Source organism: Micromonospora sp. SCSIO 07396 (assembly GCF_053667945.1).
In genome coordinates this window covers 2,667,501-2,779,746 of record NZ_CM132210.1, presented here as the reverse complement: position 1 = coordinate 2,779,746, position 112,246 = coordinate 2,667,501, and the positions used below count along the sequence as shown (strand labels likewise).

Sequence of the window (112,246 nt, the reverse complement as noted above, 5' to 3'; positions counted from 1 at the left end):
GTTGTTGCCGGATGTGGATGAGTCGTGTGCGCGGGTGGCGGGGGCGATCACGCCGCGGGTGGGTGGGGTGGGTCCGACGACGGTGGCGATGTTGTTCCGTAACGCGTTGCGGGCGGCGCAGCGGGTGGCGGGTGTGGGGTCAGCCGAGGTCGACGATGAGGGGGCGGTGGTCGGAGATGGTGGAGCGGGGGGTGGCGGTGGCGGTGACCGGGGGTAGTCGGTGCCGGTCGTGGGGGTCGGCGAGGATGTGGTCGAGTTGGACGCGGGGTGCGGTGGCGGGGTAGGTGGGGTGGCGGGCGAGGGGTTGCCAGCCGGTGAGCAGGCGGGCGGGGCCGGCGGGGAGGTTGAGGTCGCCGAGGAGGATGCGGGGGGCGGGTAGGGCGCGTAGGGCGCGGACGACGCGTCGGAGTTGGTGGGCGTTCCAGCCGGGGACGAAGGACAGGTGGGTGGCGGCGGCGGTGAGGGGTCCGTGGGGGGTGTCGAGGACGGCGGCGAGGACGACGCGGGGTTCGTCGCGTAGGAGGATGAGGCCGCCGCCGGGGCCGGGGGCGTAGATGGGTGAGCGGACGGGTGCGGGGTTGAGGCGGGTGACGTGCCAGCTGCGGACGGGGTGGCGGCTGATCAGGCCGATGCCGTAGCAGGGTTCGCCGTGGCCGTCGTCGTCGTGGCGTAGGGGGCGGAAGTGTTCGCCGGGGGTGCCGACGACGGCGGCGGCGAAGCGGTGTTCGGGGGCGTCGAGGGCGTGGGCGGCGATGGTGGTGAGGTCGTGGTGGCCGCTGCGGGACTGGTCGCGGTCGACTTCCTGGAGGGCGAGGATGTCGGCGTCGAGGGCGTGGACGGCGGCGGTGAGCCGGTCGGGGTCGACGAGTCCGTCGGTCAGGGAGCGGCCGTGGAGCAGGTTGAAGGTGGCCAGGCGCACGTGTGCACCCTACGTGGCGTGGGACAGTTACTGGATGATCAAGTTGTTGTGTTGTTCGGTGCTGGTGTTCGTGGCGGTGGGTGTGGTGGGGGTGTGGTTGCGCAGGCGGCGTGGGCGGTGAGGTGGGCCACTCGGGTGGGTGGGTGGTCGGGTGGGGTGGGCAGAATGGCCGGCCGTGGATCCTGTGTCGTTGTCGACTCTGCTGACTGCTGCTGCCCTGGCGGGGTGGGTGGATGCGGTGGTGGGTGGGGGTGGGTTGTTGTTGTTGCCGGCGTTGTTGGTGGCGGCGCCGGGGGTGCCGGTGGCGACGGCGTTGGGGACGAACAAGGTGGCGGCGATCTTCGGTACGTCGACGGCGGCGGTGACGTATGCGCGGCGGACGCGGGTGGACTGGGCGGTGGCGGGTCCGGCGGCCGGGTTGGCGGTGTTGACGGCGGGGTTGGGTGCGGCGTTGGCGGGTGCGGTGCCGGGTGGCGTGTACCGGCCGGTGGTGCTGGTGGTGCTGGTGGCGGTGGCGGTGTTCGTGCTGGCGCGGCCGTCGCTGGGTGTGGTGGCGGCGCCGCAGCGGCGGACGCCGGTGCGGGTGGTGGTGGCGGTGGGGGTGGCGGGTTTGGGTATCGCGCTGTATGACGGGTTGATCGGGCCGGGTACGGGCACGTTTTTGGTGTTGGCGTTCACGGCGGTCCTGGGGTCGGATTTCGTGCATGCGTCGGCGATGGCGAAGGTGGTGAACGCGGGCACGAATCTGGGTGCGCTCGTGGTGTTCGGGTTGACCGGGCACGTGTGGTGGGCGTTGGGTGCGGCGATGGCGGTGTGCAATGTGGTGGGGGCGGTGGTGGGGGCGCGGATGGCGTTGCGTCGGGGTGCGGGGTTTGTGCGGGTGGTGTTGCTGGTGGTGGTGTTGGCGTTGGTGGCGCGGTTGGGTTACGACCAGTGGCTGGCCGGCTGAGCGGGGGTGCTCGGCGGGCCAGCCACTGGTGTGTTCGGCTGGTGGTTCAGGCGTGCCGGACGACGGTGTCGTAGTCGAGTCGGGGCAGCCGGGGGTGCCAGGCGTCGGGGCCGGGGTGGCCGATGTTGACCAGGAGCAGGGACTTCCAGCCGGTGTCGGTGAAGAATTCGTTGTCGACGCCGGTGGCGTCGAATCCGCCCATGGGTCCGGCGGCGAGGCCGGCGGCGCGGACGGCGAGCAGGAAGTAGCCGACCTGGAGGCCGGCGTTGAAGCGGGCCATGCCGTCGCGGGTGGCGGGGTCGGCGGCGAAGTGTTCGCGCATGCCGGGGCGGATGGGGAAGACGGTGTCGAGGTGTTCGTGGAAGTCGGTGTCGGCGGCGAGGACGGCGACGACGGGTGCGGTGGCGGTTTTGGCGCGGTTGCCCTCGGCGACGTGGGTGAGGAGGCGGTCGCGGCCGTCGCCGGGGCGGACGAACAGGACGCGTAGGGGTTGGACGTTCATGGCGGTGGGTGGGTACTTGGCGAGGTCGAAGATGGCGCGGAGTTGTTCGTCGCTGACGGGGGTGTCGGTGAAGGTGTTGGCGGTGCGGGCTTCGGTGAACAGTTGGGCCTGGGCCTGGGGGTCGAGGGTGATGAGGTGGTCGGGCAGTACGTCGGTCATGGTGTCCTCCGGTCGGTTCGACGTTTGCTGCGACCACAGTAGCAGCTAGTTTTTTCGAAGTGGCTAGGGTGAGTTGCGGACCACGTATGCTGGGACGATGACGACGTGCTCCCCGACCGACGGCGGGCCCCGCGCCTGCCCCGGGGGGCTGTCCCGGGCGTTCGCGTTCCTCGGCAAGCGGTGGAACGGCATGATCCTGGGCACCCTCGCCCAGGGGCCGGCCGGTTTCGCCGAACTGACCCGGGCGCTGCCCGGCATCAGCGAGTCGGTGCTGTCCGACCGGCTCGGTGAGCTGGCCCGGGTGGACCTGGTCAGCCGCACGGTGCGCGAGGGTCCCCCGCTGGGGGTCAGCTACCAGTTGACCGGGCGGGGCGCGGCGCTGCTGCCGGCGCTGGACGAGCTGGCCCGGTGGGCCGACGAGAACCTTCCCACGGGTCGTTGCTGAGCGGTGCCGGTACGCGCCGAACACGACCGTGCCGTGCTGGCCGCCCTGCTGCGCCGCGATCCGGTGCTGCACGCCTACCAGTTGGGTGACCTGGACGACTTTTTCTGGCCGTACACGTCGTGGTTCCGGCGCGGCGACCAGGTGGTGCTGCTCTACCACGGGGCGGCCGAGCCGGTGCTGCTGGCGTTCGCCGCGCAACGCGACGGCGCGGCCATGGCGGCGCTGCTCGACGAGGTGGCCCCGGTGTTGCCGGCCCGGCTGTACGCGCACCTGTCCCCCGGCCTGGAGCGGGTCCTCGCCGGCCGGTACGTGCTCACCCCGGCGGGGGCGCACCTGCGGATGGCGTTGACCGACCCGGGGCGGCTGGCCGGTGTCGCCGCCGCGGGTGAGGTGCTCGGCGCGGCGGACCTGCCGGCGCTGCGGGAGCTGTACGCGGTGGCGTACCCGGGGAACTGGTTCGACGCGCGGATGCTCGACACCGGCCACTACCTGGGGGTGCGCGACGGTGACGCCCTGGTGGCGGTGGCCGGGGTGCACGTGTGGTCGCCGACGTACCGGGTGGCCGCGGTGGGGAACGTGACCACCCGTCCGGCGGCGCGGGGGCGGGGGCTGGGCGCGGCGGTGGTGGCCGCGTTGTGTGCCCGGCTGGCCGGCAGCGTCGACCATGTGACGTTGAACGTGCGGGCCGACAACACGGTGGCGGTGCGCCTCTACGAACGGTTGGGGTTCACCCGGGTGACCGGGTTCGGTGAGTACGCGTTGGCCGTCGGGGCGGGCTCAGCGGTGTCGGCGGGGTGAGTCGAACCGGCCGGCGCGGATCTCCCGCAGGGCCTTGCGGCGGACGTCACCGCGCAGCGTGTCGACGTAGAGCCGACCGGCGAGGTGGTCGGTCTCGTGTTGCAGGGCGCGGGCGAGGAAGCCGCTGCCGGAGATGGTGAGCGGGTCGCCGTGCCGGTCGACGCCGTGCACGGTGGCGTGCAGGGCGCGGCGGGTCGGGAAGTACAGGCCGGGAATGGACAGGCAGCCCTCGTCGTCGTCCTCGGTGTCGTCGGACAGCTCGATGGTGGGGTTGATCAGGTGTCCGCGGTGGCCGTCGGCGTCGTAGACGAACACCTGGGCGTCGACGCCGATCTGCGGGGCGGCGACACCGGCCCGGCCGGGTTCGCCGGTGAGGGTGTCCATCAGGTCGTCGACGAGGTGTTGCAGGGCGGTGTCGAAGCGGGTCACCGGGGTGCAGGCGGTGCGCAGGACGGGGTCACCGATGATCCGGATCGGGCGTACGGTCATGCCGGGAAGGTTATCGGGGGGTCGCCGGCGGCGGTGATCCGGCGCACCGGTCGGCGATCAGGGCGGCGATGCCGTCCAGGACGCGGGCCAGGCCGAACTCGAAGGCGCGGGTCGGGTCGGTGGCGGCCTGGTACTCCTGCCCGGCGGCGGCCCCGACCCGGGCGGCGGTGGGGAACCGCGCCGGGTCCATGACCTTCTCCAGGTAGGGGGCGTGGGCGTGCCACCACTGTTCGTCGGTGAGGCCGGTGCGGCCGGTGGCCTGGGCGGCCTCCACCGCGCCGCGCACCGCGCCGTGGACGTAGGAGTCGACGAGGGTGACCACGGCGTCCATCTCCAGATCGGTGAGGCCGACGCCCTCGACGGCGCGTAGCTCGTAGTCGTAGCGGGCGGTGACCTGGGGGCCCAGCGGGGGGCGGGTGGTGGCGACCTGCAGCAGCCACGGGTGGCGCAGGTACAGCGCCCAGTTGTCGCGGGCGATGCGTTCCAGGCGGCCGCGCCAGCCGCCGGGAACGTCGGTGGGGCGGGGGGTTTCGCCGTGCACGGTGTCGAGCATGACGTCGAGCAGTTCCCCCTTGCCGGGCACGTGGGTGTAGAGGGACATGGTGCCGACGCCGAGGCGTTCGGCGACCCGGCGCATGGACAGCGCGGCGAGGCCCTCGGCGTCGGCGACGTCGATGGCGGCCCGGACGATCTGGTCGACGCCGAGGTCGCCGCTGCGGCTGGCCCGCTCGCGGGTGCGCCACAGCAGGGCGAGGCTGCGGGCGGGGTCGCCGGTGCCGCTGTACTCGACGTGCATGCCCGTCACCCTAACGGCCCGGGGGTGGTCAGCCGGCGGCGAGCAGGGCCCGTACCGGGGCGGCCTTGGCGGCGGCTTCGGCGACCTCGGCGGTGGGGTCGCTGTCCCAGGTGATGCCGCCGCCGGCCCACAGGTGCAGCCGGTCGTGGTCGGCGGCGGCGGTGCGGATGGTCAGGCCCAGGTCGAGGTGGCCGGGGCCGATCCAGCCGAACGCGCCCATGCCGGCACCCCGGCCGACGGGTTCGAGGGCGGCGATCAGCGCCAGCGCGGCGTGTTTGGGTGCGCCGGTGACCGAGCCGCCGGGGCAGGTGGCGCGCAGCAGGTCGGTCAGGCCGGTGCCGTCGGCGAGGGTCGCCGACACGGTCGACTCGGCCTGCCACAGGTCGCACCAGCGGCGGACGGTGAACAGGTCGTCGACGGTCACCGAGCCGGTGCGGGCGATGCGGGCGAGGTCGTTGCGTTCCAGATCGACGATCATGATGTGTTCGGCGCGTTCCTTGGCGGAGTTGAGCAGGTCGCGGCGGCCGGCCGGGGTGGCGGGGCGGGTGCCCTTGATGGGGCGGGTGACGACCCGGCCGGCGTGCACGGCGACGAGGGTTTCCGGTGAGGCGCAGCCGATGCTCCAGCCGTCGCCGTGCAGGGTGCCGCCGTAGCGGGCGCCGGGCAGGCCGGCGAGGCGGGCCAGGGCGGGACGCGGGTCGCCGGTGTAGGTGGCGGCGGCGTGGCCGACCACGTTGACCTGGTAGACGTCGCCGCGGCCGATGGCGGCGCGGACGGCGCGCACGGCGTCGGCGTGCCCGGTGGGGGTCCAACTGTCCCGCCACGGTCCGAGCCGCAGCCGGTCGGGTGCCGGTGCGGTGGGGGGCGGACGGCGGGGGCCGTGGTCGTAGACGACGACGGCGACGTCGGGCAGGGCAGGTGTGGGGCTGGCGGGGCCGGTGGGTGCGCCGGCCATCCGGGCGCCGGCGGCGGCGGAGACGAACAGGGCGGCGCCGCACGGGCCGTCGGTGCGGTGGGTCGCCGGGCGGGTCAGGTCGTCGACGGGGAGGCCGTGGGCGGTGAGGAAGGCGGCGATCTGGGCGGCCGGGTCGCCACCGTCGGTGACGTGCCACAGGTAGCGGTCCCGTTCCACGAGCACGCTGCGGCAGCGCTCCGGTACGGCGGGTACGTCGACGGGGGCCGTTGGGAGCGTTTCCACGCCGGGTGGCTGATTCTTCCTCATCCGTTCAGCGGATTTCCGGGCAACATGGCGGAAGCCTGCTCGATCCGGCGCGCGGTCCCTTGGTACTGTGCGTCACTGGTCATGTGAACCATGACACAGTGCCCCCACAGTCCGGAGAACCCGATGTGCCAGCACCAGATCCCCTGTCCCTCCGCCGAAGCGACCGACCGGGACGCCGCCCGCGTCATCGCCTGCTTCCCTGAGCAGGGCTGGAGCCTGCTCTGCAACGGTGTCATCGTCTTCGAGGACACCGGCGAACTCCTCCCTGACGGCAGCACCATCGCCCCGCACCGCGGTCCGGCCCGGCACGCCCTCGTCGCCTGACCCGGTCACGACGCGTCGGCCACGCCGACCCGTCGCACCAGGCTAGCCCCCACGTGGGGGCCGCCCTCCCCCGGTCGCCGCACCGGGGCGGCACGACCGCCGCCCCGGCACCGCGCCTCAGTCCTGGAACGCCTCCGGCGCCGGGCACGAACACATCAGGTTCCGGTCGCCGTACGCGCCGTCGACGCGCCGCACCGGCGGCCAGTACTTCCCCACCGGATCCATCCCGGCCGGGTACCCGCCCACCGACCGCGGGTACGGGTGCGGCCACTCGTCCCCGGACACCATCACCGCGGTGTGCGGGGCGTTGCTCAGCGGGTTGTCCCCCGCCGGCCACTCACCCGACGCCACCCTGTCGATCTCCGCCCGGATGGCGATCATCGCGTCGCAGAACCGGTCCAGCTCGGCCAGGTCCTCACTCTCGGTCGGTTCCACCATCAGCGTCCCCGCCACCGGGAACGACATCGTCGGCGCGTGGAACCCGTAGTCGATCAGCCGCTTCGCGACGTCGTCGACACTGACCCCGGTCGCCTTCGTCAACGGCCGCAGATCCAGGATGCACTCGTGCGCCACCAGGCCCTTGTTGCCCGCGTACAGCACCGGGAAGTGCTCCCGCAGCCGCACCGCCACATAGTTCGCGGCCAGCACCGCCACCCCCGTCGCCCGGGCCAGCCCCGCCGCACCCATCATCCGCAGGTACGCCCACGGGATCGGCAGGATGCCCGCCGACCCGTACCGGGCCGCCGAGATCGCCGCCGACCCGGCCGTCCGCTCACCGCCCGGGTCACCCGGCAGGTACGCCGCCAGGTGCTCGCGCACCGCCACCGGACCCACCCCCGGCCCGCCGCCGCCGTGCGGAATGCAGAACGTCTTGTGCAGGTTCAGGTGCGACACGTCCGCCCCGAACCGGCCCGGCTTGGCGAACCCGACCAACGCGTTGAGGTTCGCCCCGTCGACGTACACCTGACCGCCGGCGTCGTGGACCTTCGCGCACAGCGAGGCGATGCCCGTCTCGTACACCCCGTGCGTCGACGGGTACGTCACCATGATCGCCGCGAGAGCGTCCCGATGCTTGTCGATCTTCGCGTCGAGGTCGACCAGGTCGACGTTGCCGTCGGCGTCACACCCGACCACCACCACCCGCATCCCGGCCATCACCGCCGACGCGGCGTTCGTGCCGTGCGCCGACGACGGGATCAGACACACGTCCCGGTGCCCGTCACCCCGGTCCCGGTGGTACGCGCGGATCGCCAACAACCCGGCCAACTCCCCCTGCGACCCGGCGTTGGGCTGCACACTGACCGCGTCGTAGCCGGTCACCTCCGCCAGCCACCCCTCCAACTGCCCGATCAGCTCCCGGTAACCGGCGGTCTGCTCGTCCGGGGCGAACGGGTGCAGGTGCGCGAACTCCGGCCAGGTCACCGGCTCCATCTCGGTGGTCGCGTTCAGTTTCATCGTGCACGACCCCAACGGGATCATGCCCCGGTCCAGGGCGTAGTCGAAATCCGCCAGCCGGCGCAGGTACCGCAGCATCGCCGTCTCCGAATGGTGGCTGCGGAACACCGGATGGGTGAGGAAGTCGGTGTCCCGCGCCAACCCGGCCGGCACCGCCTGCGCCACGTCCCCGACGACCGGGTCCACCCCGAACGCCTCCCACACCACCGCCAGATGCCCCCCGGTGGTCGTCTCGTCACACGACACCCCCACCCGGTCGGCGTCGACCAGCCGCAGGTTCACCCCCCGCTCCCGCGCCGCCGCCACCACCTGCCCCGCGCGACCCGGCACCACCGCCGTCACCGTGTCGAAGAACACCCCGTCGACGACCTCGACGCCACCGGCACGCAACCCCGCCGCCAACCGCAGCGCCATCGACCGGGTACGGTCGGCGATCCGCCGCAACCCGTCCGGCCCGTGGTACACCGCGTACATGCCGGCCATCACCGCCAACAGCACCTGCGCCGTGCAGATGTTGCTGGTCGCCTTCTCCCGCCGGATGTGCTGCTCCCGCGTCTGCAACGCCAACCGGTACGCCGGCGCACCGGCCGCGTCCCGCGACACCCCGACCAGCCGCCCCGGCAGCATTCGCTCCAACCCGGCCCGCACCGCCAGGTAACCGGCGTGCGGCCCACCGAAGCCCATCGGCACCCCGAACCGTTGCGTGGTGCCCGCCGCGATGTCCACCCCGATCCGCCCCGGCGCCCGCAGCATCGTCAACGCCAACAGGTCCGCCGCCACCGCCACCACCGCGCCCACCGCGTGCGCGGCGTCGACCAGCGGCGCATGGTCCCGCACCAGCCCCGACGCCCCCGGATACTGCAGGTGCAGCCCGAAGAACTCCGCCGGCAACTCCTGCGTGTCCAGGTCCACCACCCGCACCTCGATACCCAACGGCTCGGCCCGGCCGCACAGCACCGCCACGGTCTGCGGCAACGCGTCCGCGTCGACCACGTACACCGCGCTGCGGCTCTTCGACGCCCGCCGCGCCAACGTCATCGCCTCCGCCGCCGCGGTCGCCTCGTCGAGCATCGACGCGTTCGCCGTCGCCAGGCCGGTCAGGTCCGTCACCATCGTCTGGAAGTTCAGCAGCGCCTCCAACCGGCCCTGACTGATCTCCGGCTGGTACGGCGTGTACGCCGTGTACCAGGCCGGGTTCTCCAGCACGTTACGGCGGATCACCGCCGGGGTGTGGGTGCCGTGGTAGCCCAAGCCGATCATCGACACCGCCACCGTGTTCCGCGACGCCAACGCCCGCAACTCCGCGAGCGCCTCCCGCTCGGTGGCCGGCGCCGGCAGATCCAACGCCCCGTGCCAGCGGATCACCTCGGGAATCGCCGCGTCCATCAGCTCGTCGATCGACCCGTAGCCAACGGCCTCCAACATGCGGCGCTCGTCGTGCGGACCGGGACCGATGTGCCGGTCGGCGAACTGCTCTACGGTCATGCGTGACGCTCCTGACTCAGGCGGCGAGGTCGACGGATCGGCCTCCCCCTGAGTCACGCCACAAGCGCTCCACAGTGCCTGCCCGTCGCGGTCCTTCTGCCTGAGAGGTTCCGGGGAGAATCTGCCCCTTCGGCGTCGCCCGGATACTGCTGGGCGATCTCTCCCGCGCGGGTGGTGTCGGCATGGTCAACGCTACCAGCGCCCCTGTTACCGGCGGATGTCGTACCCCCACCCGCGCGAGATCAACCCGCCGTCAGCAGACCCGACCCGGGTGGCACGACCGCCGCCACCCGGTCGGCGAGCACCGGCAGGAACCGCCCCAACGGGGCGTCCACCCGCAGCGCCGCATACCCGTCACCACGGGTCACACCCTGGTTGGCGATCACCACCGGAATGCCCGACTTCGCCGCCCGCAGCACGAACCGCCGCCCCGACAACACCGTCAACGACGACCCCAGCACCAGCACCGCCCGCGCCGCATCGACCATCGCGAAACACCGCGCCACCCGCGCCGCGGGCACCGTCTCCCCGAAGAACACCACGTCCGGTTTCAGCATCCCCGCGCCACAACATCCGCAGTCGACCATCCGGAACCCGGCCACCCGGTCGTCGTCGAGATCCACGTCACCATCGGGGTTCACCACCGCAAACGCCGCGTCGAAACCCGGATTCGCCGCCACCAGCCGCCGGTCCAGCTCCCCCCGCGGCGTACGGTCACCGCAACCCAGACACACCACCGTGTCCAGGCGGCCGTGCAACTCCACCACCCGCCCGCTGCCCGCCGCCGTGTGCAGACCGTCGACGTTCTGGGTGATCACCCCGTCGACCAGGCCGGCGTCCTGCAACCGGGCCACCGCCCGGTGCCCGGCGTTCGGCCGCGCCCCCACGATCGTGCGCCACCCCAGATGGCTACGCGCCCAGTACCGTCGCCGCGCCGCCGCATCCCCGACGAACGCCTGATACGTCATCGGCGTGTGCCGGCGGGCCACACCCGTCGGCCCCCGGTAGTCGGGGATACCCGACTCGGTGGACAGACCCGCCCCACTCACCACCACGACCCCACCGGCCGCCACCAGGGCAGCCACCGCGTCGATCGTCTCCGTCACCCGTCCCATGCTGCCTCAACGACCCCACCGGCGGCGACCCGCACGCACACACGTCCCGACCGGCGCGGATCAACCGCCCAGCACCGCCCGCAACTGCGCGCTGGCCCCACCGGCCGCCGCCGCGTCCGCCCGCAACTGCTCCGACTGCGCCGACAGATACGACTGCCACCGGTTGAGCTGCTGCTGCGCCGCAGCGACCGCCGCCAACGCCGCCGCATGCCGCTCCTCCAACGCCTGCAACTTCCCCGCCAACTCCGGCGACGGACCCGCAACCGACGACACCGACGCACCCACCTCACCGGCCCGCCGGTGCGCCTCGGCGAGAATCTCCTCCGCCTGCCGCCGCGCATCAGCGATGATCTCCGCGCCCTCCGCGCTGGCCTCACCGATCGTCCGGTTCGCCTCGTCCTGCGCCCGCATCGCCAACTCGACAGTCATCGGATCCGGCCCCTGCGGCGCGTTGCTCGGCAACGTCCCGTGCCGCAGCATCTCCACCTGACTCAGCAGCCCCTGGTTCTCCCGCCGCTGCCGCTCCAACTCCGCCGTCAACAACCCGATCCGGTCGTCAGCCGCCCGCACCACCGCCTCGACCTCGTCGGCGGACAACCAGTGGCTGCCCCGGAACCGCCGTTCCTCCAACACCGACAACTGGCGGGCGACCTCACCCTGTTCGGCCCCGACCCGGTCGGAGTGGTGGACGCTCATCGGGCACCTGTCCCACTGAAGTCGCGCAGGCCCACAGCACCGGCCTCGGCGAGCGGCGGATAGAGAGAATGATCATAGCTCTCCGTCAGGATCTGCTCCGGCGCCACACCCGAACGCACCAGAAGCGCCACCGTGTCCCGCGTCATCTCCGGACTCCCACACACCAGGACCTCCGTGTCCGCCCACGGCCCCAACCGCACCGCCGTGTCACCCGCCCGACCGATCGCCCCCTGCCAACCCCACCCCGTCTCCACCGTCGGCACATACCGCAACCAGCCCGTACCCGCATGCTGCCAACCCGCCGCCGGCGGCATCGCCGCCAACCGCGACAACGCCGCCTCGTCATACAGGTCATCCGGGGTACGACCACCCACCACCAACGTCGTACGCCGCCCCGCACCCTGCTGCACCGCCTCCACCACCGCCCGCAACGGCGCCAACCCCGTCCCCCCGGCGATCAACAACAACGGCAGGTGCGGCGACCTGTCGTACGACGACAACGCCGCCCCCGTCGGATGCCCCAACAACAACCGCTCACCCGCCCGCAACCGACGCACCAGATGCGTGGAGAACCGGCCCGCCGCCCGCACATGGAACTCGATCGTCCCGTCCGCCCGCGGCGCGTTCGCCGGCGACAGGTACCGCCACGTCCGCAACTGCGGCACCTGCACCGGCAACGACTGCCCCGGCCGGTAGTTGCACAGATAGTTCGGCCGCACCGTGAACACCATGATGTCGGCGCGACGACGCTCCGCCGTCACCACCTCCGCCTCCCAGTGCGGCGGCGACGACCGCTCCGCCTCCGCCGCCCCGTCGAGCATCATCTTCGCCACCAACTCGTACGCCGCCGCCCACTGCGCCCGCAACGCCGGCGTGAAGTACGGGCCGAGGAAACGCTCCAACGTGGCCAGCAACGCCTGACCCACCCAGATGTAGTGCCGCTCCCCCAACGCCACCGGATTGCCCCGCTGGTCGTGGCCGTGGAACCGCCGGTGATCCGCACCCAACCGCTGCGCGAACACCGCCAACGCCTGCGGATCATCCAAACTGGTGATGATGTGCCCCAACGCGGCCAGGAGCTTGTCCTCCTGGTACTGCATGTTCGTCGGGAACATCGACCGCGCCTCCGGCGCCACCACGAACAACGTGGCATAGAAATACTTCGCCGCCTCCGGCCCGGCAGCGGAGAACTGGCTCCAACTCTGGCGCAACGCCGCGCTGTCCATCGTCAGTCCTCCTGCGCGCGAGCCACGTCGTGACGCTCACGCAACGTCATCGCCACCACACCATCCGGATCGTAAACGCGGTCAGTCTGCCAGAGATTCGGATTCGGGACGCGGGTGTCGTAGTACCGGTGATGCACCGCATGCAACGCCGCCCACCCCACACTCCCGTTCAACCACGACCAGTCACCGTGCACCGGCCGACCCGCCCGCTCCTCCTGCGCACAGAACTTCATGAACAACTCCGACTCGGTGTGCGGATCGGACACCCGCACCCCCGCCACCCGGAACGAGTGCAGCACCGCCTGGTTCAACACCAACGCCGCATGCTCCCGCCACAGGGTGTCCTCCCGCGACGTGTCCAACCCCAGCCCCGCCGCCACCACCGGCAACTGGTCGTACCGCCCCCGGTCGCCCATGTTGCGGGTCCCGATCTCGTCACCCAGATAGTGACCGTTGAACGGCGCGCAACTGTAGTCGACCCCGCCGATACGCAGACGCATGTTACTGATCACCGGCAGCGCATGCCAACGCAACATCAGATCCGCGAACCACTCATGGTCCGGATGACTCAACGCCACCTCCCGCACCAACTCCCGCGGCACCTCCCACACCGACGGCGACTCGTGCGCCGTCTCGATCACCCACGGCAACAGATCGAACCGACCCGGCACCGGCGGCGGCCGCCACCCCAACCGGCGGGCCGCCCGCACCATCGCAACCTGCGCCGGATCACCCAACACCCCACCATCGGCACGCACATGACCGCAGTACCTGATCAACTGGTCGTTCCAGATCCGCGCCCGCGGCCCCACCCCCGGCCGATCCGGCGCGAACACCGTGATCACCGACTGGATCCGACCCCCGTTGTCCCCCGCCGCCAGATGCGCCGACAACTCCTGCGCGATCCCCGCCGCCGTCGTCACATGCCGACGGTCCCGCACCCGCAACCCCGCCCACCGCACCCGCCCCACACACCGCGCCGACTGCCGCCACGCCACCTTCGCCCCGTACACCAACTCCTCCCGGGTGTGCCGGTACGAGCCGGTCAACGCGACCTCCTCACGCACCTCCGCCAACCGCGCCGCCAACCCCGGCAACTGCCGCTCGGCGTGCAACGCCTCCAGGAACTGCGTCGCCTCGGCCAACACGTCCCCATCGGAGCCCACCGGCCCGGCAGACGACGCGGCGGTGACCGGGCAACGCAACCCGGCAGCATGATCGGCGACAGCACCGCCGGCCCGCGCGGAACCCAGGCCGTAGTGATCGATATGCACGTCGGTTCGTTTCCCGTCCTCGGCGGGACCACGGATGCGACCCCCGCACCATGCTCCACGCATCAGCTCGACGCCACCACCAACCGTCACTCACCGTGACCCAGCCGGTGTCTCTGGTGATCGCCCTGGACAGGATTCCTCGCCGGACCACACCTGTCAACAACAGCCCTCCACCCGGGAACGTCCACCAAGGACAGCCACCACCCCAGGTCACACCCCACATCGATACGACAACCAACCCCACCCGGACACGACGACGCCGCGACCAGAACCCGGCCGCGGCGTCCACACCACCTCAATCAACCCGCCCGACGCCGCGCCCGCCGCGCCGCCAACTCGTCACCCACCACCCCCGACGACACACCCTCCTGCACCGCCGGAGCCACCTCACCGCCACCCGGCACCGCCGGCTCCGCCGGCAGATGCGACAACGAACCCTGGATCTCCTTGAACGCCCCACCGATCGCGATCCCGAACACCCCCTGACCACCCTGCAACAGATCCACCACCTCCTCCGGAGACCGGCACTCGTACACCGTCGTCCCATCCGAGATCAGCGTGATCCCCGCCAGGTCCTCCACCCCACGCGACCGCAACGCCTCGATCGCCTTACGGATGTTCTGCAACGACACCCCGGCGTCCAGCAACCGCTTCACGACCTTCAACACCACCAGATCGCGGAACGAATACAACCGGGACGTCCCCGAACCCGACGCGTCCCGGACACTCGGCACCACCAACGTCGTCCGCGCCCAGTAATCCAACTGGCGGTAACTGATCCCCGCCGCATGACAGGCCGTCACACCCCGGTACCCGACCGCACCGTCACCGTCCACCGGCACCGACGACGACACCGCCCCCGACTCGCCCCGCTCCACACCTGGCTCAGGCTCCCGCGGCTCGTGCATCCCGACAACCTCCCCGTCAGTGCGGTAACACGCCGGTGCCACCGACGCACACCCCTCGACACGGCAACCCTAACGCCGCACCAAGGGGTTACCACGGAGAAACAGCCGCGACACGCCGCGCGACGACACACCACACCACCGGCACCGCCACCACGGCACCCACCACCACGCCAGCGATCAGCCCGCGAAATCCTCCGGACGCACCTGCTCCAGGAACTCCCGGAACTTCTCCACCTCATCCTCCTGCTCGTCGGGAATCACGATCCCCGCCTCACTGAGGACCTGCTCCGCACAACGAATAGGCGCACCCACCCGCAACGCCAACGCGATCGAATCACTCGGCCGGGCCGACACCCGCACCCCGTCACCCAGCAACAGATCAGCGTAGAAGACGTTCTCCTTCAACTCGGTGATCTCCACCGCCCGCAACGGCGCCTGCAACGCCGCCAGCACGTCCCGCAACAAATCATGCGTCAACGGCCGGGCCGGTTTGACCCCCTGCTGCTCATAAGCAATAGCCGTGGCCTCGACCGCACCGATCCAGATCGGCAGATAGCGGTCGCCCTCGACCTCCCTGAGCAGGACGATCGGCTGGTTGCTCGGCAGCTCCACCCGAACCCCGACCACGCTCAGCTCGCGCACCGCCGCCTCCGTGTCGTTGTCACCTACACCCGCACCGCGCCCCGTCCCTGCACGGTACACGGACCGCGACACGGCCGTCCCCACCGCACCAGCCCCGCGCACCACGCCGGAAAAGGATTACCCCGGCAAGCCTACGGCACGCTTCCCGGGGCAGAACCTTCCGCACACACCAACCCGACCCTCACCGACCCAACGTCGACCGCAACCCCACCCGCACCAACGCCGCATGCAACTGCTGCGACAACGCCACCAACTCCCGCGCCGTCTCCGCCGCCCGCGCCCGCGCCGCCGGATCAGACTGCCGCGCCAACGGCGCCACCAACTGCGCGAACAAACCCACCTCACGATCTGCCGACGACCGGTAACCCCGCAGATGACGAGGCTCCAACCCGTACGCCGCCAAACCCGCCACCGCCCGCGCGATGATCAACGCATCAGCGTCATACCACCCCGGCGGATCCGGCACCAACACCCCGAGCCGCTCCAACTCACCCAACGTCGACTCGGCGATCCCACTACGCGCCACCAGATCGGCCCGCCCGAGCCGCACCTGCGACTCAGGCTCCTCCACCGACCGGCCCGGCACCTCACCACCGGGACCCACCGCCACCAACGTCGGCCGCTGCCGACCCGGCGACTCCTCACCACCGTCCCACTGCGCCAACTGCTCACGAATCACCCGCAACGGCAGATACTGATCACGCTGCGCAGTCAACACGAACCGCAACCGGGCCACATCATCCCAGCTGTACTTCCGGTACCCCGCCGCCGTGCGCTGCGGCTCCACCAGACCCTCGGCCTCAAGGAACCGCAACTTCGAAATCGTGACGTCCGGAAACTCCACCCGCAGCTGACCCAACACCTCACCGATACTCATCAGCGGGTGCGACCGGGCCGACCCGGACGGCATGGAGGCCGCAGGCTCGTTCACCCCCGGCCGGCCTCCTCCTCCGGGCGAGGACCGGCAATGAACACCACCCGGAACTTACCGATCTGCACCTCGTCACCATTGCTCAACGTGGCAGCCTCCACCCGCTCCCGGTTCACGTAGGTGCCGTTCAGACTCCCCACGTCCCGCACCGTGAACGTCCCCGCATCCCGATGGAACTCAGCATGCCGCCGCGACACCGTCACATCGTCCAGGAAGATGTCACTGTCCGGATGCCGGCCACTCGTCGTCACATCATGGTCCAACAGGAACCGGGCACCCGCATTCGGGCCCCGACGAACCACCAGCAGCGCCATACCCGGCGGCAACGAGCCGGACATCCGACTCGGCACCACATCGGTGTCCGGACCCTCCAGCACTTCGTCCAACGAACCGAGATTGAGCGTCGAAGTGACGTCGAGCGGGGGGAACTCGTCGCCTGGGCGCGTCATGGGACCACCTCACGGATCAGTTTCGGTCAGCACAGGATAACGGCGGGTACGGCCCCCGGGAAGATCACCCGACGACTGGCTCCCCCTGCCCAACGAAGGCAATTACCCAACACTGCACCAATTTGGGGTTCTCGGTCGACTGGGCGAGCCTAGCCAGCGCCGAAATGCAGGGCAACCGGACGCGCGGCAGAAACACCCACGCCCGGCACGACACCACTCAGCTCTCAGTGAGCTCACGGTACGCGTCAGCGGTCAACAACCCGTCCACCGCCGCCGGATCCGCCGGCACGATCTCCACCAACCAACCCGCACCGTACGGATCAGAATTGATCACCTCAGGAGTGTCGGCCAACGCCTCGTTGCGCGCCGCCACCGTCCCGCTCACCGGCGCGTAGATCTCCGACACACTCTTGGTCGACTCGATCTCACCCAACGACTCACCGGCCTCCACCACCACACCGGAGTCCGGCAACTGGACGAACACGATGTCACCCAGCGCATCCTGCGCGAACTGGGTGATACCCACCCGGACGTTACCGCCCTCGGCACCCACCACCCACTCGTGCTCGGCGGTGTAACGCAGATCCTCAGGAATCACCAGCGCGTCCCTCATCCATCGGTGCACCGGACCACCCGGCGCGGCCGCGCCGGTCAGGAGACCGGACGGGCGTGTTCCAGCTTCAACGGCGCGTGCAGCGCCGAAACCTCGGCAACCTCACGATCCTCGACGCTCACGTTACCGCCGTCACCGCGAACCGATGCGGCCACCCCGCCCGGAATGTTCAACGCGGTACGCATCGTCTCCGGATCACCGATCACCGTGATCGTGTACGGACCCGTCAACGGCCGCCCGTCCACCACCAACACGTCCCCCGCCCCGTCCAGGAAGTACGTCGACGCGATGATCCGCGCCGACGCCCGATCCCCACCCGAGATCTGCATCGCCTCCGCACCCGCACCCCGCAACTCCTGCACCGCGTCCAACACCCGGTCCGCCCGGATCGGCTTGCCACCCGGCTCGAACCGCACCGCCAACCCCGGCCCCCGCGCCGGCAACGTACCCGCCAGGATGCCCAACTCGTCGGCCCGCTTCGTCGCCTCCTCCAACGCCGCCTGCCGACCCTGCTCACCCGAACGCAACTGCCGCTGGCTGTCCTCCAGGCCCTCGATGTCCTGCTGCAGACGCTTCTCCCGGGAATCCAGATCCGAGAAGATCCGCACCAGATCCTCCTGCCGGGTCGCCGCCAACGTCGGATCCGTCGAGGTCGTCTTCAACTGCACCACCAACGTGAACCCCAACAACGCCAGCAACGCCGCGATCATCACCCCCGCCGGAGACACCTTCCGCCCCACCGGACCCGCCGACGGCTGCCCCGAGGACCCGACCTCAGCCGACGCCACCTCCGCCAGGTTCACCGTCGCCCCGTCGTCGTCACCCGACTCCGACGGCTGCTCCCGCGACGGTTCCCCCGGCACCAACGGACTCAACTCGTCCGCATCCGGCGCGTCCGGCCGCGGATCCGGCTCACCCGCCGGCCCCACCGGACGCACCGGCTCCACCGGCTGCGGCCACCCGGTACCCGTCTCCCGATGCTCGTCGCTCACGACACCAACCTACGCCCGGAACAGGTGTCGACGGATCGCCGCCACATTCCCGAAGATCCGCACCCCCAACACGACCACCACACCAGTGGACAACTGCCCACCCACCCCCAACTGGTCACCCAGATACACGATCAGACCCGCCACCAGCACGTTCGAGATGAACGACACCACGAACTGCTTGTCGTCGAAGATCCGGTCCAACTTCGCCCGCACCCCACCGAACACGGCGTCCAACGCGGCCACCACCGCGATCGGCAGGTACGGCTGCAACGCCGCCGGCACCGTCGGGTCGAGATAGACCCCCAGCACCACACCGGCGAGCAACGCCAGCACCGCGATCATCGGACACCTCCGGAGGGGCGGGAAGACGAACCCGGACCGGACGACCCGGCACCGGACGAACCGACAGCACCCGAACCCGCCGGCGACGGACTCGGACTGACCGACGGCTGGGCGTAGCGTAGCCGTGGCTCCGGCGCGGCGGGCAACGTGAGGTCCCCGGCCCGACGCACCTCGAACGACAACCCGGTGTCCCGGGCCACCCGACGCATCAGATACGCCGACCGGCTGTCGTCGAACCGGTCCCGCAACGACCGCGGCCCGATCGCCGACACCTCGTACGGGCTGGTCACCGGACGGAAGTCCACCAGGATCGCCGCCCCCGCCGACCGGATCGTCGACGTCGCCGTCAACCGCTGCCCGTTGATCGCGATCGCCTCCGCACCCGAGGCCCACAGGTCGTTGGCGACCTTCTGCAGATCCGAGTAGATCACTCGCGACGGACCCGCCGCCGAGTCACCGTTGACCGCGCCGTCGTCCTGCGCCGCCGCGTCGGCCAACGTCACCACCACCCCGTCACCACGCACCCGGCCCAGCCCCGTGCCCGCCTCCAGGTTGCGCAACCGGGCCGCCTGCGAACCACTCAACGCCGCGTCCCGCTGCCGACCGACCTCCTCGCGCAGCCGCGCGGCCCGCGCGGTCATCGCGTCGGTCTCCGCCTCCCGCTGCTTGATCTGCGCGATCAACGCGGCCCGCGCCTGACTGCGGCTCGGCTCGTCGGCCATCGTCTCCCGGTACGCCACCGCGAACAGGAACCCCACCACGGCCACCACCACGACCGCCACCGCCCGCGCGGACGCGCCCCGCCACCCGGCGGTCGACGCCGGGTCCTGCCGCCGCCGGGCCGCCGCGTCGGCGTAACCCGGGTCCAGCGGGTTCTGGAACAACTCGGTGAGGAAGTCCGGGGTGAACAACCGCGCCGGCCGCTTCGACCCGTCCCCCGGCGCGCTCACGCGGCGGCCCCCCGCCGGGTCGCGCGGACCAGCCGGGCCGCCTGCACCACGTACATCGCGCCGGCCACCCAGTACAGCACCAGACCCCACCAGGCCAGCCCCCAGCCGATGGCCGCGGCGGTCGTCGCCGTCACCGACGTGGTCGCCGCCGCCAGCAGCAGCACCGGGAACGCGGCCAAAAGCAGGAAGGTGGCGGTCTTGCCGACGTAGTGCACGGGCGGCGGCCCGTAGCCGTGCCGGCGCAGCACCGCCAACGAACCGAGCAGCAGCGCCTCCCGGGCCAGCAGCGCCGCCGTGAACGGCCACGGCACCACCTCCCGGGCGGTGAAGGCGAGCAGCGTGGCGAGGATGTAGAGCCGGTCGGCCAGCGGGTCGAGCAGCTCGCCCAGACGGCTGACCTGCCCGAGCCGGCGGGCGATCCAGCCGTCCACCCAGTCGGAGGTGCCGCCGATGGCGAGCACCACGATCGCCGCCACGTCCGCCTCCACGACCAGGAACAGCCAGAGGAACAGGGGTACGCCGAGCAGCCGGACGAAGCTGATCAGATTCGGCAACGTCAACACCCGGTCGGCCGTGGCGTCACCGCCCGGTCCGCGCGGATGCTCTGCCCGAGCCGGCCGACGTGACACCGAACCTCCCCCCGCAGCACGATCCGGGCGCCCTCGTGGGCGCCACGGTCAGCCGTGCGCTTACCGGACCGGCGGATGCCGGTGTCTCGGTGATCCCGGGCCGGGACCTCCCCCTGGTGCGGTCCGGGGCACTCGACACCCCGGACCGGCAGCCACTATATCGGGCGCCCCTGGCCGGGCGGGTGGGGCGCGCTTTTGTCGGGGCGGTCCGGCGGTCTGTGTGGTGTGTCACCACCGCTAAGGCATCCTAGGACAATAGTGGAGGTCGTCGGAACGCCTCATGCGGTGCGGGCCGGGGTGTCGGGCTGCGCGGTGGGCGTGCCCGCGGCCTGGCCGAACGCCAGCAGTGCCAGCAGCAGCTCGTGCTGGGCCCGGGGCGGCATCCGGTCCAGCACCGCCTGCACCGCCCGATGCCGGCGTTCCCGCAGCTCGGTCAGCAGGGTCACCGCTGCGGCGGTGAGCACCAGCCGCACCTCCCGCCGGTCCCGGGGGTCCGGGGTGCGGCGCAGCAACCCGGTCGCCTCCAGCCGGTCACAGAGCCGGCTGGCCGAGGAGGGCACCACGTCGAGCAACTCGGCCAACCCGTTGACGTTCGTCTCCGGCCGGTCCCGGATCAACGCGAGCACCCGCAGCTGGGTCGGCGGGACCGCCACCTGGTGCCGGGAGGTGGCCGAATCGAGCACACCCACGAACGCCTCGGCCGCGGCATCGATCGCCGCAGCAAGATCCGGAGGTCGATCCACCCGCTGTCCCCTGCGATTGTCCGCTGTCGTAAGTCGCTGACGGCCGATCACCGTTCGCGCCGCCCGCCCGGCCCGCACCAGTCCAGGCACACGACGACGGCGTCGTCACGTAGATCAGTGTCGGCATGATAGGCGAACAGCTCGCGCATCACCGTACCAACCGCCTCCGTCGCCGGTTGCAGCCGAGTCGACCGCATCGACCGGGCCATCGCCCGCTCACCGTAGGCCTCCTGACCCCCCGGTCGCGCGTCGTACACGCCGTCGCTGACCACGAAGAGCCGGTCGCCGGGCAGTACGTCGAACTCCTGCACCGTGTAGCGGGTCTCGGCGAACATGCCCAACGGCAGCTGCTGCTCTAGGGCGATCCGCTCGACAGTGGTCCCCCGCAGCCGCAGCACCCGCGGCGAACCGGCGTCCACCGCCCGCGCCCGGCCGGTGGCGGTGTCCACCGACAACAACAGCGTCGCCACGTGCCGCTGTCCCCGGTGCTGGTAGAACAGCGTGTCCGAGGCCAGCTCCGCCTGCTCCACCAACCCGCCGCCCGAGCGGCGGGCGTTGCGGATGGCGTTGACGGTGAGCGCGGTCAGCATCGCCGCGGCCAGGCCGGTGCCGGCACCGTTGAGGACGGTGAGGGTGAGCCGCCCCGGGTCGACCGACCAGTCGAAGTGGTCACCGCCCACCGAGTACGCCGGTTCGAGCTGCCCGGCCAGCAGGAACGCCTCGTGCGTGACGCTGCGCCCCGGCAGCAGTTCCCACTGCATCTCCGCGGCCATGCTCAGCCGCTCCCGACGCCGCGTCCGCCGGTACCGGTCGGTCTCCCGGTCGGCCGCCCGCAACGTGGTGGCCAGGTCGACGGCCAGGTCGGCGATCAGCTCCACCGTCGGGTGGTCCGGGCTGCCCACCAGCTCGACCAGGAACACCCCCAGCCGCTCCCCCCGGGTGGTCAGCGGCGCCCAGACCCGGCAGCGCCCGCCGTCGGACGGGTCGCGCACCGGGTGCTGGCCGCTGAAACAGCGTTGCGCGGCGCTCTGACCGGTGAGCGAGCCGGCGGACACCTCCGGGTCGAGCACCGACCACAGCCCGCTGATCCGGTAGTCGGCCAGGAACGCGTCGACCCGTACCGCGGCCAGCTCCGACCGGAGGGCTCGATCGACGGCCTCCACCACCTGGTCGGGTGGGGCCTCACGTAGCGCACGCGACATCGCTGCGAGCGCGTCCGGCATGGTTGTCCTCCGAAATTCTTGCTACAGAGCAAGCATCATACGAAGCGGCCCGCCCGGGGCACCGCACCGGGCGGGTCACGGTGCCGGTATCGGCCCGCCCGGCCCCCGCCAGCCGCGATACTGAACCGGGCGGGAGGTGCGCACGGTGGACCCGACGGACGGCGCGGCGATCGTGGTGGGCGTGGACGGCTCGGAACCGGCGCTGCGCGCCGTCCGGCTGGCCGCGGCCGAGGCGGCCCGCCTGCGCCGGCCGCTGCGGGTGGTACACGGCTTCATCTGGCCACTGCTGCACACACCCGTCGACCCGGTCGCCGGCGACCCCCCCGGCGGCGGCCTGCGCCGCACCGCCCAGGACCTCGTCGAGACGGCGGTGACACAGGCCCGGACGGTCGACCCCGGCCTCCGGGTGACCGGGGAGATCATCGACGGCGAGGCGTCGGCGGTGCTGCTGGGCACCTCCCCCTCCGCGGCGCTGATCGTGCTCGGCGACCGGGGCCTCGGCGGGTTCGGCGCGCTGGTCGTCGGCTCGGTGGCGATCCAGGTCAGCACCCACGCCGACTGCCCGGTGCTGGTCGCCCGGGGCACCCCGGCCGACGATGGACCGGTGGTGGTCGGGGTCGACGGGTCGACGGCCTCCCGCGCCGCGGTGGACTTCGCCGCCACGCAGGCCGCCGCACGCGGGGTCCGGCTGCGGGCCGTGCACGCGTACACCCATCCGGCCTCCGCCGGCCCCGGGGACTTCCAACCCCTGGTGTACGACGAGGCCCGGCTGCGCGACGAGGAGGACGACGTGCTCACCGCAAGCCTCGCCGGGCTCGCCGAACGGCACCCCGGCCTGCCGATCGACCGGGAACCCGTGCACGCCCGCCCGGTCGCCGCCCTCACCGAGGCGTCCCACCGGGCCCAACTGGTGGTCGTCGGCGGTCGGGGCCACGGTGAACTGGCCGGGCTGCTGCTCGGCTCGGTCGGCCACGGGGTGCTGCACCGCAGCGCCTGCCCGGTGGCGGTGGTACGCACCCCCGACCGCACACCGTCGACCGGCCGGTGAGCCACCGCGCGGTCGACGGTGGTTGACCGCGCCGGGGACGGGTAGTCGGCGCGGGTACCGCAGGCGGACCACCGAGGAGGCGACATGCCAGGACCACGGCCGGGAAGCAACGCGTACGACAAGGAACGGGCGCGGCTGCGTGACCTGATCGAACAGTCGGGACGCGCGTCCGACCAGGAGGCCAACCAGGTGGCCAACCGGATCCTCCAGGAGGACCGGGGCCAGCGCGGCATGGTCCGGGGTGACCGGGCCTACGGGCCCAAGGGCGAACGTGGACCCGGCGACCCGAAGTGAGACGGCGCGGCCGGGCCGCCGCTTGCCAACCGGGGCGGCGGCCCGGCCGTCCGTGCGTCGCCGCCCGGTCGGGCGGCGACGCGGTCAGCGGCGGTCGCTGTCGTCGTCGGCGGTCGACCCGCCCGGACCGTACGGGGACGCCTGGCCACGGGGCATCGGGCGGCCCCGGTCCCCCGCCGAGCTGCCCCGGTTGGCCGGGTGACCGGACGCGCCCGGCACCTTGCTGTCCTGCACGGTCGGGTTCTTCCCGTCGCGGCGCATCTCGGGCTGCTGCACGTTCGTCACGGGTGTCTCCTTCCGGGTGGACGGGCGCGGATGCTCCGCGCCCACCGCCGGGTTACCCGCCAGCACGGTGCGCATGCCGACTGCCACGCCCGAGCAGGGCTGAGCGGCGTCAGGGCGGGTAGTACCGGGTGATGGGAGACGACCGACGGGTGGCCCGGACGCTGCTGGCCCGCCACGGCAGCACCTACGCCGAGGACGCCGGCATCACGCTGGCCGACCGGCCCGGCCCGCTCTACCAACTGCTGGTGCTCACCACGTTGCTGAGCACCCGGATCCGGGCCCAGGTGGCGGTGGCCGCCGCCCGCGAGTTGTTCGCCGCCGGCTGGCGGACCCCGCAGGCGATGGAGGCGTCGGGCTGGAAGGACCGGGTCGACGCGCTGGGCCGCGGCCACTACCGCCGCTACGACGAGCGGACCGCGACCATGCTGGGCACCGGCGCCCGGCTGTGCCTGGACCGCTGGCACGGCGACCTGCGGCGGATGCACCGGGAGACCGGAGGTGAACCGGCGGCGCTGCGGCGACGGCTGACCGAGTTCCCCGGGATCGGCCCCACCGGGGCGGACATCTTCCTACGGGAGGCGCAGACGGTCTGGCCGGACGTCCGCCCGTACGCCGACCGGCGCACCCTGGCCGGGGCCAGACGCCTCGGTCTGCCGGCCGATCCGCACGGGTTGGCCGGGCTGGTCGCCGCGCCGGACTTCGGCCGGCTCGCGTCGGCGCTGGTCCGGGTGGCCCTCGGCGAGGAGTCGGCGGGCGAGGTGACCCGCACCGCCGCCGCGGCCCGCTGAGGCGCGGCCGGTCAGTCGACCGGCTTGTTGCCCGCCGGCTTGGTCAGGTACCACACCAGCAGGGCGGCCAGCAGGGCCAACAGCACCACACCGCCGGAGACCCCGCCGCCGTCCTCGGTGGAGCGGTGCCCGGTCACCCCGAAGTAGATCACCGCGAGGCCGGCGAGCACCGCCAGAAATGTCCGTATTCCTCGGTCCTTCACGCCCGCACCGTAAGCGCGCCCCCGGCGCGCAGGCGGACAGTCCGAGCGGATTCCCCCGTCCGGGCGACACCCCCGGTCAGACCGTCTCCAGGTCGTCCAGGGAGATGGCGTGGCTCATCAACCAGCGGGCCAGCGCCGCCATGCCGAACAACCACAGCGGGGCCGACTCGGTGGTGCCGTTGGTGGCGAAGATGGCGAACCGCAGGTCCGGCGCCCGGTACGCCTCGATCCGCCAGCGATGGTTCCGGTCCCGCCAGACCGCCGAAGGGTCCATGGCGTCACGGTAGGCGACCCCGCGCCGGGCCGGAGGCGGTTCGCCGCCATCACGTCACGCAGACACCTGCCGGTCAACCGGAGCCGACGACCAGCCGGGCGTCGTCGGGCAGCCGACGGGTCACCCCGCGCCGGTCGAGCAGCTCCAGCAGGGGCACCGCCACCCGGCGGGTGGTGTCCAGGGCCTGCCGGGCGGCGCTGAGCGTGAACGGCTGCGGCAGCCGGGCGAGCACCCGCACCGCGGCGTCGGCGGCGTCGGGCAGCAGCACCACGTTGTCGGCCAGCCGCAGCAGCGCACCGGCCCGCACGGCGGCGCCCACCTCCCGGGGGCCCAGGCCCAGCGCGGTGAGCCGGTCGGCCTCCGGGGCGCGGAACGGGTGGGCGGCGAACTCGCCCCGGACCCGGTCGAGGGCGCGGGCCACCGGCTCGGGCAGCCCGGGCACGCCGACGCCGATCCGGCCGACCCGCAGCGTCAACGGCGGCCGGACCAGCGCCTCCACCAGAGCCCGGTCGGGCAGGCCGAGGCGTTGGCGTAACGCCTCGGTCGGGGCGTCCGGCTCCAGCGGGTGCGCCGCCGCCCAGGCGGTCACCTCCTCGACCAGCCGCACCCCCAGCCACCGCCAGTGCCCCGGGTCGGCCAACCAGTCCCCGACGATCGGGGTGGCGTCGCCGGTGACACCCATCCGGGTCAGCTCGGCGGCCCGCACGAGCCGGCGGCGGCGCAGCTCACCGGCCAGGTCGGGACGCCCGTCCAGGTCGGCCAGGACGGCGGCGCGGACGGCGGCGGCGCCCCGACGCGACAGCGGCGGCGGGGCCACGTCCAGCACCGTCACCCCACCGCAGACGTGGTGCCGGCCCGGGTCACGCAGCAACGCCCGGTCCCCGGTCAGCAGCGGCAGCGGACGGTCCAGCCGTAGCCGTACGGTGTCGCCGCCCAGCGGCCGGACCCGGGCGGGAACGGCCGCCGACCCGACGTGCAGGGTCAGCGTGGCCGGCAGGTCACCTGCCGGATCACCGGCCAGCCGCACGTCGACCAGGTCGGTGCGGTGGAACCGGTCGGGGGTGAGCAGCGCGTCGCCGCGCCCGAGCCGTTCCCGGGGCACCCCGCGCAGGTTGACCGCGACCCGGGCCACCGCGGCGACCCGCTGCGCGGGCGTCCCCAGCCGGTGCAGGCCCCGCACCCGGACCGGTTCACCGGTGGTGGCGAGCGTCAACCGGTCGCCGACGCGCAGCTCGCCGCCGCCGAGGGTGCCGGTGACCACGGTGCCGCTGCCCCGGATGGTGAACGCCCTGTCGATCCACAGCCGCACCGGCCGGGCGGTGTCCGGCGCGGGCAGCCGGGCGACCAGCCGGTCCAGGGCGGCGCGCAGCTGCGGCAGGCCCACGCCGGTGACGGCGCTGACCGCCACCGCCTCCACCGCGCCGAGCGAGGTCGCCGCGAGCCGGGCGCGGGCCTGCGCCGTCGCCGGCCCCGGATCGGCCAGGTCGGCCCGGGTCACCACCAGCAGCCCATGGGACACGCCGAGGGCGTGCAGGGCGGCCAGGTGTTCGGCCGACTGCGGCATCCACCCCTCGTCGGCGGCGACCACCACCAGCGCGGCCGGCACCGGCCCCACTCCGGCCAGCATGTTCGGCACGAACCGTTCGTGCCCCGGCACGTCGACGAAGGCGACCGGGTCGCCGCCGGGCAGGGTGGTCCAGGCGAAACCGAGGTCGATGGTCATGCCCCGGCGGCGTTCCTCCGCCCAGCGGTCCGGTTCCATCCCGGTCAACGCCCGGACCAGGGTGGACTTGCCGTGGTCGACGTGCCCGGCGGTGGCGAGGACGTGCATCTCTACTCGGCCGTCCGCAACACCACGTCGCGCAGCGTGTCGTCGGCGTCGGCGGGGACGCAGCGCAGATCCAGCAGCAGTCGTCCCCGGACCACCCGGCCGAGCACCGGTGGATCACCCAGCCGCAGCGCGGCGGCGTACCGTTCGGGCAGGCTCAACGCCCACGAGTCCAGCTCGACGCCGGGTGCGCCGCCCCCGCCGACCACGGCGACGCTGGGCACCACCTCGGCCTTGCGGCCCGCCGCGCCGAGGGCGTCGCGCAGCCGTTCGCAGCGGTCCCGCAGCACGGCCGGGTCGGCGTGCAGGGCGTCGCGGGTCGGGGTGGTCGGCCCGTGCAGGGTGGCCGCCAACGCGGCGAGGGTCAGCTTGTCGACCCGCAGCGCCCGCGCCAGCGGGTGCCGACGCACCAGGTCGACCAGGTCGGCGTCGCCGAGCAGCAGCCCGGCCTGCGGGCCGCCGAGGAGCTTGTCGCCGCTGGCGGTGACCAGGTGCGCCCCGGCCCGCAGGGTGCCCGCCGCGTCCGGCTCGGCGGGCAGCAGCGGATCGGCGGTGAGCAGACCCGAACCGATGTCGACGACCACCGGCACGCCGAGGGTGGCCAGCTCGTCGACCCCGACGGCCGAGGTGAAGCCGGTGACGACGAAGTTGGACGGGTGCACCTTCAGCACGAACCCGGTGTCCGGGCCGACCGCCCGGGCGTAGTCGTCGCGGGTGGTGCGGTTGGTGGTGCCGACCTCGTGCAGCCGGGCACCGGTGCTGGCCAGCAGGTCGGGCAGGCGGAACCCGTCGCCGATCTCCACCAGTTCGCCCCGGCTGACCACGATCTCCCGGCCGGCGGCCAGCGCGGTCGCGGCGAGCACCAGGGCCGCCGCCCCGTTGTTGACCACGTGCACGGCTGCGGCGTCGGGCACCGCGGCGGCCAGCGCGGCCAGCGCGTCGCGGCCCCGCCGGGCCCGGCGGCCGGTGACCAGGTCCAGTTCCACGTCGGTGCTGCCGGCGGCGGCGACCAGCGCGTCGACGGCGGCCGGGGAGAGCACGGCCCGGCCGAGGTTGGTGTGCAGCACCACCCCGGTGGCGTTGAGCACCGCCCGGGGGGTCGGGGCGGGCAGCGCGGCGAGGGCCGCGTCGCGGACCTCGCCGGGGGTGATCTCGCCGTGCCGGGCCCGCTGCTGGGCACGGCCGACGGCCGCTTTGACCCGGGCCCGGCCGAGGGTCGCCACCGCCGCGGCCAACGCCGGATCGGCCAGCAGCGTGTCGGTGCGGGGCACCCGCCGACGCGGATCGGCCGCCGCCTCACCCATGCGTGTCATCCCCCCGGTGGTTGGCGGAGACGGACGGGAATCGAACCCGCCTGGCCCGGATCCCGGACCACACCAGCTTTGAAGGCTGGGAGGGGCACCAGCCGCCTGAACGCCTCCGCCCCCGAGTCAACCACAGGCCCGCCCCGCTGGTGCGGCGGGTGTCAGACCAGCCCGGACTGCCGGCGGCGGAGGCGTTCGCGCTGCGGCAGCACCGTGTACTTCGGATCCCGCGCCGAGGCCACCCCACCGTGGAAGATGCCGAACCGGGTGGCCACCGACGCGGCCAGCAGCGCCGTGCCGGACAGCGCGGACAGCACCCGGCTGCGCCGCCCGGCCAGCGCCCCGACCACCCCGGCGGCGGTGAGCAGCCGACCGGCGCGCAGCAGCCGACCCGCCGTACCGAGTCGGTAGGGCTCACTGAGCAGGCCCAGCCGGGTCTCCACCGAGTGCGCGCCCCACAGCTCCAGGGCCGCCCCGGCCACCGCCATCCGACGGGCCGGCCCGGCCTGGGCGCAGGGCGCGGCGAGCAGCCCCACACCGGCGCCGCTGGCCAGGGCGCTGCCCGCGAAGATGGTCGGCAGCTCCGGGTACGCCTCGTGCCAGGACGGCACCGCCGTGCCGGCCAGCAGCACCCCGGTGTACGTGGCCAGCGCGGGCGCGACGACGGCGGCGGCCAGCCCGGCGGCCTGCCCGGCCGGCGGCAGCAGCCGACGCACCGGGGAGAACACCCCGCGTGCCGGTAGCAGCGGTGCACCCTCGGCGACGGCGGCCAACCCGGCGGCCGGACCGTAGGCGGTGAGGATCCAGGTGCCCACCGACATCGGCGAGGTCGGTTTCGCCACCCGCAGCATGTGGTGGAACCGGGCCGGCCGACCGAGGTCGTGGATCAGGAAGTAGGCGCTGGCGGTGACCGCGCCCAACGCGGTGACCCGACCGGCCCGGCGCAGCGCCGGCCGGCCGGTGAGCTGCCCCCCGGCGGCCAGCAGCGACGACCCGGCGGCCAACCCGCCGGTGAACAGGTACGCGGCGATGTCCCACCGCCACACCGGGGCCTTGAGGATCGGCCGGCCGTAGTAGGAGGTGAACTCCGCCTCCGGCACGCGCAGTTCCTCGCCGCCGCGCCCGCCCCGCCGCCGCGCCACCGGCGGCACGTCCCGGGGCGGTACGACGACCGGCGCGTCGGCGGCGTCGGCCGGGCCGAGGGCTCCGGCCGGCCCGGCACCGACCTTCGCGCCGTGGCCGAGCCGGGTGGAGGAGCGCACGCCGTCGGCCGCGAGCCGGGCACGGAAGCCCCGGAACCGCTCCCCCACCGGGATCCGGCCCGCGCTCACGACGATCCTCCGACGAACGCGGCGACGGCCGCCGCCGTCATGGCCAGCGCCGCCAGCCCGGCCCGCCGCCACATCCGGGGCAGGTCCCGGGTGGTGACCACCGGGTCCGGGGGCAGGCCGTACACCTCGGGCTCGTCGAGGAGGAGGAAGAACGCGCCGTCGCCGCCGACACCGTCGGTCGGGTCGTGGCCGTAGAGCCGGGCTTCCGGCACGCCCCGCTCGTGCAGCGTGGCGACCCGCTGCGCGGCCCGCCCGCGCAGCTCGTCGAGGGGACCGTACTGGATGGACTCGGTCGGGCACGCCTGGGCGCAGGCCGGGGTCATCCCCGCGCCGAGGCGGTCGTAGCACAACGTGCACTTCCACGCCCGGCCGTCGCCCTTGCGCTGATCGATCACCCCGTACGGGCAGGCGGAGATGCAGTAGCCGCAGCCGTTGCAGATGTCCTCCTGCACCACGACGGTGCCGAACTCGGTGCGGAACAGCGACCCGGTGGGGCAGACGTCCAGGCAGGCGGCGTGGGTGCAGTGCTTGCAGACGTCCGACATCATCAGCCAGCGGAAGTCGGTGCGGGACTCGGCACCGGTGCCCCGGCCGGGTGGCGCGGCCCCCGGCATCCCGAGGAACCGGGTGGCCGACCCGGCCGCCGTGGCGTCCGGGGTGGCGGTGGTCGGGCTGGCCATCCGGGCGGCGGCGTCGGGGTCACCCGGGGGTACGCCCGGGGTGGTACCGCCGGTGCTGCCGGTGCCGGCGGCGACCGCCGCCGACGTCGCGGCCGCCGAACCGCCTGTCGGGTTCCCGGCGAACGCCGCGCTGCGGTGCCCGGCCGGGACCGGCTGTTCGACGAAGGCCACGTGCCGCCAGGAGTTCGCGGTCAACGCGCCGGTGTTGTCGTACGACATGCCGAGCAGGTCGAAGCCGGACTCGGGGACGGCGTTCCACTCCTTGCAGGCCACCTCGCAGGCCTTGCAGCCGATACAGACGCTGGTGTCGGTGAAGAACCCCATCCGGGGGCCGGCGGACGTCCAGCCCGCGTCCGGGGCCGGATCGAGCGGGCCGTACAGGCTGTTGCCGTCAGGCATGGTCGGCGCCCTTCTCCCGTGGCCCGTCGTCGCTGCGACCCGCCGGCCGGCGGACCCGGGTCGTCACCGTCGGCGGACGCTCACCGGGCACGATGCCGGCACGTCGACGGTAGTCCTCCACCAGGTCCCGCAACGGCGGGCCGGTCGGTCGCCGGCCCGGCCGGACGTCACAGGTGCCGACCTTGCTCTCCTGGATGAGCACGTTCGGGTCCAGGGTGATGCCGAACAGGTCGTTGGCCGAGTCGCCGGTGACCAGCCCCTCGTACCCGAAGTGGTACGGCAGCCAGAGCTGGTGGATCACCCGACCGTCCACCCGCAACGGGGTGAGCCGGTCGGTGACCAGCACCTTCGCCTCGATCACGGCGCGGGCGCTGATCAGGTGCGCCCAGCCGAGATGGGCCAGCCCCGCCTCGGCGGCCAACTCCGGGGACACCTCCACGAACATCTCCGGTTGCAGCTCGGCCAGCGGGCGCACCGTCCGGCTCATCGCCCCGGCGGTGTGGTGCTCGGTGAGCCGGCTGACCGTGAACACGTACGGGAAGACCTGGCTGTGCTGCTGCGGCGGGCTCGGATTCACCGAGTTCACCGGATGGGCGTAGACCTTGCGGGTGGGGTTGGCCTGCTGGCCGTAGAGCGGGTTACGCATCGGCGACTCCGCCGGCTCGTAGTGCGTCGGCAGCGGACCGTCGAGCACCCCGCTCGGCGCGTACAGCCAGCCCTTGCCGTCGGCCTGCATGACGAACGGGTCGTCGCCGGCCAGCGCCGCCGGGCCCGACGCCCCCTGCGGCGGGCGGTACGTCGGCGGTTTCGTCTTCTCGAAGTCCGGCACGTCGTAGCCGGTCCACTCGCCCGCCTGCGGATCCCACCAGACGTACTTCTTGCGGTCGCTCCACGGGCGGCCCTGCGGGTCGGCCGACGCCCGGTTGTAGAGGATGCGCCGGTTCGCCGGCCACGCCCAACCCCACTGCGCGGCCACCCAGTCCTGCTCGTGCCGGGACTTCCGCCGGGCGGCCTGGTTGACGCCGTCGGCGTAGACGCCGGAGTAGATCCAGCAGCCCACAGCGGTGGAGCCGTCGTCCCTGGCCTCGGTGAACGAGGACAGCGGGCGACCGGTGGCCACGTCGTAGCCGTTGATCTCGCGCAGCACCGACTCGGCGCTCGGCTCGGCGTGCGGGCCGTGCAGGGGGTAGTCCCAGGCCAGGTCGAGCAGGGCGCGGTCGCGCCGGTGGGGGGAGCCGGCCAGTTTCTCCCGCAGCCGCCGCCCCAGGTGGTAGAAGAACCACAGCTCGGAGCGGGCGTCGCCAGGCGGCTCGACGGCCTTGTCCCGCCACTGCAACAGCCGCTGGGTCTGGGTGAAGGTGCCCTCCTTCTCCACGTGCGACGCGGCCGGCAGGAAGAACACCTCGGTGCGGCACTCGGTCGGGACGATCTCGCCGGTGGCCACCTCCGGGCCGTTCTTCCAGAACGTGGCGCTCTCGATCATGAACAGGTCGCGGACCACCAGCCAGTCCAGGTTGGCCATGCCGAGCCGCTGCGCCCGCCCGTGCGCCGAGCCGACCGCCGGGTTCTGGCCGAGCAGGAAGTACCCCTTGATCTTGCCGTCGATCATGTTCAGCACCTGCTGGTAGGTGCCGTGGTCGCCGGTCATCCGGGGCAGGTGGTCGTAGCAGAAGTCGTTCTCCGGCGTCGCCGCGTCCCCCCAGTACGCCGTGAGCAGGCTCGCCGCGTACGCCCGCGCGTTGCCCCAGAAACCCTTCTGCCCGGGGTGGCGGATGCTGTCCACCCAGTCGTCGAACGTCGGGTGGTCGGCGTGGTGCGGCATCGGCAGATAGCCGGGCAGCAGGTTGAACAGCGTCGGGATGTCGGTGGAGCCCTGGATGCTGGCGTGCCCGCGCAACGCCAGGATGCCACCACCCGGACGACCCATGTTGCCCAGCAGCAACTGGATGATCGCCCCGGTGCGGATGTACTGCACGCCGACGCTGTGCTGGGTCCAGCCCACCGAGTAGACCAGGGCGCCGGTGCGGTCCCGGCCGGAGTTCTCCGTCCAGGCCCGCGCCAGCTCCAGGAATTTCTCCCGGGGGATGCCGCAGACCCGCTCCACCATCTCCGGGGTGTAGCGGGCGAAGTGCCGGCGCAGGATCTGGTAGACGCAGCGCGGATGCTGGAGCGTCTCGTCCCGTTGGGCCTGCCCGTGCACCTGCGCGCCGTGCGACTCGTGCCGCAGGCCGGCCGCGCTGTCGCGTTCCTTGGCGGTGTGCCCGCTGCCGGAGTCCCCCTCGTGCCCGGCGTACTGCCAGCTGGTCTGCACGTAGCTGTCGGTGTTCGGGTCGTAGCCGGAGAACAGGCCGTCGCCGTCCTCGGTGTCGGCGAACTGCTCGCTGACGATCGTCGCCGCGTTGGTGTACGCCAGCACGTACTCCCGGAAGTCCAGCTCGTTGTCCAGGATGTAGCGCACCACCCCACCGAGCAGGGCGATGTCGGTGCCCGCCCGGATCGGCAGGTACGCGTCGGCCACCGCGCTGGTGCGGGTGAACCGGGGATCGACGTGGAAGACCTTCGCGCCGCGCCGCTTGGCCTCCATGACCCACTGGAAGCCCACCGGATGGGCCTCGGCCATGTTCGACCCCTGGATGACGATGACGTCAGCGTTGGCGAGGTCCTGTTGGAAGTCCGTCGCGCCACCGCGACCGAAGCTGGCCCCCAGACCGGGGACGGTGGCGGAGTGTCAAATGCGGGCCTGGTTCTCGATCTGGAGTGCCCCCATCGCGGTGAACAGCTTCTTGATGAGGTAGTTCTCCTCGTTGTCCAGCGTCGCCCCGCCGAGGCTGGAGATGCCCAGCGTGCGGTGCAGTGGCCGGCCGTCGCCGTCGACGTCCTCCCAGGTCTGCTCGCGGGCGGCGAGGACCCGATCGGCGATCATGTCCAGCGCGGTGTCGAGGTCCAGGTCTTCCCAGTCGGTGGAATACGGCCGGCGGTAGCGGACCGTGGTCTGCCGCAGCGGGCTGGTCACCAGGCTCCGGCTGGCCGAGCCCTTCGGGCAGAGCCGCCCCCGGGAGATCGGGCTGTCCGGGTCGCCCTCGATCTGGGTGACCTGCCCGTCGGAGACGTACACCCGCTGCCCGCAGCCGACCGCGCAGTACGGGCAGACCGAGCGGACCACCCGGTCGGCGGTCTCGGTGCGGGCGGTCAACCCGGCGGACCGGTCCGACTGCGCCGCCGCGCCCCGGCCGAGCGGGTCGGTGCCGGTGAGCTGCCGGTAGACCGGCCAGCCCGCGATGAAGGTACGCAGACCCACCGCGCCCCTCCCTCCCCGCCTGATCCGACCCTCTGAACATAGGCCAGCGGGGCGGAGGATGCGAGGATCTTTGCCCACCGACACGGCGCTGCCCCCGACCGGTCCGGTCGGGGGCAGCGATCACGGTGTCGGAGCGCCGGTGTGCATGTCGCCTCTCGGCGCGTGGCGCAACGCGGCTCCAGCCGAACGGAACTCCGCGACGGCAATTCAGGTGAGGCCCGGGGACACTGGACACACCGACGCTCCTGCCCACCAGGATACCCCGCGTCGGCCGTGCCCGCCGGGTCGCGACGGGCCCGGCCGACGACGTCCTGCGGAAAGCCGCGTGCCGGAGCAGGTCGCGGCGGCGTTACCCTGACAGCATGCAGGCCACCCTGGCGACCGCCACCCCGCTGGCCCGGCCGGGTCGGCCGGTGGTGGTGGCGCGCACCCTGGCGGAGCTGACCGGCCCCACGGGCGGGACGGTGGAGCTGCCGGTGCGGCTGATGTGGAGCAGCGAGCGCACGTTCGACCTGGCCGACCCGGACGACCTGCTCTGGCTGTACGAGAACGTGCTGCGCGAGACCACCCGCGCCGACGACCTGCGGGCGTTGATCGACGGACGCACCCTGCGCCGGGTGTGGCGACGGCTCAACCTGCCCCGGGGGGTCCGGTCGGCCTGGGAGAGCCGGCACCGGGGTCTGCGGACCGCGTGACCCACCTGCACGACTTCTACCGGGAGGTCGCCCGGGTCGCCCTCACCGCGGCCGGGCCGCACCGGTTCGTCCTCGGCGGCGGGGTGGCGTGGGCGGCGCACGGCCTGGTCACCCGCCCCACCGAGGACGTCGACCTGTTCGCCGACGTGGAGGGGGCCGCCGAGGCCGCGGCGGCGGAGGTGTGCGCCGCGCTGGAACGTGCCGGGTACACCGTCGCGGCGGCCGACCCGGACAGCGACCTCGGTGACCTGTTCGAGGGCTTCGACCGGGACATCCGGGACTTCGTGGTCGGCCGGGACGACCGGCAGATCCGGCTCAGCCTGGCCCGCCTCGACCGGTACCGCTCGCCGGTGGTGATGGACCTCGGCCCGGTGATGGACGTCCGCGACCTGATCGCCAACAAGACCGCCGCCCTGGTCAACCGGCGGGAGGCCCGCGACTACATCGACGTCGCCGCCGCGCTGGCGCAGTACCCGGTCGCCGAGCTGCTGAGGCTGGCCCGGCAGGTGGACCCGGCGCTGGCCGACGAGGACGTCCGGGCCGCCGGCCGCTACCTGGACCGGCTGCCGGACCGGCGGCTCGCCCGCTACGGCCTGGACCCGGCGCGGATCGCGCAGGTCCGCCGCCGGCTGGCCGACTGGCCCCGCTGACCGCCGGGCCGGGGCCGGCGTCCCGGCCCGGCGGTCAGGTGGATCACTTGGTGAACCGGCCGCCGGTCACGCCCAGGATCTCCCCGGTGACGTAGCTGGACTCCTGCGAGGCGAAGAAGACGTACGCGGGGGCCAGTTCGGCGGGCTGCCCGGCCCGGCCCAGCGGGGTGTCGGTGCCGAACTTCTCCACCTTCTCAGGCGGCATGGTCGCCGGGATCAGCGGCGTCCAGATCGGGCCGGGCGCGACCGCGTTGACCCGGATGCCCCGGTCGGCGAGCTGCGCGGCGAGCCCCTTGGTGAAGTTGGCGATGCCCGCCTTGGTGGTGGCGTAGTCCAGCAGCGGCGGCGACGGGTCGTACGCCTGGATGGAGGTGGTGTTGATGATCGTCGCGCCCTCCTTCAGGTGCGGCAGGGCGCTGCGGCACAGCCAGAACATCGCGTACAGGTTGGTCTTCATCACCCGGTCGAACTGGTCGGTGCTGATCGCCTCGATGCCGTCGTCCTGGGCCATCTGGTAGGCCGCGTTGTTCACCAGGATGTCCAGGCCACCGAGTTCGGTCACCGTCCGGTCGACCAGGTCACGGCAGTGCTGCTCGTCGGTCAGGTCGGTGCGCACCGCGACCCCACGCCGGCCGGCCTGCTCGACCAGCCGGACCGTCTCCCGGGCGTCGGCGTCCTCGTCCTCGTCGAGGTAGGACACCACCACGTCGGCGCCCTCCCGGGCGAACGCGATCGCCACCGCCCGGCCGATGCCCGAGTCACCGCCGGTGATCAGGGCCCGCTTGCCCGCCAACCGGTCACTGCCCCGGTACGACGACTCGCCGTGGTCGGGCTCCGGCCCCATCCGGTCGGTCCGGCCGGGCGTCGACTGCTGCTGCGCCGGTTGACCCTCCTGGTGGCCGTACTGGGCGTTCGGGTCCTGCGGGGTGTACTGGTCCTGGCTCACCGTGCGGCTCCCCTGTCTGGTTTGGTCCCTTCTGGGTCACCTGGTCACCTACCCCCGCGGACCGGCCGGAAACAACCCGCGCCGGGCGCCTGACGACGCCCGTGTGACAGGCGGGTGACCGTCGACGGCGCGGTGGCCGAACAGTGCGGGCCACTGTGGCAGGAGTGACCGCTGCTCGTTATGGTGCGCAACGGCGCTTACGAGGCGCGTCCATCCCCGTCGAAGGGCACCCCCATGACCTCCTCCTCCGGCGCTTCGCGCCGTCAGGTGCTGGCCGTCGCCGCCGCCGCGGCCACCGCCCCGCTGATCGCCGGCGCGCCGGCCCGGGCGGCCGGGCGGCAGGGCCCGAAGGGTCCGAAGACCTGGGACCTGACCGTCCTGGGCACCTCGGACACCCACGGCAACGTCTACAACTGGGACTACTACCGCGACGCCGAGTTCGACGACAGCAAGCACAACGACGTCGGGATCGCCAAGCTCGCCACCCTGGTCAACCAGATCCGCGCCGAGCGCCGGGGCCGGGCCACCCTGGTCCTCGACGCCGGCGACACCATCCAGGGCACCCCGCTGGCCACGTACTACGCCAAGCAGGAGCCGATCACCGTCACCGGCGCGACGCACCCGATGGCCCGCGCGATGAACATCCTGCGGTACGACGCCGTGACGCTGGGCAACCACGAGTTCAACTACGGGCTGCCGCTGCTGGCGACCTGGATCGACCAGTTGGGCTTCCCGGCGCTGGCCGCGAACGCGGTGAACGCGAGGACCGGTAGGCCGGCGTTCCAGCCGTACGTGCTCAAGCGGGTGCGGCCCGGCGGCCCCGGCTCGCCGACCCTGATCGTGGGCATCCTCGGCCTGACCAACCCCGGGGTGGCCATCTGGGACAAGGGCAACGTCGAGGGCAAGCTGGTCTTCCCCGACATGGTGGAGACCGCCGCGAAATGGGTGCCGGTCATGCGGGCCCGGGGCGCGGACCTGGTCATCATCTCCGCCCACGGTGGCGACAGCGGCACCTCCAGCTACGGCCCGGAGCTGCCCAACGAGAACCCGGTGGCGTTGATCGCCCAACAGGTCCCCGGCATCGACGCGATCCTGTTCGGCCACGCCCACAACGAGGTGGTCGAGAAGTTCGTCACCAACACCGCCACCGGCGCGCAGGTGCTCACCGCCGAACCGTCCAAGTGGGGGCAACGGCTGACCCGGATGGACTTCACCCTGACCCGGGAGCGGGGCCGCTGGAAGGTCGTCGCCAAGGGCGCCACCATGCTCAACACCAACACCGTGGTCGAGGACCCGACGGTGCTCGCCGCCGTGCGGGGCCAGCACGACAAGACCGTCGGGTACGTCAACACGGTGGTCGCCCGGTCCACGCAGGAACTGTCGGCCGCCGAGTCGCGTTACCGGGACACCCCGATCCTCGACTTCATCAACCACGTGCAGACCGAGGTGGTCACCGCCGCGCTCACCGGCGGCCCGTACGCGGCGCTGCCGGTGCTGTCGATCGCCGCGCCGTTCAGCCGCACCGCCGTCTTCCCGCAGGGCGACGTGCGCATCCGCGACGTCGCCGGGCTGTACGTCTACGACAACACCCTGGAGGCGGTGGTGCTCACCGGCGCCGAGGTGAAGGCGTACCTGGAGTACTCGGCGAAGTACTTCACCACGCTGCCCGTCGGCGCACCCGTCGACCCGGCGACGATCAGCGACCCGGCCGTGCCCGACTACAACTACGACGTGATCTCCGGGCTGGACTACGACGTCGACGTCTCCCGGCCGGTCGGGCAGCGGATCACCCGGCTGGTGCTGCCCGGCACCGACACCCCGGTCGCCGCCGACGCGCAGTTCGTGGTCGCGGTGAACAACTACCGGCGCAGCGGCGGCGGGAACTTCCCCGGCATCGTGAAGACCCAGGTCTACAACGCGCAGCAGGAGATCCGCCAGCTGCTCATCGACTGGGCACAGGCCAAGGGCACCATCGACCCGGCCGACTTCTTCGTGCCGAACTGGCGGCTGGTCCGCGCGGGCGTGCCGGTCTTCTGAGCCGCCCGGCCGTCGCTTCGACGCCGGCCGGCCGCCGGGCCCCGGGGTGGCACCCCGGGGCCCGGCGGCCGGTTCAGCCGCCCGAACGCAGGTCCTGCTCGTACCGGCCGGGGGTCGGGTCGGGCTGGTACCGGGGCGGGTCGGTCTCGGTCGACGCCGTCCGGTCCTCGGGGCGGACCGGCGGCGGCAACTCCCCGAAGCGGACGTGCCGCAGGAAAGCGTGCTGCTCGTCGGTCAACGATTCGCTCATGACTTGGATTGTGCGCCTGGCATCAAGGCCAGCGGGAGGGGTAAGCGCGCGGGACCGTCGGCGACGAGAGGACGAAACCATGCGCGCGGTACGGATGACCGCCCCCGGGGTGCTCGAACAGGTGGAGGTGCCCACCCCGACGCCCGGCCCCGGCGAGGTGCTGGTACGCGTCGGCGCGGTCGGTGCCTGCCACTCCGACCTGCACATCCTCGATTCCCCGCCGGGCCTCTACCCCACCCCGATCACCCTCGGCCACGAGATCGCCGGCACCGTGGACACCCTCGGCGACGGCGTCACCGGCTGGTCCGCCGGGGAGCGGGTCGCCGTCTACGGGATCATCGGCTGCGGCACCTGCCGGGGCTGCCTGCGGGGCCGGGAGAACGAGTGCCGCACCGTGCCCGTCGGCGGGATCGGGCTCAGCCGCGACGGCGGGCTGGCCGAGCACGTGGTGGTGCCCGCCTCCCGGCTGCTACCCGTCGGTGACCTGGAGGTGACCCAGGCGGCGCCGCTGACCGACGCCGGGCTGACCCCGTACCACGCGATCGAGCTGGCCCGGCCGGCCCTGCGGCCGGGGACGTCGGTCGTGGTGATCGGCATCGGCGGCCTGGGGCACATGGCGGTGCAGATCCTCGCCGCCACCACCGCCGTGCGGATCATCGCGGTGGACAGCAACGTCGCCGCCCTCGACCTGGCCACCCGGGTCGGCGCGCACCACGTGGTGCCGGCCGGCCCCGACACGGTCGACCGGATCCGGGAACTGGTCGGGCCGGCACCCGACGGCGCGGACGTGGTCATCGACTGCGTCGGGGTGGACGCCACCCTCACCACCGCCCGCGGCGTCGTCGCCACCGGCGGCCGGCTGCTGCTGGTCGGGTTGGGCGGCGGCACCCTGCCGGTGCGGCCGGTCGCCGACGAGCCGCCCACGGTCCCGTTCGGGACCAGCGTCACGGTCCCGTTCTGGGGCACCCGGGCCGAACTCCAGGAGGTGATCGCCCTGGGCCGGGCCGGGCTGCTCGCCGCCGACGTGCAGACCTTCCCGCTGGAGCGCGCGCCCGAGGCGTACGACCTGCTGCGGGCCGGTGAGATCCACGGCCGCGCGGTGATCGTGCCCTGACCCCGCCCGCCGGCCGGCGGGTCAGCGAACGGGCGACCCGGCCGGCTGCGGGCCCCGGGCGGGCAGCCGGTCTAGCAGCGCCGCCACGGCCCGCACCGGCATCCGGTCCATGGTCCGGTCGAAACTCAGCCGGCCCTGGCAGAACCGGACGAACATCGACCAGCCGGCCGGGGTCGCCACGAACGCGTGGCACAGCTCCGGGTGGCGGGCGAACAGGGTCAACATCCGCCGCCCGGCGCGCATCGACGGCACCAGGCGCTCCTGCACGTCGCGGGGGTAGCGGTCCAGGTCACCGGCGGCGACCGCCGCGCCGGCCAGCGTCCCGGAGCGCAGCGCGTAGCTGATCCCCTCCCGGGTCCACGGCTCCAGCAGGCCGGCCGCGTCCCCGGCCACCAGCACCCGGCCGTGGGCAAGCGGCGAGTCGTCGGCCCGGCACCGGGTCAGGTGCCCGGAGTCGTGCGCGGCGGGCACCTGCGCCAGGCCCAGCCGGTCGAGGAAGTCGTGCAGGTAGGCGCGGGTGCGCTCGCCCTCGCCCCGGGCCCCGATCACACCGACGGTGAGCAGGTCCCCCTTGGGGAACACCCAGCCGTACGCGCCGGGGAACGGGCCCCAGTCCAGCAGCAGCCGTCCCCGCCAGCGGGCAGCCAGCGCGGGCGACACCGGCAGCTCCCGTTCCAGGCCCAGATCCACCTGGCCGTACCGGACGCCCACGTGCCGGGCGGTCACCCCGGCGGAACCGTCGGCGCCGATCACCGTCCGGGCGGTCACCTCGGAGCCGTCGGCCAGGCGGACGCGTACCGTGTCGGGGTCCTGGTCGAGGGCGCGTACCGCGACGCCCTCGCGGACCTCGGCCCCGGCGGACACCGCCGCCGCGCGCAGCCGGTCGTCGAACTCGTCGCGGCGCACCATGGTCACCAGCGGGGTGCCGTGCCGGCGGGTGAAGCCCCACCGGCCGTCGTGGGTGAAGGTGACCCGGTCGACCCGGTCGTGCGCCGGCACCTCGATCCGGCCGGCCACCATCGACAGCGAGGTGCCGATCAGGCCACCCCCGCAGGTCTTGTAGCGGGGGTGCACGGCCCGGTCCAGCACCAACGTCCGCACGCCGGCCGCGGCGGCCTCCCGGGCGGCGCTGAGCCCGGCCGGCCCGGCACCGACCACGACGAGATCCCAGATGATCATGCCGTCCAGGGTAGGGCACCGGCCCGCCCGGGGGCGCGCACGACCGGCGGTCGGGCAGGCATTGTCGGGCGGCCAGCGGGTAAGCCGCGCCACCCGGACCGCCCGACCGGCCGGCCGGGGTCACGGCAAGGAGGGCACCATGCAGCAGGTACGTCTGTCGGAGGTCGAGGTACGCGTCTACGAGGCGGTCAGCGTGCTGGAGACGCGCGGCCAGGTGCCGTACCCCGACCTGATCGCCGCGGAGGCGGGGCTGGCCGAGCAGGACGTCCACGCGCCCCTGCACCAGCTCACCGAGAAGGGCCTGCTGCACCGGGAGGACTCGCCGCTGGCCGGACTGGACTTCGGCCCCCGCTGGTGCGCCCGCCAGCCGGCGTGAGCGCCGCAGCGCCGCGCCGACCCCCCGGTTTGCCGCACCGGCCCCCGGGTAGCGCTGCGGCATGCCCGATCACCGGTCCGCGCCCGACCGCCCCGACACCGACGGTCCCGTGACCGGCCACCCCGACGACCGCCGCCGCTGGCAGGCCCTCGGCGTCGGCCTCGTCGCGGCGTTCATGACCCTGCTGGACGTCAGCATCGTCAACGTCGCCGTCCCGTCGATGGACCGGGCGTTGCAGGCCAGCCCGAGCGACCTGCAGTGGGTGCTGTCCGGCTACGCGCTGACCTTCGGGCTGGTCCTGGTGCCGGCCGGACGGTTCGGCGACGCCCGGGGCCGCCGCAACGCCTTCGTCGTCGGGGTCGCCCTGTTCACCGTCACCAGCGCGCTGGCCGGGCTGGCCCAGTCCCCGACCTGGCTGGTCGCCGCCCGGCTGCTGCAGGGCGTCGCCGCCGGGGTGGTCAACCCGCAGGTCACCGGCCTGATCCAGCAACTGTTCCGGGGCGCGGAGCGGGGTCGCGCGTTCGGCCTGCTCGGCGCGACCATCGGCATCTCCACCGCCGTCGGCCCCCTGCTGGGCGGGTTGCTCATCCAGCTCGGCGGGGAGGACCACGGCTGGCGGTGGGTGTTCTTCGTCAACGTCCCCGTCGGGGTGCTGGCGGTGCTGCTCGGCTGGCGGCTGCTGCCCACCCGCGCCGCCGGCCGGCTCGACCGGCACCGACTCGACCCGGTCGGGGTGCTGCTGCTCGGCGTCGGCGTGACGCTGCTGCTGCTGCCGCTGGTGCAGCGGGAACAGTGGCCCAGCCCGTGGAAGTGGGGGCTGATCCCGGCCGGGCTGGTGGTCCTGGCCGCCTTCGGATGGTGGGAACACCGCTACGGGCGCACCCGCACCCCCCTGTTCGACCTGGGGCTGTTCCGGCTGCGGTCGTACACGATCGGGGCGGTGATCGCGCTCATCTACTTCGGCGGCTTCACCGCGATCTTCTTCATCTTCACCCTCTACCTGCAGAACGGGCTCGGCTACCGGGCGTTGACCGCCGGCCTGGCGATCACCCCGTTCGCCCTCGGGTCGGCGCTGGCCGCCGCCCTTGGCGGCCGGCTGGTCACCCGGTTCGGCCGTCCGCTGGTCGGGATCGGGCTGGTCATGGTGCTGGTCGGGCTCGGCGGGGTGGTGTTCGTGCTACGCGGCGACCCGCACGGCTCCATCCCGCTGCTCACCGCGCTGCCGCTGCTGCTCGCCGGGCTGGGCAGCGGCCTGGTGATCACCCCCAACCAGACGTTGACCCTGTCCGAGGTGCCGGTGCCGCAGGCGGGCAGCGCGGCCGGGATGTTGCAGACCGGCCAGCGGATCGGCTCCGCCGCCGGCATCGCCGCCGTCGGCGCACTGTTCTTCTCGTCGCTGGCCAGCACCGACGGCCAGTGGTCCGCCGCGTTCCGGCACTCCCTGCTGCTGGCCATGGGCATCGTCGCGTTGGCCCTGGTCGCCGCCGCCACCGACATCGTGCTCAACCACCGCGCCGCGCACCGTCGCTGAGCCGCCGTCCACGGGCGACACCAACCCCCGGGGAACCGTCGGCGAACACTGACCGCACGGGGCTGCGGACGCACCGCGACAGCCGGTAGACACATAGACCATGACGAACACCCTCGACCGTCGTACCCTACTGCGCCTTGCCGGCGCCTCCGCCGGCACCGCCGTCCTCGCCGGCGCCACCCTCGCCGCGAGCGGTCCCGCCCACGCGGCGGCCGGCGCGTTCCGGCACGGGGTCGCCTCCGGCGATCCACTGCCGGACGGCATTCTGCTGTGGACCCGGGTCACCCCCGTCCCCGAGGCGCTGCCCGGTTCCGGCCTCGGCCCGGACGTCGACGTGCGCTGGCAGGTCGCCGCCGACCCCGACTTCGCCACGGTCACCGCGCAGGGCGTGGCACCGACCGGCCCCGCCCGCGACCACACCGTCAAGGTGGCGGTGACCGGGCTGGCCCCGGCCACCACGTACTGGTACCGGTTCGGCCACGGCGACACCTGGTCGCCCACCGGCCGGACGATGACCGCCCCGGCGGCCGACGCGGCGATCGACCGGCTGCGGCTGGGCGTGGTGTCCTGCGCGAACTGGGAGGCCGGGCACTTCGCGGCCTACCGGCGGCTGGCCGACCGGGGCGACCTCAACCTGGTCGTGCACCTCGGCGACTACCTCTACGAGTACGGCACCGGCGAGTTCGACGCCGGCGGCACCGTGGTCCGCCCGGTGGTGCCCGAGCACGAGACGCTGACCCTGGCCGACTACCGGGTCCGGCACGGGCTCTACAAGACCGACCCGGCCCTGCAGGCGCTGCACGCCGCCGTGCCCTGGGTGATCACCTGGGACGACCACGAGGTCGCCAACGACGCGTGGTCGGGCGGGGCGGAGAACCACACCCCGGGCTCCGAGGGCGCGTGGTCCGACCGGGTCGCCGCCGCCCGGCAGGCGTACCAGGAGTGGATGCCGGTGCGCATCGGCGCGGACGGGGCGATCTACCGGCGGTTGCGTTTCGGCCGGCTCGCCGAGCTGTCCATGCTGGACCTGCGGTCGTACCGGTCGCAGCAGGCCGGCGGCACGGCGGTGGACGACCCGACCCGCACCATCGCCGGCACGGCCCAGCTACGGTGGCTCGAAGACGGGCTGTTCGGCTCGACGGCACAGTGGAAACTGGTCGGCAATCCGGTGATGATGGCCCGGGTCGACCTGGGTTCGCTGCCGGCGTGGCTGCTCGGCCCGCTGGCCAAGCTGCTCGGCATCCCGCAGAACGGCGCGGTGCTCAACCCCGACCAGTGGGACGGCTACAACGCCGACCGCAACCGGCTGGTCGACCACCTGCGGGCCACCGACACCCGGGACGTGGTGTTCCTCACCGGCGACATCCACACCTCGTGGGCCAGCGAGGTGACCACCCGCTCGACGGGGTTGACCAACCCGGCCGCCGCCGAGTTCGTGGTGCCGTCGGTGACCAGCGACAACCTCGACGACATCCTGGGGCTGCCGGCCGGCAACGGGCTGAGCCTGCTCGGCGCGACCCTGCTGCGTTCGACGAACCCGCACGTGAAGTGGACGGAGCTGGACGGGCACGGCTACGGCGTGCTGGAGGTGACCCCGCAGCGCTGCCGGATGGACTGGTACCACCTGGTCGACCGGACCAGCCCCGACAGCGCGAGCCGCTGGGCCGCCGGGTTCTCCGTCGGTGCCGGGTCGGCGAAGCTGCGCCGGGAGGACGCGCCCGCCTGACCCGGACAGACGCCGACCGGCCGGCCCCGTCGCGGGGACCGGCCGGTCGGGCCCGGGTCACCAGAGCTGCTGGACGATGTCCGCCGCCTGCTGCTCCCACTGGGCGTACGCGTACGGGTACGCCGAGACCTGCACGGTCTGCGCGGCGGCGGTCAGCGGCAGGTCCTCCCAGCCGGGCACGTTCTTCAACGCGCCGAAGAACGCCCGGGAGGCGTACCGCGGATCGGTGACCTGCTCGGGCGTGCCCCACCCCGACGATGGGCGCTGCTGGAACAGGCCCTGCGAGTCGTGGTCGTTGTACGCGCCGAGGTGCCCCAGGTTGTACAGCTTGGACTCCTGCAACGAGGTGGCCACGCCGATCACCGCACCGCGCTCGCCCACGCCGCTGCGCTTGGCCTCGGCGACGATCTCCCTGGCGTTGGCGAGTTGCGCGTCGTCGAGCGGGACGCGGGACTGGGCGCCCTCGACGCCGCGCGGGATGAGGTCGTCGGTGCTCGGCTTGCCGGCCGGCGCCTCGGTGGTGGGGGTGCCGGTGGTCAGGCCGGACTCAACGGTGACGCCCTGCCGGCCCTTGCCGGTGGCCAGGTCGATCGCGGCGCGGGCGCCCTCGTGGGGGCCGCTGGTGACGGGGGCGGCCACGGCGGCCGGCCCGAACGCCAGGCCGCCGAGGGCGGCGACGCCGGCGATGCTCAGTGCGGTCCTGCGGTCCTTCGCGATGGCCGGGAGCCATCGAGTGAAGTCAGGCTTCACGATGGTTGCCCTTTCGATCGTGGCGACGCGCTCCGGGGTGAGCGGGCCTCGGGGGATCTGCCCCGCCGGCCGGAGGTGTGCTGACCGGCGTACGGGGAACACAACCCACCGCCCCTGTCCGTCATTCCGGAAATGCGCACGCCACGTCGGGCTGTGGCCCGGGTCACCGGCAACCCACACCCCGGGGCCTCATACCGGACAAGCCGCCCATGCGGCGCGACAACGCCCAGCGGGCGTGGACCGGGTCAGGACGGCGGAACCGGGCGGCGGCAGGTCCCGGGCGGACGCCTCCGCGCCGACGTCAGCCGTCGATGCCGAAGCCGTCGGCGGTGGACCGCTCGTCGAGATCCTGCAACTCCTGGAACACGGTGAGCTGAAGGCCGGCGGGCACGTCGAGGCGGGAGTTCAGCGAGTGCCACGGGGTGACGGTGGGCGGGGCGACCTCGGTGGCCCCGGCGGCGACCAGCCGGCCGGTCACGGAGGCGGCGTCGTCCACCTCGACCGCCAGCCGTAGCCTCGGGGCCACCTGACGGCCCACCTCGACGTCGTCGATCATCCGCTTCTGCGCCGGATTGGCGATCTCCAGGGTCGCCCGGCCCGCCTCCAGGATCACCACCCGGGCCTCCCCCGCACCGGAGTACGCGGCCTGCTCAGGCAGGCCCAGGGCGTCCCGGAAGAATGCCACCGCCGCGTCGTAGTCCTCGGCCTCCACCACCAGGCGCAGCTGTCGTACGCCCGGCGGGCGGTCGTCGTCGGTCACCCGGCCGATCCTAGGCCGCGGCGGCCGGGCGGCGGGTGCCGCCCGGCCACCGCGGTTCAGTGGCCGCGGGCCAACCACTCCTGCAGGTGGGGGGCCTCCGCGCCGACGGTGGTGTCGTCGCCGTGCCCGGTGTGCACCACCGTGTCCGCCGGCAGGGTGAGCAGCCGGGTCCGAATCGACTCCACGATCGTGGCGAAGTCGCTGTACGACCTGCCGGTGGCCCCCGGACCACCGGCGAACAGGGTGTCCCCGGTGAACACCGCCCCCAGCGCCGGAGCGTGGAAACTGCACGCGCCGGGACTGTGCCCGGGGGTGTGCAGCACCCGCAGCACGGTGTCCCCGACCGTGATCTCCTGCCCGTCGGTCAGCTCCCCGTCCGGGGCCAGCCCGGGGTGCACCAGATCCCACAGCACCCGGTCGGCGGGATGCAGCAGGATCGGCGCGTCGGTGACCTTCGCCAGTTCCGGGGCGACCCGGACGTGGTCGTCGTGGGCGTGGGTGGCGAGGATCGCCACCACCCGCCGGTCGCCGACGACCCGACGGATCGCGGCCACGTCGTGCGGGGCGTCCAGCACCACGCACTCGGTGTCGTCGCCGACGACCCAGACGTTGTTGTCGACGTCGAAGGTCTGCCCGTCGAGGGAGAACGTGCCGGAAGTGACGGCGTGGTCGACCCGGATCACGGGAACACCACCACCGACCGCAGCACGTCCCCGTCGTGCATCCGGTGGAACGCCGCCTCCACCTGGTCCAGGGCGATCTCCTCGGTGACGAAGGCGTCCAGGTCGAGGCGACCCTGCAGGTAGAGCTGGGTGAGCAGCGGGAAGTCCCGGCTAGGCAGGCAGTCGCCGTACCAGCTCGACTTCAGCGCGCCGCCCCGGCCGAACACGTCCAGCAGCGGCAGGTCGACGGTCATCTGCGGGGTGGGCACCCCGACCAGCACGACGGTGCCGGCGAGGTCCCGGGCGTAGAACGCCTGCTTCCAGGTCTCCGGCCGGCCCACCGCGTCGATCACCACGTCCGCGCCGAACCCGCCGGTGGCGGCCCGGATCGCCTCGACGGCGTCCTCGGCGGAGGCGTCGACGGTGTGGGTGGCGCCGAACCTGCGCGCCCAGTCCAGCTTGCGGGCGTCGGTGTCCACCGCGACGATCGTGGTCGCGCCGGCCAGGACGGCGCCGGCGACCGCCGCGTCGCCGACCCCGCCGCAGCCGATGACGGCCACCGAGTCACCCCGGGTGACCTGGCCGGTGTTCATGGCCGCACCGAGGCCGGCCATCACCCCGCAGCCGAGCAGCCCGACGGCGGCGGGCCGGGCCGCCGGGTCGACCCTGGTGCACTGGCCGGCATGGACCAGGGTCTTCTCGGCGAACGCGCCGATGCCCAGGGCGGGGGTCAGCTCGGTGCCGTCGGTGAGGGTCATCTTCCGGGCGGCGTTGTGGGTGTTGAAGCAGTACCACGGCCGGCCCCGGCGGCAGGCCCGGCACTGCCCGCAGACCGCACGCCAGTTGAGCACCACGAAGTCACCGGGGGCGACGTCGGTGACGCCCTCGCCCACCTGCTCCACCACCCCGGCCGCCTCGTGGCCGAGCAGGAACGGGTAGTCGTCGTTGATGCCGCCCTCCCGGTAGTGCAGGTCGGTGTGGCAGACCCCGCAGGACTGCACCCGCACCACCGCCTCGCCGGGCCCCGGGTCGGGCACCACGATCGTGGTGACCTCGACCGGAGCGCCCTTGCTCCGTGAAATGACGCCCCGGACTTCCTGGCTCACGCTGTGTCCTCCCTGCCTGCCGGCCCGACGGCCGGATGGGTCCCGCTCACCGCCGAACCTACCGCGATCATGCCGCCCGACCCATCGGTCCGCCGGACCCGCCACCCGCCGGCCGCTCACCGCCGCCGTCGGGCCGCTCCCCCGGCGGTACGCACACCGCCGTCACCGACGGGCCGGGGTCGGTGGCCCGCACCCACCTGCGGGCGGCGTTGCGGTAGCGCAGCACCTGGACCGCGCCCAACGCCCAGAGCAGGTACTGCACCGCGAACGCCCACCGGAACGCCGACAGCGGCGGAGCGGACGCGCCGGCCGGGGTGGTCAGGTCCAGCACCACCCCGATCGCCAGCACCAGCACGATCGAGGCGACGAACCCGCCGACGTTGACGATGCCGATGGCGCTGCCGATGCGGTGCACCGGGTTGAACGTGCGGGCGTAGTCGAAACCGATCACCGCGCCCGGGCCGCCCAGGGCCAGCACCAGCACCAGCACCACCAACAGCCAGTACGGCGAGCGGCCCGGCCAGGCCAGCACCACCGCCCAGACCGCGGCGCTGGCCGCGGTGACCACGAGGACCAGCGCCGACCGGTGGAACGGGTACCGGGCGCACAGGTGGGCGACCACCGGCCCGACGACCAGCGTCCCGACCGTCATCAGACTGAGCAGCGACGCGGCGGCCGTCGGCGTCAACCCCTGCCCCTGCACCAGGAACGGGTAACCCCACAGCAGCGCGAACACGGCCCCGGAGAACTGGGCGACGAAATGCGTCCACAGGCCCAACCGGGTACCCGGCTGGGCCCAGGCCGCGGCGAGTTCCCGCCGCACGGCGGACAGGGCGGGGGCGACCGCCACCCCCGGCCCGACGTGCGGGGCGTCCCGGACGGCGACGAGCACCAGCAGCACCGCCGTCGCCCCCAGCCCGGCCGCGACCAGGAACGCCGGCGTCCAACCGGCCCGGTGCAACAGCGCCACCAGCGGCACCGCCGCGAGGATCGCACCGAGCTGACCGACCATGCCGGTGAGCTGCACCAGCAGCGGGTTGCGGCGGCCCGGGAACCAGAACGCGACGATCCGCAGCACGCTGATGAAGGTCATCGCGTCGCCGAGGCCCACCAGCACCCGGGCGGCGACGGCGAGCCGGACGTCGGTGGCGACGGCGAAGCAGAGCTGCCCCGCGACCATCAACGTCCCGCCGGCCAGCAGCAGCCGGCGGGAGCCGTACCGGTCCAGCAGCATGCCGACCGGGATCTGCATGGCCGCGTACACGGCGAGCTGGGCGACCGAGAACACGGCGAGGGCGGAGGCGTTGATGGCGAACCGGTCAGTGGCCTCCACCCCGGTCACCCCGAGGGAGCTGCGGTGGAACACCGCCGCCAGGTAGGCGGTGACGGCCACCGACCAGACCACGGTGGCCCGCCGGACGATGGGTGCGGGGGCCACGCTCACCGGCGTGCCGGGCCGACGCCCGCCGCGCCGGCCCGGCCGGCGTGGTCGCCGTAGCGGGCCGGGAACCGGCTGGTCGGCGGCGTGCTGCGACAGCAAGACATCCGCGTACGACGATCCGTCATACCACCATGGTGCGTCGGCGTCGGGGCGGCGGGCGGCGGCGGGTGCGCCGCCGGTGGCCCGCGCCACTGCCCGACGCACCCGGCCCGACGGCGCGTCGCCGGGCGGGCTGGCAGGGGCGATCACCGCGACCGATCGACCCCGGCACGTGGGGTGACCGGACGGCTGGGCACAATCGACGCATGTCTCCCCGCCGGTGGCTGCTCGCCGATCAACTCGGGCCGCACTTCCTGGACGACGACCAGCAACCGGTGCTGCTGGTCGAGGTCGCCGACCTGTTCCGGCGTCGGCGGCTGCACCGGCAGAAGGCGCACCTGATCCTCAGCGCGCTGCGCCACCGCGCCGCCGAACTCGGCGACCGGGCGGTGCTGCTGCGCACCGCGACGTTCCGGGAGGCCCTGGCGGCCGTCGACGGCCCGGTCGAGGTCTGCCACCCGAGCACCAGGGCGACCCGGGACTTCGTCAGGTCCGTGCCGGGGCTGACGGTGCTGCCGCCCCGGGGTTTCATCACCGACCGGGCCGACTTCACCGACTGGGCGGACCGGCCCCGGCGGGGCCCCCTGCGGATGGTCGACTTCTACCGCTACGCCAAGCGCCGCCACGGTGTGCTCACCAGCCCCGGTCCGGCCGACCGTGGCCGCACCGCCCCGCCCGGGCGCACCCTGGACGTGCCGCCGCCACCACCGATCGTCGAGGACGACATCGACGCCGAGGTGCGGGCCGACCTGGACCGGTGGGAACGCGACGGGGTGCGGTTCGTCGGCCGGGACGCCCCCCGCTCGCATCCGGCCACCGCCAGCGAGGCCGAGGACCGGCTGACCCACTTCCTGCGGCACCGGCTGCCCGCGTTCGGCCGCTACGGCGACGTGATGAGCGCCGAGGACCCGGTGCTGGCGCACGGGATGCTCTCCGCCGCGTTCAACCTCGGGCTGCTCGACCCGGCGGCGGCCGTGTCCCGGGCGGAGGCGGCGTGGCGGTCGGGCGACGCCCCGCTGGCCTCGGTGGAGGCTTTCGTCCGGGGGGTGCTCGGCTGGCGGGAGTTCCTCTGGCAGCTCTACTGGTACATCGACCCGCCCTACCGGGGCACCGGTTGGCTCGCCGCCACCGAACCGCTGCCGCAGTGGTTCGAGGACCTCGACGCCGACGCGGTGGAGGCACGCTGCCTGGCCGACGTGCTCGCCGGGGTGCGGGACCGGGCCTGGGCGCACCACGCCCAGCGGCTGCTGGTGCTCGGCAACCACGCGTTGCAGCGTGGCTGGCGGCCCACCGAACTGGTCGACTGGTTCCAGCGCAGCTTCGTCGACGGCGCCGAGTGGGTGATGAACACGACGGTGCTCGGCATGAGCCAGTACGCCGACCTGGCCCGGGTGGACACCCGCCCGTACGCCGTGGATGGGCGGTACATCGACGAGATCAGCGACTACTGCACCGGTTGCCGCTACCAGCCGGACCGGGAACTCGGCGACCTCGCCTGCCCGTACACCGGCGGGTTCGCGGCGTTCCTGCACCACAACCGGGAACGGCTGGTCGGCGACCCGCGGCTGGCCGCGGAACTGGCCGCCCGCGACGACCCGGAACGCCGGGAGGCGGTACTGGCGCAGGAGGAGAAGCGGGGCGGCAACCCGCCCTGACCGGCCGTCCTCCCGCCGCCACCGTCCCGGCCGTCGGGGGCGTCGTGCCCCGGCCGGTGGTCAGGCGACCTCACCGGCGGGCAGTTCCGCCGGCACCGGGGCCGCCACCCGGGCGGTCGACACCGACCGTGGGCCCGGACCACCGGCGAGCCGGACCCCGGCGGCGACCAGCCGGCCGTACGAGCCGGGCGCGACCCGGGCCAGCAGGTCGGGCAGCTTCGCCGACCAGCCGATCAGCACCCGGCCGCGTCGACGTTCGACCCCGCGCAGGATCACCTCGGCGGCCTGTTCGGCAGGGATGGACAGCAGCTTCTCGAACTGCCGCCGCGCCGCGTCGAACTCCTCGTGGGGCACCCCGACGCCGACCCGGGCGTTGCGGGCGATCCGGGTGGCGATGCCGCCGGGGTGCACCGACGTCACCCCGATGCCGTCGTCGGCCAACTCGTGCCGCAGCGCCTCGGTGAAGCCCCGCAGGGCGAACTTGCTGGCCGCGTAGGCGGTCTGCCCGGCCGGGGCGATCAACCCGAACAGGCTGGACACGTTGACCAGGTGCGCGCCGGGTTCGGCCCGCAACGCCGGCAGCAGGGCGTGGGTGAGCTGCACCGGCGCCCGGAAGTTGATGTCGACGACCCAGTGGAACTCGTCCATGGTGACCTGGTCGAAACGGCCACCGAGGGCCACCCCGGCGTTGTTGACCAGCAACCGGACCCGGGGATGCCGGGCCATGACCTCCTCGGCGACCCGGGCGGTGGTGCACAGGTCGGCCAGGTCGACCAGGTGGGTGTCGACCTGACGCCCGGGATGCGCGGCCCGGACCGCGGCGGCCACCGCGTCGAGCCGGTCGCCGTCGCGGTCGAGCAGGACCAGGTCGCTGCCACGCCGGGCCAGCCCGTGGGCGAGGGCCTCGCCGATTCCGCTGGCGGCACCGGTGACCACGGCGGTCCCGGCCGTGAAGTCGAAGTTACGCACGCGGCCTCCTTGCTGCGGGAAAGAGACGATAGGACGGGGTGACGGGCTCAGCCGACCGGGGTGTCGGCGGTCGCCCGGGAGAAACGCACCCCCTCGTCGACGAGCCGACCGTGTTTCATCAGCACGACGTCGCGGAGGTAGTTCTGGTGCAGCCGCCATGGCGCGCGGGCACCCTGCCGGGGCAGCGTGTCCACACTGCGCAGCACGTACCCGGACCGCAGGTCGATGATCGGCGACAGGTCGCCGTCGGACGGTGCGACCGGGGTGACGACCTGCTGGCCGGTGGCGTCCAGGTGACGCAGCAACCGGCACACGTAGGTGGCGACCAGGTCGGCCTTCAACGTCCACGAGGCGTTGGTGTAGCCGATGGTCAACGCGAAGTTCGGCACCCCGGAGAGCATCATCCCCTTGTACGCCACCGTCGCGCCGAGGTCGACGTCGACACCGTCGACGCTGAGGGTCATCCCACCCAGGGCGAGCAGTTGCAGCCCGGTGGCGGTGACCACGATGTCGGCGGGCAGCTCGACGCCGGAGCCGAGCCGGACACCGCCGGGGGTGAACGCCTCGACGGTGTCGGTGACCACCGAGGCGCGGCCGGCGGACAGGGCCTCGAACAGGTCACCGTCGGGTGCCACGCACAGCCGCTGGTCCCACGGGTCGTAGCGGGGCGAGAAGTGCCTGTCCACGTCGTACCCGGCGGGCAGCCGACCCGTCGCGGCCCGCCGCAGGAACGCCCGCACCATCCGGGGCGCACGTCGGGCGAGCTGGTAGTTGACGGTGCCGAACAGCACGTTCTTGGCGCGTACCAGCCGGTGGGCGGCGCGGGCGGGCAGCCGGCGGCGCAGCACGTCGGCCAGCCGGTCCCGGGCCGGCAACGCGATCACGTAGGTGGGGGAACGCTGCAGCATGGTGACGTGCCCGGCGCGCCGCGCCAGCGCCGGCACCAGGGTCACCGCGGTGGCCCCGCTGCCGATCACCACCACCCGCCGGCCGGTGTGGTCGAGGTCGTCGGGCCAGTGCTGCGGGTGCACCAGCCGGCCCGTGTACCGCCCGATGTCCGGGAAGTCGGGGGTGTAACCGGCGTCGTACCGGTAGTAGCCGGTGCAGGAGAAGAGGAATCCGCAGGTCAGGACGATGTCCTCGGCGGTGTCGTCGCGGTGCACGTGGACCGTCCAGCGGGCGGTGCTGCTGTCCCACTCGGCGCGACGCACCCGGTGCCGGAACCGGATGTGCTCCTCGACGCCGTACTCCCGGGCGGTCTGGCGCACGTAGCGCAGGATGGTCTCGCCGTCGGCGATGGCCTGCGGTGCGGCCCACGGGCGGAACGCGTAGCCGAGGGTGAACATGTCCGAATCCGAGCGTACGCCCGGATAGCGGAACAGGTCCCAGGTGCCGCCGACCGCGTCCCGCGCCTCGATGACCGCGTACGTCGTGTCGGGGCAGGTGCGTCGCAGGTGGCAGGCGGCACCGACACCGGACAGCCCCGCGCCGACGATGAGCACGTCGACGTGGTCGGTGGACATCGCAACTCCCGGGTCCGAGGCGGTGACCGGACCCTATCCCACCCTCCCGGGGCGGCGGGTGCCGCCGACCCTCCCGTCCGACCCGACCGCCCGGCCGTACCCGTCGCCCCGACCGGCGGGCGGACCCTCCCGATCGGCGGTCCGGAGCCCGGCGGACAATGGCCGGGGCGGACCGGCCCGGACAGTGCCGGCAACCACCACCGTACGAGGGAGACGACGGACAGCATGGCCGACACCACCGGGCTGCGGGCGGACTGCGCCCGCTGCGTCGGGTTGTGCTGCGTCGCCCCGGCGTTCGCCGCCTCCGCCGACTTCGCCCGGGACAAACCCGCCGGCCGCGCCTGCCACCACCTGCGCGCCGACTCCCGCTGCGGCATCCACGACGAGCTGCGCGAACGCGGCTACCCCGGCTGCGTCGTGTTCGACTGCTTCGGCGCCGGCCAGCGGGTCAGCCAGGTCACCTTCGCCGGTCGGGACTGGCGCACCGACCCGGCCACCGCCGCCGGCATGTTCGCCGCGTTCACCGTCACCCGGCCCCTGCACGAACTGCTCTGGTACCTCACCGAGGCACTCACCCTCACCCCCGCCGGCCCGCTGCACGACGAGCTGCGCGCCGCCCGCGACGCCACCGACACGCTGGCCGGCGGCACCGGGCAGGAACTGGCCACGGTCGACGTGGACGCCCACCGCGACCTGGTGAACCCGCTGCTCGCGGCGGCCAGCGAAGCCGCCCGTGCCGGCACCGGCGGGGCCGACCGACGGGGCGCGCTGCTGCTCGGCGCGGACCTGCGCGGCGCGGACCTGGTCGGGGCGAACCTGCGCGGGGCCCGGCTGCTCGGCGCGGACCTGCGCCGAGCCGACCTGCGCCGAGCCGACGTCACCGGCGCCGACCTGCGCGGGGCCGATCTGCGCGGGGCCGACCTGTCCGACACCCTGTTCCTGCACCAGTCCCAGCTTGAGGCGGCCCGGGGTGACCGGCACACCGCCCTGCCGACACGGCTACGCCGCCCCGCGCACTGGATCACGGTGGTGCCGCTCACCCCGGCCCGCCGGCCGCGCCGCCCCCGCCGCTGACGGCGGCCCCCGGTGGGTGGGTTTGCCGGGCGGTAGGGCGGGCAGGTAGGTCGGCATGACGGAACAACCACGCACCGACCGGGCCGACACCGACGAGCCGGACGGCGTGCCGGCGTACGAGGCGTCGCTGCGCCCGCCGGGCGAGTCGCTGGGCGACGGCGGGGACACCGGCGACGACTTCGCCGACCTGCCCGCCGAGGAACACCTGTCGGCCCGGGAGACCAGCCGCGCCGGCTACGACGTGGCCGCGGTCTCCGGTGCGGGCGACCCCGCCGAGGAGGAGGCCGCCCACCCGCCCACCGAGTAGCACGCCGCCACCGGCCCCGGCGCGGTCGCGGCCACGCGGTGGGCGTCGGCGCACGGCGGCCCGGGGCTCAGCGGGCGACGCCCACCGCCGCCCGCGCCTGCGTCATCCCCCGGTTGGCCAGCGCGTCGGCACGCTCGTTCTCCGGGTGGCCGTTGTGCCCCTTCACCCAGTGCCAGCTCACCTCGTGCCGGGCACAGGCCGCCTCCAGCCGCTGCCACAGGTCGGCGTTCTTCACCGGCTGCTTCGCCGCGGTACGCCACCCGTTGCGCTTCCACGACGCCAGCCAACTGGTGATGCCGTTGCGCACGTACGTGCTGTCGGTGTGCAGCCGTACCGTGGCCGGCCGGGTCAACGCCTCCAACGCCTCGATCGCCGCGGTCAGCTCCATCCGGTTGTTGGTGGTCGGGGTGGCCTCGCCACCGCACAGCTCCCGCTCGTGCCCGGCGTAGCGCAGCAGCACACCCCAACCCCCCGGCCCCGGGTTGCCACTGCACGCCCCGTCGGTCCAGATCTCCACGACCCCGTCCACCATGCCGCCGAACCTACCGGCACCCCACCCGGACACCACCGCAGGGACACGGACCCCGGCGACCCGACGTCGCCGGCACCGACCGGAAATGCGGCGGCGACCCCGGACCGGCTCTGGCAGAGTCGGCGACCGTGACCATCGACGAAGACGCCCTCCGGGCCGAGGTACGCCGGACCCTGCACACGCTCGTCGACTCCGGCCGGGAGGCGGGCGTGCAGGTGGCGGCCTACCGGCACGGGCGGCTGATCGTCGACGAGACCGCCGGGACCGCCGACACCGCCACCGGCCGGCCGCTGACCGCCGACACCCCGATCTTCAGCGTCTCCACCGGCAAGGGCCTGACCAGCAGCGTCGTGCACGTCCTCGCCGAAGCGGGCCGGCTCGACTACGACCTGCGCGTCGCCGACGTCTGGCCGCAGTTCGCCAGGCACGGCAAACACACCGTCACCCTGCGGCACGTGCTCACCCACACCGCCGGGGTCCCCGCCCTGCCCGCCGATGTCACCCCCGCCGACTTCACCGACTGGGACCGGATGTGCGCGCTGATCGCCGACGCGGAGCCCCGCTGGGCACCCGGCGAACGGATCGCCTACCACGCGTGGACGTACGGCTGGCTGGTCGGCGAGGTGGTCCGTCGGGTCACCGACCGGACGGTCTCCGCCGTGCTCGCCGAGGACGTCGCCGCCCCGTTGGGCGTCACCGGGGAACTGTTCTTCGGGGTGCCCGACGCCGACCTGCCCCGGCTGGCCGTCCTGGAGGACAACGGCCTGGCCGACCTGATGGCGTTCGCCTCCGCCAACCTGCCGCACTTCGACGCCGTCGCCCCACCGGCCGTCCACCCCGACGCCGCCATCGGCAGCCGACCCGACGTGCTGCGCGCCGACGTGCCCGCCGTGGGCACCCTCACCGCCCGCGCCGCCGCCCGGCTCTACGCCGCGCTCATCGGTGACGTCGACGGGGTACGCCTGATCTCCGCCGACCGGCTGCGCCAGGTCAGCGCCGTCGCCGTCCGGGGCGTCGAGTGGGTGTTCGGGCAGGAGATGGCGTTCGGCCTCGGCTACGCCGTCGACGACGACGGCTCGTTCGGCACCTCCGGCAGCGGCGGCAGCCTCGCCTACGCGTACCCGCAGCTGGGCCTGTCGGTGGCGGCGACCCGCAACCGGCTCGGCGCGAACGACGGCGACCCGATGGAGGGCCTGCGGACGCTGATCCGCGACGCGGTCCGGGCCGCCGGCTGACCGCCGCCCCGGCTCAGCGCCGGCTCAGCGCTGGGTCAGCCGGGCGCGCAGCCGGCCCACCGCGTCACCGACCACCGCCGAGGTCATCGGCAGCAGCGGACTCGACCGCATCAGGGCCACGTCCTCCGCCGGGCTCGTCGCACCGTCGAGGAACCGCAGCACCCGCGACGCCGGGTTCCGGTCGAAGAGCCGGTCGAAGAACTCCGGCCCGCCCACCGCCCCGGAGTCCCACGCCCGCAACGCCACCGCGTCCATCCACCGGTGCCGCCCCGGGTACGCCGGCCGGGGCACCGGCGGCCGGCCGGCGGCGAGCGCCGCGGCGATCTGCCCCGCCTGCCGGTGCATCGCCGAGAAGGTGAACCCGGTCGACGGGCGGGTCGCCCCACCGGCGGTGCCCAGGCGCACCACCCGGGGCGACGGGCGGCCGTCGAACGGCGCGTCGGTCATCGGGATCACCCCGTCCTCCACCTCCCGCACCGTCAACGCCGCCAGGTCCAGCCCGAGCAGCCCCGCGTAGCCGCGCAGGCCCGCGTCGTAGCCCGCGTCGGTGAGCACCGCCGGGGAGAACTCGGTGTACTCGACAAGCGCGTACCGGTCACTGACCGGCAGCACGTAACCGAACGACACCCCCCGGGCCGGCTGCGGGGTACGGAAGTCCATCAGCACCGCCCGCCCCGGATCGAACACCGGCGTCGACGACTCCAACCACCAGCCCCGGAAGTGCTGCAACCAGGCCGTCCGGCCGGGCCGGCGGGGCGGACGCGGACGCGAATCGAGCACCCAACCGGCCCGCAGCACCGCCCGCCCGTCGGTGTCGCGCACCGTCACCGCCGTGCCGTCGTCGTCGAGCGCCCCCACCGCCACGTCGTGGCGGGTCGCACCGAGCCGCCGCTCCGCCTCGGCAGCCCGCTCGTAGAGCGGCGCGGACCGCAGCATCGCGTACCGCAGCGGGGTCAGCTCCAGCACCCGGGTCGCCGCCGCGGTGGTCACCTCCACCCGCGACCAGCTGGCGCTGAGCATCGGCTCCAGATCACCGCCGGGGATGCCCCAGAACGCCCAGGTGCGGTCCTGGCCGTGCTTGCGTACCGGGTCCACCACGGCGACCCGCAGCCCCGGCAGTTCGTGCCGGGCCAGCGCGGCGAGCACCAGCGAACCGGCCCCGCCACCACCGACGACGGCCAGGTCGACCTCGCGCACACCCACCAGGTCACGCTGTCACACCCCGGCCGGGCCGCAGGCACGGACCCCACCCACCACGCGCCACCCGCATCCCGGCCCGCGACCGCCCCACCGTGCCGCCGACCGTGCACCGTGGCGCCGGAGCGGCGGCCGGGTAGCGTCCCGCCCCATGACCCCGTCCGCCAACACCCTCACCGCCCGCTGGGCGGCCCACCTGGACGACCGGCAGACCGTCCTGTCCGGCGTCGGGGTGTACCCGCTGCTCGCCCTGCTCGCCCGGTTCGCCACCGGCCCGGCCCGCACCGAACTGCACGCCGTCGCCCCCACCCCGGCCACCCCGGTCGACTCCCCCACCACCCGCCTCGCGGCCGGCTTCTGGTCCCGCGCCGGGCTGCCCCTGGGCCGCCGCTGGCTGACCGAGGTGGACGCCGCGACCCGGGGCGAGCTGACCGGCGACCCGACCGTCGACCAGCCGCGACTCGACCGGTGGGCGCACGACCACACCGACGGCCTGATCACCCGGATGCCCGTCCCGGTGGGGCCCGGCACCGCGCTGGTGCTGGCCACCGCGCTGAGCGTGCTCGTCGACTGGGCCACCCCGTTCCACCCCGTCCCCTACCGGCCGGCGACCGGGCCGTGGCAGGGCCGCACCCTGGCCGGGCTGCACCGGGGCGGCGGCGACCCGGCGGCGCTGCGGGTCGCCGACACCACCGTCGGCCCGGTCAGCCTGCTCACCGTCGCCGGGGACGCCGACGTCGACGTGCTGCTCGCCCTCGGCCCGGACGGGCAACCCGCCGCCCGGGTCCTCCCCGCCGCGATCGGGGCGCTCGACCACCCGGCGACCCTGCCCGCACCGGCCGGACCCGGCGTCACCGAAGACACCGTCGACGGACACGACGACCGGCCGGAGCTGCTGGTACGTACCGTCGGATTCACCGTGACCGGCGAACACGACCTGCTCGACCACGCCGACCTGTTCGGCCTCGCCACCGCCGCCCGCGACGGCGACCACTTCCCCGACATCAGCCCCCGACTGTCGGTCTCCGCCGCCCGGCAGAGCGCCCGCGCCGAGTTCACCGCCACCGGCCTACGGGCCGCCGCCGTCACCGCCCTGGCCATGCGGGCCGGCGGCGCGGCCCCCCGCGCCACCGTCCGACGGCGACGGGTACGCCTCGACGTCGACCGGCCGTTCGGCTTCCTCGCCGTGCACCGCCCCACCGGCCTGGTGCTGGTCGCCGGCTGGGTGACCGACCCGACGCCGGCCTGACACCGGCCCCGCACCCACCGGCGCGTAGGTTCGGTGGGACCGGACGACCGGCGGCGACGATCGGGGAACCAGCATGACGGACCGCACGCGGCACCCCCTGCGGGTCGGGCTGCTCGGCTACGGCGTCGCCGGCCGGGTGTTCCACGCCCCGCTGATCGCCACCACCGGCGGGCTGCAGCTGGCCGCCGTCGTCACCGCCGACCCGCAGCGCCGGCAGCAGGTCGCCGACGAGCACCCCGACGCCCGGGTCGTCGACGACGCCGGGGCGTTGTGGGCCGACCCGGACACCCTCGACCTGGTGGTGGTGGCCACCCCGAACAGCTCCCACGTCACCCACGCCCGGGCGGCGCTCGCCGCCGGGCTGCCCGTGGTGGTGGACAAGCCGCTCGCCGCCACCGCCGCCGACGCCCGCGCCCTGGTCGACGAGGCGGACCGCCGGGGCGTGCCGCTGACCGTGTTCCAGAACCGCCGGTGGGACGGCGACTTCCGCACCGTACGACGGCTGGTCGAGGACGGCGCGCTGGGCCGGGTGACCCGGTTCGAGTCCCGGTTCGAACGCTGGCGGCCGCAGATCCGGGCCGGCTGGCGGGAGGGCGGCAGCCCCGCCGACGCCGGCGGGGTCCTCTACGACCTCGGCGCGCACCTCGTCGACCAGGCCGTGCAGCTGTTCGGCCCGGTCGACACCGTCTACGCCGAGGTGGACCGGCGTCGCCCCGGCGCGCAGGTCGACGACGACGCGTTCGTGGCGCTCACCCACGTCGGCGGGGTCCGCTCCCACCTGTGGATGAGCGCGGTCACCGCCCAGCTCGGCCCCCGGCTGCGGGTGCTCGGCGACCGGGCCGGATACACCTGCCACGGCCTCGACGGGCAGGAGGACGCGCTGCGTCGCGGCGGCCGGCCCGACACCCCGGGCTGGGGCGAGGTCACCCCCGACCGGTACGGCCTGCTCGGCGCGGGCGACGACCTCCGCCCGGTGCCCACCGAACCGGGCCGCTACCAGGACTTCTACGCCCAGGTCGCGACGGCGTTACGCGGCGACGGACCACTGCCGGTGGACCCCCGGGACGCGGTACGCACGGTGGAACTGATCGAGCTGGCACACCGCAGCGCCGCCGAGCGGACCGTGCTGCCCGTCCCCGCCTGACCAGGGCCCGACGGCACGGCGGGAACCACGAATTGCCGTTGAGCGCTGCCGCGTCGTCTGCCACCGTCAGCCGGTGACCGACGACGACGAACCGGGCCGGCAGACGCCCGGCACCGACTACCGCACCCTCAACCGGGCCAGTTGGGACGACCGCGCCGCCGCCCACGCCGCCTCCCCGGACTACGCCGTGGACCGGTTCGCCGCCGACCCGGCCCACCTCAGCGAGGTGGTCCGGTTCGACCTGCCCCGCCTCGGTGACGTGGCCGGGCTGCGCGGCGTGCACCTGCAGTGCCACATCGGCACCGACACCGTGTCGCTGCACCGGCTCGGCGCGCGGATGACCGGCCTGGACTTCTCCGGCGCGTCCCTGGCTGAGGCCCGGTCGCTGGCCGGGCGCACCGGCGCGGCCGTCGACTTCGTCCAGGCCGACGTGTACGACGCGCCCGACGTGCTCGGCGTCGGCGGCTTCGACCTGGTCTACACCGGGGTCGGCGCGTTGTGCTGGCTGCCGGACATCCGCCGCTGGGCGGGCGTGGTCGCCGCCCTGCTGCGTCCGGGCGGGCGGCTGTTCCTGCGCGAGGGGCACCCGATGCTGTGGGCCCTGGACGAGACCCGCCCGGACGGCGTGCTGGCGGTCGAGCACCCGTACTTCGAGCGTGCCGAACCGTTGGTGTGGGACGAGGGCGGCACCTACGTGCGCACCGAGGCCACCTTCACCCACAACACCACCCACGAGTGGAACCACGGGCTCGGCGAGGTGGTCACTGCCCTGCTCGACGCCGGGTTGGAGCTGACCATGCTGCACGAGCACGACAGCGCTCCCCGGGACGCGCTGCCGGGGCGGCAGACCCGCGACGAGCACGGCGAGTGGCGGCTGACCGAACGCCCGTGGCGGCTCCCCCAGACGTACACCCTCCAGGCCCGCCGCCGCTGATCCCGGCGTACAGGTCGGCGGGTTCGTCGACTTGTACGCGTGGCGTGCTGGTCACTACCCCTAAGGCATCCTAGGAGGCTGGGTTGTGAGGTGGGCGCGACTGTCCGCGGTGTCCCGGCAATTCCGCCGCTCTCCGGCGGACGGGAAAACACGTGACGGCAACGAAGATTTCTCATTTACCCCGGTAGGAGGGCCCATCCCTCCTAGTGTTGGGCACACCGGTGCTAGTTACGGAGTTGGCCACCCGAACGACGTCCCACGCAGACAGCGGACGAAAAGTGAGGGAAGACGCGTATGAAGGCACAGAAGGTTCTCGTATCCACGGCGCTCGGCGTGGGCCTCGGCACGCTCCTGCTCCCGACCGCCGCACTCGCGGACACCACGGTGTCGCCGGCCACCACGCCGGTCGGCGGGACGGTCGTGCTCACCGCGGCGACCTGTAACCCGAAGTCCGGTGACGTGATCTTCCACGTCACCGGCCCGGACCGGGACCAGAACGTCCGCTCCACCACCGCCGCAGCCGGCGGTGGGCTGAGCGCCGAACTCTTCACCGCCGGGTTCACCCTCGGCACCTACACCGTGGCCGCCACCTGCGGCGACGGCAGCTCCGCCGGCAGCGCCACCTTCACCGTCACGCCGATCGGCGCGGCACCCGCCGGGGCCGGCGGCGGCACCGGCAACACCGGTCTGCTGGCCGCCGGAGGAGCCCTCGCCGGGGCCGCCGCGCTCGGCACCACCGTGCTGCTGCGCCGCCGACGCCGGGCGGCGGCGGGCACCGCCGCCTGACCACACCACAGGCGTCGGTCGACGACGCGCCACACCATCCCTGGGGACGGGTGCCCGCACCGAACCGGTACGGGCACCCCGACCACATCGGACGTCGGGGAGGACGGGCGATGGGCGTACGCGAGTGGGCGGGCCGGACCCGCGCCGCCGTCACCGCGGTCACCCTCAGCGGCACCGCCGGGATCGCGCTGATCGCCGCCGGGCTGACCCTCGGACCGGTCGGACCACCCCAGCCGAGCATCGACGTCAGCGGCGGCAACACCAGCCGCTCCCCGGTCCCGGCCCTGCCCCGCTCCACCCCGGTCCGCATCGACATCCCCGCCATCGGCGTACACGCCGACCTGGTGTCGGTGGCCGGCGACCCGAACGGCACCCTCGAGGTGCCGCCGCTGGACCGGCCCACCGTCGCCGGCTGGTACCGGCCCGGGGCCAGCCCCGGCGAGGCGGGCAACGCCGTCGTCGTCGGGCACGTCGACACCCGCGACGGGCCGGCGGTCTTCTTCGACCTCGGGCGGCTGCGCCCCGGGGACGCCGTCCGGATCACCCGCGCCGACGGGCGGGTGGTGCGCTTCGCGGTCGACGGCGTCGGGGCGTACCCGAAGCGGAACTTCCCCACCGCGCTGGTCTACGGGCCGGGCGGACCGGGACCGACGCTGCGCCTGGTCACCTGTGGCGGGCGGTTCGACGAACGGTCCCGCGACTACTCCGACAACGTCGTCGTGCGGGCCACCGCCGTCGGCTGACCCGCCCCGCCCGGTGTCGCGCCGACCCACTACGGTGGGCCGGCGGACGGGCGGCGAGGCGGAGGTACCCGGTGGAGCGGCGAGCGCTGACGACCCTGTTCGGGCCCCGGCTCGGCACCCTGGTCGGCCGGCTGCGCCGACGCCCCGGGGACACCCCCGGCAGGCCGGCCCGCCGGTCCAACCCGGACGCCGTGGTCGACTGCGCGGTCTACGTCAACGGCCGCCGGGAGGCCGGCCGGCCGCACTACGCCGACGCGTACGCCCGCACCCGGCGCAGCCGCAACGCCTTCGTCTGGCTGGGCCTGCACGACCCGGGCGCGGCGGTGCTCGCCGCCGTCGGGCAGGTCTTCGGCCTCGACGAGCTGACCGTGGCGCAGGCGCTGGCCGACGGGCACCGCCCCACCGTGCAGCGGCACGGCCCGGTCACCCTGCTGGTGCTGCGCACCGCCGCCTACGTCGCCCAGGGTGAGCTGACCGCGACCTCCGACGTGGTGGACACCGGCGACGTGATGGTGCTGCTGGGCGACCGGTTCGTAGTCACCGTCCGGCACGGCGCGTCAGGTGCCCTCGCGCCGGTCCGCCGCGCGATCGAGGGCCGCCCGTCGCTGCTCGCCGAGGGCCCGTGGGCGGTGGCGTACGCGGTGACCGCCCGGATGGTCGACCTCTACCTGGAGGTCGCCGCCCACCTCGAACGGGACCTGGAACGCGTCGAGGAGAGCGTCTTCGCCCCCGACCACGCCGCCGACATCCAGCAGATCTACCAGCTCAAACGGGAACTGGTCGAGTTCAAGCGGGCGGTCCTGCCGCTCCAGGAGCCGCTGCGTGCCCTGGTCACCGGGCCCGACGGCGGCCTACCGACGGGGCTGCGCCGCTGGTACGTCGACGTGGAGGGCCGGCTCACCCGGGCGGTCGACCGGATCACCACCTACGACGAGCTGCTCAACTCGCTCCTACAGTCCCGGCTGGCCCAGCTCGCCGTCGACCAGAACAACGACATGCGCAAGATCGCGGCGTGGGCGGCGATCGCCGCCACCCAGACCGCGGTCGCCGGGGTCTACGGGATGAACTTCGCCCGGATGCCCGAACTGTCCTGGCGGTACGGCTACCCGGCCGCGCTGGCGTTGATGGCGACCGCGGCGTTCACCCTGCACCGGCTGTTCCGCCGCTCCGGCTGGCTCTGACCCGCCGTCCCGGTCAGGGCCCGTCCAGGGCGGACAGTTCCTCGTCGAGCAGCCGCGCCAGGATCCGGAACCGGTCGGGTTCGGTGTCGGCGGTGATGCCCCGGCTGGGCGCCTCCACCGTCATCAGCAGGTAGAGGTAGAGCCGGTAGAGGCCGAGCCGGCGGCGTACCCCCGGCTCGGCCAGCGCCACCCGCGCCCCGGCCGTGCGGTAGCCGCGCAGGAACGGGTCGTCGGGGGTGTCCTCGGCGCGGCGGAACAGCAGCGGCGACACCAGGTCCAGCAGCGGATCGCCGTACAGGAAACGCTCGCCGTCGACCAGCCCGCCGAGCCGGTGCCCGCCGTCCGGGCCCGGCACCGCCAGGACGTTGCCCGCCCAGCCGTCGAAGTGCAGCAGCGCCGGACGGCGCACCACGTCCAGCACCCCGGCGTGCCGGGCGACCAGGGCCCGCAGCCGGTCGGCCGGCAGCGGCAGCGGCACCGCCCAGTCCGCCGCGTCGGCGAGCAGGTCGTCCAGCATCGCCGTGTACGCCGACCGCCAGGTCGGGCCGGCGGCCCGACCGCCGTCGTAGCCGTACCGGTCGCCGGTCACCCGGTGCAGGGCGGCGAACGCCGTGCCCAACCCCGTCCAGACCTCGTCGACCGGCACGCCGTCGGCGACGAGGGTGTACAGCATCCGCCCGGGGAGGTGGCCGGTGAGCAGCCAGTCCCCGAGGGTCGGGTCACTGCCGTGGTGCAGCAGCGGTGGCACGGGCACCGTCGGCGCGTGCGCCGCCACCAGCCGCAGGTAGCGTGCCTCGGCGGCGATCAGATCGTGTTCGTAGCGCAACAGCGGCACCGACGGCGGTGGTCCCACCTTGAGCACCACGGCACGCCCGTCGTCGAGCCGGACCCACCAGACGGCGGCGAACCCGCCGCCGCTGAGCGGACCGCAGCCGGTGACCCGGACGGCGGGCCCGAGGGAGGCCGCGACGTACCGGCGGACCTGGTCGGGGTCGAGAAGGCGTTGGGTGGGGCTCACCGGTGCCACCGGCCGTCCCGCTGTGCGACGTCCATGACCGCCCAGGCTAGCGATGGACCGCCGCCGCCTTCGGGGCGAGGACGGACGTTCGTCCCGGGCACTCACCGTGCGCGCGGAATGTCGGGTTTACGGCCGGTCGCCACCGTCCGCCGGCGCGGCCCGCCGCCCGGTACGGGGCGACGTCGCCGTCGGTGTCCGGTGGGCGGGCCGGCCGGGCGCCCGGTCACCACCGACATGTCGCCGCCGGGACCGGTGTCGCGTGGCCGGGGCCACCCCCACGGCGGAATCGTCGCCAGGGCCGGGGCGTTGTACCTGGCATACCACCGCCGCTCCCCGTGGGGAGCAGGCCCCGGAACACCGACCACGGAATGCGGTCGCCACCGGGTTGGTTACACCTCCCCCGGACGCCCGAGCAGGTCCCCCCGACCGCCGCGCGCTTCCCTTCTGACTTCCGCGACGCCCTCTCCCCCGAGCGTGTCCACCGCACCCCCGACGCAGAGGAGCATCCCCATGCGTACCGACATCCTGCGCAAGACCGCCCTGACCGTCGCCGGCCTGGCCGCCACCGCCGGTGGCGTCGCCGGCCCCGCGATCGCCGCCCACGCCGCCGGGACCGACCGTCCCGCCGCCCTCCAGGCCGACCGCCGGCCGGCCGGCGAGCGCGAGCTGAAGGTCGACTACGAGGCGCAGCCGAACTTCTACTACTGCGGCCCGGCCGCCGCCCGCAACGCGCTGAGCGTCCAGGGCAAGAACATCGACGTGGACACCATGGCCAAGCACATGGGCACCACCGAGGACGGCACCGACAGCATCAACGACATCACCCCGGTGCTCAACCGGGAGACCGGCCGCGACGCGTACCACAGCACCGAGATCCGCAGCAGCAAGGCCGACGACAAGCAGACCGACAGGCTGCGCGCCGACATCGTCCGCGCCGTCGACGACGGCCGCGCCGTGGTCGCCAACATCGCCGGCACCGCCACCGACACCGACGGCAACACCCACTCCTTCGAGGGCGGCCACTACATCAGCGTCACCGGCTACCACGACGGCGGGCGGACCGTCACCATCGCCGACTCCGCCAACCCGGACACCGCCTCCTACCGCATCGACGTCGACGACCTCGGCGACTGGATCGCCAGCCGCGGCTACGCCTCCTGACCGCCGTACCCGCACGGGCCGACCCCGGGTCGGCCCGTGCGACGGTTACGGCAGGATGGGCGGGTGGCGAAACACGCATCGCAACGGCCCTGCCCCTGCGGCACCGGCCTGCCGTACGACGAATGCTGCGGGCCGCTGCACGCCGGCGAGGGCACGGCCCCCACGGCGCAGGCGTTGATGCGCTCCCGGTTCAGCGCCTTCGTCGTCGGTGATGCCGACTACCTGCTGCGCAGCTGGCACTCCACGACCCGGCCACGCCGGCTGCACCTCGATCCGGGCACCCGGTGGACCCGGCTGGAGATCGTCGACAGCACGCGCGGCGGCCTGCTGGACACCACGGGCACGGTGACGTTCCGCGCCCACTACCGCGAGGCAGGGCAGCCGGGCACGATGACGGAGCACAGCCGGTTCGTCCGCGAGGACGGCACCTGGGTCTACCTCGACGCGCTACCGGACTGATCGCGACACCGCCGCCGGCGCCCGCTCCCGGCCGGGGGCGGTTCACCGCGTCACCGGCGTCGTCGGCCGCTCCCCGGCCCGGCCCGACACCGCCAAACCCCCGGCCACCAACAGGTACGGCACGGCCGCCGCGACGAACGCCACCGGGTGCCCGCCGCTCGCAGCGACCAGCGCGTACCCGGCGTAGACCACGACCATGGCCAGGTCGGTGCCCATGCCCGCGACCGAGGTGACGGTGGCCCGTCCCGGACCGGTGATCCGGTGCTGGAGGCGGGCGTCGGCGAGCACGGTGGCCAGTTGCAGCGCGCAGAACGCCACCCCGAGCAGCAGGAAGCCCCCCGGATGCCGGACGGCGGCCCCGGCGGCCAGGGCGACGGCAGCCAGCGCGAGCAGCGCCGCGTAGCCGCGGTCGGTCAGGCGTTGCGCCGCCGGGGCGAGCAGGCCGCCGACGGTCATCCCGATCCAGACCGGCAGGAGCAGCAGCGGCACCGTGGACGCCGCGACGCCGGTGTCGCGGGCCAGCAGCGGGGTGTACTCGTCGAGGGTGCCTCCGACCGCCGTCACCACCGGGACGAGTAGCACGGCCGCCCGTACCCGTCGGTCGGCGCGGGTCTCGATGAGGCCGGCGCGCAGGCTCGCCCACCAGCCCGGCCCGACCTCGTCGCACGACACGGCGGACGGTGGCGGGGCGGGTCGGTGTCGCGGGAAGCGGGTGGCGACGGCCGCGGCGAGGACGGCGGACAGCACGCTCGCCGCACCGACGGCCCGGTACCCGCCAGCGGTGAGGACCGGGCCGGCCAGGCCCAGCGAGGCGAGCACCCCGAGCATGCCGGCGGTCCGGCCCCGACCCATCGTGCGGGCGTAGCGGGCTGCCGCGCCGAGCCTGTCGAGTTCGGTGTAGACCAACGCCTCCAGGGCGCCGGAGCCGAGCGCGCCGCCGGCTCCCCAGAGGACGAAACCGAGCGCGAACGCCCACCACGACCCGGCCAGCACCCACAGGGCGAAGCAGCCCCCGGTGAGCAGCGGCGCGAGGCAGAGCAGCAGACGTCGGGAGACCGCGTCGGCCCAGGCCCCGGAGGGGACCTCCAGCACGATCGCGGTCACCGACCAGATCACGAAGAGCGCGGAGATCTGCCCGACGGTGAGCCCGGTGTCGCTGAACAGCAGGACGTACACCGGGTAGAGCAGGACGAGATCGCTGAGGAACAGGTAGCCGTAGAGCGTGGCGGACAGCCTGCGGACACGGGTGTCGGGCACCCGCACGGAGAGAGAGTTCATCAGGGCCTTTCCCGGGACGTGACGGACGCGGAAGGTACGGCGTCCGTGGCGGTCCACGGTTTCGGCCCTCAGTGCCGGATCACCATCGCCAGGTCATGCGCCCGATGCTAGCCGGCTGTGGCCGGTGGCGCGGCCCCGGCGCGGTGTCCGCCCGGCGACGGGGCGACGCCTGGTCCGGCGTCCGCCCCGTCGCGTGGTGCGCTCACCGGTGGGAGGTGTCCGGGTCCAGCGGAGGGATGACCATGGTGGCCTCGCTGTCGGTGGCGGACCCGTCGGCCGGGCCGGCCTGGCGCGGCACGACCTGGGTCGCCTCGACGTCGTCGGGGCGGGTCACCACCTGGGTACGCTCGGCGTCGTCGTCACCCACCGTCGCCGCCGGGACGGGGCTGGTGGGGACCGGTGCGGCCGGGGCAGCCGGTGCGGCGGCGGTGGGCACCGGCTGGGTGCGTTCGGCCTCCGCGTACGGGTCCAGCCGGGCCTCGACGTCACGCCGGCCGGCCTGGTAGGCGCGGGCGTGGCTGGCGATGGTGCGCGACTCCTGCTCGGCACGGGTCAGCCAGGACTCCCAGCGGGCCTGCATCGGGCGGATCAGTCCACCGCCGACCCCGACGACGAGGATGCCGCCGACGGTGGCGAGCACGGCGACCAGCACCGGCGTGGTGACCGCGGTGGCCACGCCGATCTGGTTGAGTGCGGCGATCACGCCCAGGCCGAGGATGAACACCGAGGCGATGTTGGCCAGCACCCGGCCGTAGGACAGGCCGCCGAGCGCGCTGCTGATGATGTCCTTGACCGCGTTGGCGATCGCGGCGGCGACGACCACGATGACGATCGCGACGAACGCCCGGGGCAGCCAGGCGATCACCCCGGCGATGAGGTCGGAGATCGGGTTGGGACCCCAGATACCGAAGGCGAGTTGGAGGGTCACCAGCAGCACCCCGTAGTAGGCGAGCTTGGCGACGATGTCGCTGGCGTCGTAGCGGGAACGGGCCAGCGCCGTCTTGATCCCGCCCCGTTCGACGGCCCGGTCGAAGTGCACCCGCTCCAGCACCTTGTCGACGATCCTGCGGACGGCCTTGGCGATCAGCCAGCCGGCCACCAGGATCGCCACGAAGGCGACCGCCTTGGGCAGGAAGAGCATCACCGCCCGCAGGGCGTCGCCCACCGCATCGCTGAACTTGTCTGTCATCCGTGGTCCTCCACCGTCAGCTCGGTCGGCCCCCGAAGCTACCCCCGACCCGGTCGACGGAAACCCGGCGGTCCGGCCGGGCATCCCGGCGCGGGGCCGTCCCGGTCAGCTCGACGTGCAGGCGGGCAGCAGCGACACCACCACCGCGCCGGTGGGCGCCGAGGCGTTGCCGGCGTCGTCGACGGCGACGACCTGGACCGGGATCCGGGTCAGCGCCGGGGGCGTCGGCAGGTCACCGAGGGTGCCCTGGAAGACGTCAGGCGCGGTCTGATCCATGCCGACGGTCCGGGTGACACCGTCGAGGGTGTACCGGAAGACCACCCGCAGCAGGTCGCCGGCGGCCCGGTCGTCGACCACCGTCGCGGTGACCGTGGTCGCGGTGACCGCGTCGGGGCAGCCCTGCGGCGCCACGGTGATCGGGCTGACGTCGGGTGTGGACACCGTCGGCGGCGACACGTCCGGCGGCAGGAGCGGAACGTTCGGCGTCGTCGGCGGCGCAGGGCTGGGGGTGCGTACCCGGGTGGTGGTCGCGGCGGCGGACCGGGTCGGGGCGGTGCTGGGCGACGCGCCGGTGGTGCTCGCCGCCGGGGTGGGGGTGGGTCTCGGCTCGGCGGGCACGACGGTGATGGCCGGCGCGGCGGCCAGCGGCGCGGGGCTGCGGGTGGCGGCGGCGGTCGCTCCCGGCCCGGCGGTGCCGTCGGCGAGGGTGAGCGGACCAGACCGGCCGGCGGCGACGCCCAGCGCGACGACACCGACCAGCAGGGTGGCGGTCAGGCCCACCCCGACCAGGACGCTACGCGGGCCGCCGCGCCGGGTCGGGTCCGGCCCCGCGTCGGGGGCGTCGACCGGGTCACCGGCTCCGGGGCCCCCGTCGGGTAGCGGGAGGGACGCGGCGAGCAGCGCGACCCGCTGGGCGAGCTGACGCCGGCCACGCTCCTCCCACTCCCCGCCGTACGAGCGGGCGGCGGTGTGTTCCAGCTCGGCGAGGAAGATCTCGGCGGGCTGGGTACGGTCGGCGGGGCACCAGGCCAGCCCGTGCCGCAGCAGGTCGTGCACGGGTGCCGGGGTCGGGACGTCCGGGATCGGCGCGGCGCTGTGCTGGGCGCGCAGGGTGGCCTGGTCCCGCCCGTCGTAGGGGGGTCGCCCGGTGAGGCACTCGACGAACGTGGCGGTCGCGGCGTAGATGTCGCCGGCCGGCTCGGCCGGGGCCCCGGTCCACTGTTCGGGGGCCAGCCGGCGGCCGATGCCGGTGGGCAGGACGATGGCGAGGTCGGTGAGCTTGCACCGCCCGTCCGGGGTGACCAGGACGTTCTCCGGCCGGTGGTCGCCGTGCACCACGCCCCGGGCGTGCGCGGCGGCGAGGCCGGCGAGCGAGCCCTTGAGGACGCAGAGCGCGGCCTCCGGCGGGACCGGGCCGTGCGCGCGCAGCAGGTGGCGCAGCGTCACCCCGTTGACCAGCTCGGCGACGATCGCGGCGGCGGAGTGCGACTCGGCGTACTCGAAGAGCCGGCAGACGTGCGGGTCGTCCACGTCGACCAGCAGCCGCGCCTGTTCCCGGAAGGCCAGCCGGAAGGCGGGGTCGTCGCCGAGGGACGGGGTGAGGTAGCGGATGGCGACCGGGGTGCCGGTGGCGTCGTGGGTGGCGAGCAGCACCCGCCCGGACGCGCCGGTGCCGAGCTGCCGTACCGGGGTGTAGCCGGACAACCGCCAGTCGCCGGTCACCCGCCGGCCTCTCCGGTCCGCCGGGACTGGTCACAGGTCAGGGCCACACTGATCATTCTTACCCGGGTCGAGCTGCGGTCCATCGGCGCAACGGTTGTTTCCGCGCGGCCGGACGTCCGGCTCCGGAGATTGGTTCCGGTCACCGGCCGGGGTCGCCGGCCGGTCGCCCGGGTCGTGGCCGGTCGGGCCGGCGAACTGCGGGGCGACGTCGGCGACGCGTTGCCGCATCGACCGTCGCCGCAGCGCGGCCAAGGCCTCGTCGACGAGGCGGCTCAGCGGGTAGGGCAGTTCCGCCTCGAACCGGCGGGCGGCGGCAGCGGTGGCGGCGTACTCGGCATGCAGGACGGGCAGCAGGTCCCGGGCCCGGTCGGTGGGGGTGACGACGCGGTGCCGGGCATCGACACCGGGGGCGAGGGTGACCAGCCCGTCGGCCGCCATCCGGGCGACGGTCTGGCTGGCCGCGGAGTGGGTCACCCCGGTCGCCTGGGCCAGGGTACGGATCGACGCCGGGCCGAGGCGGTCCAGCGCCATCAGCACCGGGGTGTAGCGGGGCCGGAAGCCGGGCAGCCCGAGGTCGGCGTAGAAGGCGGCGACGTCGCCGTCGAGCAGTTCCAGCAGGTGCCGCAGCCGGGTGCCGAGCAGTGCGGGGTCGGACGCGTCGTCGGGCATGCCGTAATGTAACAGTGCTGTTGTATATCGCCCCGGGGAGGCCCACCGATGGACGAGCGTTACCCGCCGATCGAGCCGTACGACCAGGGCATGCTCGACGTCGGCGACGGCAACGCGGTCTACTGGGAGGTCTGCGGCAACCCGGCCGGCCGGCCCGCGCTGGTCGTCCATGGTGGACCGGGCTCGGGCTGCGGCCCGTGGGCCCGGCGGTACTTCGACCCGGCCCGCTACCGGGTGGTCCTGTTCGACCAGCGCAACTGCGGGCGCAGCACCCCGCACGCCGCCGACCCGGCCACCGACCTGCGGCACAACACCACCGCGCACCTGGTCGCCGACATGGAGCGGCTGCGTGCGCACCTGGGCGTCGACAGGTGGCTGCTCCACGGCGGGTCGTGGGGCTCGACGCTGCTGCTGGCGTACGCGCAGCGGCACCCCCGGCGGGTGTCGGCGATCGTGATCGCGGCGGTCACCACCACCCGCCGGTCGGAGATCGACTGGCTCTACCGGGGCGTCGGGCGGTACTTCCCGCGCGAGTGGAAACGCTTCCTCGCCGGCGGCGGCGTCGGCCCGGACGACGACGTGGTCGGCGCGTACGCCCGGCTGCTGGCGGACCCGGACCCGGCGGTGCGCGAGCGTGCCGTGCTGGACTGGTGCGCCTGGGAGGACGCGGTGGTCTCCGCCGAGGGGGTGGGCAACCCGTACGGCGACCGCCCGTCGGCCGAGCGGACCGCGATGGTGCGGATCTGCGCGCACTACTTCTCGCAGGGGGCCTGGCTGGCCGAGGGTGAGCTGATCCGGCGGGCCGACCGGCTCGCCGGCATCCCGGGGGTGCTGATCCACGGCCGGGTCGACCTGGGCAGCCCGCTGGCCACCGCCTGGGAGCTGCACCGGGCCTGGCCGGATTCGCGCCTGCACGTGGTGGAGAGGGCGGGGCACTTCGGCACGGCGCAGACCCGGCGGCACCTGCTGGCCGCCCTGGACGGCTTCGCCGCCGCCGACTGAGCGGCCGACCCGGGACCGCCCCCGACGGCAGGAAATTCGGACAGTTCTGCCCGGCACGCCGCGACGATGGGCAGAATCGATCGATGACGCCCTCTAGCGCCGACCATCGAGGTGGCAATATCCTCCATCTCACGCGAAATTGCTGGAGCTAGTTTTCACGTCCGCGCCAGCGCCGTCGCCGGCCGCCGAGGAGATGCCATGTCCGTCGTACGCCCCGCTCTCGACCGTCGTACGCTGCTGCGGGCCGGCCTCGGCGCGGCCACCGTCGCGGTCGTCGGGTCCGACCTGGCCCTGCCCGACGCCGCCCGGGCCGCCGCCCCCGGCGCGGACCTGGACTGGATCATCGGCTGCGACGGGTGGGACGCCCGCCCGCCCGCCGACCCGCTGTCGGTCAGCACCATCCCCACCAACAAGATCATCGTGCACCACATGGCCTTCCCGAACGTCACCGACTACTCCCGCGAGCAGGCGGTCACCCTGGCCCACGACTGCCAGGACCTGCACATGGACGGCAACGGCTGGTCCGACACCGGCCAGCACTTCACCATCAGCCGGGGCGGGTACGTCCTGGAGGGACGGCACGGCAGCCTGGAGCGGCTGCGGGCCGGCGACCGGCAGATGGTCTCGGCGCACTGCCCCGGCGAGAACGGCCGGGCCATCGGCATCGAGAACGAGGGCACCTACGTCACCGACACCCCGCCGCAGGCGCTGCTCGACTCCCTGGTCCGGCTCTGCACCACCATCTGCCGGCAGTACGGCCTGCACGCCCACGACATCTTCGGCCACTGGGACTTCCGCGTCACCCAGTGCCCCGGCGCGCAGTTCTACCGCCTCTTTCCGGCAGTGCGCCGGGAGGTCTTCCGCCGGCTCGGCACCCGGCTGACCGACGTGCCGGCCCGCCGCTGGCCCGACCTGTGGCGCTTCGTCAACGCCCCCGGCGTCCAGGTCGCCCAGTACCTGCTCGCCCACCGGGGCTATCCGGTCACCCCGAGCGGCACGTTCGACGCCGCCACCGTCGCCGCGGTCGGCGACTGGCAGGCCCGCAACGGCATCCCGGTCGACGTCGACGCCACCCTGACCGCCCCCACCTGGGAGACCCTCGCGCCGGAACTGGACCGCGACGCCACCGGCCTGCCGGTGCAGGCGGTGCAGTTCATCCTGAACTGGAAGGGCTACGCCGAGGTCACCGTCACCGGCAGCTACGACCGGGCCACCCGCCGCGCCGTGCAGGACCTCCAGGCGCTGCACGGCCTGCCCCGCACCGGCCGGGTCTCCACCGACACCTGGTGCGCGCTGGTCGGCGGCATCGTGCGGCAGTCGCTGCGGCGCTGACCACCCGCCACGCGGCCAGGGGCGTTTGGGCGGCGGCGGCAGCGGAGAATGTGGCCGGCATGACGTGGGCCCGCCGCACCGCACCCGTGATCGCCGCCGCCGTCGCCGGCCTCGCCGCCCGCGACGTCCTGCAACGTGACCATGCGCTGCTGCGCAACTTCCCGCTGGTCGGGCGGGCCCGGTACCTGCTGGAGGCGATCGGGCCGGAGCTGCGCCAGTACATCGTCGCCGGCAACGACGAGGAACGGCCGTTCACCCGGGACCAACGGCGGTGGATCTACGCCTCGGCCAAGCAGGAGAACAACTACTTCGGGTTCGGCACCGACAACGACATCGAACGCAGCCCCGGCTACCCGATCATCAAACACCGCACGTTCGCCCGGACCGTACCGTCGTCGGTTCCGACCGCCGGGCACGACGTACGGCTGCCGGCGGCCAAGGTGCTCGGTGGGCCACGCGGACGGGCGAAGGCGTTCCGTCCCGGGTCGGTGGTCAACATCTCCGGGATGAGCTTCGGCTCGCTGTCCGGCAACGCGGTGTCCGCCCTCAACCAGGGGGCGGCGCTGGCCGGCTGCCTGCAGAACACCGGCGAGGGCGGGCTGTCGCCGTATCACCGCCACGGCGGCGAGCTGGTCTTCCAGCTCGGCACGGCGTACTTCGGCTGCCGCGACGCCCGGGGCCGGTTCGACCTCGCCCGGCTGCGCGACCTGGTCGCCGGGGCACCGGTGCGGGCCCTGGAGATCAAGCTCAGCCAGGGCGCGAAACCCAGCCTGGGCGGGCTGCTGCCCGGGGCGAAGGTGTCCGCCGAGATCGCCGCCACCCGGGGGATCACCCCCGGGCAGGACTGCGTGAGCCCGTCGCGGCACGCCGAGTTCTCCGACTGCGACAGCCTGCTGGACTGGGTGGAGTTGCTGGCCGCCGAGACCGGGCTGCCGATCGGCATCAAGTCCGCCGTCGGCGACCTGGGGTTCTGGGAGGAGCTGACCACGCTGATGCGCGACACCGGCCGGGGCGTCGACTTCGTCACCGTCGACGGCGGCGAGGGCGGCACCGGCGCCGCACCGCTGATCTTCACCGACTCGGTGTCGCTGCCGTTCCAGCAGGGCTTCGCCCGGGTCTACCGCACCTTCGCCGAGCGGGGGCTGCACGAGCAGACCGTGTTCGTCGGCGCGGGCAAACTGGGCCTGCCGGACAATGCCGTGGTGGCGTTCGCGCTCGGCTGCGACCTGGTCAACGTGGGCCGGGAGGCGATGCTGGCGATCGGCTGCATCCAGGCGCAGAAGTGCCACACCGACACCTGTCCCACCGGGGTGGCCACCCAGAACGCCTGGCTGGCGCGGGGCCTGGACCCGGCCCGCAAGTCGGTGCGGGCGGCCAACTACCTCGGCACCCTGCGCCGGGACCTGGTCAAGGTGGCCGAGGCGTGCGGGGTCGAGCACCCGGGGCTGATCGACACCGACGCGGTCGAGATCCTCGACGGTCGCACCTCGGCCCGGCCGCTGCGGGAGGTCTACGGCTACCAGCCGCAGTGGGGGTTGCCGTCGGCGGCCGACCGGGCGGAGATCACCCGGCTGATGGCCGGCGAGGCGCCCCGGGGCGGCAGCGCCCCGCCCTCCGCCACCGCCCGGCGCTGACCCCGGTTCAGGCAGCTCAGCACACTTTTTCGAACATGTGTGCGAGCATGGTCCGGTGTCGACCGGAGCCAGCATCCTGCACGCCGACCTGGACGCCTTCTACGCCTCGGTCGAGCAGCGCGACGACCCCCGCCTGCGCGGCCGACCGGTGATCGTCGGCGGCGGGGTGGTGCTGGCGGCAAGCTACGAGGCGAAGGCCTGCGGGGTGCAGAGCGCGATGGGTGCCCGGCAGGCCCGGCGGCTCTGCCCCACGGCGGTCGTGGTGCCGCCGAGGATGGCCGCGTACACGGCGGCGAGCCGGGCCGTGTTCGCCATCTTCCGGGACACCACCCCCTGGGTGGAGGGGCTCTCCGTCGACGAGGCGTTCCTCGACGTGGGCGGGCTGCGCCGGCTCAGCGGGCCACCCGTGCAGATCGCCGCCCGGCTGCGCCGGACGGTCCGCGAACAGGTCGGGCTGCCGATCACCGTCGGGGTGGCCCGGACCAAGTTCCTCGCCAAGGTCGCCAGCGGGGTCGCCAAACCGGACGGGCTGCTGGAGGTGCCACCCGACGGTGAGCTGGCGTTCCTGCACCCGCTGCCGGTGGAGCGGCTCTGGGGTGTCGGCCCGGTCACCGCGGCGAAGCTGCGCGCCCGGGGTCTGCACACCGTCGGGCAGGTGGCCCACCTCGACGTCCCGGCCCTGGATTCGCTGCTCGGCGCGGGTGCGGGCCGGCACCTGCACGCGCTGGCCCACAACCGCGACCCACGGCCGGTGCAGGTGGGCCGCCGCCGGTCGTCGATGGGCGCGCAGCACGCCCTGGGGTCCGGGCCGCACTCCCCCGCCGACGTCGACGCGACGCTGGCCGGGCTGGTCGACCGGGTGGCCCGCCGGATGCGGGCCGCCGGCCGGGCCGGCCGGACGGTGACCCTGCGGCTGCGGTTCGCCGACTACACCGCGGCCACCCGGTCGCGGACCCTGCGCCGGGCCACCGACCGTACGGCGTCGCTGCTGAGCGTCGCCCGGTCGCTGCTGCGGGCCGCCCAGCCCGAGCTGGCCCAACGGGGGATCACGCTGCTCGGGGTGGCGGTGGGCAACCTCGACGACGCCCCGGTGCAGCCCGAACTGCCGTTCACCCCCGACCGGGAGATCGGGCTGGACACCGCCGTCGACGCCGTCCGGGACCGGTTCGGCGCGGCGGCGCTGACCCGGGCCACCCTGCTCGGCCGTCGCCCCGGCCTGGAGATGCCCCGACTGCCCGACTGATCCGTCGGGGCTTCCCGGTCGCCGTCGGCTCGGGCATGCTGGGTCGATGGGAGAGGTACTGCCGATGCCCAGCTTCGGTGACCTGTTCACCGACGTGCGGGGCGACGAACGGACGATGCGGGTCAGCTACCACCCGGAGCGGGGCGCGGTGGTGCTGTCCCTGTGGAGCGGCACCACCTGCCGGGGGTCGTTCCGGATGGCCGTCGACGACGTGTCCCGGCTGCGTGCCGTGCTCGCCGAGGTGGAGTCGTCGCTCACCCCGACCACGGTGCTGCCGTCCGTACCGCCCGCGGCCGGGCCGCCCGCCACCGGGCCGGCCACCGCCCGGGTCGCGCCCCGGTCACCGGCCGTCGACCAGACCGGCGACATCTCGGGCACCGCCCACCGGGGCGTGCTGCCGGTCCCCCGGGTGGCCTGACCGCACCGGCCGCACCGCGCCGTTCACCAGGCGCAGGGCGCGTAGTCCTTGAGGAAGCAGCCGTACAGTTCCTCGCCCCGCTCGCCACGCACGATCGGGTCGTACACCCGGGCGGCTCCGTCGACCAGGTCCAACGGGGCGTGGAACCCCTCGTCGGCCAGGCGCATCTTCGTCGGGTGCGGGCGCTCGTCGGTGATCCACCCGGTGTCGACGCTGGTCATCAGGATGCCGTCGGCGCGCATGTCCTCGGCGCTGGTGCGGGTGAGCATGTTCAGCGCCGCCTTGGCCATGTTGGTGTGCGGGTGCCCCGCACCCTTGTAGCCCCGGGCGAACTGCCCCTCCATCGCTGACACGTTCACCACGTACGCCCGCCCGGTCGGTGCGGCGGCCAACGCCGGCCGCAGCCGGCTGACCAGCACGAACGGGGCAGTCACGTTGCACAGCTGCACCTCGAGCAGCTCGACCGGGTCGACCTCGTGCACCCGCTGCACCCAACTGTTGGTGTCCCCGAGGTCAGGGGCGAGCCCACCGGCGTCGACGGCGGTGGCGGCGGCGATCCGCTCCGGCGTCGCGGACCGGCCGGTCAACGCCAGCGCGGTGAGGGCGTGCGGGGCGATGGTGGGCGTCGGCAGGGTGCCCTCGGGCAGCGCCAGGGTGATGCCCCGGCCGCCGGTGAAGGTGAGCAGTTCCGGCAGCGGCCCCTCGGGCAGCGCCGCCGACTCGGCGGCGACCAGGTGGGCGTACGCGCCTGGGGTACGGCGTACGGTCTGCGCGGCGTTGTTGATCAGGATGTCCAGCGGACCCTGCGCGGCGACCGAGTCGGCCAGCGCCACCACCTGGGCGGGATCGCGCAGGTCGATGCCGACCACGCGCAGCCGGTGCAGCCAGTCGGCGCTGTCCGGCATGGCGGTGAACCGGCGGACCGCGTCGTGCGGGAACCGGGTGGTGATCGTGGTGTGCGCGCCGTCGCGCAGCAGGCGCAGCGCGATGTACATGCCGATCTTGGCGCGGCCCCCGGTGAGCAGCGCCCGCCGCCCGGTCAGGTCGCACCGGGCGTCGCGGCGTTCCCGGTTGAGGGTGGCGCAGTCGGGGCAGAGCTGGTGGTAGAACGCGTCCACCTGGCGGTACCGGGTCTTGCAGATGTAGCAGCCGCGCGGGTTGATCAGCGTCCCGGCGGTGTCCCCGGCGGTGGGCGAGGCCAGCGGGATGCCCTTGGTCTCGTCGTCGATCCGCCCCGGGGCGCCGGTGGCGGTGGCGGCCGTCACCGCCCGGTCGTGCGCCAGGACGGCGTCCCGCCGCTCCTCGCGTCGCCGCTGCTTCACCATCTTGAACAGCCGGGCGGTGGCCCGCTGCACCCGTACCACGTCCGGGTGGTCGCTGGGCAGCGACTCCAGCGCCGCGAAGACCCGCAGCGCGGCCGCGAGGTCGCCCTGGTCGACACCGGGGGCGCCGGCGTCGGGGACCGGTTGTCCGACGTTGTCCACCGTCATGTCCGCTATCGTCCCGCCCTCGCGTCCGGGGCCGACCGCCGGCCCGACCCGGGAACTCTACGCACCCGGGCCGGGCCGACGCGACGTCCGCGCACGGCGGCGGCGGTGAGCTGGGCCACGGCCCCATCCGGAGCCACGGCCCGAGCCCGCCCGTCAGGGCAGCCTGATGTTCTTGGTGTTCGGGAAGCTGTACGGGCAGGACGCCGACGAGCCGGTGCCGACCACGACATAACCGGCGGGGATGGGCGAGGCCGAGCAGATGGTGGTGATGCCCGTGGTGGACGGGGTGGTGATGGTCCAGGTGTTGGGGAAGCTGTAGGGACAGGACGCCGACGAGCCCTGCGCGACGATCACGAACCCGGACGGCAGGGTGGACGCCTTGCACATCACGCTCGCCGAGCCGGTCGGCGGGATCTTGATGGTCCACGTGTTGGGGAAGCTGTACGGACAGGACGCCGACGACCCCTCCGCCAGGATCACGTAGCCGGTCGGGATGCTGGAGACCTTGCACACGACGGTGGTCGAGGTGGTCGACGGCGTGGTGATGGTCCACGTGTTGGGGAAGCTGTACGGGCAGGACGCGGACGACCCCTCCGCCACGATCACGTAGCCGGCGGGGATCGGGGAACTCTTGCAGATCGTCGTGGTCGCGGCGCTGGCCGGGGTGGCGACGGTGACCGTGGCGGCCACCCCCGCGACCAGGACGGCGAGGGCGGCCAGGACGGCGCGCAGGGGGGTGGTCGTTCCCGGGCCCCGCCGCCGCAGCGGCAGGCCCGTCCGGGCGATCCAGTTCACGCGGGATTCCCTTCACTCACAGGGTGCGCGACTACCGAGGGCATCGTTGCCAGTACGCGCTGTGAGCATAATGGACGCTCGGGGGCCGCCCGGCAACCCCCGGCCCTGATCGGAGCAATCAGGGGCGGACAGCGGCACCGCCGGACGCCGGGCTCCCACCGACGGGACACTGCCGCGCGTAACCGGTTGATACCGTGTCGGTGACGTCGGGTCGGTCGACCACGGCGGGCCGACGCCACCGGGCGAGGTGGCGTCGGGGCCACTGTCCCCTGGGGAGGGTCGGATGTGGGCGGACGAGTCGGCACTGGACGCTGCCGCACGCCGGCTCGACGAGTGGGAGTCCTCGCTCGTCGGGCAGGCGGAGCGGGCACGGGCCCTGTCGGTCAGCGCACAGGCGTTGACCGGCACCGCCCGCAGCTCCGACCGCACCATCGAGGTCACCGTCGACTCCACCGGCCTGCTGGTCGACCTGCGGCTCGACGAACAGACCCGGCAGCGCTCCGCCGCCCACACCGCCCGGCAGATCATGGCGACCACCCGGGCCGCCCGCACCGACCTGCTGCGGCAGCTCACCGAGGCCACCACCCGGGCCCTCGGCGTCGACGACCCGGCCACCCGGGCGATCATCGAGTCCCACCGGCGGCGACTCGACACCGGGGCCGGCACGCCGGATGCCCGGCGGTGACCACATCCGGGTCGACCCGGACGACCTGAACCGGCACGCCGCCCACCTCGACCGCTGCGCCGACAGCCTCGACACCGCCCAAGGGGCCGGCCGGCACGTCCGGCTCGACGCCGACGCGTACGGGCAGCTCTGCGCGATCATGCCGGCGCTGCTCGACGGCCTGCAGCGGACCCTGGTCGACGGCGTCGGCACCGCTGCCGGATCGGTCCGGGACACCGCCGCCAAGCTGCGGTCCAGCGCCGTGGGCTACCGGGCCACGGACAGCCGGGCCGCCCGACACCTCGACCGGATACGGGACGGCCGGTGACCGGCAACCCGCTGGTCGCCACCGCCTCGGACGCCGCCCCCAGCGCGTGGGCCGGGATCTGGATCTGCGAGGACATCGAACTCATCGCCCAGGGCGTCCGCGCCGGCAGCTGGATCGACGGCAGCCTCGGCGTGGTCAGCGCCGGCCTGGACGCCCTCGCCCTGGTCTCCGACCCGGTCGGGGCCCTGCTCCAGTACGGCATCGCCTGGCTCATCGAACACGTCAGGCCGCTCAGCGAAGCCCTGGACTGGCTGGCCGGCGACCCCGCACAGATCACCGCCCACGCCCAGACCTGGCGCAGCGTCGCCGCAGCCCTCCGGCAGGACGCCGCCGAACTGACCCACGCGGCGCGTACCGAGGTCGCCGACTGGGCCGGCAGCGCCGCCACCGCCTACCGGGCCTGGGCCGCCGAGCAGCACCGGGCGATCACCGGCCTCGCCGAGGGCGCCGACACCCTCGCCGCCGCCACCGAGGGTGCCGCCGGCCTCGTCGCCGCCGTCCGGCTCCTCGTCCGCGACGCCATCGCCGCCTGCGTCTCCCGCCTCATCGTGTACGCGGGCGAACTGCTCGCCACCGGCGGGCTCGCCACGCCGTGGGTGGTGGAGCAGGTGACCACGCTGGTGGGATCGTGGGCGGCCCGGATCGCCCGGCTGCTGCGCGGGCTGCTGGCGAGCCTGCGGCGGTTGCTGCCGGAACTACGCCGCCTCGGCGGCCTCATCGAGAAACTCAAGCAACTCCTCAACCGGCTCCGGCACGCCGACCCCGCCGCTGATGACCTCAATCGAGTACGAGGCAGAGGCCACGGACCCCGGATGCCGATGAGCCTGGAGTCGGTACAGGAGGTCGCCACCAAATACGGCGTCGACGTATCCGGCATTCGCTTCAACATCAACAACCGGATCTCGGGCGTGTGTGGGGTGACCCGACCCGATCAGTCGGTCATGCTCTGCCGCGAGGCGTTCCGCAGCGAGGAGGATCTGGCCCGGACCCTTGAGCACGAGAGGTTCCACGTGTCAGAGCTCCGCGACGGCCGTCCCTACCCCACCACCCGCAACGAGGCCGACGCCTTCGAAGACCGGGCATATGCCCATGAGGAACGATGGTGGAGCGACCATCCGGTCAGGCCAGAGGGAGTGCGTTGATGGCAAGCTTCGACGAGTGGCTGGACGCGTACGACGTCGTGTACCGCGCTCTTCCGGCCTCCTCCGAGCTTCCATGCCCGAACTGCGGGCATCAGACGCTACGCCTGGCCTTCGCCGCTCCCCCAGGAGCGCGACACGGCTACGCCTCGTTCTGGTGCGACACCTGCCTGGAGGGAATCCACCTCTCCCGGGCACCCATTCCCGACGGGGTCAGCGCGCTCTCCCTTGACCTACCCGCCGAGGAACGCCATCGGGGCATCCCCAACTACCGCCTCGCCACATGAGCGTTCGACGAGAGCCCCTGCCGAACTCGGCCGCCGGCTCGTTGTCACCCGCTAGGCGCCCCGGGCGGTCGAGGCCGGCGCGGTAGCGGTGCTGGCGTCCCGTCCGGTCGGGGCGCCGCCGATGGTCGTCAACAACGTGCCGGTGGCGTACGGCCGGCTGGCCCGCGCGGTGGTGGACCGGTTGCCGGCCACCACGCTCATCGGGGTGACCGGGTCGGTGGGCAACACGTCGACCAAGGACGTCCTCGCCCAGGTGCTGCCCGGCTGGGGCGCGACGGTGGCCACCCCGGCGTCGAACAGCAACGAGCTGGGTTGCCGCAAGGCGGCCAACAGCGCCGGGCTGCTGGCCCTGGCGAGCCGGCTGATCGAGGAATTCGGCTCCGTCACCGCGTGACGGTACGGTGGTCGGGGCGTGAGGGTCGGCCGAGGTGCGCGGCGTGTCCCACGATCTGACGTACGCCGACTCCTGGACGGCCGACCTGATCGGTGCGATCCGCCCCTTCATCGATGCTGACGACGAACGCCACCCACCGTTCGTCCGCATCAGTACGCCCATCAGCTTCCCACGGGTGCCGACCGTCGAACGAATGCAGACATTGGTGGGTTGAGATCTAATTCGATCTCGGCGGAATGGCGAACTATCACTGATACATAGGCAATGCCGCATCACGTCCACAATCGGATGCGCACTGGAATGAATCATGAATGAGCCGTACCCCGCGATACGAATCATCACTCCGGGCAATGCGCTCTGCTAACCTGACACGGCCTACGGAGCGAAACCGGACGCTTACCGCAAGGAGTCGTAATGATCAAACCGGTGGTATTGAGACTTTCCCTAGTTTTGGCTATTCTGACCGCGCTGGTCGGTGTCCGGCCGACAGCGGCCTTCGCCCAGCCCGCGAACGACGAATTCGCCAGCGCCACGACGGTCAGCAGCCTGCCCTTCCAGACAACGCAGGACACCAGCAGCGCCACCACCGATCCGGCGGATCCCGGGGAATGCGGAGAGTACCAGTCCGTCTGGTTTACTTTCACCCCCGCCAAGGACACGCTGATCCAGGCAAGCACCCTCGGGAGCGACTACAGCACGGTCCTGTCCGCCTGGAGTGGCCCCTCCGGGTCGCTGGACCTCGTAGCCTGCAACGAAAGCTACGACGACGCGGATTCCCGGATCACCTTCACGGCCACCGCGGGAACCACCTACCATTTCATGGTCACCTCGTACTTCGAGGCGGAGGCCGGTGAGCTGACGTTCTCCCTCAAGCGGGCCAACCGGCCGAAGAACGACAGCTTCGCCGCCGCCAAGGTGATCAATAAGTTGCCGTTCTCACGCGCGGTGGATCTGGACACCGCGAGCATGGAGGTCGGCGAACCGACCGCCTGCCTCGATGCGAAGCAGACGCGCTGGTACTCGTACACCCCCACGGTCACCCGCTCCATCACCGCTTCAGCGGGCTACTGGGGCTCGGTCGCCGGCTACAGCGGGACGTCGTTGACGAATTTGACCCTGCTGGGCTGCTCATACCGGTACAACGTCCCGTTCACCTTCCGGGCGGAAGCTGGCACGACCTACCTGTTCCAGGTCGACCTGCGATGCTGCCCGACCGAACCGAGCACAGGGCCGGCCGAACTCGACGTCCACGTCACGCCGAACCCGAATGCGGATTTCTCCTACAGCCCCACCGATCCGAGCACCCAGGACACCGTCTCCTTCCATGACTACTCGTTCGACCCCGGCAGGGTGGAATTCGCCTCACGGCTGTGGAAATTCGGTGACGGAACGACGTTCGAAGGGCTCTCCCCCACCCATCAGTACGCGGCCGACGGTGACTACCAGGTAAGTCTGACCGTGACGACCCTTGATGGCCGAAAAGGGAAGACGACCAAGGTCGTTTCGGTACGAACCCACGACGGGACAGTCACCCGCCCGGCCGTACCGGCCACGAGTCGGCAGGACAGTCGATCAGGGTCTAAGCCACAGTGACGGCCCGAGACCAGACTGCGGAGGCATCGCGTTCCGCGCCGACGCCACCCTTGTTGACACGCCCGACGCACTCCCTGCTGACACCAGCTTGCTTTCGCGCACCATGAAGCGTTCTGAGCCTTACCAGCAGTAGACCGACCTGCCGTCGGAGTTCCGTCGACTGACTTCGACACACGGCCTAGCCGAGCCCTCCGGCGAACGGCATCGACCGCCACTGGTCGAGCATGCCGCCGAGGGCGTCCGCCAGCATCGGCAACTGGGGTGCGAGGGCGAGACAGGTGACGCCCCGCAGCATCCCCACCGCCGTGACGAAGCGCAGCACCCCCTCGTCGAGGTCCCGCATGTTCCGCCGCTGCGCCGCACTCCGGTAGGCGGTTTCCCCCTCCGGGCCGACGCCGACGACGTCCCACTCGACGGGCCCCAGCGTCACCATCTCGAAGTCGGCGTAGCGGTACCCGTCGACCCCGGCGACCATGTTGACGACCGGGGAGTCGCCGTGGACGGGTTGCAGGTCGACCCCGGGGAACGTCTTCTCGAACAGTTCGCGGGAGCGTACGAGTGGTGCCAGCACCTGCCATTCCCGGCGGGCGCGGTCCAGGTCGGCCGGGTCGATCAGGTCGGGCTGACCGTCGAGCGCGACGAGACCGTCCTCGACGAACTGCGGTTCGGCGGCGGACAGGAACGACAACTCACCCGGGTAGTCGCGCAGCGCGGCGTGCAGTTCGGGTACGAGGCCACAGTTCGCCACATAGTCGGGTTCCCCGGCCGGGGCCAGCTCGATCAGCTGCCAGAACGTCATCGAGAAGCCGTCGTGTCGGACGGGTTCGCGGGGCACGAGGGGGCTGGGTGGGATGACCGGGACGCCCCGCTCGGTGAGCCATGCCGTCACGTCCAGTTCCGCCCGCTGCCGACCGGCCACACTGTCGAGGTCCGCATAGGCGGGCAGGACGGTGGGCACCCGGGCCACGACCGGCGACGGCGCGAGGTGTACGACCACGGAGAAAGCCTCGTAGAGCACACGGGCGTCGGTCACGTCGAGCCCACGGGCGCGTCCGGCGTGGACGGCCGCGTCGACCGCACGCCGGGTCCGGTCGGCGATCTGCTCCGGGGTCAGGAAGCTCTGCATGCCCCCATCCTTCCGCACGCACCCGACGGGTCGGGTCTCCGTCCGCGCCGCGCCGACGACCCGAATGCCGGCGTGCCTCACCGGCCCCGATCCTCGTCGAGGCGTCACGGTCATCAGGGCCGGTCATCCGGGGTGCAGTTCCTCGCCGATCGTGAGGATCAGCCGGCGTGACTCCTCCTCGTCCAGGGCCGCCCCGTCCAGGCCCGCCCAGACCTGCTCGTAGGCGGCCCACTCCGCCGGCCGGTCGAGGTAGAGCGCGCCGGTCAACGACTCCTGGTAGACCACCGGCGGATCGGGGTCGGCGCGCAGGCCGAGCGGAAATTCCAGCAGCACGAACGAGCCGGTGAGCGCCGCGTCGTGTGCTCCGGCGGCCAGCGGCAGCACCCGGATCGACACCTGCGGCAGCCGGCTCGCCTCCGTCAGGTGCCGGAGCTGTCCGGCCATCACCGCCGCGCCGCCCACCTTTCGCAGCAGCACCGCCTCGGCGAGCAGCACCTCGTAGCGCGGCGGTCGGGGCAGTCGCCGCCGGAGCAGGTCCTGCCGCCGCAGCCGCGCCTCGACCGGCTGTTCCCGCTCCTCGCCGGTCGCGCCGGGCCGGTGCGGGCAGATCGCGGCGGCGTACTCCCGGGTCTGGAGCAGGGCGGGGACGAGCGCCCCGGCGTGCTCGCGGAGCCGGCACGCGGCGGACTCCAGGCCGCCGTAGAGGTCGAACCATTCGGGTACGGGGTCCCCGTACGCGTGCCACCAGCCCCTCCCCCGCGTCTCGCCGGCCAGCGCGACCAGCGCGGCGGTCAGCGCGCGCCGCGCCCCGTACAGCTCGCACATGGCCCGTACGTCGACCGCGCGCACCATGCCGAGGCCGCTCTCGATGCGCCACATCTTATGCCGGCTGCACTCCAACGCCTCGGCCGCCGCGTCCAGCGTCATGCACGCCGCGATGCGCAGTTCCCGCAGCACCCGCCCGAGGTGCCGGCGCGGCACGGACGAGCCGGTGGCCTCAACCATCGGAACCCGCCCGCCGCTGGCGGGGCACCCGCACCCGGTAGCGGTCCGCGCGCTGGTTGGGCGTCTCCCCCGCCCGCCGCGCGTGACCGAGCGCGCCGTCGCACCGCGACGTCGCCACCCCATCGGGTACGACGCCCTCGACCGTCCTGCGCCGCCAGCGCCCCGGGCCGTTCCCGTCGGGCACCACCTGCCCGGTCAGGTCCACCGCGACCGTCCCGGCCCGCAGGAACCACTTCCACCGCCTACCCATGCCGCCTCCCTCGTTGACTTGGAGAGATCCTAGCAAGCTTGTAAAGCCTGTAAAGACAGCATGGGGATGCTTTATACGTCGCCAAAATCGGCTGCTTTGCTGATCTCATGCCATACGCACAGCCACTCTGGCGACAGATCAGAGATGACCTGCGCGCGAAGATCAAGGCTGGCATCTACCCACCAGGGAGCAAGCTTCCCTCTGCGCGTCTCCTGGCCGAGGAGTACGACACGAGCCACGTGACCATCCGCCGGGCTCTCGACTCGATGATCGAGCTTGACGAACTGGTCGGCCGCGCGGGCATCGGTGTCTTCGTCGCTGGCCCGCCGCAGCAGACCTCGTAGCCCACTGCTCGACGAACCCGCAGGTCAGGGGTTCGCGCTGCCGTCTCCGAGGCGGTCGAGGTTGGCCAAGAGCGCTTGATCTCGGCAAAGGCTGGACCGCCGCCTGCCTGGCCGGCGCGCTCGACCGTCGGTACCTGATGGGACAGCGGCTTCCCGGTCGACACCCCGTAAGCCCGGCTATAGCAGCGGGGGCGGGTTGCTGCGCCGGGGCGGTGGTGCTCACCTGTCGGGTGGACGGCGGGTGCCGGTGACCACCGTGCGGGGCAGCCGCCCCGCGCGGGACTGACCGGCCAGGGTGTCGCCGTCCACGACCACGTCGAAGTCGAGGTGCAGGCGCATCGGCCGGGTCACCGACTGTCGCCAGGTCACCCGGGGGCCGGCGCAGGTCACCGCCGTCAGCGCCACGGTCTCCGCCGCCGTCGACGCGGTGCCGGCGGGCACCCCGCCGGTGTCGTGGAAGACGTAGGTGGCGCGGAGCGTGCCGATGGGGGTCTTCAGGCTGACGTCCCAGGTGCCGATGACGGGGTGTGCCACTGTTTCTCCTCAGACCGGGACGGGAAGGTGGCCGGCGGCACGCCACACGGTGCCGCGTCGCTCGTACTCGAAGAGGGTTTCCACGGCGTGCGCGACCCGGGGGCCGAACTCCCGTTCCAGGATGTGCAGCCCGAGGTCCAGGCCGGAGGTGACGCCGCCCGCGGTGACGAGGTCGCCGTCGTCGACGACCCGGGCCGGCACCGCGTGTACGCCGGTGGCGTCGAGCACGTCCATGCCGAGGTGGTGGGTCACCGCGTGGCGGCCCTCGATCAAACCGGCCATGGCCAGGGCGAGCGACCCGCCGCAGACGGCCGCCACCGTCACGTCGGGGTTGTCGAGGGCGGCGCGCAGCAGCGGTACGGCCGCCGAGTCGGCGAACCGGGCCAGCAGCACGGGGATGGTCACCGCACCCTCGTCGGGGTCGCCGGTGCTCGGACCGCTGGCACCGGGCACCACGACGTAGCCCGGCCGGGTCGGGTCCAGCGGCGCGGTCGCCCGCAGCGTCAGGCCACGGGTGCCGCTGACCACCTCCCTCGGGCCCTGCGCCGAGACGAGTTCCACCGCCAGGGCGCCGCCGACGGTGTCGCCGCCGGCGGCGAGGACCTCGAAGGGCGCGATGACGTCGAGCGGGTCGAACCCGTCGAACAACACGATCTGTACCAACATGCCACCGATCCTCGACCGCACCGCCTGAACCGGCCAGTGGCACGATTGCCATCGTCCGACTGTTTCTTGCCGTCCGCCGACGATCCCGGGGAGGTGCCGTCGTGCACACCGTGCTGGTCCTGGCGCTGCCGGGCACGATCGCGTTCGACCTGGCCACCCCGATCGAGGTGTTGGGCCGGGTGCGGTTGCCGGGCGGTCGGGCCGGCTACCGGGTGCTGGTCTGCGGCAGCGGGCCGGTCGTCGACGCGGGCCCGCTACGGCTGGCCGTCGACCACGGCCTCGACGCGCTCGCCGCCGCCGACACCGTCATCGTGCCCGGCCGGTACGACCCGGCCGCGCCGGTGCCCGGCGCGGTGCTGGACGCGCTGCGGGCCGCCGCTGCCGCCGGCGTCCGGATCGCCTCGATCTGCGTGGGCGCGTTCACCCTGGCCGCCGCCGGGTTGCTCGACGGTCGGCGGGCCACCACGCACTGGGCCGCCGCCGAACTGTTCCAGGCGATGTTCCCGGCCGTCCGGGTGGACCCGGCGGTGCTGTACGTCGACGCCGGCCAGTTCGTCACCTCCGCCGGAGCGACGGCGGGCGTGGACATGTGCCTGCACCTGGTCCGCCGTGACCACGGGGCTGCGGTCGCCGCCGACGCGTCCCGGCAGGCCGTGGCCCCGCTGCACCGCGAGGGCGGGCAGGCGCAGTTCATCGTGCACCCGGGCGCGGACCCCGGCGGGGCGGGCCTCGGCCCGGTGCTGCAATGGTGGGAGTCGCACGCGAACGAGCGGCTGACCCTGGCCGACGTGGCCGCCCGGGCCGGGCTCAGCGTGCGGACGCTCAACCGCCGTTTCCACCAGGAGACCGGCCTCACCCCGATGCAGTGGGTCGCGACCGTGCGTATCCGCCGGGCTCAGGAGCTGCTGGAACGCACCGACCACGGGGTCGACCGGATCGCCCACCTGGTCGGTTTCGCCTCACCGGCGCACTTCCGGGTGCAGTTCAAGCGGCTCAGTGGAGTGTCACCGCAGGTGTACCGCAGGACTTTCGTCGCCGGGTCGGTGCCCGGCTGAGCGGGCGAACCGCTGTGGGGCGGCACGGGTCAGCGCAGCGCGGTGCCGGCGGCGGCCCGGACCGCCGCCGTCAAGGCCGCCAGCGCCGTCGACTCCAGTCGCCAGTACTGCCAGTACAGCGGCACGTCGAGGTGCCGGCCGGCGGCCAGTTCGACGAGGCGTCCGGTGGCCAGTTCGGGGCGGGCGACGGCCTCGGGGAGCAGGCCCCAGCCGAGACCGAGCCGGACCGCCTCGGTGAAGGCGGCCGTCCCGGGCACGAAGTGTGTCGGCGGGTCGACGTCGCGGCGGGTGAGCGTACGGGCGAAGCGGTGTTGCAGGGTGTCCTTGCGGTCGAAGCGGATCATGGTCGCGGTCGGGAACGCGGCGGCCGGGTCGCGGTCGGCGAAGCTCGCGGCGTGCAGGGCGGGGGTGGCGACGGCGAGGTAGCGCATCGCGCCGAGGCGCAAGACCCGGCAGCCCTGCACGGCGACGCGTTCGGTGGTGACCGCCGCCATCACGGTGCCGTCGCGCAGCAGCCGGGCGGTGTGCCCCTCGTCGTCGGTGTGCAGGTCGACCAGGACGTCGGGCACGACGGTCAGGGCCGGCAGGAACCAGCCGGCGAGGGAGTCGGCGTTGACCACGACGGCGACCCGGGTGCGGGTGCCGTCGCCCAGGGTGCCGCGCGCGGCGTCGAGGGCCTCCTGTTCCAGCAGCGCCACCTGTCCGCCGAGGCGGACCAGCGGGGCACCGGCGGCGGTCGGCACGGCCGGCCGGGTACGGCGGACGAGCACCTGCCCGACGGCCTGTTCGAGGGCCTTGATGCGTTGGCTGACCGCCGACGGGGTGACGTTCATCGCCCGCGCGGCGGCGTCGAAGCTGCCGTGGGTGACGACGGCCTGGAACGTCGCCAACTGGACCGGGTCGAGTGGCATAAGCGATTCTAACGGTCCTGAAGAATCTTTAGCTGGAGTGCAGGAGGCCGCCGTCCTAGCGTGGCCGTCATGGGTTCCGTGCTCGCCGGTTTCGGCTTCTCCCTCGCGTTGATCGTCGCCATCGGGGCGCAGAACGCCTTCGTGCTGCGCCAGGGTTTGCGCCGGGAGCACGTACTGCCGGTGGTGGCGGTCTGCGTGGCCGCCGACGCCACCCTGATGACCGCCGGCATCGCCGGCCTGGGGGCGGCGCTGACCGCGACGCCGGCCGTCCTGGTCGCCGTCCGCTGGGGCGGCGTCGCGTTCCTGCTCGGGTACGCGCTGCTGGCCGCCCGCCGCGCCCTGCGCCCCACCGCCCTCAGCCCGGTCGACCGTCCCCCGGCCACGTTGCGGGCGACGCTGCTGGCCTGCCTGGCGTTCACGTTCCTCAACCCGCACGTCTACCTCGACACGGTGGTGCTGCTCGGCACCGTCGCCCACCAGGACCCGAACCGGTGGGCGTTCGGGGCCGGCGCGGCGGCGGCGAGCCTGGCCTGGTTCACCGGGTTGGGCCTCGGCGCGCGCCGGTTGGGGCCGCTGCTCGCCCGTCCGGTGGCGTGGCGGGTCATCGACGCGACGATCGCCGTGATCATGGTGGCGGTCGCCGTCTCGGTCGCCACCGGCTGAGCGGCGTGGGCCCTCCGGCCGGGTGCGGAACCGTATGATCGACATCCTTCAACCCTTTGCTCCACTTTGGAGGAAACCGCGCATGACGGGTCCACTCACCCGACTCCTCGCCTGCGCCCGGCTGACGCTCGCGACCGCCGGCGTCGCGGTGCTCGCGCTCGCGGGTGCCGCCGCCGTCGTGGCCACCCCGGCCCGGGCCGCCGGCCCCCGGCCGAACTTCCAGATGCCGGTGCCCTGCGGCGAGACCTGGCGGATGGCCACCTACTACGGTCACGACGACTACGACATCGACCTGACCTTCACCGGCGGGGCCAGCAACGGCCGTCCGGTCCTCGCCTCCTACAGCGGCACCGTCTCGTTCGCCGGCTGGGGCAGCGGTGGCGGCTGGTACGTGGTCATCGAGCACGGTGGCGGGTGGCGGACGCTCTACCTGCACATGATCGAGACCCCGATGGTCGCCGCCGGACAGTGGGTGTCGACCGGCCAGCAGCTCGGCCGGGTCGGCAGCACCGGCAACTCCACCGGCCCGCACCTGCACTACGAGCAGGTACGCGACGGCGTCAAGACCGAGGCGTACTTCAACGGGGTCCCGTCCGGCATCACCTCCGACGGCAGCCCGTCGACCGGCCCGCTCTACGTCTCCGGCCCCACCTCGCCGGCCCGGAACATGACCAGCCAGAACTGCGGCCAGGCCGCCAACCGCCAGGTGTACGAGTCGGGCAGCCACAGCGGCTGGCAGATGCTGCCGGTCAACAGCATCACCGGATCGGCCACCGCGGCCATGGTCATGGGCGGCAACAAGCTGCTCTACACGGTCAACAACGGCCTGGTGTACGAGGCCTCCAGCGACACCGGCTGGCGCAACCTGTGGACCGGCATCTCCGGCGTCAGCAACAACGCCCTCGCCGTGATCAACGTGGACGGCGTCAAGTACATCTACACCGTGGTCGGCGGCTGGGTGCACGAGGCGTCCAGCGCCAACGGCTGGAAGAACCTGAACACCGGCATCTCCGGGGTCAGCCCCGACGCCCTGGCCGCCATCAACCACAACGGCGTGAAGATCATCTACACCGTGGTCGGGGGCCTGGTGCACGAGGCGGCCAGCAACAACGGCTGGCGCAACCTGTGGACCGGCATCTCCGGCGTCAGCAACAACGCCCTCGCCGTGATCAGCATGGACGGCGTCAAGTACATCTACACGGTCGTGGGCGGCTGGGTGCACGAGGCGAACAGCATCAACGGCTGGCGCAACCTCAACTCCGGCATCTCCGGGGTCAGCCCCGACGCCCTGGCCGCGATCAGCTTCAACGGCGTGAAGATCATCTACACCGTGATCAGCGGAATGGTGCACGAGGCGGCCAGCAACAACGGGTGGCGCAACCTGAACTCCAATGTCCGCGGCACCGCCGTCTCGGCGACCACCATCAGCGGCGTGAAGGTCCTCTACACCGTCTGACGGTCACCTGTTTCCGAACGCCCCGGCCGATCACCCCGCACGCACGGCGGCCGGTGGCTGCCGCCGGCCGGACAGGCCGAGCCACCCGGCGGCGCAGCCACCGCCCGCCCCGCCGGGCACCACGGCAGTACGCCCATTCGTGCCCCGGGCCGCCACCCCGACGGCGACACCGAAGAATGGTGAGCAGATTACTCATTCGATACGCCTATTTTCTGATCATTCGGCAGCGGTATATATTTCCGCTGAACCCGCCCGGAAATCTACCGACGACAAGGTGAACGGCGATCACGTTCCCGCACCCCGACGACGCTTTCCCCGAGGGTCATTCAGTTCCCGTAAACGGCGAAGCCCCGCCCCCACCTGACGGCCCCTCCTGATCAGGTCGGCGCAAGTCCATACGACCCCCGGAGGGAGAGAAGAATGAGCGGCCGGCCATCCGAGGGGTCGTCACACCCCACCGTCGCCATGACGACGGTCCACTGCCGACGATCGGCCCTCGCCGCCGGGGTCGCGGTACTCGCGATGGTGGCGGCGATCGGTGACGCGTCCGCCGCACACGCCGACGGCGTACCCGGCGAACGTGCCGTCACCGCCACGGTGCCGGCCACCGCCGGAACGGGGCGGTCACCGGCGAAACTCGGTGCCGTGACCGCCGTCGGCGCCGGTGAGAGCCACAGCCTCGCGCTGCGCTCGGACGGCACCGTCGTCGCCTGGGGCGGAAACCAGTCCGGGCAGTTGGGTGACGGCACCACCGTCGACCGCACCACCCCGGTGCGGGTGTGCGCGGTGGGACAGGTCGCTCCCTGCACCAGTTTCCTCACCGGCGTGATCGCCATCGCCGCCGGCAGCAATCACAACCTCGCCCTGCTCAGAGACCGCACCGTCGTCGCCTGGGGCGAGAACTGGGGGGATCTCGGTGACGGCACCCGCAACAACCACCCCACCCCGGTACGGGTGTGCGCGGTGGGGCAGGTCGCACCCTGCACCAGATTCCTGACCGGGGTGAGGTCCATCGCCGCCGGCGGGTTCCACAGTCTGGCGGTGCTGGACGACACCGCCGCCGTCGCCTGGGGCTACAACTCCTTCGGCGAGCTCGGCGACGGCACCATCTACACCCGCCTCACTCCCGTACGGGTCTGCGCGGTGGGGCAGGTCGCACCGTGCACGACGTTCCTCAGCGGAGTCAGGTCCATCGCCGGCGGCTGGGTCCACACCGTGGCGGTGGCCGACAACGCGCTGGCCCTCGCCTGGGGCTGGAACCAGCTCGGGCAGCTGGGTGACGGCACCACCGTCGACCGCGCCACTCCGGTGCGGGTGTGTGCGGTGGGACAGGTCGCCCCCTGCACCCGCTTCCTCTACGCGGCGAGATCGGTGGCTGCCGGCGGCGTCGACAGCATGGCGTTGTTGGGTGACGGCGGCCCCGTCACCTGGGGCGACAACTTCATAGGTCAGCTCGGCGACGGCACGTTCACCGGCCGACCCGTCCCGGGGCAGGTGTGCGCGGTGGGACAGACCGCCCCCTGCGAACGGTTCCTGTACGGAATCCGCGACATCGCCGCCGGCCCGGCCCACAGCATGGCGCAGCTGAGTAGCGGTGGCGTCCTGGCCTGGGGCGACAACGTCACAGGTCAGCTCGGCGACGGCACGTTCACCGGCCGACCCGTCCCGGGGCAGGTGTGCGCGGTGGGACAGACCGCCCCCTGCCAACGGTTCCTGTACGGAATCCGCGACATCGCCGCCGGCGGCTTCCACAGCCTGGCGCTGCAGCCTGACTACACCGTGGTCGCCTGGGGTTCCAACGGCCAGGGCCAACTCGGGGACGGCGGCACCGAGCCCAGTCCCACCCCGGTCCAGGTTCTCGCACCCCAGAGTTAGCGGGAGGCGGGGTCCGGGCGCGACGGCCGGGCCCCGGCCGCAGGAGCCGACCCGTCCTCCGGCTCGGGGCGGGACACCCGTGCGGCGCAGTCACGGCTCCGAGCCGCGCCGCCCACACGCACGGTAGGAGGCCGCGCCCCGGCCGGCAGCGTATAACGGCAGGCCGGGACGATCCGACCCGGCGGAATGCCCGACATTCGCCATTCGCAGTGGTCACTGTGTGCCACCACGGTCATCGCCGACTGACCTCAACGGGTGTTAAGTCGACGCTCATTCCCGGCACATGGTTGACGGCCCGCACCCCGAGGGCAATCATGTTGTTCACCGGATTCCCGGCCCGCAAAAATGTCGGATCTGGTAGTTGTTCCGGCTTTTCGACGCGGTTGCCCGCGAGGCGGATGCCCCGTGCGCAATTCCCTGTCGAACCAGTCGGGAAAACTGCCGCAGGCAGTCAGGAGCACACCGGTGAACGGGAACGACGAAGATCCCGCGCCGACCCGGCCCCGGCCGGCGTCGAACGGCGCTGAGCTGCATGAACGGCTTGCCCTGCACGGTGGCGCACCGATCCGCCGCACCCCCTGGCCCACCTACGACAAAGGCGCTGTGCACGTCTGCTCCGACGACGAGGAAGCGGCGATGCGCGCTATCCGCAGCCACCTCTATTTCCGCTACGACCACCGCAACGAGTCGGAAACAGAGTGCGGGCAGTTCGAGGCGGAACTGTGCCGCTATTTCGGTACCCGGCACGCCCTCGCCGTATCCAGTGGCACCGCCGCGCTCGCCCTGGCGATCATGGGTGCCGCCGTTCCGCCCGGCTCATTGGTGGCCTGCCCGGGATTCACTTTCGTCGCCACCCCGAGCGCCATCGTGCTGGCCGGGTGCCGACCATTCCTGGTCGAGGTGGACGACGACCTGCGGATGGACCTCGACGACCTGCGCCGCCGCTGGCGACCGGAGATCAAGGCGATCCTCGTGGTGCACATGCGCGGTTTCGCCGCCGATGTCGCCGCGCTGGCCGCCTTCGCCGCCGAGATGGGCGTACCGCTGATCGAGGACGCGGTGCCCGCGCTCGGCGCCGAACTGCACGGCCGCAAGCTCGGCACGTTCGGCGTGGCCGGGGCGTTCAGCACCCAGTCCGACAAGGCGCTCAACTGCGGTGAGGGCGGCTTCCTGGTCACCGACGACAGCACCCTGTTCGGCCGGGCGGTGGCGCTGTCCGGGGCGTACGAGGGGCGGCTGCGGCGGCACTTCCCCGGCACCGAGCCACCCGTCGACGGGTTGGACCTGCCCCTGCTCAGCCTGCGGATGGATGAGATCCGGGCCGCCCTGCTGCGCGCCGAGCTGACCCGGCTGCCGCAGCGACTGGCCCTGTTCCACCGCAACTACGCCCAGGTCAGCGGCGCACTGGCCGACCTGCCGGCGATCGCGGTCCGCAACCCGGTCGCGCCCGGGGCGTACCTCGGTGAGGCGTTCGTGTTCCGGGTGCCCGGCGGGGACGCCGGCTGGTTCGCCCGCGCGCTGCGCGCCGAGGGCATCGACGCCCGCAACATCGGCGCGGACGACGACCTCAACGTGCGCGCCTTCTGGAACTGGCGGTTCATGTACGACGACCGCGACCCGGCCCGGATCCGGGCCGCCCTGCCGCGCACCGCCCGGCTGCTCGCCGAGACGGTCGACGTGCCACTGTCGTCCAGCCTGACCCCCGACGACTGCGACCAGTTGATCCGCGCGGTCCGCAAGGTGGCCGCCGCGGCACCGGCGGCGGTCGGGGTGGAGTCGGTGCGGGCATGACCACCGCCCCGACCCGGGACACCAGCGTCCCCCGGCTGGCGATGGTGGGCATCTTCGGTGGTCTGTTCGCCGGCTACCTGGGGCTCACCGCGGTCATCCCGGTGCTCCCGGCGTTCCTGCGCGACCGGCACGACGCCGGGGACTTCACCGTCGGCCTGGTGGTCACCGTGACGGCGGTGACCGCGCTGCTGGTCCGCCCGGTCGCCGGCGCGCTGGCCGACCGGTACGGCCACCGCACGGTGATGCTCGCCGGGGCCTTGGTCGTCGCCGCCGGGGGCCTGCTCTACCTGCTGCCGTTGGGCGTGCCCGCGCTGGTCGCCGTACGGCTGCTGCTCGGTGCCGGTGAGGCCGCCCTGTTCACCGCCGGCGCGGTGTGGACGGTCGCGCTCGCCCCGCACCACCGGCGCGGCCAGCTCATCGGCCTGTACGGGGTGAGCATGTGGGGCGGCATCTCCGCCGGCACGTTCCTCGGGGCGACCCTGCAACAGGTCTCCTTCACCGCGGTGTGGGTGCTCAGCGCCGCCGCGCCGCTGCTCGCCGCCGGACTGGTCGCCGTGGTGCCGGCGCCACCCCGGACCGCCCCGACGGGCGGTGGCGGCGGCCTGCTGCTGCGCCCGGCGCTGCTGCCCGGGATCGCGCTGACCTTCGGGGCCGCCGGTTACGCCGGGCTCGCCGCGTTCGTGGTGCTGCACCTCGACGCCCGCGACATCGGGCACGGGGTGGTGGTGCTGAGCTGTTTCAGCGCCGTCTACGCCGGCACCCGGCTGGTCATCGGGCACCTGCCCGACCGGCTCGGCCCACGCCGGGTGGCGGCCTGGTGCGGGGTCGGTGAGGCGGTCGGGCTGGCCGTCGTCGCGGTCGCCCCGAACCTGCCGGTCGCGGTGGCCGGCAGCGTGGTCATGGGGGTCGGCTTCTCGCTGCTGCACCCGTCGCTGGCGCTGATGGTGATGAACCGGACCGACCCGGCCCGGCAGGGCGCGGCGATCGGCGCGTACACCTCGTTCTGGGATCTGGGGCTCGCGGTGTGGGGGCCGGTCACCGGCCTGGTCGCCGCCGGCTTCGGCTACCCGGCGGTCTTCACCGTCGGCGCGGCCTGCGCGCTGATCGCGGCGGCCCTGGCGGTACGCATCGGCCGCCCCACCACACCCACGGAGGTACGCCCCGGATGAGCGAGCCGTTGACCGTCCTGTGCATCACCGGCTGGTGCCGCAACGGCAGCACCATCATCGGCAACGTCCTCAACGAGGTGCCCGGCTTCTTCCACGTCGGTGAGCTGCACTTCCTGTGGAAGAACGCCACCGGCCGGGGGGTCAACGACAGGTGCGGCTGCGGCGAGGCGTTGACCGGCTGCCCGATCTGGTCGACGGTGCTGCCGATCGGCCGCCCCGACGGGACGTCCCCGGACGCGCACGCCGCGACGGTGATCCGGCGGCAGTGGTCCCGGGTGCGTACCCGGCACACCTGGCGGGTGCTGCGCCGCGGCCTGTACGACGACGAGATCCGCGCGCACGCCGACCTGATGGGCCGGGTCTACCACGGCATCGCCGACCGGACCGGCGCACGGGTGATCGTGGACACCACGAAGATCCCCGGCGAGGCCGCGCTGCTGGCACACCTGCCCGGCGTCCGGCCGTACTACGTGCACCTGGTCCGCGACCCCCGGGCGGTGGCGCACTCGTGGCGGGAGCCGAAACAGTACGTCTATGCGATGTCCGCCGCCCGCAGCACCGGCTACTGGCACGGCTTCAACCGGGCCGCCGCCGCGATCACCCGTCGGTACCCGGACCGGTCGATGTTCCTGCGCTACGAGCAGTTCACCGCCGACCCGGCCGGCACCGTCGACGCGTTGCTGCGGCGCTGTGCCGCCGACCCGGCCGGCAACCCGGTGCAGGGCCGCACCGTGCACCTGCACACCAACCACACGGTCACCGGCAACCCGGACCGGTTCCGCACCGGGCCGACGCTCATCCGGGACTCCGACGACGGCTGGCGGCGCACCCTGTCCCCCGGCCGGCGGTGGGCCGCGACGGCGCTGGCCTGGCCGCTGTTCGGCCGGTACGGCTACCGCTCCCCCGGCCCCGCCCCGGCGACGGTCGGCAGCACATCGGACAACGGGAGGTAACGGGCGTGGATCTCGGGCTGAAGGGGCGGGTGGCCCTGGTCGCGGGTGGCACCAGCGGCATCGGGTTGGCCTGCGCGAAGGAGTTCGCCGCCGAGGGCGCCCAGGTGGCGATCTGCGGACGCGACCCGCACCGGCTGGCCGCCGCGCAACGGGAGGTGGCGCAGGTGGCGACCGGTCGGGTCAGCGCCACCAGCGTCGACCTCACCGACCCCGACGCGGCCCGCGACTGGGTCGACGCGGTCGCCGCCGACCTGGGCGGGGTGCACGTGCTGGTGGCCGGCGGCGGCAGCCCGCCGGTCGGGACCGCCAGCGGTTTCGCCGTCGACGACTACCGGGCCGCCGTGGACCGGGTGCTGCTGCCGGCGGTGGCGCTGGCCACCGCCGCGCTGCCGCACCTGCGGGCCGCCGGCTGGGGACGGCTGCTGTTCGTCGCCTCCGAGACCGCCTGTGTGCCGATCGGGCCGCTGGTGCTCTCCGGGGTGACCCGGGCGGCGCTGGTCCGCTTCGCCCAGGGCCTCGCCGTCGACGTGGGCCGCGACGGCATCACCGTCAACGTGCTCGCCCCGGGCGGGGTGCGGACCCCGCCGATGGAACGGGCCGCCGCCCGGCTCGCCACCGACGGTGACGTGGAGGCCCGGCTGGCGGCGATGGGCCACCACAGCGCGGTGGGCCGGCTGGCCCGGCCGGACGAGGTGGCCGCGGTGGCCGCCTTCCTGGCCAGCGAGCGGGCCTCCTTCGTCACCGCCGGGGTGCACCTGATCGACGGCGGGGCCGCCGCGACCGGCCCGGAGCTGCCCCACCTGACCGGCGTCGGCCGGAACACCTACGCCTGACCACCGCCCTCCCCGACCACCGCCTGCCCGGCTCCGGCCGGCCCGACGCCCCGACCCGCGCACGAAGGAGTGCCCGCATGTCCACGACCAGCCAGTTCACCGAACGGGACGTCTCCGAGTTCTTCGACCAGACCACCCAGACGTACCTCAGCTTCTGGGACAGCGAGGGGGTGCTGCACACCGGCTACTTCGCCGACGCCGACGACACCGACTACCCGGCGGCGGCCGACCGGACGTCGGACATCCTCGCCGCCGAGGCCGGCATCGACGCGTCCTCGACGGTGCTGGACGTCGGCTGCGGCTGCGGCAACTTCCTGCTGCGGCTGGCCGGGCGCACCGGCTGCCGGGGTGAGGGGCTGGACCTGAGCATCGAACGGGTCCGCTTCGCCCAGACCAAACTGACCGAACGCGGGGGTGGCCTGCCGGTCGCCTTCCGGCACGGCTCGGCCACCGCCATGCCGTACGCCGACGGCAGCTTCACCCACGTGGTCAGCCAGGACGCGCTGTTCCTGGTGCCGGACAAGGCGCGCAGCCACGCGGAGATGTTCCGGGTGCTCACCCCCGGCGGAACGTTGGCCGTCACCGACTTCCTGCAACCCGTCGCCGAGGTCGGCGAGGCGGCCCGCCGGCACGTCTACGACCGGGTGCGGTGGAGCAGCGGCTACTCCCTCGACGGCTACCGGGAGGCGTTGACGGCGGCCGGGTTCGAGGTGACCGTCGCCCGCAGCCTCGACAGCCACATCCGGCAGACGTACCGGGTGCTCGGGGAGACCGCCCGGCAGCGGGCCGCCGGGAGCGACGACGAGGCGGCCCGGCGGTGGATCCTCGGCTTCGCCGCCTCCTGCGACGAGATCCAGGCGGCGATCGACCGGGGCGAGTTCGGCTGGGGCATGTTCGTCGCCCGCAAGCCGGCCTGACCGACCCGCGTACCAGCTTCAGACCAGGAGGGCAGTCATGCAGCGCACCGACGCCGTCAAGCGGACGATCGCCGAGGTCGTCGCCGAACGCAGGACCCAGATGTCGCCCGGCGGGTTGTTCGTCGAAGCGTTCGCCAAGGACGGTTTCGACACCGGCGTCGACTACGACGTCACCATCACCGACTCGCTGACCAGCTCCCGACGCAAGCCCCGCTACCCGTCGCGGAACATGCTCAAGGTGGTCGACCTGTCCCGGGAGCCGCAGGAGTTCTACTGGCACGAGAGCCCACCGCGCCCCGGCGACCCGGTGGTGGACGGTGCGGACCTGCGCCGGGAGGCCGCCAACCACTTCCACCGCTCCCCCATCCCGGAACTGCTGACCACCCGGGCCTGGGTGCAGGTGCCCGACGAACTGTGGGCCGACCCGGTGGGTTTCGCCCAGTTCATCGACTACCGCCTGGTGGTGCGGCTGGCCACCGCCGAGAACCACACCATCCTGCGCGGCGAGGGCGGGTTGCTGAACATGCCGCAGCTCGGCCGGCTCACCGACCCCGCGCCGTTCGCGTCGACCATCCTGGCCGCCTGCAACGAGGTGGAGCAGATGGGCAGCACCGCCGACGGCCTGATCATCAACCCGGCCGACTACTACCGGCTGCTCGGCGAGGGACACCTGCTGCGCGACGTGGAGGACAACGGCGTCTTCATCGTCCGGACCCGGCTGGTCGACCCGGGCACCGCGATCGTCGGCGACTTCGGCCACGGCGCGGTGCTGTTCGACGCCGGCCGGTCGACCATCCGGTTCGCCGAGCCGCCGCCGGGCACCTTCGCCGAACCGGGGCGGGCGCTGTGCGCCGAGATCTGGGAACGGGTCGTGGTCAACCTGCCCACCTGCTTCTTCGTCGTCACCCTGTAGCGGGGGCCGGGATGGCGACGACGCCCGCGCCGCACGACGTACCCGCACGGTCCGATCCCGACGTCCTGGTCGTCGGCGCGGGCGTGGCCGGGCTGTTCTGCGCCTGGTTCCTGCGCCGGGCCGGGCTGAGTGTGACCGTGGTGGACCGGGGTGAGGTCGGCGACCCGGCCGCCTGTTCGTCGGGCAACACCGGTTTCGTCGGCACCCAGGGGGCCGCCCCGCTGGCCGAGCCGGGGGTGCCGGCGAAGGGGCTGCGCTGGCTGCTGCACCCGGACAGCCCGTTCCACGTCCGGCCCCGGCTCGACCGGGAGCTGCTGACCTGGTTGTGGCACTTCCGCCGCAACTGCACGCAGCGGCAGGCCCGCGCCGGCTTCGAGGTGCTGCTCGACCTCAAGCAGCGCAGCCTGGCCATCCTGCGGGAGGTCTGCGCACACGACGAGCTGGCCGGCACCCTCACCGCCCGCGGCATGCTGCTGGCCTGCCGTACGCCGCAGGGGTACGCGCAGGCGCGGGCGTCGCTGCCGGCGGCGGTGGCCCGGGGGGTGCCGCTGCGCACCGTGGACCGGGCGGAGCTGGCCCGGCTGCAACCGGGCGTCGAGTTCGCCGTCGCCGGGGCGCTGCTCAACGAGGAGGGTGCCGCGCTGCGCATCCCGGCGTTCCTGGTCGCGTTCGCCCGGCTGTTGCGGGCCGCCGGGGTGGAGATCCTCACCGACACCGAGGTACGCGGCTTCGACACCGTCGACCGCCGGGTCCGCGCCGTGCGCACCAGCCGGGGCGACCTGCGCCCCGGTGAGGTGGTGCTCGCCGCCGGGGTGTGGTCGGTGGCGTGCGCCAGGCAGTTGGGCGTCGGCCTGCTGCTGCAACCCGCCAAGGGGTACGCGGTGACCGTCGACGCCGGCCCGGCCACCCCCACCCTGCCGGTTCTGCTCAGTGAGGGGAAGGTGGCCGTCATGCCGTTGGGCGACCGGATACGGCTGGCCGGGACGCTGGAGCTGACCGGCCTGGACACCAGCGTCTCCCCACGTCGGGTGGACGGCATCCGGCGCACCGTGCGGTCGTACCTGCCGGGGTGCGACACCGGGGGCCGGGTGCAGGTGTGGAGCGGGCTGCGGCCGTGCACCCCGGACAGCCTGCCGTTGATCGGCCGGCTCGGGTCGTACCGCAACGTCAGCGTCGCGACCGGGCACGGGCACATCGGGATGGGGCTCGCCCCGGCCGGCGGGCGGCTGCTCGCCCAGCTCGTCACGGGGGCGACGCCGGACGTGCCCCTGGCGACGTTCGCGGTGGACCGGCACCGGCGGGGGCACCGGTGAGCGCCCCGGCGATCGGGGTGCTCTGCCTGCAGACCAGCTTCGACAAGATCCCCGGCCACATCCGCAACCCGGCGACGTTCGACTTCCCGGTGGTGTACCGGGTCGTCGAGGGGGCCACCCCGCAACGGCTGGTCCGCGAGGCCGATCCGACCCTGCTCACGCCGTTCGTCACGGCCGCCCGGGACCTGCAGGGCGCCGGGGTCGCCGCGATCACCGGGGCGTGCGGTTTCCTGGTGCTGTTCCAGGCGGAGCTGGCCGCCGCCGTGGACGTGCCGTTGCACTCGTCGAGCCTGCTCCAGCTGCCGATGGTGCACCGGATGCTCGGTCCGGCCCGGACGGTCGGGGTGTTGACCGCCGACGCGGCGGCGCTGACCCGGCGGCACCTGGCCGCGGTCGGCGCGCAGGACGTGCCGATCCGGGTGGCCGGGATGGCCGACGCGCCGGAGTTCCGTGAGGTGATGCTGGAGGGCCGGCGCGACGCCCTCGACGTCGACCGGTTGGCCGCCGAGGTGGTGGCCCGGGCGGACGCCCTGGCCGGCCCGGACCTGGGGGCGGTGGTCATCGAGTGCACCGACCTGGTGCCGTTCGCGCACCTGATCCAGGCCCGGCTCGGGGTGCCGGTCTACGACATCGTCACCCTGACCACGATGGTGCACGCCGGCCTGGCCCGGCACCCGTACGCCGACCGCCGGTAGGTCGCGTTTCCCGTTCCGCCGGTCGGCCGGGTCCACCACGGACCCGGCCGACCGGCGGTTCTGTCATGGCTTCCCACAGGTGGCCCGGCGGTCGCGCGGGCCGGGGCCGACGTCCGGGCCGATCCGCAGGTGATGCCGTATTCGCGATTTCAAACTCCGCCATTGTCACGAGTTTCCGGCCGGAATCTCACCGTCGGGTGATGACGCATCGCACTGTGCGCGACGGCTAACCGATCGCAGGATTGACCTCAACCGATCAGGGGATGGGAGGCAGCCGAGATGGACGACCGATACGACGCGTACTGCGCGGTCGACCCGCTCTTCTACGACTCGTTGTCCAGCGCGAGCGCCACCGCCACCGGCATCGGCTACGCCACCGACCGCCCGCAGCCCGCCGGCTGGGAGTGCGAGGTCAAGGACGACTGGCTGATCCACGCCCCGGTCGGCGGCACGCTGCCCGCCCAGGGCTGGAAGATCCACGTCTCGGCCCGACTGGACAACGCCGAACGGGTGCTCACCCAGGTGATGGACTACTGCCAGCCGCGCGGCATCCCGTTCAAGCACCTGCGCGGCCCCCGGATGCTGCTGATGCGCAACAGCAAGTACGCCCGCCGGGGCGGCAGCGGCAAGTTCGTCACCGTCTACCCCCGTGACGACGCCGAACTGGAACTGACCGCCAAGGAGTTGGCGGCGCTGCTCGACGGCGAGCAGGGCCCCTACATCCTCAGCGACCTGCGCTACGGCGACGGCCCGGTCTACCTGCGCTACGGCGGTTTCGCCGCCCGCTACTGCCTGTCGCCCGAGGGTCAGGTGGTGCCGGCCATCGCCGATGCCACCGGGACCCTGGTGCCCGACCGCCGCGACCCGGTGTTCCACCTGCCCGACTGGGTGACCCTGCCCGACTTCCTCGCCCCGCACCTGGCCGCCCGCAACGCCGCCAGCACCACCGAACTGCCCTACCGGATCGAGAAGGTCATCCACTTCTCCAACGGCGGCGGCCTGTACGAGGCCCGGGACACCCGGACCGACACCCGGGTGGTGCTGAAGGAGGCCCGCCCGTACGCCGGCCTGGACGCCACCGGTGCGGACGCGGTGACCCGGCTGCACCGGGAGGCCAGCGTGCTGCGCCAACTCGCCGACGTCCCGCACCTGGTGCGGGTGCACGACGAGTTCAGCTTCGGCGGGCACGAGTTCCTGGCGCTGGAGTTCGTCGACGGCCGCCCGCTCAACCAGGTGGTCGTGCAGCGCTACCCGCTGGTGCACCCGGACGCCGACCGCGCCGACTACACCCGCTGGGCGCTGGACGTGCACCGGCAGGTCGCCGAGGCGGTCGAGGCCATCCACGCGCACGGCATCGTCTACGGCGACCTGCACATGTTCAACATCATGGTCGGCGACGACGGCACGGTCACCCTGATCGACTTCGAGGTCGCCGCGCCGGCCGCCGAGGCCGGCCGCCCGGCGCTGCGCAACCAGGCGTTCGCCGCGCCCCGCGACCGGGTCGGCCCCGACGTCGACCGGTACGCCCTGGCCTGCCTGCGACTCGCCCTGTTCCTGCCGCTGACCGCGATGCTGCGGTTGGCCCCGCAGAAGGCGGCGCACCTGGCCGACGTGGTGGCCGAGCACTTCCCGGTCGACCGGGCGGTGCTCGACGAGACCGTCGCGGTCATCGTCGGCGACCCACCGGCCGCCGTCCCGCCCGGCACGGCGACCCCGACCGCACACCGGCCGGACCCGGACCTGGTGCGGGTCGACCCGGACGACTGGCCCGGCCTGCGTGACCGGCTGGTCCGGGCGATCACCGCCAGCGCCACGCCGCACCGCGACGACCGGCTCTTCCCCGGCGACATCAGGCAGTTCAGCGGCAACGACGGCGGGCTGAACCTCGCCCACGGCGCGGCCGGGGTGCTCTGGGCGCTGCACGCCACCGGCGTCCCCGTCGACCCCGACCACGTCCGCTGGCTGATCGACCGGGTCCGGCAACCCGCCTCCGGCAGCCGCCTCGGCTTCTTCGACGGGCTGCACGGGGTGGCGTACGTACTGGACCTGCTCGACCACCGCGACGAGGCCCGCCGGCTGCTCGACCGCTGCCTCGACGAACCGTGGACGGAACTCGGCAACGACCTGGTGGGCGGCCTGCCCGGCATCGCGCTGAACCTGACCCACTTCGCCACGCTGACCGGCGAGGACCGCTACGAGGCCGCCGCCCGACGGGCCGTCGACCTGGTCGTCGACCGGCTCGGCGACGTCGACTCGGTGGCCGAGGTCAGCGGCGGCCGGCACCCGTACGCCGGGCTGCTGCGCGGCGGGGCCGGCGCGGCCCTGATGCTGCTGGACCGACACGAACGGGAACCCGACGAGCGGCTGCTCGACCACGCCGCCATCGCGCTGCGGCAGGACCTGCGCCGGTGCGTACGCCGCGACGACGGGCACCTGGAGGTCAACGAGGGCTGGCGGACCATGCCGTACCTCGCGGAGGGCAGCGTCGGGGTGGGGCTGGTGCTCGACAGGTACCTGCGCCACCGGCCCGACGAGGCACTGCGCGAGCAGGCCGACGCGATCCGCCGCTGCGCCGACTTCCCGTTCTATGCCCAGTCCGGGCTGTTCGCCGGACGCGCCGGCATCGTGGCCTACCTGGCCGGCCGGGGCGAGTACGACGTGGCCCGTACCCAGGCCCGCCTGCTGGGTTGGCACGCCCTGCCGTACGCCGGGGGCACCGCCTTCCCCGGCGACCAGCTGCTGCGGCTCTCCATGGACCTGGCCACCGGCACCGCCGGCGTGCTGGCCGCCGTGGCCGCCAGCCGACCCACCGATCCGGTCCGGCTACCGCTGCTGGCGTCGACCGGCGACCCCACCCCGGCCGGCTGACGGCCCACCCGCTCCCCGGGGGTCACCCCGGGGCAACCCGACCCGACGACTGTGGAAAGGAGGAAAGACATGGCCCTGCTCGACCTTCAGGGGATGGAGCTGCCGGCCGCCGAGCGTACCGGCGGCGGTAGCCGGGCGAGTCTGCTGCTCTGCGGCGACAGCTCGCTGAGCGTCACCACCTGCAACTGAACCGACGGTCGTCACCGACCAGGTTCAACCATCAGGCACCTCCACATCGACAGAAAGAGGTAAGACCATGGCTCTGCTCGACCTCCAGGCGATGGAACTGCCGGCCACCGAGCGCACCGGCGGCGGCAGCCAGGCCAGCCTCCTGCTCTGCGGCGACAGCTCGCTGAGCGTCACCACCTGCAACTGATCGACCGGTATCGCATGGCCCCGGACCGGCACCTGCCGGTCCGGGGCCGCGCGGCGTGGGAGGGGACGCGATGACACCGACCGACCGGCTCCTGCTGCGGGCCGTCCGGGCGGCCGGCTGGTGGACCCCGACGCTGGCCGTGGTCACCGTGGCCGGCACGGCCGCCGAACTGGCCCTACCGGCCGTGCTGGGCCGGGCCGTCGACGCCGCCGTCGGCACCGCGCCGAAGGACTCCCCGGACCGCTGGCTGGCCGCCGTCGTCGGGCTGATCGCCCTGCTGGTCGTCGTCGGCGTCGTGCGTGACTACGGCACCGGCGCGGCCACTGCCCGGTCGGTGGCCCACCTGCGGCACACCCTGGTCCGGCACCTGTTCGCCCTCGCCCCGCAGACCGCCGCCCGACGCCCGGTGGGTGACCTCGCCGGCCGCGTGGTGGGGCAGGTCGCCGACGCCGGTCAGGCCGCCCCGACGCTGGTCACGGCCGCGACCGTGGCGCTGCCGCCGGTGGGCAGCCTGGTGGCGCTCACCCTGATCGATCCGTGGCTCGGCGTCACCTTCGTCACCGGGCTGCTCCTGCTCGGCCTGCTGCTGCGCGGTTTCGTCGCCGACGCCTCCGCCGCCGTCGCCGGCTACCAGCAGGCCCAGGGCGACCTCGCCGGCCGGCTGGTGGAGGCCCTGGCCGGGGCGCGCACCATCGCCGCCGCCGGCACCGGCGAACGGGAGGTCGACCGGGTGCTGACCCCCCTGCCCGCGCTGCACCGGCACGGGGCGCGGACCTGGACGGTGCTCGCCGGCGCGGCGACCCGGGGCGCGGTGCTCAACCCGCTGCTCCAGGTCGCGATCGTCGCCGTCGGTGGGTTGTCGCTGACCGCCGGTCGGTTGACCCCCGGGGAGCTACTGGCCGCCATCCAGTACGCCGCCCTCGGCGCGGGTCTCGGCACCGTGGTCGCCGCCCTCAACACCGCCGTGCGGGTACGGGCCGGCTGCCGCCGGGCCGCCGACGTGCTCACCGAACCCGCCCGCCCGTACGGCGACCGGCCCCTGGCGTCCGGGCCGGGCACCCTGGAACTGCGCGGCGTCACCGTCCGCGACGCCGACGGCCGGGCCCTGCTCGACCGGGTGGACCTGCGGGTGCCGGGCGGCACGCTGCTGGCCGTCGTCGGCGCCTCCGGTGCGGGCAAGTCCCTGCTCGCCGCCGTCGCCGGCCGGCTGCGCGACCCGGACGACGGGGTGGTGCTCCTGGACGGGGTGCCGCTGCCGGAGCTGACCCCGGCCGCCCTGCACGCCGCGATCGGCTACGGGTTCGAACGTCCGGTGCTGGTCGGCGACACGGTCGGTGCCGCCGTCGGGGCCGGTGCGGACCCGGTGCCGCTGGCCCGCGCCGCCGCCATCCACGACTTCGTCGAACGGCTGCCCGACCGGTACGCCACCTCGCTGGCCGAGGTCGCCATGTCCGGCGGTGAACGGCAACGGCTCGGGCTGGCCCGTGCGTTGCGCGCCGAACGGCTGCTGATCCTCGACGACGCCACGTCCAGCCTGGACACCGCCACCGAGTACCAGGTGACCCGGGCGCTGACCGGGCCGGGTGACCGGCGTACCCGGATGGTGGTCAGCCACCGGCTCGGCATGGCCGCCCGGGCGGACCTGGTCGCGTGGGTGGCCGACGGGCGGATACGTGCCGTCGGCCCGCACCGGGCGTTGTGGGCCGACCCCGACTACCGGGAGGTGTTCCGGTCGTGACCACTGTCGTCGGCGTGACCCGGGCCGCGCTGCGGGACCGGCGGGCGCAGCTGTGGCGGTTGGCCGGCTGGTCGGCCGCCGAGGTGCTGCCGGCCGCCCTGTCCGGGCTGTTCACCGCGCGGGCCGTGGACAGCGGCTTCCTGGACGGGCGGCCGGGCGTCGGACTGGCCTGGCTGGCCCTGCTGGGGTTGGCGGTGCTGGTCGGCGCGGCCGGCACCAACCGGTCGTACGCGCTGCTCGGGGCGGTGGTGGAGCCGTTCCGCGACGACCTGCTGCGCCGGGTGGTCCGCGGTGCGGTGGCCGGCGCGGCCGGCGGACGGGCCGACGATGCGGCGGTGGCCCGGCTCACCCACCAGGTGGAACTGGTCCGGGACACCTACGCCGGCCTGCTGATGGTGGTACGGGGCTTCCTGTTCGCCCTCGGCGCCGCGGTGCTCGGCCTGTTCTCGCTGGCCGTGCCGGTGGCGCTGCTGGTCGCGGTGCCGGTGCTGGCCGGTCTCGGACTGTTCGCCGTGGCGCTGCCGGTGATGGTGGCCCGGCAGCGGGAGTACGTGCTGGCCGACGAACAGCTCGGCCGGGCCGTGGTGACCGCGGTGAGCGGCCACCGCGACGTCACCGCCAGCGGGGCCCGCGACCAGGTCACCGGGTGGGTCGGCGGGTCCGTCGACGCGCAGGCCCGGGTGGAGCGACGACTGGCCACCATGGCGGCGACCCGCAGCCTCAGTCTGGCGCTGGGCGGTTGGCTGCCGGTGCCGGTGCTGCTGCTGGCCGCGCCGTGGCTGGTCCGTCAGGGGCTGGGGCCGGGCGCGCTGCTGGGCGCGCTCGTCTATGTCACGCGGGGGGTGCAGCCGGCCCTGCACAGCCTGGTGCAGGGGGTCGCCGCCGGTGGTCTCCGGTTCGCCGTCACCCTGGACCGGCTGCTGCGTACCGCCGCGCCGGCCGACACCGGCCCGGCCGGGTCGCTGCTGCCCCGTCCCACGCCGCAGCACACCGGGGCGGCGTTGTCGCTGCGCGGGGTCACCTTCCGGTACGGCCCGCACGCCGACCCGGTGCTCGACGGCCTCGACCTCGACGTGCCCGTCGGGGACCACCTGGTGATCGTCGGGGCCAGCGGGATCGGCAAGTCGACCCTGGCGGGGCTGATCGCCGGGGTGCTGCACCCGCAGGCGGGCACCGTGCACGTCGGGGGGTCGCCGGTGACCGGGGCGACGCCCGGTGAACTGGCCGGGCGGCGCGTGCTCATCCCCCAGGAGGCGTACGTCTTCACCGGCTCGCTCCGCGACAACCTCGGCTATCTGGCCCCCGGCGTCGCCGACGACGTGGTGGACCGGGCGGCGGCCCGGCTGGGGTTGACCGGACTGCTGACCCGGCTCGGCGGGTACGACGCGCCGCTGCGCCCGACGGACCTGTCGGCCGGGGAACGGCAGCAGGTGGCGTTGCTGCGGGCGTGGCTCTCCCCCGCTCCGCTGGCCATCCTCGACGAGGCGACCTGTCACCTGGATCCGGCCACCGAGGCCCGGCTGGAGACGGCTTTCGCCGCCCGGCCCGGCACGCTGGTGGTGATCGCCCACCGGGTCAGTTCGGCGCTGCGGGCGCGGCGGGTCCTGCTGCTCGACGGGCGGACCGCACTGCTGGACACCCACCAGGGGCTGTTGGAGCGTTCACCGGCCTACCGTGCGCTGGTCGGCTACGGCGAGACCGAACCGTCGGACGCCGCCACCTGCTGGACGGCATCGGACGGGACGTCGGCGGCGGCCCGGACGTAGGTGTCACCGGCCGGGTGCCGGTGCCGGACATGGTGTCGGGGCCGGTGCCGGTCACAGCCAGCCGGAGTCGCGGGCGATCCGCACCGCCTCCCAGCGGGTCCGCGCGCCGGTCTTCGCCATGATCCGCGACAGGTGGTTGCGTACCGTGCCGGCCGACAGCACCAGCCGTTCGGCGATCTCCTGGACGGGATGCCCCTCGGCGACCACGTCGAGCACTTCCCGCTCCCGGTTGGTCAACGGGCTGTCGGCGACCTCAAGGGCCGCGACCACCAGGTCGGGGTCGAGCACGACCCGTCCCTCGGCGAGCTGACGTACCCCGTCGACGATCCGGCCGGGTGGCACGTCGCGGCTGAGGAAGCCGATCCGGTGGCCGTGCTCGGCGAGCACCGGCCCGAGTCGGCCGGCCCGGCGCTGTTCGACGAGGACCAGCAGGGCACCCACGGGTACGGTGATCGGTTCCGTCGGCGGACGGGGACCCGGGACGGTGGCGGTGGACTCGTCACCGGCGGCCGGGGTGTCGTCGACGACGGATTCCGGGACGCCCAGGGTGGCCAGCCGGACCAGTTCCGTCACGGTCAACATGTCGAATTCGACCACTGCCACGTCGGGGCGTTCGGCCCGGACCGCCGCCCGCAGCTGGTGCGGGCTGTCCACCTCGCCCACGATCTCGATGTCGTGTTCGGCGGCGAGCAGTTGGGCGAGGGCGCCCCGGAGCAGCCCGCCCTGGAGGGCGAGCAGTGTGCGAACCATAAGCGACTCCCGAGATCACACCCGTGTTGACAAAATGTATGCGTCCGATGACGCACGGTTCGGAATCTTATTCAATCCGTAACTGGTCCGACACCCCTTCTCACGGGTGGTCAGATCCAGCCGGCGTCCTGGGCCCGCTGGACCGCTTCCCACCGGTTGCGGGCCCCGGTCTTGCGGAGCACGGTGGACAGGTGGTTGCGGACGGTGCCCGGCGCCAGGTGCAGATGACCGGCGATCTCCTTGGTCGACATGCCCCGGGCGGCAGCGGCCGTCACCTCACGTTCCCGGTCGTTGAGGGGGTTGACGGCGGCGTCCAACGCGGCCAGGGCGGTCACCGGGTCGATCATCCGCTGTCCCTCGGCGATGAGCCGAAGCTGGTCCAGGAGTTCCTGGGGCGGGACGTCCTTGGCGATGATCCCCCGGGCCCGCGCCCCGAGGGCACGGCGCAGCGCCCGGGCGGTCCGCCGGGAGGTCAGCACCACCACCGCACATTCCGGCAGCCGGGCATGCCACCGTCCGGCGAGTACGGCCGGATCCTCGATCGCGTCGAGGTCGACCAGGACGACGTTGGGACGTCGGGTGACGACTCCGTCCGTCAGGTGGTGGTCGGGATCGCTCTCCCCGGCCAATTCGAACCCGGGGGCGGCGGCCAGGATCGCCGCGAGGGCGGTACGCAATAGTCCCGGAGGCCCCACCACCACGACACGGATCGTCGGTTCATCGCTTTCTGCCGCCCGGCCCGGACCCGACGATGACTGTTTCCCGTTCGTCAGTTCGTCCATCCGTCATATTTTCCCAAATGCAGCCCGAACCAGGCGTGACTGTCGGAATGACGACCCGTTTCCGGACGGCGGGAAAATGGCCGAAATGCATCAGCCGACGGCAGGGGTGAATCGGGACCTGCCGGACGTCCGACAGGTCGCGGGTGAATGGGTGCGGACAGCAGTCGAGGCCGGCCCCATGAACGGGGCCGGCCTCGACCGAAAGATTGTCCGGCGGTGTCCTACTCTCCCACACCCTCCCGAGTGCAGTACCATCGGCGCTGGAGGGCTTAGCTTCCGGGTTCGGAATGTAACCGGGCGTTTCCCCTCCGCCATGACCGCCGTAACACTATGAACATATCAAACAACACACACACCCACACACGTGGGGGGTTGTTCGGTGTTTGTTCAGAGTTGCACAGTGGACGCGTAGCATATTCGTAGTCAAGTCCTCGGCCTATTAGTACCGGTCAACTCAACCCGTTACCGAGCTTACATTTCCGGCCTATCAACCCAGTCGTCTAGCTGGGGGCCTTACCCCACCAAAGGTGGGTGGGATACCTCATCTTGAAGCAGGCTTCCCGCTTAGATGCTTTCAGCGGTTATCCCTTCCGAACGTAGCTAACCAGCCGTGCCCCTGGCGGGACAACTGGCACACCAGAGGTTCGTCCGTCCCGGTCCTCTCGTACTAGGGACAGCCCTTCTCAAGTATCCTACGCGCACGGCGGATAGGGACCGAACTGTCTCACGACGTTCTAAACCCAGCTCGCGTACCGCTTTAATGGGCGAACAGCCCAACCCTTGGGACCTGCTACAGCCCCAGGATGCGACGAGCCGACATCGAGGTGCCAAACCATCCCGTCGATATGGACTCTTGGGGAAGATCAGCCTGTTATCCCCGGGGTACCTTTTATCCGTTGAGCGACACCGCTTCCACACGCAAGTGCCGGATCACTAGTCCCGACTTTCGTCCCTGCTCGACCTGTCAGTCTCACAGTCAAGCCCCCTTGTGCACTTGCACTCAACACCTGATTGCCAACCAGGCTGAGGGAACCTTTGGGCGCCTCCGTTACCCTTTAGGAGGCAACCGCCCCAGTTAAACTACCCACCAGACACTGTCCCTGAACCGGATAACGGTCCGAAGTTAGATACCCGAATCAACCAGAGTGGTATTTCAAGATTGCCTCCACCCATACTGGCGTACAGGTTTCACCGGCTCCCACCTATCCTACACAAGCCCATTCAGATACCAATGTCAAGCTATAGTAAAGGTCCCGGGGTCTTTCCGTCCTGCCGCGCGTAACGAGCATCTTTACTCGTACTGCAATTTCGCCGGGCCTGTGGTTGAGACAGTGGGGAAGTCGTTACGCCATTCGTGCAGGTCGGAACTTACCCGACAAGGAATTTCGCTACCTTAGGATGGTTATAGTTACCACCGCCGTTTACTGGCGCTTAAGTTCTCCGCTTCGCCCCCGAAAGAGCTAACAGGTCCCCTTAACGTTCCAGCACCGGGCAGGCGTCAGTCCATATACATCGAATTACTTCTTCGCATGGACCTGTGTTTTTAGTAAACAGTCGCTTCCCCCTGCTCTCTGCGGCCATACAACGCTCCACCCGCACGGGGCTTCACGTCTCCGGCCCCCCTTCTCCCTAAGTTACGGGGGCAATTTGCCGAGTTCCTTAACCACAGTTCGCCCGATCGCCTCGGTATTCTCTACCTGACCACCTGTGTCGGTTTGGGGTACGGGCCGCTCGAAACTCGCTAGAGGCTTTTCTCGGCAGCATAGGATCACTGACTTCACCTGAATCGGCTCGGCATCACGTCTCAGCCTCAATGCACCGCG

At 73.3% G+C, this 112,246-nt stretch carries 113 protein-coding genes, 1 tRNA gene, 2 rRNA genes and 1 riboswitch (2 of these 117 only partly in view); of the genes, 57 read left to right on the top strand and 59 right to left on the bottom strand.

Translation table 11 applies throughout. The features are described 5' to 3' along the window. Positions 1-217 carry the final stretch of a bifunctional 5,10-methylenetetrahydrofolate dehydrogenase/5,10-methenyltetrahydrofolate cyclohydrolase gene (locus tag ACWCHM_RS11895; protein WP_454222448.1) on the top strand. It extends 755 nt beyond the left edge of the window, so 217 of the gene's 972 nt are visible here — the last part of the coding sequence; its start codon lies beyond the left edge, outside the window; it ends in the stop codon at positions 215-217. Here ACWCHM_RS11895 and ACWCHM_RS11890 read toward each other — a convergent pair. Continuing rightward, positions 140-919 carry an endonuclease/exonuclease/phosphatase family protein gene (locus ACWCHM_RS11890; protein ID WP_204959790.1) on the bottom strand — a complete coding sequence of 260 codons (780 nt, stop codon included), beginning with the start codon at positions 917-919 and terminating at the stop codon, positions 140-142. The genes ACWCHM_RS11895 and ACWCHM_RS11890 overlap by 78 nt on opposite strands. Positions 920-1,109: 190 nt before the next feature. Between ACWCHM_RS11890 and ACWCHM_RS11885 the strand changes: the two genes are divergently transcribed. After that, on the top strand, positions 1,110-1,868 hold the full coding sequence (locus tag ACWCHM_RS11885) for a sulfite exporter TauE/SafE family protein (protein ID WP_281897538.1): 759 nt from the start codon (positions 1,110-1,112) through the stop codon (positions 1,866-1,868). A gap of 46 nt (positions 1,869-1,914) precedes the next feature. Here ACWCHM_RS11885 and ACWCHM_RS11880 read toward each other — a convergent pair whose 3' ends face one another. Continuing rightward, entirely contained in the window at positions 1,915-2,529 is a 615-nt protein-coding gene (locus tag ACWCHM_RS11880) for a malonic semialdehyde reductase (RefSeq protein WP_281897535.1), read from the bottom strand. Positions 2,530-2,626: 97 nt separating this feature from the next. Here ACWCHM_RS11880 and ACWCHM_RS11875 point away from each other — a divergent pair, with 97 nt between their 5' ends. Beyond that, positions 2,627-2,974, top strand: a complete 348-nt coding sequence (locus tag ACWCHM_RS11875) for a winged helix-turn-helix transcriptional regulator (RefSeq protein ID WP_204928318.1) — start codon at positions 2,627-2,629, stop codon at positions 2,972-2,974. 3 nt (positions 2,975-2,977) lie between these two features. Next, on the top strand, positions 2,978-3,772 hold the full coding sequence (locus tag ACWCHM_RS11870; protein ID WP_454222447.1) for a GNAT family N-acetyltransferase: 795 nt from the start codon (positions 2,978-2,980) through the stop codon (positions 3,770-3,772). On the opposite strand, the gene def is transcribed toward ACWCHM_RS11870, so the two are convergent. From def to ACWCHM_RS11855, 3 genes are read right to left on the bottom strand one after another with little or no spacing between them, the layout of a single operon-like run. Beyond that, positions 3,752-4,261, bottom strand: a complete 510-nt coding sequence (gene def, locus ACWCHM_RS11865; RefSeq protein ID WP_204959786.1) for a peptide deformylase — start codon at positions 4,259-4,261, stop codon at positions 3,752-3,754. The genes ACWCHM_RS11870 and def overlap by 21 nt on opposite strands. 10 nt (positions 4,262-4,271) lie before the next feature. Continuing rightward, a complete protein-coding gene (locus ACWCHM_RS11860) occupies positions 4,272-5,057 on the bottom strand; it encodes a TetR/AcrR family transcriptional regulator (protein WP_204959785.1) in 786 nt (261 codons plus the stop codon). Positions 5,058-5,085: 28 nt separating this feature from the next. Further along, positions 5,086-6,279, bottom strand: coding sequence for a chorismate-binding protein (locus tag ACWCHM_RS11855; RefSeq protein WP_454222446.1), 1,194 nt, complete (start codon positions 6,277-6,279; stop codon positions 5,086-5,088). Between the two features lie 123 nt (positions 6,280-6,402). Between ACWCHM_RS11855 and ACWCHM_RS11850 the strand changes: the two genes are divergently transcribed. Further along, on the top strand, positions 6,403-6,603 hold the full coding sequence (locus ACWCHM_RS11850) for a DUF5999 family protein (protein WP_088647339.1): 201 nt from the start codon (positions 6,403-6,405) through the stop codon (positions 6,601-6,603). Positions 6,604-6,720: 117 nt separating this feature from the next. On the opposite strand, the gene gcvP is transcribed toward ACWCHM_RS11850, so the two are convergent. The 16 genes from gcvP to ACWCHM_RS11770 all read right to left on the bottom strand — a co-directional run bounded on the left by gcvP (position 6,721) and on the right by ACWCHM_RS11770 (position 22,276). Continuing rightward, positions 6,721-9,543 (bottom strand): aminomethyl-transferring glycine dehydrogenase, encoded by a 2,823-nt coding sequence (gene gcvP, locus ACWCHM_RS11845; RefSeq protein WP_454222445.1) that lies wholly within the window; start codon positions 9,541-9,543, stop codon positions 6,721-6,723. Between the two features lie 78 nt (positions 9,544-9,621). After that, positions 9,622-9,719, bottom strand: a riboswitch (glycine riboswitch). Between the two features lie 66 nt (positions 9,720-9,785). Then, entirely contained in the window at positions 9,786-10,658 is an 873-nt protein-coding gene (locus ACWCHM_RS11840; RefSeq protein ID WP_454222444.1) for an NAD-dependent protein deacetylase, read from the bottom strand. Positions 10,659-10,718: 60 nt separating this feature from the next. Next, the gene (locus tag ACWCHM_RS11835; protein ID WP_454222443.1) at positions 10,719-11,354 is read right to left on the bottom strand and encodes a hypothetical protein; all 636 of its coding nucleotides are present in this window, start codon (positions 11,352-11,354) and stop codon (positions 10,719-10,721) included. After that, on the bottom strand, positions 11,351-12,580 hold the full coding sequence (locus ACWCHM_RS11830; protein WP_454222442.1) for a globin domain-containing protein: 1,230 nt from the start codon (positions 12,578-12,580) through the stop codon (positions 11,351-11,353). Before ACWCHM_RS11830 ends, ACWCHM_RS11835 begins: the two co-directional genes overlap by 4 nt. Before the next feature lie 2 nt (positions 12,581-12,582). Beyond that, positions 12,583-13,785: a nitric oxide synthase oxygenase gene (locus ACWCHM_RS11825; protein ID WP_454223065.1), complete on the bottom strand. Its 1,203-nt coding sequence runs from the start codon at positions 13,783-13,785 to the stop codon at positions 12,583-12,585. Between the two features lie 368 nt (positions 13,786-14,153). Beyond that, a complete protein-coding gene (locus tag ACWCHM_RS11820; protein WP_454222441.1) occupies positions 14,154-14,762 on the bottom strand; it encodes a MerR family transcriptional regulator in 609 nt (202 codons plus the stop codon). Positions 14,763-14,939: 177 nt separating this feature from the next. Further along, complete coding sequence (locus ACWCHM_RS11815; protein WP_088647333.1) at positions 14,940-15,404, bottom strand: bifunctional nuclease family protein; 465 nt, start codon at positions 15,402-15,404, stop codon at positions 14,940-14,942. 181 nt (positions 15,405-15,585) lie between these two features. Beyond that, positions 15,586-16,281 carry a transcriptional regulator FtsR gene (gene ftsR / locus ACWCHM_RS11810; RefSeq protein WP_204960313.1) on the bottom strand — a complete coding sequence of 232 codons (696 nt, stop codon included), beginning with the start codon at positions 16,279-16,281 and terminating at the stop codon, positions 15,586-15,588. Between the two features lie 50 nt (positions 16,282-16,331). Next, complete coding sequence (odhI, locus tag ACWCHM_RS11805; RefSeq protein ID WP_145919984.1) at positions 16,332-16,784, bottom strand: oxoglutarate dehydrogenase inhibitor Odhl; 453 nt, start codon at positions 16,782-16,784, stop codon at positions 16,332-16,334. Positions 16,785-17,001: 217 nt separating this feature from the next. Next, complete coding sequence (gene gcvH / locus ACWCHM_RS11800) at positions 17,002-17,382, bottom strand: glycine cleavage system protein GcvH (protein ID WP_204959778.1); 381 nt, start codon at positions 17,380-17,382, stop codon at positions 17,002-17,004. Between the two features lie 53 nt (positions 17,383-17,435). Next, positions 17,436-18,389, bottom strand: coding sequence for a DUF881 domain-containing protein (locus ACWCHM_RS11795; protein ID WP_454222438.1), 954 nt, complete (start codon positions 18,387-18,389; stop codon positions 17,436-17,438). A 9-nt stretch (positions 18,390-18,398) separates the two neighbouring features. Beyond that, the gene (locus tag ACWCHM_RS11790; RefSeq protein WP_007071104.1) at positions 18,399-18,731 is read right to left on the bottom strand and encodes a small basic family protein; all 333 of its coding nucleotides are present in this window, start codon (positions 18,729-18,731) and stop codon (positions 18,399-18,401) included. Beyond that, on the bottom strand, positions 18,728-19,681 hold the full coding sequence (locus ACWCHM_RS11785) for a DUF881 domain-containing protein (protein ID WP_204959776.1): 954 nt from the start codon (positions 19,679-19,681) through the stop codon (positions 18,728-18,730). Before ACWCHM_RS11785 ends, ACWCHM_RS11790 begins: the two co-directional genes overlap by 4 nt. Continuing rightward, positions 19,678-20,310, bottom strand: coding sequence for a CDP-alcohol phosphatidyltransferase family protein (locus ACWCHM_RS11780; protein WP_454222436.1), 633 nt, complete (start codon positions 20,308-20,310; stop codon positions 19,678-19,680). Before ACWCHM_RS11780 ends, ACWCHM_RS11785 begins: the two co-directional genes overlap by 4 nt. Before the next feature lie 278 nt (positions 20,311-20,588). Then, positions 20,589-21,053, bottom strand: a complete 465-nt coding sequence (locus tag ACWCHM_RS11775) for a MarR family winged helix-turn-helix transcriptional regulator (protein ID WP_454222435.1) — start codon at positions 21,051-21,053, stop codon at positions 20,589-20,591. Between the two features lie 47 nt (positions 21,054-21,100). Beyond that, positions 21,101-22,276 (bottom strand): PP2C family protein-serine/threonine phosphatase, encoded by a 1,176-nt coding sequence (locus ACWCHM_RS11770; RefSeq protein ID WP_454222434.1) that lies wholly within the window; start codon positions 22,274-22,276, stop codon positions 21,101-21,103. Positions 22,277-22,421: 145 nt separating this feature from the next. On the opposite strand from ACWCHM_RS11770, the gene ACWCHM_RS11765 reads away from it, so the two are divergent. Together ACWCHM_RS11765 and ACWCHM_RS11760 are read left to right on the top strand one after the other, a co-directional pair. Further along, complete coding sequence (locus ACWCHM_RS11765) at positions 22,422-23,324, top strand: universal stress protein (protein WP_204959772.1); 903 nt, start codon at positions 22,422-22,424, stop codon at positions 23,322-23,324. 84 nt (positions 23,325-23,408) lie between these two features. After that, on the top strand, positions 23,409-23,618 hold the full coding sequence (locus tag ACWCHM_RS11760; RefSeq protein ID WP_204959771.1) for a phosphatidylethanolamine-binding protein: 210 nt from the start codon (positions 23,409-23,411) through the stop codon (positions 23,616-23,618). 84 nt (positions 23,619-23,702) lie between these two features. On the opposite strand, the gene ACWCHM_RS11755 is transcribed toward ACWCHM_RS11760, so the two are convergent. Then, a complete protein-coding gene (locus ACWCHM_RS11755; protein ID WP_281897485.1) occupies positions 23,703-23,903 on the bottom strand; it encodes a hypothetical protein in 201 nt (66 codons plus the stop codon). A 131-nt stretch (positions 23,904-24,034) separates the two neighbouring features. Here ACWCHM_RS11755 and ACWCHM_RS11750 point away from each other — a divergent pair, with 131 nt between their 5' ends. Next, positions 24,035-24,691: a hypothetical protein gene (locus ACWCHM_RS11750; protein WP_454222433.1), complete on the top strand. Its 657-nt coding sequence runs from the start codon at positions 24,035-24,037 to the stop codon at positions 24,689-24,691. An 11-nt stretch (positions 24,692-24,702) separates the two neighbouring features. Here the strand turns inward: ACWCHM_RS11750 and ACWCHM_RS11745 are convergent, their stop codons facing one another. From ACWCHM_RS11745 to fdh, 8 genes are all read right to left on the bottom strand, one after another. After that, entirely contained in the window at positions 24,703-24,894 is a 192-nt protein-coding gene (locus ACWCHM_RS11745; RefSeq protein WP_088645872.1) for a hypothetical protein, read from the bottom strand. Between the two features lie 76 nt (positions 24,895-24,970). Then, a complete protein-coding gene (locus ACWCHM_RS11740; protein WP_204959768.1) occupies positions 24,971-25,168 on the bottom strand; it encodes a hypothetical protein in 198 nt (65 codons plus the stop codon). A gap of 73 nt (positions 25,169-25,241) precedes the next feature. Beyond that, on the bottom strand, positions 25,242-26,999 hold the full coding sequence (selB, locus tag ACWCHM_RS11735) for a selenocysteine-specific translation elongation factor (protein ID WP_454222432.1): 1,758 nt from the start codon (positions 26,997-26,999) through the stop codon (positions 25,242-25,244). 2 nt (positions 27,000-27,001) lie between these two features. Continuing rightward, positions 27,002-28,300, bottom strand: a complete 1,299-nt coding sequence (gene selA / locus ACWCHM_RS11730; RefSeq protein WP_454222431.1) for an L-seryl-tRNA(Sec) selenium transferase — start codon at positions 28,298-28,300, stop codon at positions 27,002-27,004. Between the two features lie 21 nt (positions 28,301-28,321). Then, positions 28,322-28,417: transfer RNA gene (locus tag ACWCHM_RS11725), tRNA-Sec, on the bottom strand. A 44-nt stretch (positions 28,418-28,461) separates the two neighbouring features. Further along, the gene (gene nrfD / locus ACWCHM_RS11720) at positions 28,462-29,631 is read right to left on the bottom strand and encodes an NrfD/PsrC family molybdoenzyme membrane anchor subunit (RefSeq protein ID WP_281897477.1); all 1,170 of its coding nucleotides are present in this window, start codon (positions 29,629-29,631) and stop codon (positions 28,462-28,464) included. Further along, positions 29,628-30,710 carry a 4Fe-4S dicluster domain-containing protein gene (locus tag ACWCHM_RS11715; protein ID WP_204959764.1) on the bottom strand — a complete coding sequence of 361 codons (1,083 nt, stop codon included), beginning with the start codon at positions 30,708-30,710 and terminating at the stop codon, positions 29,628-29,630. Before ACWCHM_RS11715 ends, nrfD begins: the two co-directional genes overlap by 4 nt. After that, positions 30,703-34,008 (bottom strand): formate dehydrogenase, encoded by a 3,306-nt coding sequence (gene fdh, locus ACWCHM_RS11710; RefSeq protein ID WP_454222430.1) that lies wholly within the window; start codon positions 34,006-34,008, stop codon positions 30,703-30,705. Before fdh ends, ACWCHM_RS11715 begins: the two co-directional genes overlap by 8 nt. 362 nt (positions 34,009-34,370) lie before the next feature. Between fdh and ACWCHM_RS11705 the strand changes: the two genes are divergently transcribed. After that, complete coding sequence (locus tag ACWCHM_RS11705) at positions 34,371-34,703, top strand: hypothetical protein (RefSeq protein ID WP_281897471.1); 333 nt, start codon at positions 34,371-34,373, stop codon at positions 34,701-34,703. Next, the gene (locus tag ACWCHM_RS11700; protein WP_204959760.1) at positions 34,700-35,353 is read left to right on the top strand and encodes a nucleotidyl transferase AbiEii/AbiGii toxin family protein; all 654 of its coding nucleotides are present in this window, start codon (positions 34,700-34,702) and stop codon (positions 35,351-35,353) included. Before ACWCHM_RS11705 ends, ACWCHM_RS11700 begins: the two co-directional genes overlap by 4 nt. 43 nt (positions 35,354-35,396) lie before the next feature. Here ACWCHM_RS11700 and ACWCHM_RS11695 read toward each other — a convergent pair whose 3' ends face one another. Continuing rightward, a complete protein-coding gene (locus ACWCHM_RS11695) occupies positions 35,397-36,299 on the bottom strand; it encodes an SDR family oxidoreductase (RefSeq protein ID WP_454222429.1) in 903 nt (300 codons plus the stop codon). Positions 36,300-36,533: 234 nt separating this feature from the next. Here ACWCHM_RS11695 and ACWCHM_RS11690 point away from each other — a divergent pair, with 234 nt between their 5' ends. After that, a complete protein-coding gene (locus ACWCHM_RS11690) occupies positions 36,534-38,336 on the top strand; it encodes a bifunctional metallophosphatase/5'-nucleotidase (RefSeq protein ID WP_454222427.1) in 1,803 nt (600 codons plus the stop codon). Between the two features lie 73 nt (positions 38,337-38,409). Here ACWCHM_RS11690 and ACWCHM_RS11685 read toward each other — a convergent pair whose 3' ends face one another. Continuing rightward, a complete protein-coding gene (locus ACWCHM_RS11685; RefSeq protein ID WP_204959758.1) occupies positions 38,410-38,586 on the bottom strand; it encodes a hypothetical protein in 177 nt (58 codons plus the stop codon). A 79-nt stretch (positions 38,587-38,665) separates the two neighbouring features. Between ACWCHM_RS11685 and ACWCHM_RS11680 the strand changes: the two genes are divergently transcribed. Next, positions 38,666-39,700, top strand: a complete 1,035-nt coding sequence (locus ACWCHM_RS11680) for an NAD(P)-dependent alcohol dehydrogenase (protein WP_281897464.1) — start codon at positions 38,666-38,668, stop codon at positions 39,698-39,700. Positions 39,701-39,721: 21 nt separating this feature from the next. Here ACWCHM_RS11680 and ACWCHM_RS11675 read toward each other — a convergent pair whose 3' ends face one another. Next, a complete protein-coding gene (locus ACWCHM_RS11675) occupies positions 39,722-40,879 on the bottom strand; it encodes a geranylgeranyl reductase family protein (RefSeq protein ID WP_454222425.1) in 1,158 nt (385 codons plus the stop codon). 139 nt (positions 40,880-41,018) lie between these two features. On the opposite strand from ACWCHM_RS11675, the gene ACWCHM_RS11670 reads away from it, so the two are divergent. The 3 genes from ACWCHM_RS11670 (at position 41,019) to ACWCHM_RS11660 (ending at position 44,512) form a co-directional block, all read left to right on the top strand. Beyond that, positions 41,019-41,255 (top strand): hypothetical protein, encoded by a 237-nt coding sequence (locus ACWCHM_RS11670; protein ID WP_204959755.1) that lies wholly within the window; start codon positions 41,019-41,021, stop codon positions 41,253-41,255. A 61-nt stretch (positions 41,256-41,316) separates the two neighbouring features. Next, positions 41,317-42,786 carry an MFS transporter gene (locus ACWCHM_RS11665; protein ID WP_454222424.1) on the top strand — a complete coding sequence of 490 codons (1,470 nt, stop codon included), beginning with the start codon at positions 41,317-41,319 and terminating at the stop codon, positions 42,784-42,786. A gap of 100 nt (positions 42,787-42,886) precedes the next feature. Further along, entirely contained in the window at positions 42,887-44,512 is a 1,626-nt protein-coding gene (locus ACWCHM_RS11660) for an alkaline phosphatase D family protein (RefSeq protein WP_454222423.1), read from the top strand. Between the two features lie 57 nt (positions 44,513-44,569). Here the strand turns inward: ACWCHM_RS11660 and ACWCHM_RS11655 are convergent, their stop codons facing one another. From ACWCHM_RS11655 to ACWCHM_RS11635, 5 genes are all read right to left on the bottom strand, one after another. Next, positions 44,570-45,262 carry a hypothetical protein gene (locus ACWCHM_RS11655; RefSeq protein ID WP_454222422.1) on the bottom strand — a complete coding sequence of 231 codons (693 nt, stop codon included), beginning with the start codon at positions 45,260-45,262 and terminating at the stop codon, positions 44,570-44,572. 301 nt (positions 45,263-45,563) lie between these two features. Further along, positions 45,564-46,022, bottom strand: coding sequence for a VOC family protein (locus tag ACWCHM_RS11650; protein ID WP_307821323.1), 459 nt, complete (start codon positions 46,020-46,022; stop codon positions 45,564-45,566). Positions 46,023-46,078: 56 nt separating this feature from the next. Further along, positions 46,079-46,705: an MBL fold metallo-hydrolase gene (locus tag ACWCHM_RS11645; RefSeq protein WP_204959751.1), complete on the bottom strand. Its 627-nt coding sequence runs from the start codon at positions 46,703-46,705 to the stop codon at positions 46,079-46,081. Beyond that, complete coding sequence (locus tag ACWCHM_RS11640) at positions 46,702-47,790, bottom strand: S-(hydroxymethyl)mycothiol dehydrogenase (protein WP_454222421.1); 1,089 nt, start codon at positions 47,788-47,790, stop codon at positions 46,702-46,704. The genes ACWCHM_RS11645 and ACWCHM_RS11640 overlap by 4 nt, the downstream gene beginning before the upstream one ends. Before the next feature lie 67 nt (positions 47,791-47,857). Then, positions 47,858-49,480 carry an MFS transporter gene (locus ACWCHM_RS11635; RefSeq protein ID WP_454222420.1) on the bottom strand — a complete coding sequence of 541 codons (1,623 nt, stop codon included), beginning with the start codon at positions 49,478-49,480 and terminating at the stop codon, positions 47,858-47,860. Positions 49,481-49,536: 56 nt separating this feature from the next. On the opposite strand from ACWCHM_RS11635, the gene ACWCHM_RS11630 reads away from it, so the two are divergent. Further along, the gene (locus tag ACWCHM_RS11630) at positions 49,537-50,985 is read left to right on the top strand and encodes a cryptochrome/photolyase family protein (protein WP_454222419.1); all 1,449 of its coding nucleotides are present in this window, start codon (positions 49,537-49,539) and stop codon (positions 50,983-50,985) included. Between the two features lie 60 nt (positions 50,986-51,045). Here the strand turns inward: ACWCHM_RS11630 and ACWCHM_RS11625 are convergent, their stop codons facing one another. Together ACWCHM_RS11625 and ACWCHM_RS11620 are read right to left on the bottom strand one after the other, a co-directional pair. Beyond that, positions 51,046-51,954, bottom strand: a complete 909-nt coding sequence (locus ACWCHM_RS11625; RefSeq protein ID WP_454222418.1) for an SDR family NAD(P)-dependent oxidoreductase — start codon at positions 51,952-51,954, stop codon at positions 51,046-51,048. Positions 51,955-52,001: 47 nt separating this feature from the next. Continuing rightward, complete coding sequence (locus ACWCHM_RS11620) at positions 52,002-53,477, bottom strand: flavin-containing monooxygenase (protein WP_454222417.1); 1,476 nt, start codon at positions 53,475-53,477, stop codon at positions 52,002-52,004. 225 nt (positions 53,478-53,702) lie between these two features. Here ACWCHM_RS11620 and ACWCHM_RS11615 point away from each other — a divergent pair, with 225 nt between their 5' ends. Beyond that, a complete protein-coding gene (locus tag ACWCHM_RS11615; protein ID WP_454222416.1) occupies positions 53,703-54,551 on the top strand; it encodes a pentapeptide repeat-containing protein in 849 nt (282 codons plus the stop codon). 55 nt (positions 54,552-54,606) lie between these two features. Beyond that, positions 54,607-54,858 carry a hypothetical protein gene (locus tag ACWCHM_RS11610; RefSeq protein WP_204959745.1) on the top strand — a complete coding sequence of 84 codons (252 nt, stop codon included), beginning with the start codon at positions 54,607-54,609 and terminating at the stop codon, positions 54,856-54,858. Between the two features lie 67 nt (positions 54,859-54,925). Here the strand turns inward: ACWCHM_RS11610 and rnhA are convergent, their stop codons facing one another. Then, positions 54,926-55,390, bottom strand: a complete 465-nt coding sequence (gene rnhA / locus ACWCHM_RS11605) for a ribonuclease HI (protein ID WP_454222415.1) — start codon at positions 55,388-55,390, stop codon at positions 54,926-54,928. Positions 55,391-55,518: 128 nt separating this feature from the next. On the opposite strand from rnhA, the gene ACWCHM_RS11600 reads away from it, so the two are divergent. After that, positions 55,519-56,625 (top strand): serine hydrolase domain-containing protein, encoded by a 1,107-nt coding sequence (locus tag ACWCHM_RS11600; protein WP_454222414.1) that lies wholly within the window; start codon positions 55,519-55,521, stop codon positions 56,623-56,625. Positions 56,626-56,649: 24 nt separating this feature from the next. Here the strand turns inward: ACWCHM_RS11600 and ACWCHM_RS11595 are convergent, their stop codons facing one another. Then, the gene (locus tag ACWCHM_RS11595) at positions 56,650-57,828 is read right to left on the bottom strand and encodes a lycopene cyclase family protein (RefSeq protein WP_454222413.1); all 1,179 of its coding nucleotides are present in this window, start codon (positions 57,826-57,828) and stop codon (positions 56,650-56,652) included. A 145-nt stretch (positions 57,829-57,973) separates the two neighbouring features. On the opposite strand from ACWCHM_RS11595, the gene ACWCHM_RS11590 reads away from it, so the two are divergent. From ACWCHM_RS11590 to ACWCHM_RS11565, 6 genes are all read left to right on the top strand, one after another. Further along, entirely contained in the window at positions 57,974-59,071 is a 1,098-nt protein-coding gene (locus tag ACWCHM_RS11590; RefSeq protein WP_454222412.1) for a serpin family protein, read from the top strand. Between the two features lie 73 nt (positions 59,072-59,144). Next, on the top strand, positions 59,145-60,215 hold the full coding sequence (locus ACWCHM_RS11585; protein ID WP_454222411.1) for a Gfo/Idh/MocA family oxidoreductase: 1,071 nt from the start codon (positions 59,145-59,147) through the stop codon (positions 60,213-60,215). A gap of 73 nt (positions 60,216-60,288) precedes the next feature. Next, on the top strand, positions 60,289-61,149 hold the full coding sequence (locus ACWCHM_RS11580; RefSeq protein WP_454222410.1) for a class I SAM-dependent methyltransferase: 861 nt from the start codon (positions 60,289-60,291) through the stop codon (positions 61,147-61,149). A 294-nt stretch (positions 61,150-61,443) separates the two neighbouring features. Then, positions 61,444-61,935, top strand: coding sequence for a hypothetical protein (locus ACWCHM_RS11575; protein WP_204959737.1), 492 nt, complete (start codon positions 61,444-61,446; stop codon positions 61,933-61,935). A gap of 110 nt (positions 61,936-62,045) precedes the next feature. Further along, complete coding sequence (locus ACWCHM_RS11570) at positions 62,046-62,678, top strand: class F sortase (protein ID WP_454222409.1); 633 nt, start codon at positions 62,046-62,048, stop codon at positions 62,676-62,678. 71 nt (positions 62,679-62,749) lie between these two features. Then, complete coding sequence (locus ACWCHM_RS11565) at positions 62,750-63,859, top strand: magnesium and cobalt transport protein CorA (protein ID WP_454222408.1); 1,110 nt, start codon at positions 62,750-62,752, stop codon at positions 63,857-63,859. Positions 63,860-63,872: 13 nt separating this feature from the next. On the opposite strand, the gene ACWCHM_RS11560 is transcribed toward ACWCHM_RS11565, so the two are convergent. Next, the gene (locus ACWCHM_RS11560; protein ID WP_454222407.1) at positions 63,873-64,877 is read right to left on the bottom strand and encodes a phosphotransferase family protein; all 1,005 of its coding nucleotides are present in this window, start codon (positions 64,875-64,877) and stop codon (positions 63,873-63,875) included. A 510-nt stretch (positions 64,878-65,387) separates the two neighbouring features. Here ACWCHM_RS11560 and ACWCHM_RS11555 point away from each other — a divergent pair. Beyond that, positions 65,388-66,038, top strand: coding sequence for a C39 family peptidase (locus ACWCHM_RS11555; RefSeq protein ID WP_454222406.1), 651 nt, complete (start codon positions 65,388-65,390; stop codon positions 66,036-66,038). Between the two features lie 63 nt (positions 66,039-66,101). Further along, positions 66,102-66,497 carry a YchJ family protein gene (locus ACWCHM_RS11550; protein WP_454222404.1) on the top strand — a complete coding sequence of 132 codons (396 nt, stop codon included), beginning with the start codon at positions 66,102-66,104 and terminating at the stop codon, positions 66,495-66,497. Positions 66,498-66,539: 42 nt separating this feature from the next. Here the strand turns inward: ACWCHM_RS11550 and ACWCHM_RS11545 are convergent, their stop codons facing one another. The 4 genes from ACWCHM_RS11545 to ACWCHM_RS11530 form a co-directional block, all read right to left on the bottom strand. Next, a complete protein-coding gene (locus ACWCHM_RS11545) occupies positions 66,540-67,775 on the bottom strand; it encodes an MFS transporter (protein WP_454222403.1) in 1,236 nt (411 codons plus the stop codon). Positions 67,776-67,977: 202 nt separating this feature from the next. Continuing rightward, entirely contained in the window at positions 67,978-68,964 is a 987-nt protein-coding gene (locus ACWCHM_RS11540) for a membrane protein (RefSeq protein WP_454222402.1), read from the bottom strand. A gap of 105 nt (positions 68,965-69,069) precedes the next feature. Beyond that, complete coding sequence (locus tag ACWCHM_RS11535; protein ID WP_454222401.1) at positions 69,070-70,686, bottom strand: serine/threonine-protein kinase; 1,617 nt, start codon at positions 70,684-70,686, stop codon at positions 69,070-69,072. Between the two features lie 30 nt (positions 70,687-70,716). After that, positions 70,717-71,355, bottom strand: coding sequence for a MarR family winged helix-turn-helix transcriptional regulator (locus ACWCHM_RS11530; protein ID WP_454222400.1), 639 nt, complete (start codon positions 71,353-71,355; stop codon positions 70,717-70,719). Positions 71,356-71,403: 48 nt separating this feature from the next. Here ACWCHM_RS11530 and pip point away from each other — a divergent pair, with 48 nt between their 5' ends. From pip to ACWCHM_RS11505, 5 genes are all read left to right on the top strand, one after another. Beyond that, positions 71,404-72,357 (top strand): prolyl aminopeptidase, encoded by a 954-nt coding sequence (gene pip, locus ACWCHM_RS11525; protein ID WP_454222399.1) that lies wholly within the window; start codon positions 71,404-71,406, stop codon positions 72,355-72,357. Positions 72,358-72,555: 198 nt separating this feature from the next. Beyond that, the gene (locus ACWCHM_RS11520) at positions 72,556-73,689 is read left to right on the top strand and encodes a peptidoglycan recognition protein family protein (RefSeq protein WP_204959727.1); all 1,134 of its coding nucleotides are present in this window, start codon (positions 72,556-72,558) and stop codon (positions 73,687-73,689) included. Between the two features lie 59 nt (positions 73,690-73,748). Continuing rightward, on the top strand, positions 73,749-75,323 hold the full coding sequence (locus ACWCHM_RS11515; protein WP_454222398.1) for a glutamate synthase-related protein: 1,575 nt from the start codon (positions 73,749-73,751) through the stop codon (positions 75,321-75,323). Positions 75,324-75,378: 55 nt separating this feature from the next. Then, the gene (gene dinB / locus ACWCHM_RS11510) at positions 75,379-76,566 is read left to right on the top strand and encodes a DNA polymerase IV (protein WP_454222397.1); all 1,188 of its coding nucleotides are present in this window, start codon (positions 75,379-75,381) and stop codon (positions 76,564-76,566) included. A 46-nt stretch (positions 76,567-76,612) separates the two neighbouring features. After that, positions 76,613-76,984 carry a hypothetical protein gene (locus ACWCHM_RS11505; protein WP_204959724.1) on the top strand — a complete coding sequence of 124 codons (372 nt, stop codon included), beginning with the start codon at positions 76,613-76,615 and terminating at the stop codon, positions 76,982-76,984. A 23-nt stretch (positions 76,985-77,007) separates the two neighbouring features. Here ACWCHM_RS11505 and ACWCHM_RS11500 read toward each other — a convergent pair whose 3' ends face one another. Both ACWCHM_RS11500 and ACWCHM_RS11495 read right to left on the bottom strand, forming a co-directional pair. After that, on the bottom strand, positions 77,008-78,474 hold the full coding sequence (locus tag ACWCHM_RS11500) for an SDR family NAD(P)-dependent oxidoreductase (RefSeq protein WP_454222396.1): 1,467 nt from the start codon (positions 78,472-78,474) through the stop codon (positions 77,008-77,010). Between the two features lie 153 nt (positions 78,475-78,627). Beyond that, positions 78,628-79,269: a hypothetical protein gene (locus ACWCHM_RS11495; RefSeq protein WP_281897382.1), complete on the bottom strand. Its 642-nt coding sequence runs from the start codon at positions 79,267-79,269 to the stop codon at positions 78,628-78,630. Between the two features lie 283 nt (positions 79,270-79,552). On the opposite strand from ACWCHM_RS11495, the gene ACWCHM_RS11490 reads away from it, so the two are divergent. The 7 genes from ACWCHM_RS11490 (at position 79,553) to ACWCHM_RS11460 (ending at position 83,674) form a co-directional block, all read left to right on the top strand. After that, positions 79,553-79,954: a YbaB/EbfC family DNA-binding protein gene (locus ACWCHM_RS11490; protein WP_204959721.1), complete on the top strand. Its 402-nt coding sequence runs from the start codon at positions 79,553-79,555 to the stop codon at positions 79,952-79,954. After that, on the top strand, positions 79,941-80,261 hold the full coding sequence (locus ACWCHM_RS11485; protein ID WP_281897380.1) for a type VII secretion target: 321 nt from the start codon (positions 79,941-79,943) through the stop codon (positions 80,259-80,261). Before ACWCHM_RS11490 ends, ACWCHM_RS11485 begins: the two co-directional genes overlap by 14 nt. Next, positions 80,258-81,403 carry a WXG100 family type VII secretion target gene (locus ACWCHM_RS11480; RefSeq protein ID WP_454222395.1) on the top strand — a complete coding sequence of 382 codons (1,146 nt, stop codon included), beginning with the start codon at positions 80,258-80,260 and terminating at the stop codon, positions 81,401-81,403. Before ACWCHM_RS11485 ends, ACWCHM_RS11480 begins: the two co-directional genes overlap by 4 nt. Then, complete coding sequence (locus tag ACWCHM_RS11475; RefSeq protein ID WP_454222394.1) at positions 81,403-81,687, top strand: hypothetical protein; 285 nt, start codon at positions 81,403-81,405, stop codon at positions 81,685-81,687. Before ACWCHM_RS11480 ends, ACWCHM_RS11475 begins: the two co-directional genes overlap by 1 nt. Positions 81,688-81,808: 121 nt before the next feature. Then, positions 81,809-82,081: a hypothetical protein gene (locus ACWCHM_RS11470; protein WP_454222392.1), complete on the top strand. Its 273-nt coding sequence runs from the start codon at positions 81,809-81,811 to the stop codon at positions 82,079-82,081. A gap of 43 nt (positions 82,082-82,124) precedes the next feature. Next, a complete protein-coding gene (locus ACWCHM_RS11465; protein WP_454222391.1) occupies positions 82,125-82,295 on the top strand; it encodes a hypothetical protein in 171 nt (56 codons plus the stop codon). Positions 82,296-82,495: 200 nt separating this feature from the next. After that, entirely contained in the window at positions 82,496-83,674 is a 1,179-nt protein-coding gene (locus ACWCHM_RS11460) for a PKD domain-containing protein (RefSeq protein ID WP_454222390.1), read from the top strand. A gap of 178 nt (positions 83,675-83,852) precedes the next feature. Here the strand turns inward: ACWCHM_RS11460 and ACWCHM_RS11455 are convergent, their stop codons facing one another. The 3 genes from ACWCHM_RS11455 to ACWCHM_RS11445 all read right to left on the bottom strand — a co-directional run bounded on the left by ACWCHM_RS11455 (position 83,853) and on the right by ACWCHM_RS11445 (position 86,055). Next, the gene (locus ACWCHM_RS11455) at positions 83,853-84,800 is read right to left on the bottom strand and encodes a hypothetical protein (RefSeq protein WP_454222389.1); all 948 of its coding nucleotides are present in this window, start codon (positions 84,798-84,800) and stop codon (positions 83,853-83,855) included. A 123-nt stretch (positions 84,801-84,923) separates the two neighbouring features. Further along, the gene (locus ACWCHM_RS11450) at positions 84,924-85,805 is read right to left on the bottom strand and encodes a helix-turn-helix domain-containing protein (protein WP_454222388.1); all 882 of its coding nucleotides are present in this window, start codon (positions 85,803-85,805) and stop codon (positions 84,924-84,926) included. Then, positions 85,798-86,055, bottom strand: a complete 258-nt coding sequence (locus tag ACWCHM_RS11445) for a hypothetical protein (protein WP_454222386.1) — start codon at positions 86,053-86,055, stop codon at positions 85,798-85,800. The genes ACWCHM_RS11450 and ACWCHM_RS11445 overlap by 8 nt, the downstream gene beginning before the upstream one ends. Positions 86,056-86,162: 107 nt before the next feature. Between ACWCHM_RS11445 and ACWCHM_RS11440 the strand changes: the two genes are divergently transcribed. Continuing rightward, positions 86,163-86,399 (top strand): GntR family transcriptional regulator, encoded by a 237-nt coding sequence (locus tag ACWCHM_RS11440; RefSeq protein WP_363653329.1) that lies wholly within the window; start codon positions 86,163-86,165, stop codon positions 86,397-86,399. Between the two features lie 219 nt (positions 86,400-86,618). On the opposite strand, the gene ACWCHM_RS11435 is transcribed toward ACWCHM_RS11440, so the two are convergent. After that, positions 86,619-86,933 (bottom strand): hypothetical protein, encoded by a 315-nt coding sequence (locus ACWCHM_RS11435; RefSeq protein ID WP_454222385.1) that lies wholly within the window; start codon positions 86,931-86,933, stop codon positions 86,619-86,621. Between the two features lie 9 nt (positions 86,934-86,942). Next, complete coding sequence (locus ACWCHM_RS11430) at positions 86,943-87,599, bottom strand: DJ-1/PfpI family protein (RefSeq protein WP_454222384.1); 657 nt, start codon at positions 87,597-87,599, stop codon at positions 86,943-86,945. Positions 87,600-87,700: 101 nt separating this feature from the next. On the opposite strand from ACWCHM_RS11430, the gene ACWCHM_RS11425 reads away from it, so the two are divergent. Further along, positions 87,701-88,654, top strand: a complete 954-nt coding sequence (locus ACWCHM_RS11425; RefSeq protein ID WP_454222383.1) for a GlxA family transcriptional regulator — start codon at positions 87,701-87,703, stop codon at positions 88,652-88,654. 29 nt (positions 88,655-88,683) lie between these two features. Here ACWCHM_RS11425 and ACWCHM_RS11420 read toward each other — a convergent pair whose 3' ends face one another. Then, positions 88,684-89,565 carry a LysR family transcriptional regulator ArgP gene (locus ACWCHM_RS11420; protein WP_454222381.1) on the bottom strand — a complete coding sequence of 294 codons (882 nt, stop codon included), beginning with the start codon at positions 89,563-89,565 and terminating at the stop codon, positions 88,684-88,686. 69 nt (positions 89,566-89,634) lie between these two features. Here ACWCHM_RS11420 and ACWCHM_RS11415 point away from each other — a divergent pair, with 69 nt between their 5' ends. From ACWCHM_RS11415 to ACWCHM_RS11340, 16 genes are all read left to right on the top strand, one after another. Further along, positions 89,635-90,228, top strand: a complete 594-nt coding sequence (locus ACWCHM_RS11415; RefSeq protein WP_454222379.1) for a LysE/ArgO family amino acid transporter — start codon at positions 89,635-89,637, stop codon at positions 90,226-90,228. 82 nt (positions 90,229-90,310) lie between these two features. Further along, positions 90,311-91,684 (top strand): M23 family metallopeptidase, encoded by a 1,374-nt coding sequence (locus ACWCHM_RS11410; RefSeq protein WP_454222378.1) that lies wholly within the window; start codon positions 90,311-90,313, stop codon positions 91,682-91,684. Between the two features lie 465 nt (positions 91,685-92,149). Further along, entirely contained in the window at positions 92,150-93,559 is a 1,410-nt protein-coding gene (locus tag ACWCHM_RS11405) for an RCC1 domain-containing protein (protein WP_454222377.1), read from the top strand. A gap of 465 nt (positions 93,560-94,024) precedes the next feature. Then, positions 94,025-95,350 (top strand): DegT/DnrJ/EryC1/StrS family aminotransferase, encoded by a 1,326-nt coding sequence (locus ACWCHM_RS11400; RefSeq protein ID WP_454222375.1) that lies wholly within the window; start codon positions 94,025-94,027, stop codon positions 95,348-95,350. After that, entirely contained in the window at positions 95,347-96,519 is a 1,173-nt protein-coding gene (locus ACWCHM_RS11395) for an MFS transporter (RefSeq protein WP_454222374.1), read from the top strand. Before ACWCHM_RS11400 ends, ACWCHM_RS11395 begins: the two co-directional genes overlap by 4 nt. Beyond that, positions 96,516-97,472 carry a sulfotransferase gene (locus tag ACWCHM_RS11390; protein ID WP_454222373.1) on the top strand — a complete coding sequence of 319 codons (957 nt, stop codon included), beginning with the start codon at positions 96,516-96,518 and terminating at the stop codon, positions 97,470-97,472. The genes ACWCHM_RS11395 and ACWCHM_RS11390 overlap by 4 nt, the downstream gene beginning before the upstream one ends. Before the next feature lie 5 nt (positions 97,473-97,477). Next, entirely contained in the window at positions 97,478-98,305 is an 828-nt protein-coding gene (locus ACWCHM_RS11385; protein WP_088647635.1) for an SDR family NAD(P)-dependent oxidoreductase, read from the top strand. Between the two features lie 77 nt (positions 98,306-98,382). Beyond that, on the top strand, positions 98,383-99,222 hold the full coding sequence (locus tag ACWCHM_RS11380) for a class I SAM-dependent methyltransferase (RefSeq protein WP_281897350.1): 840 nt from the start codon (positions 98,383-98,385) through the stop codon (positions 99,220-99,222). Between the two features lie 37 nt (positions 99,223-99,259). Next, on the top strand, positions 99,260-100,135 hold the full coding sequence (locus ACWCHM_RS11375; RefSeq protein WP_204959696.1) for a family 3 encapsulin nanocompartment shell protein: 876 nt from the start codon (positions 99,260-99,262) through the stop codon (positions 100,133-100,135). A gap of 11 nt (positions 100,136-100,146) precedes the next feature. Then, positions 100,147-101,448: an NAD(P)/FAD-dependent oxidoreductase gene (locus tag ACWCHM_RS11370; RefSeq protein ID WP_204959695.1), complete on the top strand. Its 1,302-nt coding sequence runs from the start codon at positions 100,147-100,149 to the stop codon at positions 101,446-101,448. Further along, the gene (locus ACWCHM_RS11365) at positions 101,445-102,143 is read left to right on the top strand and encodes an aspartate/glutamate racemase family protein (protein WP_281897345.1); all 699 of its coding nucleotides are present in this window, start codon (positions 101,445-101,447) and stop codon (positions 102,141-102,143) included. Before ACWCHM_RS11370 ends, ACWCHM_RS11365 begins: the two co-directional genes overlap by 4 nt. 279 nt (positions 102,144-102,422) lie before the next feature. Next, the gene (gene lanKC, locus ACWCHM_RS11360; RefSeq protein ID WP_454222372.1) at positions 102,423-105,011 is read left to right on the top strand and encodes a class III lanthionine synthetase LanKC; all 2,589 of its coding nucleotides are present in this window, start codon (positions 102,423-102,425) and stop codon (positions 105,009-105,011) included. Between the two features lie 69 nt (positions 105,012-105,080). Further along, on the top strand, positions 105,081-105,200 hold the full coding sequence (locus ACWCHM_RS11355) for a SapB/AmfS family lanthipeptide (protein WP_088647629.1): 120 nt from the start codon (positions 105,081-105,083) through the stop codon (positions 105,198-105,200). A 67-nt stretch (positions 105,201-105,267) separates the two neighbouring features. Continuing rightward, complete coding sequence (locus ACWCHM_RS11350; protein ID WP_067312693.1) at positions 105,268-105,387, top strand: SapB/AmfS family lanthipeptide; 120 nt, start codon at positions 105,268-105,270, stop codon at positions 105,385-105,387. A gap of 70 nt (positions 105,388-105,457) precedes the next feature. Then, a complete protein-coding gene (locus tag ACWCHM_RS11345; protein ID WP_454222370.1) occupies positions 105,458-107,125 on the top strand; it encodes an ABC transporter ATP-binding protein in 1,668 nt (555 codons plus the stop codon). After that, positions 107,122-108,891 carry an ATP-binding cassette domain-containing protein gene (locus ACWCHM_RS11340; protein ID WP_454222369.1) on the top strand — a complete coding sequence of 590 codons (1,770 nt, stop codon included), beginning with the start codon at positions 107,122-107,124 and terminating at the stop codon, positions 108,889-108,891. The genes ACWCHM_RS11345 and ACWCHM_RS11340 overlap by 4 nt, the downstream gene beginning before the upstream one ends. Positions 108,892-108,942: 51 nt before the next feature. Here the strand turns inward: ACWCHM_RS11340 and ACWCHM_RS11335 are convergent, their stop codons facing one another. The 4 genes from ACWCHM_RS11335 to ACWCHM_RS11320 form a co-directional block, all read right to left on the bottom strand. Further along, positions 108,943-109,641, bottom strand: a complete 699-nt coding sequence (locus ACWCHM_RS11335; protein ID WP_454222367.1) for a LuxR C-terminal-related transcriptional regulator — start codon at positions 109,639-109,641, stop codon at positions 108,943-108,945. 110 nt (positions 109,642-109,751) lie between these two features. Further along, positions 109,752-110,342 (bottom strand): helix-turn-helix transcriptional regulator, encoded by a 591-nt coding sequence (locus ACWCHM_RS11330; RefSeq protein ID WP_204959689.1) that lies wholly within the window; start codon positions 110,340-110,342, stop codon positions 109,752-109,754. 289 nt (positions 110,343-110,631) lie between these two features. After that, positions 110,632-110,748 (bottom strand): 5S ribosomal RNA (gene rrf / locus ACWCHM_RS11325). Positions 110,749-110,842: 94 nt separating this feature from the next. Then, positions 110,843-112,246, bottom strand: a 23S ribosomal RNA gene (locus ACWCHM_RS11320); it runs 1,707 nt beyond the window's last position.

What these genes read in the sequence shown, in the direction of transcription:
- pip (WP_454222399.1), top strand. Translation starts at nt 71,404, where the DNA reads ATGGACGAGCGTTACCCGCCGATCGAGCCGTACGACCAGGGCATGCTC.
- ACWCHM_RS11540 (WP_454222402.1), bottom strand. Translation starts at nt 68,964, where the DNA reads ATGACAGACAAGTTCAGCGATGCGGTGGGCGACGCCCTGCGGGCGGTG.
- ACWCHM_RS11430 (WP_454222384.1), bottom strand. Translation starts at nt 87,599, where the DNA reads ATGTTGGTACAGATCGTGTTGTTCGACGGGTTCGACCCGCTCGACGTC.
- ACWCHM_RS11585 (WP_454222411.1), top strand. Translation starts at nt 59,145, where the DNA reads ATGACGGACCGCACGCGGCACCCCCTGCGGGTCGGGCTGCTCGGCTAC.
- ACWCHM_RS11830 (WP_454222442.1), bottom strand. Translation starts at nt 12,580, where the DNA reads ATGGACAGCGCGGCGTTGCGCCAGAGTTGGAGCCAGTTCTCCGCTGCC.
- ACWCHM_RS11355 (WP_088647629.1), top strand. Translation starts at nt 105,081, where the DNA reads ATGGCCCTGCTCGACCTTCAGGGGATGGAGCTGCCGGCCGCCGAGCGT.
- ACWCHM_RS11520 (WP_204959727.1), top strand. Translation starts at nt 72,556, where the DNA reads ATGTCCGTCGTACGCCCCGCTCTCGACCGTCGTACGCTGCTGCGGGCC.
- ftsR (WP_204960313.1), bottom strand. Translation starts at nt 16,281, where the DNA reads ATGAGTATCGGTGAGGTGTTGGGTCAGCTGCGGGTGGAGTTTCCGGAC.
- ACWCHM_RS11590 (WP_454222412.1), top strand. Translation starts at nt 57,974, where the DNA reads ATGACCCCGTCCGCCAACACCCTCACCGCCCGCTGGGCGGCCCACCTG.
- ACWCHM_RS11750 (WP_454222433.1), top strand. Translation starts at nt 24,035, where the DNA reads ATGGGAGACGACCGACGGGTGGCCCGGACGCTGCTGGCCCGCCACGGC.
- ACWCHM_RS11660 (WP_454222423.1), top strand. Translation starts at nt 42,887, where the DNA reads ATGACGAACACCCTCGACCGTCGTACCCTACTGCGCCTTGCCGGCGCC.
- ACWCHM_RS11675 (WP_454222425.1), bottom strand. Translation starts at nt 40,879, where the DNA reads ATGATCATCTGGGATCTCGTCGTGGTCGGTGCCGGGCCGGCCGGGCTC.
- ACWCHM_RS11835 (WP_454222443.1), bottom strand. Translation starts at nt 11,354, where the DNA reads ATGAGCGTCCACCACTCCGACCGGGTCGGGGCCGAACAGGGTGAGGTC.
- ACWCHM_RS11485 (WP_281897380.1), top strand. Translation starts at nt 79,941, where the DNA reads ATGCCCGGCGGTGACCACATCCGGGTCGACCCGGACGACCTGAACCGG.
- ACWCHM_RS11875 (WP_204928318.1), top strand. Translation starts at nt 2,627, where the DNA reads ATGACGACGTGCTCCCCGACCGACGGCGGGCCCCGCGCCTGCCCCGGG.
- ACWCHM_RS11420 (WP_454222381.1), bottom strand. Translation starts at nt 89,565, where the DNA reads ATGCCACTCGACCCGGTCCAGTTGGCGACGTTCCAGGCCGTCGTCACC.
- ACWCHM_RS11840 (WP_454222444.1), bottom strand. Translation starts at nt 10,658, where the DNA reads ATGGGACGGGTGACGGAGACGATCGACGCGGTGGCTGCCCTGGTGGCG.
- ACWCHM_RS11690 (WP_454222427.1), top strand. Translation starts at nt 36,534, where the DNA reads ATGACCTCCTCCTCCGGCGCTTCGCGCCGTCAGGTGCTGGCCGTCGCC.
- ACWCHM_RS11630 (WP_454222419.1), top strand. Translation starts at nt 49,537, where the DNA reads ATGTCTCCCCGCCGGTGGCTGCTCGCCGATCAACTCGGGCCGCACTTC.
- ACWCHM_RS11515 (WP_454222398.1), top strand. Translation starts at nt 73,749, where the DNA reads ATGACGTGGGCCCGCCGCACCGCACCCGTGATCGCCGCCGCCGTCGCC.
- ACWCHM_RS11375 (WP_204959696.1), top strand. Translation starts at nt 99,260, where the DNA reads ATGCAGCGCACCGACGCCGTCAAGCGGACGATCGCCGAGGTCGTCGCC.
- gcvP (WP_454222445.1), bottom strand. Translation starts at nt 9,543, where the DNA reads ATGACCGTAGAGCAGTTCGCCGACCGGCACATCGGTCCCGGTCCGCAC.
- ACWCHM_RS11610 (WP_204959745.1), top strand. Translation starts at nt 54,607, where the DNA reads ATGACGGAACAACCACGCACCGACCGGGCCGACACCGACGAGCCGGAC.
- rnhA (WP_454222415.1), bottom strand. Translation starts at nt 55,390, where the DNA reads ATGGTGGACGGGGTCGTGGAGATCTGGACCGACGGGGCGTGCAGTGGC.
- ACWCHM_RS11445 (WP_454222386.1), bottom strand. Translation starts at nt 86,055, where the DNA reads ATGGGTAGGCGGTGGAAGTGGTTCCTGCGGGCCGGGACGGTCGCGGTG.
- ACWCHM_RS11505 (WP_204959724.1), top strand. Translation starts at nt 76,613, where the DNA reads ATGGGAGAGGTACTGCCGATGCCCAGCTTCGGTGACCTGTTCACCGAC.
- ACWCHM_RS11670 (WP_204959755.1), top strand. Translation starts at nt 41,019, where the DNA reads ATGCAGCAGGTACGTCTGTCGGAGGTCGAGGTACGCGTCTACGAGGCG.
- odhI (WP_145919984.1), bottom strand. Translation starts at nt 16,784, where the DNA reads ATGACGCGCCCAGGCGACGAGTTCCCCCCGCTCGACGTCACTTCGACG.
- ACWCHM_RS11530 (WP_454222400.1), bottom strand. Translation starts at nt 71,355, where the DNA reads ATGCCCGACGACGCGTCCGACCCCGCACTGCTCGGCACCCGGCTGCGG.
- ACWCHM_RS11440 (WP_363653329.1), top strand. Translation starts at nt 86,163, where the DNA reads ATGCCATACGCACAGCCACTCTGGCGACAGATCAGAGATGACCTGCGC.
- ACWCHM_RS11570 (WP_454222409.1), top strand. Translation starts at nt 62,046, where the DNA reads ATGGGCGTACGCGAGTGGGCGGGCCGGACCCGCGCCGCCGTCACCGCG.
- ACWCHM_RS11575 (WP_204959737.1), top strand. Translation starts at nt 61,444, where the DNA reads ATGAAGGCACAGAAGGTTCTCGTATCCACGGCGCTCGGCGTGGGCCTC.
- ACWCHM_RS11460 (WP_454222390.1), top strand. Translation starts at nt 82,496, where the DNA reads ATGATCAAACCGGTGGTATTGAGACTTTCCCTAGTTTTGGCTATTCTG.
- ACWCHM_RS11410 (WP_454222378.1), top strand. Translation starts at nt 90,311, where the DNA reads ATGACGGGTCCACTCACCCGACTCCTCGCCTGCGCCCGGCTGACGCTC.
- selB (WP_454222432.1), bottom strand. Translation starts at nt 26,999, where the DNA reads ATGCACGTCCTCGCCACCGCCGGGCACGTCGACCACGGCAAGTCCACC.
- ACWCHM_RS11455 (WP_454222389.1), bottom strand. Translation starts at nt 84,800, where the DNA reads ATGCAGAGCTTCCTGACCCCGGAGCAGATCGCCGACCGGACCCGGCGT.
- ACWCHM_RS11345 (WP_454222370.1), top strand. Translation starts at nt 105,458, where the DNA reads ATGACACCGACCGACCGGCTCCTGCTGCGGGCCGTCCGGGCGGCCGGC.
- ACWCHM_RS11850 (WP_088647339.1), top strand. Translation starts at nt 6,403, where the DNA reads ATGTGCCAGCACCAGATCCCCTGTCCCTCCGCCGAAGCGACCGACCGG.
- ACWCHM_RS11855 (WP_454222446.1), bottom strand. Translation starts at nt 6,279, where the DNA reads ATGAGGAAGAATCAGCCACCCGGCGTGGAAACGCTCCCAACGGCCCCC.
- ACWCHM_RS11665 (WP_454222424.1), top strand. Translation starts at nt 41,317, where the DNA reads ATGCCCGATCACCGGTCCGCGCCCGACCGCCCCGACACCGACGGTCCC.
- ACWCHM_RS11790 (WP_007071104.1), bottom strand. Translation starts at nt 18,731, where the DNA reads ATGATCGCGGTGCTGGCGTTGCTCGCCGGTGTGGTGCTGGGGGTCTAT.
- ACWCHM_RS11770 (WP_454222434.1), bottom strand. Translation starts at nt 22,276, where the DNA reads ATGCCGGACGCGCTCGCAGCGATGTCGCGTGCGCTACGTGAGGCCCCA.
- ACWCHM_RS11380 (WP_281897350.1), top strand. Translation starts at nt 98,383, where the DNA reads ATGTCCACGACCAGCCAGTTCACCGAACGGGACGTCTCCGAGTTCTTC.
- ACWCHM_RS11405 (WP_454222377.1), top strand. Translation starts at nt 92,150, where the DNA reads ATGACGACGGTCCACTGCCGACGATCGGCCCTCGCCGCCGGGGTCGCG.
- ACWCHM_RS11350 (WP_067312693.1), top strand. Translation starts at nt 105,268, where the DNA reads ATGGCTCTGCTCGACCTCCAGGCGATGGAACTGCCGGCCACCGAGCGC.
- ACWCHM_RS11415 (WP_454222379.1), top strand. Translation starts at nt 89,635, where the DNA reads ATGGGTTCCGTGCTCGCCGGTTTCGGCTTCTCCCTCGCGTTGATCGTC.
- lanKC (WP_454222372.1), top strand. Translation starts at nt 102,423, where the DNA reads ATGGACGACCGATACGACGCGTACTGCGCGGTCGACCCGCTCTTCTAC.
- ACWCHM_RS11450 (WP_454222388.1), bottom strand. Translation starts at nt 85,805, where the DNA reads ATGGTTGAGGCCACCGGCTCGTCCGTGCCGCGCCGGCACCTCGGGCGG.
- ACWCHM_RS11490 (WP_204959721.1), top strand. Translation starts at nt 79,553, where the DNA reads ATGTGGGCGGACGAGTCGGCACTGGACGCTGCCGCACGCCGGCTCGAC.
- ACWCHM_RS11705 (WP_281897471.1), top strand. Translation starts at nt 34,371, where the DNA reads ATGCAGGCCACCCTGGCGACCGCCACCCCGCTGGCCCGGCCGGGTCGG.
- ACWCHM_RS11545 (WP_454222403.1), bottom strand. Translation starts at nt 67,775, where the DNA reads ATGAACTCTCTCTCCGTGCGGGTGCCCGACACCCGTGTCCGCAGGCTG.
- ACWCHM_RS11685 (WP_204959758.1), bottom strand. Translation starts at nt 38,586, where the DNA reads ATGAGCGAATCGTTGACCGACGAGCAGCACGCTTTCCTGCGGCACGTC.
- ACWCHM_RS11760 (WP_204959771.1), top strand. Translation starts at nt 23,409, where the DNA reads ATGCCAGGACCACGGCCGGGAAGCAACGCGTACGACAAGGAACGGGCG.
- ACWCHM_RS11880 (WP_281897535.1), bottom strand. Translation starts at nt 2,529, where the DNA reads ATGACCGACGTACTGCCCGACCACCTCATCACCCTCGACCCCCAGGCC.
- ACWCHM_RS11335 (WP_454222367.1), bottom strand. Translation starts at nt 109,641, where the DNA reads ATGGTTCGCACACTGCTCGCCCTCCAGGGCGGGCTGCTCCGGGGCGCC.
- ACWCHM_RS11470 (WP_454222392.1), top strand. Translation starts at nt 81,809, where the DNA reads ATGGTCGTCAACAACGTGCCGGTGGCGTACGGCCGGCTGGCCCGCGCG.
- ACWCHM_RS11860 (WP_204959785.1), bottom strand. Translation starts at nt 5,057, where the DNA reads ATGCACGTCGAGTACAGCGGCACCGGCGACCCCGCCCGCAGCCTCGCC.
- ACWCHM_RS11615 (WP_454222416.1), top strand. Translation starts at nt 53,703, where the DNA reads ATGGCCGACACCACCGGGCTGCGGGCGGACTGCGCCCGCTGCGTCGGG.
- selA (WP_454222431.1), bottom strand. Translation starts at nt 28,300, where the DNA reads ATGGGTGAGGCGGCGGCCGATCCGCGTCGGCGGGTGCCCCGCACCGAC.
- ACWCHM_RS11620 (WP_454222417.1), bottom strand. Translation starts at nt 53,477, where the DNA reads ATGTCCACCGACCACGTCGACGTGCTCATCGTCGGCGCGGGGCTGTCC.
- ACWCHM_RS11475 (WP_454222394.1), top strand. Translation starts at nt 81,403, where the DNA reads ATGGCAAGCTTCGACGAGTGGCTGGACGCGTACGACGTCGTGTACCGC.
- ACWCHM_RS11395 (WP_454222374.1), top strand. Translation starts at nt 95,347, where the DNA reads ATGACCACCGCCCCGACCCGGGACACCAGCGTCCCCCGGCTGGCGATG.
- ACWCHM_RS11390 (WP_454222373.1), top strand. Translation starts at nt 96,516, where the DNA reads ATGAGCGAGCCGTTGACCGTCCTGTGCATCACCGGCTGGTGCCGCAAC.
- ACWCHM_RS11680 (WP_281897464.1), top strand. Translation starts at nt 38,666, where the DNA reads ATGCGCGCGGTACGGATGACCGCCCCCGGGGTGCTCGAACAGGTGGAG.
- ACWCHM_RS11500 (WP_454222396.1), bottom strand. Translation starts at nt 78,474, where the DNA reads ATGACGGTGGACAACGTCGGACAACCGGTCCCCGACGCCGGCGCCCCC.
- ACWCHM_RS11820 (WP_454222441.1), bottom strand. Translation starts at nt 14,762, where the DNA reads ATGCACGAGCCGCGGGAGCCTGAGCCAGGTGTGGAGCGGGGCGAGTCG.
- ACWCHM_RS11370 (WP_204959695.1), top strand. Translation starts at nt 100,147, where the DNA reads ATGGCGACGACGCCCGCGCCGCACGACGTACCCGCACGGTCCGATCCC.
- ACWCHM_RS11740 (WP_204959768.1), bottom strand. Translation starts at nt 25,168, where the DNA reads ATGGACCCTTCGGCGGTCTGGCGGGACCGGAACCATCGCTGGCGGATC.
- def (WP_204959786.1), bottom strand. Translation starts at nt 4,261, where the DNA reads ATGACCGTACGCCCGATCCGGATCATCGGTGACCCCGTCCTGCGCACC.
- ACWCHM_RS11715 (WP_204959764.1), bottom strand. Translation starts at nt 30,710, where the DNA reads ATGCCTGACGGCAACAGCCTGTACGGCCCGCTCGATCCGGCCCCGGAC.
- ACWCHM_RS11555 (WP_454222406.1), top strand. Translation starts at nt 65,388, where the DNA reads ATGCGTACCGACATCCTGCGCAAGACCGCCCTGACCGTCGCCGGCCTG.